General features: G+C 70.8%; 116 protein-coding genes and 2 pseudogenes (2 of these 118 running past the window's edge). 59 read left to right on the top strand and 59 right to left on the bottom strand.

The window, feature by feature from the left end; all coding sequences use genetic code 11:
* Positions 1–559 carry the final stretch of a 1-deoxy-D-xylulose-5-phosphate synthase gene (dxs, locus tag VM685_RS18840; protein WP_325461713.1) on the top strand. The gene continues 1,358 nt to the left of window position 1, outside the view, so only the last 559 of its 1,917 coding nucleotides appear in the window; its start codon lies off the left edge, out of view; the stop codon is at positions 557–559.
* Between the two features lie 4 nt (positions 560–563).
* On the opposite strand, the gene VM685_RS18835 is transcribed toward dxs, so the two are convergent.
* The 6 genes from VM685_RS18835 to flgF form a co-directional block, all read right to left on the bottom strand.
* Entirely contained in the window at positions 564–1,034 is a 471-nt protein-coding gene (locus tag VM685_RS18835) for an endonuclease domain-containing protein (protein ID WP_325462048.1), read from the bottom strand.
* Positions 1,035–1,119: 85 nt separating this feature from the next.
* Positions 1,120–1,581, bottom strand: coding sequence for a hypothetical protein (locus VM685_RS18830; RefSeq protein ID WP_325461712.1), 462 nt, complete (start codon positions 1,579–1,581; stop codon positions 1,120–1,122).
* An 89-nt stretch (positions 1,582–1,670) separates the two neighbouring features.
* On the bottom strand, positions 1,671–2,405 hold the full coding sequence (gene flgH, locus VM685_RS18825; protein WP_325461711.1) for a flagellar basal body L-ring protein FlgH: 735 nt from the start codon (positions 2,403–2,405) through the stop codon (positions 1,671–1,673).
* A 15-nt stretch (positions 2,406–2,420) separates the two neighbouring features.
* Complete coding sequence (gene flgA / locus VM685_RS18820) at positions 2,421–3,164, bottom strand: flagellar basal body P-ring formation chaperone FlgA (RefSeq protein ID WP_325461710.1); 744 nt, start codon at positions 3,162–3,164, stop codon at positions 2,421–2,423.
* 4 nt (positions 3,165–3,168) lie between these two features.
* Entirely contained in the window at positions 3,169–3,957 is a 789-nt protein-coding gene (flgG, locus tag VM685_RS18815) for a flagellar basal-body rod protein FlgG (protein ID WP_325461709.1), read from the bottom strand.
* Between the two features lie 13 nt (positions 3,958–3,970).
* Positions 3,971–4,708 (bottom strand): flagellar basal-body rod protein FlgF, encoded by a 738-nt coding sequence (gene flgF / locus VM685_RS18810; protein WP_325461708.1) that lies wholly within the window; start codon positions 4,706–4,708, stop codon positions 3,971–3,973.
* 216 nt (positions 4,709–4,924) lie between these two features.
* Between flgF and VM685_RS18805 the strand changes: the two genes are divergently transcribed.
* From VM685_RS18805 to VM685_RS18785, 5 genes are read left to right on the top strand one after another with little or no spacing between them, the layout of a single operon-like run.
* On the top strand, positions 4,925–5,521 hold the full coding sequence (locus VM685_RS18805) for a flagellar basal body-associated FliL family protein (protein WP_325461707.1): 597 nt from the start codon (positions 4,925–4,927) through the stop codon (positions 5,519–5,521).
* Positions 5,522–5,555: 34 nt separating this feature from the next.
* A complete protein-coding gene (fliM, locus tag VM685_RS18800) occupies positions 5,556–6,632 on the top strand; it encodes a flagellar motor switch protein FliM (protein ID WP_325461706.1) in 1,077 nt (358 codons plus the stop codon).
* 3 nt (positions 6,633–6,635) lie between these two features.
* Complete coding sequence (locus VM685_RS18795) at positions 6,636–7,136, top strand: DUF6468 domain-containing protein (RefSeq protein ID WP_325461705.1); 501 nt, start codon at positions 6,636–6,638, stop codon at positions 7,134–7,136.
* The gene (locus VM685_RS18790; RefSeq protein ID WP_325461704.1) at positions 7,133–7,987 is read left to right on the top strand and encodes a hypothetical protein; all 855 of its coding nucleotides are present in this window, start codon (positions 7,133–7,135) and stop codon (positions 7,985–7,987) included. The genes VM685_RS18795 and VM685_RS18790 overlap by 4 nt, the downstream gene beginning before the upstream one ends.
* Positions 7,988–7,991: 4 nt before the next feature.
* The gene (locus VM685_RS18785) at positions 7,992–10,937 is read left to right on the top strand and encodes an endoglucanase (protein WP_325461703.1); all 2,946 of its coding nucleotides are present in this window, start codon (positions 7,992–7,994) and stop codon (positions 10,935–10,937) included.
* On the opposite strand, the gene fliP is transcribed toward VM685_RS18785, so the two are convergent.
* On the bottom strand, positions 10,934–11,731 hold the full coding sequence (gene fliP / locus VM685_RS18780) for a flagellar type III secretion system pore protein FliP (protein WP_414693391.1): 798 nt from the start codon (positions 11,729–11,731) through the stop codon (positions 10,934–10,936). The genes VM685_RS18785 and fliP overlap by 4 nt on opposite strands.
* Positions 11,731–12,012 carry a hypothetical protein gene (locus tag VM685_RS18775; protein WP_325461702.1) on the bottom strand — a complete coding sequence of 94 codons (282 nt, stop codon included), beginning with the start codon at positions 12,010–12,012 and terminating at the stop codon, positions 11,731–11,733. Before VM685_RS18775 ends, fliP begins: the two co-directional genes overlap by 1 nt.
* A gap of 89 nt (positions 12,013–12,101) precedes the next feature.
* Here VM685_RS18775 and flgB point away from each other — a divergent pair, with 89 nt between their 5' ends.
* The 3 genes from flgB to fliE are packed head-to-tail and all read left to right on the top strand — an operon-like array spanning position 12,102 to position 13,278.
* A complete protein-coding gene (gene flgB / locus VM685_RS18770) occupies positions 12,102–12,518 on the top strand; it encodes a flagellar basal body rod protein FlgB (RefSeq protein WP_325462046.1) in 417 nt (138 codons plus the stop codon).
* A 14-nt stretch (positions 12,519–12,532) separates the two neighbouring features.
* A complete protein-coding gene (gene flgC, locus VM685_RS18765) occupies positions 12,533–12,952 on the top strand; it encodes a flagellar basal body rod protein FlgC (RefSeq protein WP_325461701.1) in 420 nt (139 codons plus the stop codon).
* Between the two features lie 11 nt (positions 12,953–12,963).
* Positions 12,964–13,278 carry a flagellar hook-basal body complex protein FliE gene (fliE, locus tag VM685_RS18760; RefSeq protein ID WP_325461700.1) on the top strand — a complete coding sequence of 105 codons (315 nt, stop codon included), beginning with the start codon at positions 12,964–12,966 and terminating at the stop codon, positions 13,276–13,278.
* Between the two features lie 88 nt (positions 13,279–13,366).
* On the opposite strand, the gene VM685_RS18755 is transcribed toward fliE, so the two are convergent.
* On the bottom strand, positions 13,367–13,882 hold the full coding sequence (locus VM685_RS18755) for a superoxide dismutase family protein (RefSeq protein WP_325461699.1): 516 nt from the start codon (positions 13,880–13,882) through the stop codon (positions 13,367–13,369).
* Positions 13,883–13,948: 66 nt separating this feature from the next.
* Here VM685_RS18755 and VM685_RS18750 point away from each other — a divergent pair, with 66 nt between their 5' ends.
* Together VM685_RS18750 and VM685_RS18745 are read left to right on the top strand one after the other, a co-directional pair.
* Positions 13,949–14,716: an ATP-binding cassette domain-containing protein gene (locus VM685_RS18750; protein WP_325461698.1), complete on the top strand. Its 768-nt coding sequence runs from the start codon at positions 13,949–13,951 to the stop codon at positions 14,714–14,716.
* The gene (locus VM685_RS18745) at positions 14,713–16,263 is read left to right on the top strand and encodes a glycine betaine ABC transporter substrate-binding protein (protein WP_325461697.1); all 1,551 of its coding nucleotides are present in this window, start codon (positions 14,713–14,715) and stop codon (positions 16,261–16,263) included. Before VM685_RS18750 ends, VM685_RS18745 begins: the two co-directional genes overlap by 4 nt.
* On the opposite strand, the gene VM685_RS18740 is transcribed toward VM685_RS18745, so the two are convergent.
* Both VM685_RS18740 and VM685_RS18735 read right to left on the bottom strand, forming a co-directional pair.
* Positions 16,260–17,246, bottom strand: a complete 987-nt coding sequence (locus VM685_RS18740) for an alpha/beta hydrolase (protein ID WP_325461696.1) — start codon at positions 17,244–17,246, stop codon at positions 16,260–16,262. The two genes, VM685_RS18745 and VM685_RS18740, sit on opposite strands and share 4 nt — an antisense overlap.
* A 3-nt stretch (positions 17,247–17,249) precedes the next feature.
* Positions 17,250–18,005 carry a hypothetical protein gene (locus tag VM685_RS18735; RefSeq protein WP_325461695.1) on the bottom strand — a complete coding sequence of 252 codons (756 nt, stop codon included), beginning with the start codon at positions 18,003–18,005 and terminating at the stop codon, positions 17,250–17,252.
* Between the two features lie 155 nt (positions 18,006–18,160).
* Between VM685_RS18735 and fliQ the strand changes: the two genes are divergently transcribed.
* The 13 genes and pseudogenes from fliQ (at position 18,161) to VM685_RS18670 (ending at position 27,756) form a co-directional block, all read left to right on the top strand.
* Positions 18,161–18,424, top strand: coding sequence for a flagellar biosynthesis protein FliQ (gene fliQ, locus VM685_RS18730; protein WP_325461694.1), 264 nt, complete (start codon positions 18,161–18,163; stop codon positions 18,422–18,424).
* Positions 18,425–18,451: 27 nt separating this feature from the next.
* Complete coding sequence (gene fliR / locus VM685_RS18725; protein WP_325461693.1) at positions 18,452–19,210, top strand: flagellar biosynthetic protein FliR; 759 nt, start codon at positions 18,452–18,454, stop codon at positions 19,208–19,210.
* A 3-nt stretch (positions 19,211–19,213) separates the two neighbouring features.
* Positions 19,214–20,302 carry a flagellar biosynthesis protein FlhB gene (gene flhB / locus VM685_RS18720; protein WP_325461692.1) on the top strand — a complete coding sequence of 363 codons (1,089 nt, stop codon included), beginning with the start codon at positions 19,214–19,216 and terminating at the stop codon, positions 20,300–20,302.
* A gap of 106 nt (positions 20,303–20,408) precedes the next feature.
* Positions 20,409–22,472, top strand: coding sequence for a cell cycle histidine kinase CckA (gene cckA, locus VM685_RS18715; protein ID WP_325462045.1), 2,064 nt, complete (start codon positions 20,409–20,411; stop codon positions 22,470–22,472).
* A 69-nt stretch (positions 22,473–22,541) separates the two neighbouring features.
* Positions 22,542–23,600 carry a glycosyltransferase family 9 protein gene (locus VM685_RS18710; protein ID WP_325461691.1) on the top strand — a complete coding sequence of 353 codons (1,059 nt, stop codon included), beginning with the start codon at positions 22,542–22,544 and terminating at the stop codon, positions 23,598–23,600.
* Positions 23,597–24,517, top strand: a complete 921-nt coding sequence (locus tag VM685_RS18705) for a DUF5996 family protein (protein ID WP_325461690.1) — start codon at positions 23,597–23,599, stop codon at positions 24,515–24,517. Before VM685_RS18710 ends, VM685_RS18705 begins: the two co-directional genes overlap by 4 nt.
* Positions 24,514–24,723, top strand: a complete 210-nt coding sequence (locus VM685_RS18700) for a hypothetical protein (protein WP_325461689.1) — start codon at positions 24,514–24,516, stop codon at positions 24,721–24,723. Before VM685_RS18705 ends, VM685_RS18700 begins: the two co-directional genes overlap by 4 nt.
* Before the next feature lie 99 nt (positions 24,724–24,822).
* The gene (locus VM685_RS18695; RefSeq protein WP_325461688.1) at positions 24,823–25,641 is read left to right on the top strand and encodes an SDR family NAD(P)-dependent oxidoreductase; all 819 of its coding nucleotides are present in this window, start codon (positions 24,823–24,825) and stop codon (positions 25,639–25,641) included.
* Positions 25,642–25,650: 9 nt separating this feature from the next.
* Positions 25,651–26,388, top strand: a complete 738-nt coding sequence (locus VM685_RS18690; protein WP_325461687.1) for a dienelactone hydrolase family protein — start codon at positions 25,651–25,653, stop codon at positions 26,386–26,388.
* 234 nt (positions 26,389–26,622) lie between these two features.
* Entirely contained in the window at positions 26,623–26,823 is a 201-nt protein-coding gene (locus tag VM685_RS18685; RefSeq protein WP_325461686.1) for a hypothetical protein, read from the top strand.
* 8 nt (positions 26,824–26,831) lie between these two features.
* Positions 26,832–27,191: a DUF6481 family protein gene (locus VM685_RS18680; RefSeq protein WP_325461685.1), complete on the top strand. Its 360-nt coding sequence runs from the start codon at positions 26,832–26,834 to the stop codon at positions 27,189–27,191.
* 39 nt (positions 27,192–27,230) lie between these two features.
* Positions 27,231–27,446, top strand: a pseudogene (gene infA / locus VM685_RS18675) (translation initiation factor IF-1); the annotation flags it as partial.
* A gap of 76 nt (positions 27,447–27,522) precedes the next feature.
* Complete coding sequence (locus tag VM685_RS18670; RefSeq protein ID WP_325461683.1) at positions 27,523–27,756, top strand: hypothetical protein; 234 nt, start codon at positions 27,523–27,525, stop codon at positions 27,754–27,756.
* Here VM685_RS18670 and VM685_RS18665 read toward each other — a convergent pair.
* Positions 27,753–28,583 carry a phytanoyl-CoA dioxygenase family protein gene (locus VM685_RS18665; RefSeq protein WP_325461682.1) on the bottom strand — a complete coding sequence of 277 codons (831 nt, stop codon included), beginning with the start codon at positions 28,581–28,583 and terminating at the stop codon, positions 27,753–27,755. The two genes, VM685_RS18670 and VM685_RS18665, sit on opposite strands and share 4 nt — an antisense overlap.
* Before the next feature lie 155 nt (positions 28,584–28,738).
* Between VM685_RS18665 and VM685_RS18660 the strand changes: the two genes are divergently transcribed.
* Positions 28,739–29,620 (top strand): TauD/TfdA dioxygenase family protein, encoded by an 882-nt coding sequence (locus VM685_RS18660; RefSeq protein WP_325461681.1) that lies wholly within the window; start codon positions 28,739–28,741, stop codon positions 29,618–29,620.
* On the opposite strand, the gene VM685_RS18655 is transcribed toward VM685_RS18660, so the two are convergent.
* The 4 genes from VM685_RS18655 to VM685_RS18640 form a co-directional block, all read right to left on the bottom strand.
* Positions 29,617–30,228 (bottom strand): calcium-binding protein, encoded by a 612-nt coding sequence (locus tag VM685_RS18655; protein WP_325461680.1) that lies wholly within the window; start codon positions 30,226–30,228, stop codon positions 29,617–29,619. The genes VM685_RS18660 and VM685_RS18655 overlap by 4 nt on opposite strands.
* A gap of 179 nt (positions 30,229–30,407) precedes the next feature.
* Complete coding sequence (locus VM685_RS18650) at positions 30,408–31,613, bottom strand: TIGR03862 family flavoprotein (protein WP_325461679.1); 1,206 nt, start codon at positions 31,611–31,613, stop codon at positions 30,408–30,410.
* The gene (locus VM685_RS18645) at positions 31,610–33,040 is read right to left on the bottom strand and encodes a S41 family peptidase (RefSeq protein ID WP_325461678.1); all 1,431 of its coding nucleotides are present in this window, start codon (positions 33,038–33,040) and stop codon (positions 31,610–31,612) included. Before VM685_RS18645 ends, VM685_RS18650 begins: the two co-directional genes overlap by 4 nt.
* Positions 33,041–33,045: 5 nt before the next feature.
* Entirely contained in the window at positions 33,046–34,341 is a 1,296-nt protein-coding gene (locus VM685_RS18640) for a M20/M25/M40 family metallo-hydrolase (protein ID WP_325461677.1), read from the bottom strand.
* Between the two features lie 185 nt (positions 34,342–34,526).
* Here VM685_RS18640 and VM685_RS18635 point away from each other — a divergent pair, with 185 nt between their 5' ends.
* The 3 genes from VM685_RS18635 to VM685_RS18625 are packed head-to-tail and all read left to right on the top strand — an operon-like array spanning position 34,527 to position 40,044.
* A complete protein-coding gene (locus VM685_RS18635; RefSeq protein ID WP_325461676.1) occupies positions 34,527–36,383 on the top strand; it encodes a DUF885 domain-containing protein in 1,857 nt (618 codons plus the stop codon).
* A gap of 14 nt (positions 36,384–36,397) precedes the next feature.
* Complete coding sequence (locus tag VM685_RS18630) at positions 36,398–38,206, top strand: DUF885 domain-containing protein (RefSeq protein WP_414693402.1); 1,809 nt, start codon at positions 36,398–36,400, stop codon at positions 38,204–38,206.
* 14 nt (positions 38,207–38,220) lie between these two features.
* A complete protein-coding gene (locus VM685_RS18625) occupies positions 38,221–40,044 on the top strand; it encodes a DUF885 domain-containing protein (protein ID WP_325461674.1) in 1,824 nt (607 codons plus the stop codon).
* 6 nt (positions 40,045–40,050) lie between these two features.
* Here VM685_RS18625 and VM685_RS18620 read toward each other — a convergent pair whose 3' ends face one another.
* Positions 40,051–40,803 carry a LytTR family DNA-binding domain-containing protein gene (locus tag VM685_RS18620; RefSeq protein ID WP_325461673.1) on the bottom strand — a complete coding sequence of 251 codons (753 nt, stop codon included), beginning with the start codon at positions 40,801–40,803 and terminating at the stop codon, positions 40,051–40,053.
* Between the two features lie 155 nt (positions 40,804–40,958).
* Here VM685_RS18620 and VM685_RS18615 point away from each other — a divergent pair, with 155 nt between their 5' ends.
* Together VM685_RS18615 and VM685_RS18610 are read left to right on the top strand one after the other, a co-directional pair.
* Positions 40,959–41,570, top strand: coding sequence for a DUF2306 domain-containing protein (locus VM685_RS18615; protein WP_325461672.1), 612 nt, complete (start codon positions 40,959–40,961; stop codon positions 41,568–41,570).
* A gap of 71 nt (positions 41,571–41,641) precedes the next feature.
* The gene (locus VM685_RS18610) at positions 41,642–42,280 is read left to right on the top strand and encodes a glutathione S-transferase family protein (protein ID WP_325461671.1); all 639 of its coding nucleotides are present in this window, start codon (positions 41,642–41,644) and stop codon (positions 42,278–42,280) included.
* Here VM685_RS18610 and VM685_RS18605 read toward each other — a convergent pair.
* The 4 genes from VM685_RS18605 to VM685_RS18590 form a co-directional block, all read right to left on the bottom strand.
* Positions 42,240–42,647 carry a VOC family protein gene (locus VM685_RS18605; RefSeq protein WP_325461670.1) on the bottom strand — a complete coding sequence of 136 codons (408 nt, stop codon included), beginning with the start codon at positions 42,645–42,647 and terminating at the stop codon, positions 42,240–42,242. The two genes, VM685_RS18610 and VM685_RS18605, sit on opposite strands and share 41 nt — an antisense overlap.
* A gap of 61 nt (positions 42,648–42,708) precedes the next feature.
* Complete coding sequence (locus VM685_RS18600; protein WP_325461669.1) at positions 42,709–44,742, bottom strand: elongation factor G; 2,034 nt, start codon at positions 44,740–44,742, stop codon at positions 42,709–42,711.
* Positions 44,743–44,876: 134 nt separating this feature from the next.
* Positions 44,877–46,505, bottom strand: a complete 1,629-nt coding sequence (locus tag VM685_RS18595; protein ID WP_325461668.1) for an EAL domain-containing protein — start codon at positions 46,503–46,505, stop codon at positions 44,877–44,879.
* Positions 46,506–46,672: 167 nt separating this feature from the next.
* Positions 46,673–46,957, bottom strand: a complete 285-nt coding sequence (locus tag VM685_RS18590; protein WP_325461667.1) for a hypothetical protein — start codon at positions 46,955–46,957, stop codon at positions 46,673–46,675.
* Between the two features lie 158 nt (positions 46,958–47,115).
* Here VM685_RS18590 and VM685_RS18585 point away from each other — a divergent pair, with 158 nt between their 5' ends.
* Entirely contained in the window at positions 47,116–48,210 is a 1,095-nt protein-coding gene (locus tag VM685_RS18585) for a phosphatidylinositol-specific phospholipase C1-like protein (RefSeq protein ID WP_325461666.1), read from the top strand.
* A 4-nt stretch (positions 48,211–48,214) separates the two neighbouring features.
* On the opposite strand, the gene VM685_RS18580 is transcribed toward VM685_RS18585, so the two are convergent.
* The 3 genes and pseudogenes from VM685_RS18580 to VM685_RS18570 form a co-directional block, all read right to left on the bottom strand.
* Positions 48,215–48,796: a hypothetical protein gene (locus VM685_RS18580; RefSeq protein ID WP_325461665.1), complete on the bottom strand. Its 582-nt coding sequence runs from the start codon at positions 48,794–48,796 to the stop codon at positions 48,215–48,217.
* 157 nt (positions 48,797–48,953) lie between these two features.
* Complete coding sequence (locus VM685_RS18575; RefSeq protein WP_325462044.1) at positions 48,954–49,175, bottom strand: cold-shock protein; 222 nt, start codon at positions 49,173–49,175, stop codon at positions 48,954–48,956.
* A gap of 153 nt (positions 49,176–49,328) precedes the next feature.
* Positions 49,329–49,526 (bottom strand): annotated as a pseudogene (locus VM685_RS18570) (cold-shock protein); the annotation flags it as partial.
* Positions 49,527–49,712: 186 nt separating this feature from the next.
* Between VM685_RS18570 and VM685_RS18565 the strand changes: the two are divergent.
* Positions 49,713–50,300 carry a TIGR00730 family Rossman fold protein gene (locus VM685_RS18565; RefSeq protein WP_325461664.1) on the top strand — a complete coding sequence of 196 codons (588 nt, stop codon included), beginning with the start codon at positions 49,713–49,715 and terminating at the stop codon, positions 50,298–50,300.
* Here VM685_RS18565 and VM685_RS18560 read toward each other — a convergent pair.
* The 3 genes from VM685_RS18560 to VM685_RS18550 form a co-directional block, all read right to left on the bottom strand.
* Complete coding sequence (locus tag VM685_RS18560; protein ID WP_325461663.1) at positions 50,297–50,422, bottom strand: hypothetical protein; 126 nt, start codon at positions 50,420–50,422, stop codon at positions 50,297–50,299. The genes VM685_RS18565 and VM685_RS18560 overlap by 4 nt on opposite strands.
* A 2-nt stretch (positions 50,423–50,424) precedes the next feature.
* The gene (locus tag VM685_RS18555) at positions 50,425–50,622 is read right to left on the bottom strand and encodes a hypothetical protein (RefSeq protein ID WP_325461662.1); all 198 of its coding nucleotides are present in this window, start codon (positions 50,620–50,622) and stop codon (positions 50,425–50,427) included.
* A gap of 127 nt (positions 50,623–50,749) precedes the next feature.
* On the bottom strand, positions 50,750–50,995 hold the full coding sequence (locus VM685_RS18550; protein WP_325461661.1) for a hypothetical protein: 246 nt from the start codon (positions 50,993–50,995) through the stop codon (positions 50,750–50,752).
* A gap of 282 nt (positions 50,996–51,277) precedes the next feature.
* Here VM685_RS18550 and VM685_RS18545 point away from each other — a divergent pair, with 282 nt between their 5' ends.
* Positions 51,278–51,502, top strand: coding sequence for a hypothetical protein (locus VM685_RS18545; protein WP_325461660.1), 225 nt, complete (start codon positions 51,278–51,280; stop codon positions 51,500–51,502).
* A 5-nt stretch (positions 51,503–51,507) separates the two neighbouring features.
* On the opposite strand, the gene VM685_RS18540 is transcribed toward VM685_RS18545, so the two are convergent.
* Together VM685_RS18540 and VM685_RS18535 are read right to left on the bottom strand one after the other, a co-directional pair.
* Positions 51,508–52,239: an SDR family oxidoreductase gene (locus VM685_RS18540; RefSeq protein ID WP_325461659.1), complete on the bottom strand. Its 732-nt coding sequence runs from the start codon at positions 52,237–52,239 to the stop codon at positions 51,508–51,510.
* A 24-nt stretch (positions 52,240–52,263) separates the two neighbouring features.
* On the bottom strand, positions 52,264–52,464 hold the full coding sequence (locus VM685_RS18535) for a hypothetical protein (RefSeq protein ID WP_325461658.1): 201 nt from the start codon (positions 52,462–52,464) through the stop codon (positions 52,264–52,266).
* A 208-nt stretch (positions 52,465–52,672) separates the two neighbouring features.
* Between VM685_RS18535 and VM685_RS18530 the strand changes: the two genes are divergently transcribed.
* Together VM685_RS18530 and VM685_RS18525 are read left to right on the top strand one after the other, a co-directional pair.
* Positions 52,673–53,233, top strand: a complete 561-nt coding sequence (locus VM685_RS18530) for a PadR family transcriptional regulator (protein WP_325461657.1) — start codon at positions 52,673–52,675, stop codon at positions 53,231–53,233.
* Positions 53,233–53,520: a DUF2218 domain-containing protein gene (locus VM685_RS18525; RefSeq protein ID WP_325461656.1), complete on the top strand. Its 288-nt coding sequence runs from the start codon at positions 53,233–53,235 to the stop codon at positions 53,518–53,520. The genes VM685_RS18530 and VM685_RS18525 overlap by 1 nt, the downstream gene beginning before the upstream one ends.
* A gap of 140 nt (positions 53,521–53,660) precedes the next feature.
* On the opposite strand, the gene VM685_RS18520 is transcribed toward VM685_RS18525, so the two are convergent.
* The 3 genes from VM685_RS18520 to VM685_RS18510 form a co-directional block, all read right to left on the bottom strand.
* Positions 53,661–53,846 carry a hypothetical protein gene (locus tag VM685_RS18520; RefSeq protein ID WP_325461655.1) on the bottom strand — a complete coding sequence of 62 codons (186 nt, stop codon included), beginning with the start codon at positions 53,844–53,846 and terminating at the stop codon, positions 53,661–53,663.
* 114 nt (positions 53,847–53,960) lie between these two features.
* Positions 53,961–54,368, bottom strand: a complete 408-nt coding sequence (locus tag VM685_RS18515) for a ribonucleotide reductase subunit alpha (RefSeq protein WP_325461654.1) — start codon at positions 54,366–54,368, stop codon at positions 53,961–53,963.
* A gap of 284 nt (positions 54,369–54,652) precedes the next feature.
* Entirely contained in the window at positions 54,653–55,609 is a 957-nt protein-coding gene (locus tag VM685_RS18510; RefSeq protein WP_325461653.1) for a phosphoribosylaminoimidazolesuccinocarboxamide synthase, read from the bottom strand.
* 303 nt (positions 55,610–55,912) lie between these two features.
* Between VM685_RS18510 and recA the strand changes: the two genes are divergently transcribed.
* Together recA and alaS are read left to right on the top strand one after the other, a co-directional pair.
* Entirely contained in the window at positions 55,913–56,980 is a 1,068-nt protein-coding gene (gene recA, locus VM685_RS18505; protein WP_325461652.1) for a recombinase RecA, read from the top strand.
* A gap of 218 nt (positions 56,981–57,198) precedes the next feature.
* The gene (gene alaS, locus VM685_RS18500; protein WP_325461651.1) at positions 57,199–59,862 is read left to right on the top strand and encodes an alanine--tRNA ligase; all 2,664 of its coding nucleotides are present in this window, start codon (positions 57,199–57,201) and stop codon (positions 59,860–59,862) included.
* 19 nt (positions 59,863–59,881) lie between these two features.
* Here the strand turns inward: alaS and VM685_RS18495 are convergent, their stop codons facing one another.
* The 3 genes from VM685_RS18495 to bla form a co-directional block, all read right to left on the bottom strand.
* Positions 59,882–60,268 (bottom strand): VOC family protein, encoded by a 387-nt coding sequence (locus VM685_RS18495; RefSeq protein ID WP_325461650.1) that lies wholly within the window; start codon positions 60,266–60,268, stop codon positions 59,882–59,884.
* 120 nt (positions 60,269–60,388) lie between these two features.
* Complete coding sequence (locus VM685_RS18490; RefSeq protein WP_325461649.1) at positions 60,389–61,606, bottom strand: NADP-dependent isocitrate dehydrogenase; 1,218 nt, start codon at positions 61,604–61,606, stop codon at positions 60,389–60,391.
* 90 nt (positions 61,607–61,696) lie between these two features.
* Positions 61,697–62,743, bottom strand: a complete 1,047-nt coding sequence (gene bla, locus VM685_RS18485) for a class A beta-lactamase (RefSeq protein ID WP_325461648.1) — start codon at positions 62,741–62,743, stop codon at positions 61,697–61,699.
* 8 nt (positions 62,744–62,751) lie between these two features.
* Here bla and VM685_RS18480 point away from each other — a divergent pair, with 8 nt between their 5' ends.
* The 4 genes from VM685_RS18480 to VM685_RS18465 all read left to right on the top strand — a co-directional run bounded on the left by VM685_RS18480 (position 62,752) and on the right by VM685_RS18465 (position 66,003).
* Positions 62,752–63,531, top strand: coding sequence for an RNA methyltransferase (locus VM685_RS18480; RefSeq protein WP_325461647.1), 780 nt, complete (start codon positions 62,752–62,754; stop codon positions 63,529–63,531).
* Positions 63,528–64,601: a nitronate monooxygenase gene (locus tag VM685_RS18475; protein WP_325461646.1), complete on the top strand. Its 1,074-nt coding sequence runs from the start codon at positions 63,528–63,530 to the stop codon at positions 64,599–64,601. The genes VM685_RS18480 and VM685_RS18475 overlap by 4 nt, the downstream gene beginning before the upstream one ends.
* Positions 64,602–64,662: 61 nt before the next feature.
* The gene (locus VM685_RS18470; protein ID WP_325461645.1) at positions 64,663–65,136 is read left to right on the top strand and encodes a nuclear transport factor 2 family protein; all 474 of its coding nucleotides are present in this window, start codon (positions 64,663–64,665) and stop codon (positions 65,134–65,136) included.
* 36 nt (positions 65,137–65,172) lie between these two features.
* Positions 65,173–66,003 carry an AIM24 family protein gene (locus VM685_RS18465; RefSeq protein WP_325461644.1) on the top strand — a complete coding sequence of 277 codons (831 nt, stop codon included), beginning with the start codon at positions 65,173–65,175 and terminating at the stop codon, positions 66,001–66,003.
* A 16-nt stretch (positions 66,004–66,019) separates the two neighbouring features.
* On the opposite strand, the gene VM685_RS18460 is transcribed toward VM685_RS18465, so the two are convergent.
* The gene (locus VM685_RS18460) at positions 66,020–67,510 is read right to left on the bottom strand and encodes a phosphoesterase (RefSeq protein WP_325461643.1); all 1,491 of its coding nucleotides are present in this window, start codon (positions 67,508–67,510) and stop codon (positions 66,020–66,022) included.
* A 236-nt stretch (positions 67,511–67,746) separates the two neighbouring features.
* On the opposite strand from VM685_RS18460, the gene VM685_RS18455 reads away from it, so the two are divergent.
* Positions 67,747–70,425 carry a TonB-dependent receptor gene (locus VM685_RS18455; protein ID WP_325461642.1) on the top strand — a complete coding sequence of 893 codons (2,679 nt, stop codon included), beginning with the start codon at positions 67,747–67,749 and terminating at the stop codon, positions 70,423–70,425.
* 135 nt (positions 70,426–70,560) lie between these two features.
* A complete protein-coding gene (locus tag VM685_RS18450) occupies positions 70,561–72,147 on the top strand; it encodes an amidohydrolase (protein ID WP_325461641.1) in 1,587 nt (528 codons plus the stop codon).
* On the opposite strand, the gene VM685_RS18445 is transcribed toward VM685_RS18450, so the two are convergent.
* Positions 72,144–72,623, bottom strand: a complete 480-nt coding sequence (locus tag VM685_RS18445; RefSeq protein WP_325461640.1) for an Lrp/AsnC family transcriptional regulator — start codon at positions 72,621–72,623, stop codon at positions 72,144–72,146. The genes VM685_RS18450 and VM685_RS18445 overlap by 4 nt on opposite strands.
* Positions 72,624–72,740: 117 nt before the next feature.
* On the opposite strand from VM685_RS18445, the gene megL reads away from it, so the two are divergent.
* The 4 genes from megL (at position 72,741) to VM685_RS18425 (ending at position 75,292) form a co-directional block, all read left to right on the top strand.
* Positions 72,741–73,931 carry a methionine gamma-lyase gene (gene megL, locus VM685_RS18440; protein ID WP_325461639.1) on the top strand — a complete coding sequence of 397 codons (1,191 nt, stop codon included), beginning with the start codon at positions 72,741–72,743 and terminating at the stop codon, positions 73,929–73,931.
* A gap of 54 nt (positions 73,932–73,985) precedes the next feature.
* The gene (locus tag VM685_RS18435; protein ID WP_325461638.1) at positions 73,986–74,312 is read left to right on the top strand and encodes a hypothetical protein; all 327 of its coding nucleotides are present in this window, start codon (positions 73,986–73,988) and stop codon (positions 74,310–74,312) included.
* 67 nt (positions 74,313–74,379) lie between these two features.
* Entirely contained in the window at positions 74,380–74,670 is a 291-nt protein-coding gene (locus VM685_RS18430) for a hypothetical protein (RefSeq protein ID WP_325461637.1), read from the top strand.
* Positions 74,671–74,767: 97 nt separating this feature from the next.
* Positions 74,768–75,292: a glycine cleavage system protein R gene (locus VM685_RS18425; RefSeq protein WP_325461636.1), complete on the top strand. Its 525-nt coding sequence runs from the start codon at positions 74,768–74,770 to the stop codon at positions 75,290–75,292.
* 304 nt (positions 75,293–75,596) lie between these two features.
* Here VM685_RS18425 and VM685_RS18420 read toward each other — a convergent pair whose 3' ends face one another.
* Entirely contained in the window at positions 75,597–76,220 is a 624-nt protein-coding gene (locus tag VM685_RS18420; protein ID WP_325461635.1) for a hypothetical protein, read from the bottom strand.
* A 380-nt stretch (positions 76,221–76,600) separates the two neighbouring features.
* Here VM685_RS18420 and plsY point away from each other — a divergent pair, with 380 nt between their 5' ends.
* Entirely contained in the window at positions 76,601–77,254 is a 654-nt protein-coding gene (gene plsY / locus VM685_RS18415) for a glycerol-3-phosphate 1-O-acyltransferase PlsY (protein ID WP_325461634.1), read from the top strand.
* Positions 77,255–77,337: 83 nt separating this feature from the next.
* Here plsY and VM685_RS18410 read toward each other — a convergent pair whose 3' ends face one another.
* The 4 genes from VM685_RS18410 to VM685_RS18395 are packed head-to-tail and all read right to left on the bottom strand — an operon-like array spanning position 77,338 to position 80,451.
* Positions 77,338–78,462: a PIN domain-containing protein gene (locus tag VM685_RS18410; protein ID WP_325461633.1), complete on the bottom strand. Its 1,125-nt coding sequence runs from the start codon at positions 78,460–78,462 to the stop codon at positions 77,338–77,340.
* A gap of 42 nt (positions 78,463–78,504) precedes the next feature.
* Positions 78,505–79,554 (bottom strand): beta family protein, encoded by a 1,050-nt coding sequence (locus VM685_RS18405; RefSeq protein WP_325461632.1) that lies wholly within the window; start codon positions 79,552–79,554, stop codon positions 78,505–78,507.
* 4 nt (positions 79,555–79,558) lie between these two features.
* A complete protein-coding gene (locus VM685_RS18400; RefSeq protein WP_325461631.1) occupies positions 79,559–80,059 on the bottom strand; it encodes an ImmA/IrrE family metallo-endopeptidase in 501 nt (166 codons plus the stop codon).
* Complete coding sequence (locus tag VM685_RS18395) at positions 80,059–80,451, bottom strand: hypothetical protein (RefSeq protein ID WP_325461630.1); 393 nt, start codon at positions 80,449–80,451, stop codon at positions 80,059–80,061. The genes VM685_RS18400 and VM685_RS18395 overlap by 1 nt, the downstream gene beginning before the upstream one ends.
* 246 nt (positions 80,452–80,697) lie before the next feature.
* On the opposite strand from VM685_RS18395, the gene rpsD reads away from it, so the two are divergent.
* The 3 genes from rpsD to VM685_RS18380 all read left to right on the top strand — a co-directional run bounded on the left by rpsD (position 80,698) and on the right by VM685_RS18380 (position 83,628).
* Positions 80,698–81,315, top strand: a complete 618-nt coding sequence (gene rpsD / locus VM685_RS18390) for a 30S ribosomal protein S4 (protein ID WP_325461629.1) — start codon at positions 80,698–80,700, stop codon at positions 81,313–81,315.
* Positions 81,316–81,710: 395 nt separating this feature from the next.
* Positions 81,711–82,070 (top strand): hypothetical protein, encoded by a 360-nt coding sequence (locus tag VM685_RS18385; RefSeq protein WP_325461628.1) that lies wholly within the window; start codon positions 81,711–81,713, stop codon positions 82,068–82,070.
* 67 nt (positions 82,071–82,137) lie between these two features.
* Positions 82,138–83,628 carry a hypothetical protein gene (locus tag VM685_RS18380; RefSeq protein WP_325461627.1) on the top strand — a complete coding sequence of 497 codons (1,491 nt, stop codon included), beginning with the start codon at positions 82,138–82,140 and terminating at the stop codon, positions 83,626–83,628.
* Here VM685_RS18380 and VM685_RS18375 read toward each other — a convergent pair.
* The 4 genes from VM685_RS18375 to VM685_RS18360 form a co-directional block, all read right to left on the bottom strand.
* Complete coding sequence (locus VM685_RS18375) at positions 83,621–84,040, bottom strand: thioesterase family protein (protein WP_325461626.1); 420 nt, start codon at positions 84,038–84,040, stop codon at positions 83,621–83,623. The genes VM685_RS18380 and VM685_RS18375 overlap by 8 nt on opposite strands.
* Entirely contained in the window at positions 84,037–84,381 is a 345-nt protein-coding gene (gene grxD / locus VM685_RS18370; protein WP_325461625.1) for a Grx4 family monothiol glutaredoxin, read from the bottom strand. The genes VM685_RS18375 and grxD overlap by 4 nt, the downstream gene beginning before the upstream one ends.
* Before the next feature lie 87 nt (positions 84,382–84,468).
* A complete protein-coding gene (locus VM685_RS18365) occupies positions 84,469–84,702 on the bottom strand; it encodes a BolA family transcriptional regulator (RefSeq protein WP_325461624.1) in 234 nt (77 codons plus the stop codon).
* Positions 84,703–84,740: 38 nt separating this feature from the next.
* Positions 84,741–85,973 carry a serine hydrolase domain-containing protein gene (locus VM685_RS18360; protein WP_325461623.1) on the bottom strand — a complete coding sequence of 411 codons (1,233 nt, stop codon included), beginning with the start codon at positions 85,971–85,973 and terminating at the stop codon, positions 84,741–84,743.
* Between the two features lie 83 nt (positions 85,974–86,056).
* Between VM685_RS18360 and VM685_RS18355 the strand changes: the two genes are divergently transcribed.
* A complete protein-coding gene (locus tag VM685_RS18355; RefSeq protein ID WP_325461622.1) occupies positions 86,057–86,539 on the top strand; it encodes a CinA family protein in 483 nt (160 codons plus the stop codon).
* On the opposite strand, the gene VM685_RS18350 is transcribed toward VM685_RS18355, so the two are convergent.
* Positions 86,536–88,119, bottom strand: a complete 1,584-nt coding sequence (locus tag VM685_RS18350) for an ATP-binding protein (protein ID WP_325461621.1) — start codon at positions 88,117–88,119, stop codon at positions 86,536–86,538. The two genes, VM685_RS18355 and VM685_RS18350, sit on opposite strands and share 4 nt — an antisense overlap.
* Positions 88,120–88,510: 391 nt before the next feature.
* Positions 88,511–88,909, bottom strand: a complete 399-nt coding sequence (locus tag VM685_RS18345; protein WP_325461620.1) for a hypothetical protein — start codon at positions 88,907–88,909, stop codon at positions 88,511–88,513.
* 149 nt (positions 88,910–89,058) lie between these two features.
* Here VM685_RS18345 and VM685_RS18340 point away from each other — a divergent pair, with 149 nt between their 5' ends.
* Positions 89,059–89,502: a GFA family protein gene (locus VM685_RS18340; RefSeq protein WP_325461619.1), complete on the top strand. Its 444-nt coding sequence runs from the start codon at positions 89,059–89,061 to the stop codon at positions 89,500–89,502.
* Between the two features lie 885 nt (positions 89,503–90,387).
* A complete protein-coding gene (locus VM685_RS18335; protein WP_325461618.1) occupies positions 90,388–90,798 on the top strand; it encodes an Imm50 family immunity protein in 411 nt (136 codons plus the stop codon).
* A 537-nt stretch (positions 90,799–91,335) separates the two neighbouring features.
* On the opposite strand, the gene VM685_RS18330 is transcribed toward VM685_RS18335, so the two are convergent.
* The 3 genes from VM685_RS18330 to purL are packed head-to-tail and all read right to left on the bottom strand — an operon-like array spanning position 91,336 to position 95,164.
* Positions 91,336–91,779, bottom strand: a complete 444-nt coding sequence (locus tag VM685_RS18330; protein ID WP_325461617.1) for a nuclear transport factor 2 family protein — start codon at positions 91,777–91,779, stop codon at positions 91,336–91,338.
* A 50-nt stretch (positions 91,780–91,829) separates the two neighbouring features.
* Positions 91,830–92,963, bottom strand: coding sequence for a DSD1 family PLP-dependent enzyme (locus VM685_RS18325; protein WP_325461616.1), 1,134 nt, complete (start codon positions 92,961–92,963; stop codon positions 91,830–91,832).
* Positions 92,960–95,164: a phosphoribosylformylglycinamidine synthase subunit PurL gene (purL, locus tag VM685_RS18320; protein WP_325461615.1), complete on the bottom strand. Its 2,205-nt coding sequence runs from the start codon at positions 95,162–95,164 to the stop codon at positions 92,960–92,962. Before purL ends, VM685_RS18325 begins: the two co-directional genes overlap by 4 nt.
* A 132-nt stretch (positions 95,165–95,296) precedes the next feature.
* Between purL and VM685_RS18315 the strand changes: the two genes are divergently transcribed.
* The 4 genes from VM685_RS18315 to VM685_RS18300 all read left to right on the top strand — a co-directional run bounded on the left by VM685_RS18315 (position 95,297) and on the right by VM685_RS18300 (position 100,008).
* On the top strand, positions 95,297–95,467 hold the full coding sequence (locus tag VM685_RS18315; protein WP_325461614.1) for a hypothetical protein: 171 nt from the start codon (positions 95,297–95,299) through the stop codon (positions 95,465–95,467).
* 123 nt (positions 95,468–95,590) lie between these two features.
* The gene (locus tag VM685_RS18310) at positions 95,591–96,073 is read left to right on the top strand and encodes a hypothetical protein (RefSeq protein ID WP_325461613.1); all 483 of its coding nucleotides are present in this window, start codon (positions 95,591–95,593) and stop codon (positions 96,071–96,073) included.
* Between the two features lie 141 nt (positions 96,074–96,214).
* A complete protein-coding gene (locus VM685_RS18305; RefSeq protein ID WP_325461612.1) occupies positions 96,215–98,143 on the top strand; it encodes a methyl-accepting chemotaxis protein in 1,929 nt (642 codons plus the stop codon).
* A gap of 95 nt (positions 98,144–98,238) precedes the next feature.
* On the top strand, positions 98,239–100,008 hold the full coding sequence (locus VM685_RS18300; protein WP_325461611.1) for a DUF885 domain-containing protein: 1,770 nt from the start codon (positions 98,239–98,241) through the stop codon (positions 100,006–100,008).
* A gap of 152 nt (positions 100,009–100,160) precedes the next feature.
* On the opposite strand, the gene VM685_RS18295 is transcribed toward VM685_RS18300, so the two are convergent.
* The 7 genes from VM685_RS18295 to purC all read right to left on the bottom strand — a co-directional run bounded on the left by VM685_RS18295 (position 100,161) and on the right by purC (position 107,838).
* The gene (locus VM685_RS18295) at positions 100,161–101,591 is read right to left on the bottom strand and encodes an MFS transporter (RefSeq protein ID WP_325461610.1); all 1,431 of its coding nucleotides are present in this window, start codon (positions 101,589–101,591) and stop codon (positions 100,161–100,163) included.
* Between the two features lie 197 nt (positions 101,592–101,788).
* Positions 101,789–103,576 (bottom strand): DEAD/DEAH box helicase, encoded by a 1,788-nt coding sequence (locus VM685_RS18290; protein WP_325461609.1) that lies wholly within the window; start codon positions 103,574–103,576, stop codon positions 101,789–101,791.
* Between the two features lie 91 nt (positions 103,577–103,667).
* Positions 103,668–105,581 carry a CocE/NonD family hydrolase gene (locus VM685_RS18285; protein ID WP_325461608.1) on the bottom strand — a complete coding sequence of 638 codons (1,914 nt, stop codon included), beginning with the start codon at positions 105,579–105,581 and terminating at the stop codon, positions 103,668–103,670.
* A 170-nt stretch (positions 105,582–105,751) separates the two neighbouring features.
* Positions 105,752–106,414, bottom strand: coding sequence for a phosphoribosylformylglycinamidine synthase subunit PurQ (gene purQ / locus VM685_RS18280; protein ID WP_325461607.1), 663 nt, complete (start codon positions 106,412–106,414; stop codon positions 105,752–105,754).
* Between the two features lie 61 nt (positions 106,415–106,475).
* Complete coding sequence (locus VM685_RS18275; protein WP_325461606.1) at positions 106,476–106,847, bottom strand: hypothetical protein; 372 nt, start codon at positions 106,845–106,847, stop codon at positions 106,476–106,478.
* Complete coding sequence (gene purS / locus VM685_RS18270) at positions 106,844–107,083, bottom strand: phosphoribosylformylglycinamidine synthase subunit PurS (RefSeq protein ID WP_325461605.1); 240 nt, start codon at positions 107,081–107,083, stop codon at positions 106,844–106,846. Before purS ends, VM685_RS18275 begins: the two co-directional genes overlap by 4 nt.
* Positions 107,083–107,838 carry a phosphoribosylaminoimidazolesuccinocarboxamide synthase gene (purC, locus tag VM685_RS18265; protein WP_325461604.1) on the bottom strand — a complete coding sequence of 252 codons (756 nt, stop codon included), beginning with the start codon at positions 107,836–107,838 and terminating at the stop codon, positions 107,083–107,085. Before purC ends, purS begins: the two co-directional genes overlap by 1 nt.
* A 231-nt stretch (positions 107,839–108,069) precedes the next feature.
* On the opposite strand from purC, the gene VM685_RS18260 reads away from it, so the two are divergent.
* Positions 108,070–108,393 (top strand): DUF1476 domain-containing protein, encoded by a 324-nt coding sequence (locus VM685_RS18260; protein ID WP_325461603.1) that lies wholly within the window; start codon positions 108,070–108,072, stop codon positions 108,391–108,393.
* Between the two features lie 188 nt (positions 108,394–108,581).
* Here VM685_RS18260 and VM685_RS18255 read toward each other — a convergent pair whose 3' ends face one another.
* Positions 108,582–109,062, bottom strand: the end of a protein-coding gene (locus VM685_RS18255) for a coniferyl aldehyde dehydrogenase (protein ID WP_325462043.1). 932 nt of this gene lie beyond the right edge of the window; only the last 481 of its 1,413 coding nucleotides appear in the window; its start codon lies beyond the right edge, outside the window; the stop codon is at positions 108,582–108,584.

Genomic DNA, 109,062 nt, shown 5'->3' with positions numbered 1-109,062 from the left:
GGCCGAGCTCGCCCACGCCATCGCCACCGCCGTGGCCATCGACGACCGGCCCTCGGCCTTCCGCTATCCCCGGGGCGAGGGCACCGGCGCGGTGATCCCCGAACTCGCGGAGCCGCTGGAGATCGGCAAGGGCCGCATCGTCCGTGAAGGGTCGGCCGTGGCCATACTCTCCTTCGGCACGCGCCTGACCGAGAGCCTGAAGGCCGCCGACATGCTCGCCGCGCGCGGGCTTTCGGCCACCGTCGCGGACGCCCGCTTCGCCAAGCCGCTCGATGTCGACCTGCTCCTGCGGCTCGCGCGCGAGCACGAGGCCCTCATCACCGTCGAGGAAGGGGCCATGGGCGGCTTCGGCGCCTTCGTCCTGCAGGCGCTCGCCGAGCACGGCGCGCTGGATCGCGGGCTGAAGGTCCGCACCCTGGTTCTCCCGGACATCTTCCAGGACCAGGACAAGCCCGAGGCCATGTACGCCCAGGCCGGGCTCGACGCCGAGGGCATCGTCCGGGGCGCCCTGGCCGCGCTCGGCGTGGACAACGCCGCCGCCAAGGGCCGGCGGGCCTAGGCATTCACCTCCCCCGCGGAGCGGCGGGAGGGGGACCATCCGCCGAAGAGCGGATGGTGGAGGGGGCAAGCCGCGGCGCAACGCTTTGCCGCGCGATCAAAGCCTCCGCCGTGGAGAGGATCCAGTCCATCGCGCCGTCGATGTCCCGGTAGACCATCGACGCCGGTAGCCGGATGACGGTCAAGCCCTGGCTCTCCAGCCATCTATCCCGCCGCAGGTCCTTGCCCTGTTGCTCGTCGGCCCAGTGCGCCGAGCCATCAACCTCGACAACGAGCCGCGCAGTCGGACAGTAGAAGTCCACGATGCTGGAGCCGATCGGGTGCTGGCGACGAAAGGTCGGCCGGCCCGAGCCGCGTCCGCGCAACCGCGTCCAGAGAATGACCTCCGGCTCGCTCATTTGCTTGCGTAAGGCTCGTGCCCGGGTGGTGATCAAAGGACGATGTCGCAAGGCCGTGCCTCCGCTTGCCCCCTCCACCACGCGCTCTCCGGCGCGTGGTCCCCCTCCCGCCGCTGCGCGGGGGAGATGAAGAACAAAAGCGGAACTTGCAGCTATGTCAAGCCTAGGCCCGGCAGGTTGTCAGGAACTGTTTCGCCTTGGCCTTGTCGCCGGGGACGGGGGTGCGGCGGCCGTTGACGGCGATGGCCAGGTCGCCGCTGTCGGCGAAGCGCTGGAGGACGGGGTCACGGGCGGTGGCGACCGCCTCCACGAGCACGCTCTCGCCCAGACCGGGCGCCACCTCGGCGGGGTAGCGGGCGCTACGGCTGCCGGAGGAGAGCTCCAGCTCCGGCCGCGCGCCGGGCGAGGCGTTGGCCGAAACCCGGACCTCGCCGGACCGCGGCGCGCAGCTCAGCATCAGCACCACGTTGTCGCTCTGCGGCTGGCCGAACGCCAGCTTGGCGCCTTCGCCTTCCACCTCGTGCAGCGACCAGGCCATCCCCGGCAGGGCCGCGGGCGTCTGCTGGTGCGCGCAGGCGCTCAGGGTGCAGGCGACGATGAAGCTCAAGGCGGCGCGACGGCGCATGGGACGACCCCTTCCGAAGGGAAGAACGCCACATGGCCGCCGCCAGTTCTGTGACTTTCGTCACAAGCCGGGAATTATTTGCCGCCGTCTCAGAAGGGCGAGAAGCGCTCCACCAAGGACTGGCCGGCCGGGGTCTTCTGGACGCGGCTGATGTCGCCCCGCCCGCCGTAGCTGATGCGGGCTTCCGCGATCTGGGTGTGGCGGATGGTGTTGGCGCTGGAGATGTCCTCCGGACGGACGATGCCGGCGATGGTCAGCTGGCGGACCTCGTAGTTGGTGCGCACTTCCTGGGTGCCCTGGATCACCAGATTGCCGTTCGGCAGCACCGCGCTCACCACCGCCGCGATGGTGAGCGAGATCTTCTCCGCCCGGTTCACCGCGCCGTTGCCGGTGCTGGAGCTCTTGGAGCCGGTCTCGATCAGGGTCGATGGGTCGATCGCCGGCGTGCCGGGCGGCAGGAGCCGGCCGATGCTGGACTCCAGCCCCAGCAGGTGGGGCGTGCCGAGCGTCGCGCCGGAGGTGCGCGTGCTGGTGGTCGAGTTGATGGTCTTGGCGCTGTCGTCGATGTCGATGTTGACGGTCAGGATGTCGCCGATCTTGTTCGCCCGCTGGTCGATGAAGAAGGCGCGCGCGCCGGACCGCCACAGCGAATTGGCGCTGGCGGGCTGGGCCGGAACCGCGGGCAGCACCACCTGGTGCTGCGGCACGAGCGCGGCAGGATAGCCGACCGGCGCCAGCGCCGGGCCCTTCACCGTCTCCACGACGGTGGAGCAGGCGGCCAGCGGGACGAGGGTGGCGGCGAGGGCGAGGGTGCGGAGACGCATGACGGATAGCTTCCTCTAGCGGAGCGCGTAGCGGGCGGAGCGGGCGGCCTTCAGCTGGTCGGCCGCGGGGCCGACGAGCGCCTGGCCCGGGCCGCTGACCACGGCCTGGACGGTCTTCTTGGAGAGCGTGTTCTGGACGTTGATCAGGTCGCCGGCCACGCCGGCCGAGAGCGCCCGGCCCTGCAGCGACAGCGAGATCCCGGCGTCCTCGTAGGTGACGGTGATCAGCTCGCCCACCTTCACCACCTGAGCGGCGGCCACGTCGCGCCCGGAGACGGCGGCGCCGGCCCTGAGCGGACGCCGCGCGGCCAGCCCGATCACCTGCTCGGCGTCCGATGGGGCGTCGGCGGGGGCGGCGGCGACCTTGGCCCAGACCAGGTCCTGCGGCTGCACCACCTCTCCGGCGGCGAGGCTGCGCGCGTAGGTCAGGACCTCCACGTTGGCCCGGGCGGCGGCGGCGGCGGCTCCGGGCGCGGCGTTCCCGCCGCGCACGAGGATGCGCTTCAGCCCCTCGGCGTTGGCCCAGTCGAGGCCGGCGCGGCGGGCGACCGCCTGCACGATGCGCGCGTCCAGCAGCACGCTGTCGCCAGCCCGACCGGCCACGGGCGTCTTGCCCGCCGCGCCGGCGCCCTCGAACAGGTCGCCCAGGGTGACGATCCCGTCGGAGTCGGAGGTGTCGGCCTTCAGCGTCACCGGCTCGCCGGCGAACGCCGGAGCGGCGAGGAGCAGGGCGGCGAGGGCGGGGAGAATGCGCTTCATGGCCCTACGACTTCACCTGGTTGGCCACGCCCAGCATGTTGTCGGCGGTGGAGATGACCTTGGAGTTCATCTCGTAGGCGCGCTGGGCCACGATCAGTGCGGTGATCTCGGACACCGCGTCCACGTTCGAGGCTTCGGTGTAGCCCTGCATGAGCTGGCCGATCCCCTGCGTGCCGGGGATGCCGGTGATCGGCGGCCCCGAGGCGGCGGTCTCCATCAGGAGGTTCGCGCCCTGCGCCGACAGGCCACCCTCGTTCATGAAGGTGGCGAGCTCGAGGGTGCCCACCACCGCCTGCTCGGCCTGGCCCGGTTGGGTCACCTGCACCTGGCCGGAGAGCGAGATGGAGACGTCGGTGGCGTCGTTCGGGATGGTGATGCCCGGCTGGACCGCATAGCCGTTCTGGGTGACGAGCTGGCCCTGGTCGTTGATGGCCAGGTTGCCGGCCCGGGTGAACGCCGTCTCCCCGGAGGGCAGCAGCACCTGGAAGTAGCCGCGTCCGTCGATCGCCAAGTCGAACTTGTTGTCCGTGCGGGTGAACGAGCCCTGGGTGGCGATCCGGTAGACGGAGCCCGCCTTCACGCCGGCGCCGATCTGCACGCCCGTGGGCACGATGGTGCCCTGGTCGGAGGACTGGGCGCCGGGCTGCTCGAGGGTCTGGTAGAGCAGGTCCTGGAACTCGGCGCGCTGACGCTTGAACGCCACCGTGTTCATGTTGGCGATGTTGTTCGAGATGACCTCGACGTTCAGCTGCTGGGCCGACATGCCCGTGGCTGCGGTGCGAAGCGCTTGCATCGTCGTCTACTCCCTAGCTCACCCGGCCCATGCGCTCGACGGTGCGGCGCGACAGGTCGGCATTGGAATCCATCATCCGGGCCATGGACTCGTAGGCGCGCTGCACCTCGATCATCCGGGTGATCTCCGCGATGGGCTGGACGTTGGAGCCCTCCAGCATCCCCTGGCGGACCTTCGCCTCGGCGGCGGGCTGGGGGAGGGCGTTGGAGGTGTTCTGGTAGAGGTTGTCGCCGCGCTTCTCGAGCACGGCCATGTTCTCGAAGGCGACCACGGCGATCTTGCCGATGCGCTCGCCGCCCTGGCTGATGGTGCCGTCCTGCGCGATGCTCACCGGGCCGAGTTCGGGGTCGATGGCGATCTCGCCGCCGCCCTCGTCCAGCACCGGGGAGCCGCCCTGGGTGGTCAGGCGGCCGATCTCGTCGGTGCGGAACCGGCCGTCGCGGGTGAACCGCTCGCCCTCGGCGCTCTGCACCCGGAAGAAGCCCTGGCCCTCGATGGCCATGTCGAGCGGACCGTCGGTCTTGCGGAGCGCGCCCTGGGCGAAGTCGCGGGCCACGCCGTCGGCGACCACGAACTTGACGGGCTTGGGGCCGCCCAGGGTGAAGGCCGGCGCCTGCGGGTCGGCCCGCGTCATCAGCGACTCGACCTTGAAGCCCGCGGTGTCGGCGTTGGCGATGTTGTTGGCGATGATGTCCATCTCGCGCCGAAGCACGATCTGGCGGGACAATCCGACGTAGAGCGCGTTTTCCATTAAGGTCTGCCAGGCTTGCGCGACACTTTCGCAAGCCTTCGCTGCAAGCTTCGGGCCAGCCGAAAACTTCAGGAAATCCAATAGTTAAAATGGTTAACGGGGGCCGCCCGGCGGTTTCTGCCGGGTAGGAATTGGCGCCGTTAAGGTCCGTTAAAAACCGGTTCTTAACCAAACCCGGGCGATGGGTGTGGGACTAGGATTCTAAGGAACGCGCGCGTGGCCGACGACAAGGTCAAGGAAGCCCCCGAAGGCGAGGGCGGCGAAGGCGAGGAAGGCGGCGGCAAGAAGAAGCCGCCGCTGAAGATGCTGATCATCGCCGGCGCCGCGGCCCTCGTCGTTCTGGGCGGCGGCGGCACGGCCGCGTTCATGTTCCTCAAGCCGAAGCCGGACGCGGAAGCCGCGGCCGATCACGGCAAGAAGGACAAGAAGAAGGAAAAGAAGGGCAAGGAAGAGAAGGGCGGCAAGGAAGGCGAGGGCGGCGGCGCGGTGGTCCGCGAGGGCCCCGACGGCGTGGTCTTCTACACCATGCCCGACGTGGTGGTGAACATGCAGACCGCCGAGGGCCGGCCGACCTTCCTGAAGCTCAAGCTCACCCTGGAACTGCCCGACGAGCACGTGGTCGAGGAACTCGACCCGAACATGCCCAGGCTGCAGGACATGTTCCAGACCTTCCTGCGCGAGCTGCGCCCGGAGGACCTGCAGGGCAGCCAGGGCTCCTATCAGCTGCGCATGGAGATCCTGCGCCGGGTCAACCTGGTGATCGCGCCGTCCAAGGCGAACGCCGTCCTGATCGAGGAGATGCTGATCAACTGACGTCCCTTCCGAGGGGCGGCGGTTCGCAAGCGCCATGGCCGACGACAACGAATCCCAAGCCGAAGGAACGGGCGCCGACTGGGCGGGCGGCCAGGGCGCGGCCGCGCCGGCCGGCGACGGCGGGCTCGCCTCTGAGCGGATCCTGAACCAGGACGAGATCGACAGCCTGCTGGGCTTCGACCTCTCGGACGACGAGGGCAGCGAGCGCACCGGGATCCGGGCGATCATCAACTCGGCGCTCGTCTCCTACGAGCGCCTGCCGATGCTGGAGATCGTCTTCGACCGCCTGGTGCGGTTGATGACCACCAGCCTGCGGAACTTCACCTCCGACAACGTCGAGGTGAGTCTGGACAACATCTCGTCCATCCGGTTCGGCGACTACCTCAACTCGATCCCGCTGCCGGCCATCCTGTCGGTGTTCCGGGCCGAGGAGTTGAACAACTACGGCCTGCTGACGGTCGATTCGAACCTGATCTACTCGATCGTCGACGTGCTGCTCGGCGGGCGCCGCGGCACCGCGGCCATGCGCATCGAGGGGCGGCCCTACACCACCATCGAGCGGGTGCTGGTCCAGCGGATGGTCGAGGTCGTGCTGGCCGACGCCAAGGAAGCGTTCGAGCCGCTGACGCCGGTGACCTTCACCCTCGACCGGCTGGAGACCAACCCGCGCTTCGCCGCCATCGCCCGGCCGGCCAACGCCGCCATCCTGGTGAAGCTGCGCATCGACATGGAGGACCGCGGCGGGCGCATCGAGCTGCTGCTGCCCTACGCCACCCTCGAGCCCATCCGGAAGATGCTGCTGCAGCAGTTCATGGGCGAGAAGTTCGGCCGCGACAACATCTGGGAAAGCCACCTGGCCACCGAGCTCTGGACCACCAGCATGGAGGTCCGCGCCGTGCTCGACGAGCAGGAGGTCCCGCTCAAGCAGGTGCTCGACCTGAAGGTCGGCGACACCATCATGCTCAACGCCACGCCCGACAGCCTGATCGAGCTGCGGGCCGGGGCCATTCCGCTCACCCGCGGCCGCATGGGCCGCCGCAACTCCCACATCGCCGTGCGTGTCGAGGCGCCACTCACGCCCACCGCCCGGCAAGCCGTCCAGAGGGTCTAGACCATGAGCATCATCGGCATCGGCCTGAACCTGCTGCTGGCCTGCCTGCTGGGCGCGGCCCTGGCCATGGGCTGGCGGCTCAACAAGCGCCTGCAGGCGCTGCGCGATTCTCACGACGGCTTCGCCACCGCGGTGCGCGAGCTGAACGCCGCGGCCGAGCGCGCCGAACAGGGGCTCGCCGACCTGCGCGCCGCCACCGACGAGGCCACGGACGCGCTGGGCGACCGCATCCACAAGGGCCGCGAGCTGGTCCAGAAGCTGGAGCGCCTGATCGACCAGGCGCCGAAGGCCGGCGCCCGGCGCATGGCCGATCCGGAGCCCGAGGACGAACGCGCCCAGGAACGCCGCCTGGGCGCCCTGCTCGCCGCGGCGCGCGAGGCCCGCCAGCGGCCGGAGCGCATGCCCGACCGCCAGGCGGTCTCGCGTCCGAAGCCGCTGTTCGAGGACGACCTCTTCGACGACGAACCCCTGGCGCTCACCGCCGTCCGGGGCGGCCGCCGATGAAGAGCATCCCCCGCATCCTGCCGCTGGTGGGCGTCGCCATGGGTGGCGTCCTCGCCGTGAACGCGCTCGCCGGGGCCAAGGGGCTGCCCGAGCTGATGTCCGGCGCCAGGGCCTTCGCCGAGGAAACCGCCAAGAGCGGCAAGGCCGAGAAGGCCGGCGACAAGGCCAAGACTGGCGAGGGCAAGGACGCCGCCGCCGCGCTGCCGGGCCTGCCCGCCTCGACCATCAAGCCGCAGGCGATCTGCGCGCCCACCGCCGCCGAACTCGCCAAGCAGGCGGGCCTTTCCCCCGCCGAGCTGCAGGTGCTGCAGAGCCTCGGCCAGCGCCGGGGACAGCTCGACCAGCGCGAGAACGACCTGGAGACCCAGATCGCCCTGCTCGCCGCCGCCGAGGCCAAGCTCGACGCGAAGGTGCGGGCGCTGAACGGCCTCAAGGGCGAGATCAGCGGCCTGCTCAGCGAGGCCGACGCCAAGGAGGCCGCCGAGATCGACCGCCTGGTGAAGGTGTTCGAGGGCATGAAGGCCAAGGACGCGGCCCCGCGGCTGGTCAACCTCGACGACGCGGTGCGCCTGCCGATCGCGGCCAAGATGAAGGAGCGCTCGCTCTCGGCGATCATCGCCCAGATGCCGCCGGCCGAGGCCAAGAAGCTCACCGAGTCCATGGCCAAGCGCTTCACCGAGGCCCGGGCCATGGCCGCGAACGCCGCGGCCGCCGCCAACACGCCGGCCGGCCAGGCCGCGGCTCCCGCCGCCCGTCCCGGTGCGGCCCCGCCGCGCAAGGCCGCGCCGGGGGCCAACCAGGCGGCCGCCCCGCCCGCGGCGCCGGCCGCGCCGGCGGCGAAGGCCGGCTGACCGCATGAGCCTGCGCCAGACCCTCCGCTCCGGGGTCGCGGCGGTCTGCATCGCAGGCGTCGTCGCGCCCGCCAGCGTGGCGGCCCCGGAGCAGGGGCAGAAGTCCGCGGCGAGCGGACCGCTCGACGTGCGGGTGGCGCAGGCGGCCGACTTCTCGCGCATCGAATTCCACTGGCGGGGCGGCGCGCGGGCGACCACCCGGCGCGAGGGCCAGAAGCTGGTCTTCGCCTTCAGCCGCGACGCCGACCCCGACATCGCGCGCCTGCGCACCTCGCCGCCCCGCTGGCTGGCCGGGGCCGAGAAGCGCCACATCGGCGGCCGGCTCGAACTCACCCTGATCCTGGCCGACGACGCCGACGCGAAGGTCGGTTCCGCCGACGGCGCCACCTACGTCAACGTCTTCGAGAAACCCGTCCCGCCGGCGCAGCCGGAGAAGCCCGTCGACTGGGCCGTGGAGCCCGAGCCGCCGCGCGCCAACCCCGTCCCGGCCAGCGGCGTCGTGGCCATGGACGCCAAGGTGGTGAACAGTCAGACGCTGCTCACCTTCACCTGGGCCAACCCGGCCGGCGCCGCGGTGTTCCGGCGCGGCGACACCGTGTGGGTGGTGTTCGACGCCTCGGCGAAGCTTGACGTCTCCAAGGCGCCGAAGGGCGTGCGGCACTTCTCCGGCCTGGAGACCTTCCGCGGCGCCGACTATTCGGCGGTGCGCATCGAGGCCGCCAAGGGCGTGCCGCTGTTCGCCACCGCCCAGGGAAATTCCTGGATCATCGCCTTCGGTCCCGGCGACCAGGGCCAGCCCTCGATCGTACGCGTCAGCCGCGACGCCACCGACGGCCCGCCGATCCTGAAGGCGCCCGTGGCCGGCGCCACGCGGGTCATCCGGATGGCCGATCCCGGCGCCGGCGACGAGGTCACCGTGGTCACGGCGCTGGGGCCCGCCAAGGGCCTGCCGTCGCGGCGCGACTATGTGCAGATGGCGATCCTGCCCTCGGTGCAGGGCCTCGCGATCGAGAGCTTCGTGGACGACCTCGAGGTCTCCCGCGACAATGACATCGTCCGCATCGCCCGCGACCGCGGCCTCACCCTGTCGCCCGCCTGGGCCGGCCAGGAGCGCGAGTCGGAGGCCCTCGGCGTGCCGCGCCGCGCGGCCATGCCGGGCCTGATCGATCCCGAGTGGGGCAAGGTCGGCGAGGGCGGCTTCCTCGCCCGCTACAATGCCCTCTTCACCGCCGCCACCGAGGAGGCCGCCAGCCGCGAGAAGGGCTCGCCGGTGGCCGCCCAGATGGCGCTGGCCCGCTTCCTGGTGGGCTCGGAGCTGTCCTTCGAGGCGATCGGCGTGCTGAACGCCGCCGCGCGGCGCCATCCCGAGCTGCTCGACGATCCGGAGTTCCGCGGCCTGCGCGGCATGGCCCGGGTCATGGCCCGCCGCTACAAGGAGGCCGAGGCCGACTTCTCCGCCCCGGTGCTGTCGGAGGATCCCTCCGCCGCGCTGTGGCGCAGCTATATCGCCGCCCAGCAGGCCCACTGGCCCGAGACGCGCACCCAGTTCTCGCGCGGCGTCGAGGCCTTCGCCCAGTTCTCCCCGCTCTGGAAGGCGCGCTTCGCCCGCGGCGACGCCCAGGCGGCCTTGGCGCTCGGCGACCTCGTCGGCGCCGAGGCCCGCATCAAGCTGGCGCTGGCCGACCGCACCGATCCGCTGGAGGAGCTGGAGACCCGCCTCGTCCAGGCCCGGGTCGTGGAGATGCAGGGCGGCAAGGACCGCGCGCTGCGCATCTACCAGGCGATCACCCGCGCGCCGCTGGAGAAGCTCTCCTCGCCGGCCCTGCTGCGCGCGACCCAGATCCAGCTGGAGACCGGCCGGATCACGCCGGTGCAGGCGGCCCAGACCTTCGACGGCCTGCGCTACCGCTGGCGCGGCGACGCCACGGAGCTGGAGACCATCCGCGCGCTCGGCCAGCTCTACCTCAGCCAGGGCCGCTACCGCGAGGCGCTCGAGGCGCTGCGCTCGGCGGGCCAGCGCCTGCCGGACCTGCCCGAGGCGCTGCAGCTGCAGGCCGACCTCTCCACCGCCTTCCGCGGCCTGTTCCTCGACGGCCTGGCCGACGGGCTGGAGCCGATCCAGGCGCTCGCCCTGTTCTACGACTTCAAGGAACTGACCCCGATCGGCGCCGACGGCGACCTGATGGTGCGCAAGCTGGTGCGCCGCCTGGTCGACGTGGACCTGCTCACCCAGGCCGCCGACCTCCTGAAGTACCAGGCCGACAACCGCCTCGACGGCGTGCCGCGCGCCCAGGTCGCCACCGACCTGGCGGTGATCTACCTGATGGACCGCAAGCCCGAGCAGGCGCTGCAGGCGATCAACTCGTCACGCACCACGCTCCTGCCGTCGGCCATGATGCTGGAGCGGCGGCTGATCGAGGCCCGCGCCTGGACCGGCGTCGGCCGCTTCGACGCGGCGCTGGAGATCATCGAGCGCGACAAGTCCCGCGAGGCCGACGAGCTGCGCGCCGAGATCACCTGGAAGCAGAAGAACTGGGCCGCCGCCGGCCCGCTGTTCGAGAAGGCGCTCGGCGAGCGCTGGAAACGGCCCGAGCCCCTTTCGAGCGAGGAAGAGGGCAAGCTGCTCCGCGCCGGGGTCGCCTACAGCCTGGCCGGGGACGAGGCCTCGCTCGCGCGGCTGGAGAGCCAGTACAGCGGCTTCTACGAGCAGGCGCACAATCCCGAGGCGCTCCGCGTGGCGCTCACCGGCCTGCCGAGCGGGCGGGTCAGCGCCGCCGACTTCGGCCGCGTCACGGCCGACAACGAGGCCTTCGCGGGCTGGGTCTCGAAGATGAAGGTGCGGTTCCGCACGAAGCCCGGCCCGACCGGCGGCAAGCCTGCCGCGGCCCCGGCGGCGCCGGCCAAACAGGCCGCCGCCGCCCCGCCGAAGACGGCGCCGGCCAAGGGCTAGCCCGCCCCGGCGCCTTTCTGGAAGCTCTCGACCAGGCTGCCGCAGACCAGCCGCCAGCCGTCCACCAGGACGAAGAAGATCAGCTTGAACGGCAGGCTGACCACCACGGGCGGCAGCATCATCATGCCCATGCTCATCAGCACGCTGGCCACCACGAGGTCGATCACCAGGAAGGGCACGAACAGCAGGAAGCCGATCTCGAAGGCGCGCTTCAGCTCGCTGATCATGAAGGCCGGCGTGACGACGCGGATCGGCGTGTCCTGGATGGTCGCCGGGCGCGGGATGTTGGACAGCCTCACGAACAGGGCGAGGTCGTCGCGATCCACCTGGCTGAGCATGAAGGTCTTCACCGGGCCGCCGGCCGCGTCGAAGGCCTGCGGCAGCTCGATCTGCTGGTCCAGCAGCGGCTTGATTCCCTCCTCGTAGGACCGCTCCAGCGTCGGGCCCATGACGATCGCCGTCAGGAACAGGGCGAGCGAGATGATCACCGCGTTCGGCGGGCTCTGCTGCAGGCCGAGGGCCGTCCGAAGCAGGGAGAGCACCACCACGATCCGCACGAAGGAGGTGGTCATGATCACGATGGACGGCGCCAGCGACAGAACGGTCAGCAGGCCGATGAGCTGGACCACCCGCTCGGTGAGGCCCGCGCCGGTGCCGAGGTCGATGTTCAGCGCCTGGGCCGCCGCCGCCGCGGGGAAGATCATGAAGCCCAGGGTGGTCAGCACCGCGAGGATCGCGGCGCGCCGCCAGTCCTCCGCGGGCAGGGCCCGGATCGCCTTGAGGAGTTCGCGCATCAGGCGGCGTCCTTCGGGGCGGGGACGCCCTCGGCCAGGACCCGGCCTTCGCCCAGCAGGAGCAGCATCTCCTGGCCGTCGCAGGAGACCAGGACGAGCCGGCGTGTGGGGTCGAGCACCAGGCTCTCGGTGACCGCCAGGCGCCGTTCCCGCTTGGCGGGCCGGGTGAGCCTGGCCAGCGCGTCGGGGCCGAAACGGCGCAGCGCCACCGCGCCCAGACCGATGAGTCCGAGCGTGAGCGCCAGGGCGAAGACGGCCCGGAGGAGGGCGGGAAAATCCATGCAGCTTCTGCCACTTAGAGGGTTCTGAGCGGCATTCGGGGCTGAATCCCTTAATCGGTGATTAACCCTGTTTATTCACCATGTTCGGCATGGATCTGGCCGATATCCCGCTGTTCTCGCTGCTGCGCAGCCGCATGGGTTACCTGTCGGAACGGCAGAAGCTGATCGCCCAGAACGTGGCCAATTCCGACACCCCGGGATTCGCGCCCAAGGACCTCAAGCCCTTCGCCTTCCACGCCGAGATGCAGGCGACCCGGACCGCCGGCGTGCAGGCGGTGACGCACGCCGGCCACATGGTCTCGCCGAGCGCGAAGCGCGGGGCGGCGGCCGGCGTCAAGACGACAAAGGCCGAGGTCACCGAGACCACCCTCGACGGCAACGCCGTGTCGCTCGAGGAGGAAATGCTGAAGATGAGCGAGTCGCGGATGAGCTACGACGCCGCCATCGGCTTCTACCAGAAGTCCATGAACCTGCTCCGGATGGCCGCAAGGGCCCCGGGCCGCTGAGTCGGGAGTAGACGATGGCCGATCCCAGATCCCTCGCCGGCGTGGCCCAGGCGGTCGCCGCCTCGGCCATGCGCGCCCAGCAGGCGCGCATGCGGGTCATCGCCGAGAACCTGGCCAACGCCAACTCCACCTCGCGGGTGGCCGGCGGCGATCCGTACCGGCGCCAGGCGCCGGTGTTCGAGCCCACCAAGGTGGCCGGCGCCCAGGGCGTGCGGATGACCGGCGTGCAGCCCGACCAGAAGCCGTTCAAGACGGAGTACGACCCGGGCGCGCCCGGCGCCGACGCCGCCGGTTACATCAAGCTGCCCAACGTGGACACCATGGTCGAGGCTCTCGACATGAAGGAGGCGCAGCGGGCCTACGAGGCCAACCTCAACGTCATCGAGACGGCGCGCGCCATGGAGATGCGCACCCTCGACCTCCTGAAGAAGTAGGAGCCTAGGCCGTGATCAACGCCCTTGCCGCCGCCAAGGCCTATGCGGCCACCCAGAAGACCGCCGGCATCGACCCGGGCATGGGCGGCGGCGACGTGGCCGGCGTCGGGGGCGGCTTCGCCGACCTGCTGAAGTCGGCCATGACCGACGCCATCTCGGCCTCCAAGTACGCCGAGACGCAGATGGCGGCCCAGGTCGCCGGCCGCGCCGAACTCGTGGACGTGGTCACCGCCATCTCCGCCGCCGAGGCGAGCCTGGAGACGGTGATGGCCGTCCGCGACCAGGTGATCAGCGCCTACCAGGAAATCATGCGGATGCCGATTTGAGCGCTTAGCGACTCATCCCCGCGCAAGCGGGGATCCAAGCTGAGGCTCAGAATGGATCCCGCCTTCGCCGGGATGACCCGCTGCGCGGTCACTTCACCGCCGCGCACGCCACCCGCGCGCCCGCGCCGCCGATCGGCTGGGTCGTGTGGTCGTCGGGGCCGGCGTGGATCAGCACGGCCGAGCCGTCGGCGTCCTTCAGCTTGTCCAAGGTGGTCAGGCTGGAGAACACCTCCGCCATCCCGATGCCGTGGGCGTCCGCATAGAGGTTCGGCAGGTCTCCGGTCTCATTGGCCTTCGGATTCAGCAGGCCGTGCACCCGGTCGCCACCGCCGTGCGTGTGGCCCCCTGCCGAGGTGAAGTCGCTCTTCGAGCAGTCGGCCTTCTCGTGGAAGTGCAGGCCGTGCCAGCCGGGCGTCAGCCCCTTGGCCTCCACGCGCATCAGCACGCCCTTGGGGGCGGCGGTCAGCGTCACCTTGCCGATGGTCTCGCCGGCGCCGTTCTTCAGCACCGCGGTGGTGGGCTGGGGCTTGTCCTGCGCCTGGACGGCGGTCCCCAGGAGAAGGGCCGCGGCGGCGGCGGCGGCGAGGGGGAGCTTGGCGGTCATGATGGTCTTCTCCTTGCGCGTCACAGGGGGAGGGCGGTTCCTACCAGCACATGCTAGGCCTTAGCCATGGCGGCGCCGGTGATCGAGCTTCTGGACGTGGGCAAGCGCTATGGCGCCGCCGAGGCGCTCAGCAGCGTCACCCTTTCCGTGCAGCAGGGGGAATTCGCGGCCCTGGTCGGCGGTTCCGGCTCGGGCAAGACGACCCTGCTCAAGACCATCAACCGCCTGGTCGCGCCGGACGCCGGCCGTGTGCGGGTGGAGGGGGAGGACGCCGCGGCGATCGCGCCGCACCTGCTGCGCCGCCGGATCGGTTACGTCTTCCAGGAGGTGGGCCTATTCCCGCACCTGACCGTCGCCGAGAACATCGCCGTTACGCCGCGCCTGCTGGGCTGGGACCGCGCCCGCATCGAGAGCCGCGTGGCCGAGCTCCTCGACCTCGTCGCCCTGCCCGGGGACATGGCCCGCCGCACGCCGGATGCGCTGTCCGGCGGCCAGCGCCAGCGGGTGGGCGTCGCCCGGGCGCTGGCCGCCGAGCCCGCGATCCTCCTGATGGACGAGCCGTTCGGGGCGCTGGACCCGCTGACCCGCGACGCGCTGGGCGCCGACGTCCGCGCCCTCCACGACCGGCTGGGGCTGGCCACCGTGATGGTCACCCACGACATGGCCGAGGCGGTGCTGCTCGCCGATCGCATCGTGGTGCTGAAGGACGGCCGCATCGCCGCCGACGGGGCCCCCGCCGACCTCCTGGCGCACGCGACCGACCCGGACGTCCGCGCCCTACTGGAGGCGCCGAAACGCCAGGCCGAACGGCTGGCCGCGAGGCTCGCGCCATGAGCGGCCAGGTAGCTCAGGCCTTCGCCCTCCTGCCGGAATACCTCGCCTGGCACGTGCTGCTGTCGGCGAGCGCACTGGTCCTGGGCCTGGCGATCAGCCTGCCACTGGCCATCGGGGCGGCGCGCAGCCCACGCCTGCGCTGGCCGGTCCTGGCGCTGGCCAGCCTCGTCCAGACCATCCCGAGCCTGGCGCTGCTGGCGCTCTTCTACCCGCTGCTGCTGGCGCTCTCCTCGCTGAGCGCCGCGGTGTTCGGCCGGGGCTTCTCGGCGCTGGGCTTCTTACCCTCTCTGCTGGCGCTGACCCTCTATTCCATGCTGCCGATCCTCAGGAACGGCGCGGCCGGCATCCTCGGCGTCGATCCCGCTGTCCGCCAGGCCGCCGACGGCGTCGGCATGACCTCGCGCCAGAAGCTCCTGCAGGTGGAGCTGCCGCTCGCCGCCCCGGTCATCATGGCCGGGGTGCGCACCGCCGCGGTCTGGACGATCGGCGCGGCCACGCTCTCGACGCCGGTGGGGCAGACCAGCCTCGGCAATTACATCTTCGCAGGGCTCCAGACCGAGAACTGGGTGTTCGTCCTGTTCGGCTGCGCCGCCTCCGCGGGCCTGGCGCTGGCGGCCGACCAGCTCCTCGGCCTGCTGGAAGCCGCCGCCCGCAGGCGCAGCCGCCTCCTGGTGCTGTTCGGTCTCGCGGGGCTGGTGGCCGGGATCGCCCTGGCGCTCGCCCCGCTGATGAGCTTCGGCCGGCCCGCGGCCTATGTGGTGGGGGCCAAGAACTTCTCCGAGCAGTACATCCTGGCCGAGCTGATGGCGGACCGGCTGGAGCGCGCGGGGGCGGAGGTGAGCCGGCGGGACAACCTCGGCTCCTCGATCGCCTATTCGGCCCTCGCGGCGGGCGAGCTCGATGTCTACGTGGACTACTCCGGCACGCTCTGGACGAACGTGCTGGGCCGCACCGACAACCCCGGCCGCCAGGCCGTGCTGGACCAGCTCACCACGGAGCTTGCGCGCCGCGACGGCGTCCTCGTGCTGGGTTCTCTGGGCTTCGAGAACGCCTACGCCTTCGCCATGCGCCGGGACCGGGCGGAGGCTCTCGGCATCGCCTCCCTGGCCGACCTCGCCCGGCAGGCGCCCAGCCTGACGCTTGGGTCGGACCTCGAGTTCCTGTCCCGCCCGGAATGGAAGGCGGTGGACGACGCCTACGGCTTCAGCTTCCGGGCCGAACGCTCCTACCAGCCCACCTTCATGTACCGCGCGCTGGCGGGGGGCGAGGCCGACGTGATCAGCGCCTTCTCTTCCGACGGCCGGATCGCCGCCGACCGCCTCGTGGTGCTCGCCGACCCGAAGGGGGCCATCCCGCCCTACGACGCCGTGATCCTGGTCTCCCCGAAGCGTGCGGGCGACGCCCGACTGCTGGCCGCCCTGCGTCCGCTGGTCGGCGCGATCTCGGTGGAGGCCATGCGCGCCGCCAACTACAGCGTCGACCGCGACGACCGCAAGGCGAGCCCCGCGGAGGCCGCCCGGGCCCTTGAGGCCACGCTCGCGCGCTAGCGCGGCAGGTCCCGCTCCGGCGGCCAGGCGGGCCTGAAGCCCGGCCCGAGCGCCTGGTGCAGGAACCGGCCGAACGCCTTCCGCTGGCGGTTCCAGGCCCTGGTCGCCCCGGCCCACGGGGCGGGGAAGTAGTCGCCGTGCAGGCAGGGGTCCTTCGGCCCCTCGGCGATCTGGAACCAGCGGAGCTTCTCGCGGGCCGCGGAGTCGGGCTTCAGCGCCCTGGGGCCGTGGCGGCCGAGCGCGCGGGCCCGCGCCCTCTCGCCACGCCAGAGCGCCGCCTCGATGATGTTGCCGGCCGGATAGGCGAAGCCCAGCACCTCGTCGTCCGGGGAGCTGACCACCATGATCCGCTCCAGGACCTCGACCCCGGCGTGGTAGCGCGGGTTGTCCAGCTCGTCCTGGTCGGCGGCGGGCGCCGAGAGGATGGCCAGCTCGAAGGTGGCCTGCGGCGGCGGCCCGGACAGCACCGCCTGGGTGATGGTCTCCAGCACCACCCGCGCGCCCAGGCTGTGGCTGACGAAGGCGAAGCTCTCGGCCTGCGCGGCCGGCCCGCGCAGGAAGGCGCCGAACCGCCGCCCGGTCTCGCGCACGTCGCCCATCTCGAAGGGGTAGTTGATCGCCGGCAGGTACCAGTCGCCGGGCCACAGGATCGGGATCACCAGGTCGGCGCCGGTCACCGGCGGGAGGTTCAGCGCCGGCCCCAGGCCCAGCAGCTCCTGCGCCATGGCCCCGTAGCCGGCGTAGCCGTGGTCGCGGTCGACGTTGAAGCCGTGGACGATGAAGCAGACCCGCTTGTCGGCGAAGACGCCGGGCACGGCGCCCCAGTCCACCCGGCGCGCCTCGCCCGCCAGGAACCGGTCGCGCAGCGATTCCGGCCGCCGCCAGTCGGTGGTCTTGCCGACCGTTGGGAATTCCAGGAGCTCGCCCGCGGTGATGCCCTGGGCGTGGCGGCCGGACAGGTCGCGGAAGGACAGGACGTACACGCCTCAGCCCCGCGTCGCCGCGCCGACCTGCTTCCAGGCGCGCAGGGCCTCGGTGAGCGCGCTGGAGAGGTCCTTGGCGACCGGCGCCAGGGGCACCGCCGTAGCCCCGATCAGCAGGGCGGTGATCCACGAGTAGCCGCCGGTCTCGCCCACCCTGCAGGCCAGCCCCTCGCAGGCGACGCCGCGCATGCCGAGGTTGAAGAGGATCGACAGGATGAGCGCCGCCGCGCCGGCCAGCCACCGCGCGGTCGCCTGGTAGCGCTCCTCGGCCAGGGTGAAGGCGGCCCCGATCCGGCTGTCGAGCGCCACGCCGAACCGGCCGGCCATCACGGCCGCGTCGGCTGCCTGAGCGGGCGTGATCCTGGCGCCCGTGTGCTCGGCCTGCAGGGCCTTCACGAGGTCCATGGCCGCCTGGCGCCCGAGCCCCCAGGCCTGTTCCACGATGGCGACGGCGGAGTCGAAGTCCATCATCGGCAGCGCCAGGCGCACACCGTTGCGGATGGTCTCCGGGGCGCGGCCCGCGGCGCGCCCGTCGCGGTACTGCTGGGCCACGATCTGCTCGTAGCTGTCGCCGTAGGTAAACCGCAGGGCGGGCCCGTAGGCCTTGAGCAGCACGCTCACGCAGCCGAAGCCCACGAAGGGCAGGCCCCAGCGGCGGATCACCAGCGCCTTGCCGAAGGCCTCCACGACGCCGAACGCCGCCGTGCCCAGCGCCCCCACGGCGATGATGGCGGTGGCCAGCTTTTCCCAGTCTTCCATGCGATCCCCCGATCATCCGGAGGCTGCAGGCTACACGGCGGCACGCTGGGCGCGAGTCCTTTCGTTAACCATTTAGCCTTCCGTTAACCATGCCGGACGAAGGTGTCGGAGACCCGGCCAGCGGCCGATTCCGTAAGCTTTTCCGTGAGGACACCATGAACGGCGCCGAGGTTCTGGACGTCGGGCGCGACGCCATCTGGCTCACCATCCAGCTGTGCGCGCCGGTCCTCATCGTGGGCCTGGTGGTGGGCGTGGGCGTGGGCCTCTTCCAGGCGCTCACCCAGATCCAGGAAGCCACCCTCGTCTATGCGCCGAAGATCGTGGCCATCTTCGTGTCCCTGCTCGTCTTCCTGCCGCTGATGGGCGCGCTGATGAGCGGCTTCATGCGCCAGATCGCCGCCCGCATCTCGGCGATGTAGCGGAAAGGGGCAGGGCAGGGCCCGCCCATGGAAGCCTACGCCACAGCCCAGCAGGTCTACGCCGCCGGCCTCGTCTTCTCGCGCCTGGCGGCCATCGTCATGCTGATCCCCGGCATCGGGGAAGGGTTCATCCCGCCGCGGGTGCGCATGGCGCTGGCCTTCGTCATGGCGCTCCTGCTGTTCCCGGTGCTCGGCGGCAGCGTGCCGCCGGTGCCGGACGCCGTGAGCGGCGTGGCCGGGGCGGTGATCAAGGAGATCATGATCGGCCTCCTGATCGGCGGCATCCTGCGGCTCTTCATGCTATCGCTGGCCGCGGCCGGCGAGATCATCTCGATCCAGACGACCCTCGCCTTCTCGCAGACCGCCAACCCCGCCCAGGCCCAGCCGTCCACCACGCTCGGCACCTTCCTGGGGCTGATCGGCATCGTGCTGATCATGACCACCGGCCTGCACCACCTGTTCATCAGCGCGATCGTGAAGTCCTACCAGCTGTTCCCCTTCACCAAGCCGGTGATGGTCGCCGACGCCGGCCAGCTGGCGATCCAAACCGTCGGCGCCTCGTTCGCGCTCGGCCTGCAGCTCGCCGCGCCCGTGGTGGTCTTCTCGCTGATCTTCAACATCGCCACGGGCCTCGTCGGCCGGGTGATGCCGCAGTTCCAGATCTTCTTCGTCGCCTCGCCCCTGATGGTGCTGATGGGGCTGTCGATCTTCGCCCTCAGCCTGGGCGTGATCGGCGTCGTCTGGACCGATCGTTACCGCGATCTCCTCTCGCGCTTCGGAGCCTAGCCCGTGGCCGAGGAGAACGACGGCGCATCGAAGACAGAAGAACCTACCCCGCGAAAGCTAGAGCAGGCGCGGGCCAAGGGCGACGTCGCCAAGACCCCGGACCTGCCGCAGTTCCTCTCGTTCCTGGCCGCCGCCGCGGTGCTGGCGATCTCGGGCGGCTGGATGTGCCGCAACCTGGCCGCCGCCATGCTGCCCTACATCGCCGACCCCGACGGCATCGACATCACCGGCCAGGCCGCCGCCCAGGTGGCCCGCCAGGCGCTGACCGCCTCCGCCCCCCTGATCATCTCGGTGATCGTCGCGGCCGCCTTCGCCGGGTCCGCCGGGCACCTGGTCCAGACCGGGCTGATGTTCACGCCCGACAAGCTGAAGATGGACTTCCAGAAGGTCTCGCCCATGGCGGGCTTCAAGCGGATCTTCGGCATCGACGGCCTGATGCAGTTCGCCAAGTCGGTGGTGAAGATCATCGCCGTGGCCCTGTTGGCCTGGTGGATCCTCAAGCCGCACCTGTCGGCCATCACCCGCCTGGCCACCCTCGACCCCGTGCTGATGCTGCCGCTGATGGCCGACATCCTGAAGCGGCTGGTGTTCGCGGTGGCGGGGCTGCTGCTGGTGGTCTCCGGGGCCGACTGGTTCTGGCAGAAGCAGCGCTTCATGGCCCGCATGCGGATGACCAAGGAGGAGCTGAAGGAGGACTACAAGCAGTCCGAAGGCGACCCCCACGTGAAGGCGAAGCAGAAGCAGATGCGCATGACGCGCGCTCGCCAGCGGATGATGCAGGCCGTGCCGAACGCCACCGTGGTGGTCATGAACCCGACCCACTACGCGGTGGCGCTGAAGTACGAGCAGGGCGAGGACGAGGCCCCGCTCTGCGTGGCCAAGGGCCTGGACACGCTCGCCCTGAAGATCCGCGCCATCGCCGAGGAGGCCGGCGTGCCGGTGATCGAGGACCCGCCCCTGGCCCGCGCCCTCTACGCCGCGGTCGAGGTCGAGGAGATGATCCCGCCTGCCCACTACGAGGCGGTGGCCAAGATCATCGGCTTCATCCTGAACGCCGGCCGCAAGCCGGAGCGAAGGGCGAGGCCCCTGTGAACCGGAAGTTGAGCCGGCCCTGTGACAATCCGGGTGCTGTGAGAGAATGCGTATGAGTGATTCGATAGGGCTCGCCGCCCACCACCCGGAGACCACGTCGCGCGCCATGGCCGAGCCGAAAGCCAAGCGCCGCGGGTTCGACCCGCTCACCGCCGCAGCCGTGGTGTTCTTCCTGCTGGCCGTGGGCTTCGCGGCCGCGCCCGCGCTGAACGCCGGACCGGCGACGCTCGCCGGCCTCCTGCTGCTCATCGGCCTGGCCGGTGTCGCCACGCTCGGCCTCTTCGTCCTGCGCGGCCAGCCCGAGCCGGTCAGCGAGAGCGAGCCCGGGGCCGACAAACTCATCGAGGCCCTGACCGAGCCCGCCGCCATCGCCGCGCCCGACGGCCGGGTGCAGGCCGCCAACGCCGCCTGGAAGAAGGTGCTGGGCGGCGCAAACCGTCTGCCGAAGACCGGCTCCTCGGCGGCCAGCCTGTTCGCCGCCCTGGGCGCCGCGCGCCGGGGCGAGACCGGGCGCGCATCGATCCGCACCAATGGGACCGAGCACGAGGCCCTGGTCTCCCCGCTCGGCGCCCGCCGCTTCCTGGTCCGCCTCGCCGGCCATGGCCAGACCCTGGCGCTGCCCGCGGCCGCGCTGGAGGTGATCAACGCCGTCTCCACCGCCCGGAGCCCGCCGCCCAAGGTGCTGGACGCCTTCGCCGCCGCCTCGCCGTTCGGCGCGGCCCTGCTGGAGGGCAAGGATCCGTTCGAGGCGAAGATCCTGGAGGGCAACCCGGCCCTGAAGGCCGTCGCCGGCGGCGGCGAGGTCGGCCAGGCGTTCGGCGAGCTGATCGAGCCCGCCTCCCGCGCCGACGCCGCCCAGCGGCTGGCGGCCGGCGGCCATGTGGGCGCCCTGGAGGTGCGGCTGGCGCACGACGCGGCCCGCATCGCCCACCTGTACCTGTCGAAGTCGGATGGCCGATGGGTGGCCTACCTCGTCGATGTCTCCGAGCAGAAGCAGATCGAGCTGCAGCTCGCCCAGAGCCAGAAGATGCAGGCCATCGGCCAGCTGGCGGGCGGCGTGGCCCACGACTTCAACAACCTGCTCACCGCCATCTTCATGCAGCTCGACGTGCTGGCCTCGCGCCACCCGGTGGGCGATCCCTCCTACGAGGGCCTGAACGAGATCCGCCAGACCTCGACCCGCGCCGCCGACCTCGTGCGCAAGCTGCTGGCCTTCTCCCGCAAGCAGACGGTCCAGCGCGAAGTCCTCGACCTCGGCGAACTGATCAGCGAGTTCGAGGTCCTGCTGCGCCGGGTGCTCTACGAGGACGTCAAGCTCGTCACCGACTACGGCCGAAACCTGCCGCAGGTGAAGGCCGACCGGGGCCAGCTCGAGACCGCGGTGATGAACCTGGCGGTCAACGCCCGGGACGCCGTGCGCGCCCATGGCGGCGGCCAGGTGACGATCCGCACCGCGCGCCTGAGCCAGGAACAGGCCCAGCAGATGGGTTATCCCGGCGCGCAGGGCGACCAGGCGCTGATCGAGGTCTCCGACGACGGTCCCGGCATCGCGCCCGAGATCATGGAGAAGATCTTCGAGCCCTTCTTCACGACCAAGCCGGTGGGCGAGGGGACGGGCCTCGGCCTTGCCACCGTCTACGGCATCGTCAAGCAGTCGGACGGCTGGATCAGCATCGACTCCCGCCCGGGGGAAGGCGCGGCCTTCCGCATCTTCCTGCCGGTCCACGTGCCCTCGGCGGTCTCGCCGCCGGTCCAGCCCGTGCAGCCCAAGCGGCCGGTGGCCCGCGACCTCTCCGGCGCCGGCCGGATCCTGTTCGTCGAGGACGAGGACGCGGTGCGGGGCGTCGCCGCCAAGCTGCTCCGGGCCCGCGGCTACGAGGTCATCGAGGCGGCTTCCGGCGAGGAGGCCCTCGAGCTCTGCGAGGAGCATGCGGGCCAGATCGACCTGATGATCTCCGACGTGGTCATGCCCGGCATGCAGGGTCCGGACCTGCTCAAGCAGGCGCGCGGCTACCTGGGCGCGGCGCCCGTGATGTTCATCTCGGGCTATGCAGAGAGCGAGTTCTCGGACCTGCTGGAGGGCGAGACCAACGTCTCCTTCCTGCCCAAGCCGATCGACATCAAGACCCTGGCCGAGCGCGTGAAGCAGGAGCTGCAGAAAGCGGCCTGACGCCGCACTTGCCTTGGCGCGGGCGCGGCTCCAAGACTCGGGCAAGCACCCGCGACAAGACCTCCGCCCGTGTCAGACCTGTCCGTCCGCGCCCGTCCGCTCTCCGTCTCCGCCGCCTTCAGCCGCGCGGTGGAGGCGACGCAGGCCGGCGAACCGGCGGAGGCCGAGAGGCTCTACCGCGCGATCCTCGCCGTCTTTCCCGCGCCCGAGGCGTTCCGCAACCTCGCCCTCCTGCTCGAGCAGCAGGGCCGGGTCGCCGACGCCGAGGCCGTCTACCGGGCCGCCCTGCGTTCCGCGCCGGACGATCCGGTGGCCCAGCTGAACTTCGGCTGCATGCTGCTCCGGGAGGGCCGCTACGCCGAGGGCTGGCCGCTGTTCGAGGCCCGCTTCGCCCGGCCGGGCGCCCATCCCAAGCCGCGCCTGTCCTTCCCGGAGTGGCGGGGCGAGCCGGTGGACTCGCTGCTGATCTGGCGCGAGCAGGGCCTGGGCGACCAGATCCAGTTCGCCCGATACGCGCGGCTGCTGAAGGACTGCGGAGTCCGCGTCACCCTGGCCTGCGATCCGGCGCTCACCCGCCTCTTCGCCCCGCTCGGCGTGGAGCTGCTGCCCGTCGAGGGCAAGATCGCCGTGCCGCGCCACGACGCCTGGGTGATGTCCGGCTCCCTGCCGCTGCGCCTCGGCGCGACTCTCGAGACCATACCGCCCGCCCCCTACCTGCCGGGGGCCGCGGGCGGCCGGGGGATCGGTGTCGCGACCCGCGGCAACCCGGCCCAGCCCAAGGACCTGATGCGCTCGCTCGACGCCTCGGCCGCCCGCGAGCTGCTCTCGTGGCCGGGGGTCCGCAACCTGCACCCGGACGACACCGGCTCGCGCGACATGGAGGAGACCGCCCGGATCATCGACGGGCTGGAGCTGGTGATCAGCGTCTGCACCTCCGTGGCGCACCTGGCCGGCGCCATGGGCAAGCCGTGCTGGGTGCTGCTGGCCCACGACGCCGACTGGCGCTGGCTGCGGGGACGCTCGGACAGCCCCTGGTATCCGACCGTCCGCCTGTTCCGCCAACCGGCTCCGGGCGACTGGGCGAGCGTCCTGGCCGACGTCCGCCGCGCCCTGGACTCCCGCGGATGAGCCTCTCGGCGCAGCTCCGCAAGGACTGGCCGCCCCTGCCTTACGACGCCTGGGCCGAGACCGCCGCGACCCTGCACCTGTGGACCCAGGTGGTGGGAAAGGTGCGCATGGCGCTCACCCCGCCGGTGAACCACTGGTGGCACGTGCCGCTCTATGTGAGCCCCCGCGGCCTCACCACCTCGGCGATCCCGGACCGCGGCCGCAGCTTCGAGATCGAATTCAACTTCCTCGACCACCGGCTCGACATCACCTGCAGCGACGGCGCACGCGAGCGCCTGGACCTGCGGCCCATGACGGTCGCCGAGTTCCACGCGGCGCTGATGGCGGCGCTGGAGCGCCTGGGCGTCCGCGTCCGCATCTGGACCACGCCGTGCGAGCTGCCCGACCCGGTTCCGTTCGAGCGGGACCGCGCGCATCGCGCCTATGACGCCGAGGCCGTGCAGCGCTTCTGGCGCGTGCTCGTGCAGGCCGACCGGGTGATGAAGGTCTTCCGCGGCCGTTTCATCGGCAAGTCGAGCCCGGTGCACTTCTTCTGGGGCAGCTTCGACCTGGCGGTGACCCGCTTCTCCGGCCGTCGGGCCCCGCCGCATCCCGGCTCGGCGATCCTCCCGGCCTCGGTAAGCCTCGAAGCCTACTCCCACGAGGTGTCGAGCTGCGGCTTCTGGCCCGGCGGCCCGGGGCAGGAGCCGGTGTTCTACGCCTATGCCTATCCGGAGCCGCGGGGCTTCCGCGACGCCCACCTGACCCGCCTGTCGACCTACGACGCGGCGCTCGGCGAGTTCGTCCTGCCCTACGAGGCCGCGCGTCTGTCGCGCGCGCCGGACTTCGCCATCCTCAACTTCTTCCAGTGCGCCTACGAAGCCGCCGCCGACCTCGGCGGCTGGCCGCGCGCCGAGCTGGACCGGAGGTCCCCATGAGCGAACCCGTCCCCGTCCGCCGCCGTCCGCCCGCCGCAGCCTTCGGCGCCGGGGCCCTGGGCGCCGCGGCCCTGGGCGCGTTGGCCCTGGGCGCGCTGGCCATCGGACGCCTGGCGGTCGGCCGCATGACGATCGGCCGCCTCCGCGTCCGCCGCCTGGAGGTGGACGAACTGGTGGTCCGCAAGGTCGGCGCGCCGAAGCGCTAGCCGTTTCGGCCGCTCCCCTTTCCTCCAGGCGCCTTGCATCGCGGCCCGCAAGGCGCGAGCGTCTGCGGATTAGAACCAAAGACATTTCGGAGGAACGTGATGGGTGAGGCTCGCATCAATCCCAATGGCTCGCTCAAGGGCCGCAACGCCATCGTCACCGGCGCCAGCCGCGGCATCGGCGAGGCCATCGCCGCCCGGCTCGCCATGGAGGGCGCCCGCGTCGTCTGCTCGGCCCGCACGGCCGAGACCGGCGAGAGCAAGCTGCCCGGCACCCTGCACGCCACCGTCGACCGGATCCGCGCCGCCGGCGGCGAGGCGACCTTCATCCGCGCCGACCTCTCCTCGGAAGAGGACCGCGAACGCCTGGTGCGCGAGGCCGTGGAGGCCTACGGCCCGGTGGACATCCTGGTGAACAACGCCGCCGTCACCTTTTTCATCCCCGTGGAGACCTTCCCGGAGAAGCGCTTCAAGCTGATGATGGAGGTCCAGGTCTGGGCGCCGTTCCACCTCTCACAGCTCGTGCTGCCATCGATGCGGGAGCGGAGGCAGGGCTGGATCGTCAACATCTCCTCGCCGGCCGGCCTGCATCCGAAGCTGCCCTTCGCGCGCGGCCGCGGCGGCACGGTCTACGGCATGTGCAAGGCGGCCCTGGAGCGGTTTACCACGGGGCTGGCCTCCGAGGTCTATGACGACAACATCGCCGTCAACGTGGTCTCCCCCGGCCTGGTGGACACGCCCGGCGTGGCCGTCCACGGCCTGATCAACGAGGCCACCCGGGACCGCGTCCAGCCGATCGAGTACATCGCCGAGGCGGTCTACCGCCTGGCCTCGGGCGACCCGAAGACCATGACCGGCCGCATCGACTACGCGGAGCCCTTCCTGAAGGAGCTCAGCATCCAGCCCGCCGAGCTGGTCTGAGAGACGCCCATGATCGAGCAGACGATCGAGATCCCCACCAAGGATGGGGCGACGACCACCTTCATCGTCCATCCGGAGCGGGAGGGGCCGCATCCGGTCGTCCTGTTCTTCATGGACGCCCCGGCGATCCGCGAAGAGCTGCGCGACATGGCCCGCCGCATCGCCACGGTGGGCTACTACGTCATGCTGCCCAACCTCTACTACCGGCGCGGCGTCATGGAGCTGGCCGACCTCCCGCCGCTGCCGGAGGAGGCGGCGCGGGCGCGGATGTTCGACCTGATGGGCTCGCTGACGATCCCGGGGGTCATGGATGACGCCGACGCCCTGCTGGACTTCGCCGACCGCGACCTCGCTGCGGGCAAGGGGCCGATCGCCACCCTGGGCTACTGCATGAGCGGCCAGTACGCGATCAACTACGCGGCGCGGAATCGGGAGCGGGTGGGGGCGGCGGCCTCGATCTACGGGGTCCAGCTGGTCACCGACCAGGACGACAGCCCGCACCTCGTCGCCCAGAAGGCGCGGGCCGAGCTCTATTTCGCCTGCGCCGAAACCGATCGCTGGGCGCCGCTGGAGATGGTCGAGGCCCTCGACGCCTCGGTGAAGCAGGGCCGCGCCCGGGCGGAGGTGGAGCTCTATCCCGGCGTCGAGCACGGCTTCGCCTTCCCGCAGCGGGCGGCCTACGACAAGCCGTCCGCCGAACGCCACTGGGAACGGCTGTTCGCCCTGTGGCGTCGCAACCTCGGCTGATTTCCCCATGATTTCATGTGGCTGGCGCTAGAAGAGCGCTGGCTTTACCGTCGTTAATCCAGATATCACCTTGATTTTCGAGGCGATCATCTCCATATCACCGAGATCAAATCGTGATCTGGATCTCTCGGCAATCTGGACCTGGTCGTAGACTTCGGTTCCGGGCGCCCCGTCCGACCCTGTCCGAAAATTGATCTCCTGGCCTGATCGGGCTCAAGAGAACTCGGAGGGCGAATGACGACGCAGAAGTCAGAAATCCGCGCGGTCGAATACCGGGCCCGCGCCGAGGCGTCCGCCCAGGCGGCCCAGGGCTGCGGCCTCGACCGCATCCGAGAACAGCACGAGCGCGCCGCCGCCGTCTGGGCCGATCTGGCCGAGGCGGAAGAGCGTCGCGCCCGCAACGGCCGCGTCTTCCTGGGCGCGGCGACCTCCTAAAGGATCGAATGAGAAACGCCCTCCGAGACGGTTTCAACGACCGCCTGCAAGCCCAGGCCGACGCCCGCAAGGCGCTCCTGGCCAAGTTCCAGCCCAAGCCCACCGTCACCGATCCGCAGATCGCCGAACGGGCCGCGCAGCGCGCCGCCGAGCTGACCCGTGTGCGCCTCGACCGCGCCGACGCCCGCGCCGCGCGCAAGCAGGCCGCCGAGGACGCCGTCGTCGCCGCGCGTGAGGCCGACGAGGCCGTCGCCGCCGCCGCCCTCGACGCCAAGCGCGGCGAGCGCAAGGAGCGCAAGGCGCTGACCAAGGCCGAGGCCAAGGCCAAGCGGGACGCCCGCTACGCCGCCCGCAAGGCCCGCAAGTAACGGCCGCACAGGCCATCCTCAAGCACGAAAGGATTCCGCTTGGCGAAGGAAGAGCTCGTCGAATTCGACGGCCAGATCACCGAACTCCTGCCCGAGGGCCGCTTCCGCGTGCGCCTCGAGAACGATCACGAGATCCTGGCCTACACGGCCGGCAAGATGAAGAAGAACCGCATCCGCTCCATGGTCGGCGACCGGGTGACGGTCGAGATGACCCCCTACGACATGGATCGCGGGCGGATCACCTACCGCCACAAGCCCGAGGGCGCGCGGGTGGGCTCGGGCGCGCCGCGTCCGCAGTACCGCCGGCGCTGACGGCCGGAAGGCGCGGGGCATGGCGGACCTGACCGAGGCGGAGGTGCGCTGCCTGCGCAACCTCGCCCAGAAGCAGGCGGGCTCCGTGACCGCCTTCCTCAACATCGGCGACGCCCAGCGGCTGACGGAGCTCGGCTTCGCCAGCCGCAGCCGCCAGGGCTGGGACATCACCCCGGAAGGCTCGGCCTACCTGGCGCGCCTCGACCCGGGGCCGACCTCAGGCGGCGGCGGCGGGGACGTCGTCCCCTTCTAGGCCTCGCGGCGCCGCTGCTGGACCACCGGCGGGACCCAGCCGGGCTCCAGGGCCTTGGCCGGGTGCGAGCCGGTGACCTGGCCCATGAATGGCGCCCAGATGTCGTAGCCCAGGAGCTGCTTCAGCCGGGGCGACATCGCCGCCAGCTGCTCGCGCGGGATTCCCAGATAGAAGTTCTCCTGCGTCCGCGCCCACGGCTCGCAGTACTGGTTGGTGAAGGCCAGCCTCGGCCGCGCGCTGCGGTTCGCCCCGCCCCGGTGCAGCAGGGTCCCGGCGAACACCACAGCCGCCCCCGAGGGGATCACCATCGGCGTCACCAGCCCTTCCAGCTCGTCGCGCCGCGCCTCGATGTCGGCCTGGGTCCACAGATGGCTGCCGGGGACGATCTCGGTGCCGCCGTTCTCCGCGGTGAAGTCGTCCACCGCGACTATGACGGTGTAGCTGATCGCCGGCCGCGGCCGCGGAACACGGTAGAAGCCATCGTCCACATGGATGTCCTGCGCCGTCTCGCCCGGATGGATGCAGATCGCCTGGCTGGCGGTGAGCAGGAAGCCCGGCTGCAGGAACCGGCCGAGCAGCGCCATCAGCCGCGGCTCCTCGGTCAGGTCCTCGAACACCCTGCCGCGCGCCACGAGCGTGTAGACCCGCTCGGTGCGGAAGCCCTCGAAGTCGTTGCGGCCGTGGTGGCTGCCGAGGTAGGGCGCGAGGGCCTCGCGCACGGCCGCCACGGTGGCGGCGTCAAGGAACTCCTCGATGACGGTGTAGCCCTGCGCGGCGATCCGCTCTGCATGCGCGCCCGCGTCGAAACTCTGGGTGGCGACATCCATGGCCGAATTCCTCCCGGTTCCTTCTACCCTGGTCGCCGCCGCGGAAGCCAACGGTTGCACGGCGCCGCCAGCGGCGCTGAAAGGCCTGCCAGAAGCGCTCGGCTTGCCTCGGGCCGGGACGAGGGGGATGGTTCGCCGAGAACGGAGGACGCCCCATGGCCCAGCCCCTGAAGATCCGCCGCCTGGCCGGCGCCCTCGGCGCGGAAATCTCCGGCGTCGATCTCTCCCAGGACCTGCCCGACGAGACCATCGCCGCCATCCGCCGGGCCTTGGTCGAGCACCAAGTGATCTTCTTCCGCGACCAGGATCTGACGCCCGCCCGCCAGACAGCCTTCGGCGCCCGCTTCGGCCCGCTGAACATCCACCCCTATGTGGCCGGCATGGCCGATCACCCGGAGGTCATGGAGATCGTCAAGGAGCCGGAGGACCGGATCAACTTCGGCGGCGGCTGGCACTCCGACATGAGCTTCCTGCAGACGCCGGCGATCGGCTCGATTCTCTACGCCGTCCAGGTGCCGGAGTTCGGCGGCGACACCCTGTTCGCCAGCCAGGCGGCCGCCTACGACGCCTTGTCGCCGGGCCTGAAGGCGACGCTCGAGACCCTGAGCGCCGTCCATTCGGCCAGCCGCGAATACTCGGCCCAGGGCCACTCCGCCCAGAAGCGCAAGGGCATGAGCGTGGCCGAGGCCGATGGCTACGTGGGCGAGTACGTCCACCCGGTGGTGCTCACCCATCCCGAGACGGGCCGCAAGGCGCTCTATGTGAACCCCGCCTTCACGCTCAGGATCGATGGCTGGAAGACCTCGGAGTCCAAGGCCCTCCTCGACTACCTGTTCAACCACTGCCGCTACGAGGGCTTCACCTGCCGCTTCACCTGGGCGGCGGGCTCGGTGGCCTTCTGGGACAACCGCTCGGTCTGGCACTTCGCCCTGAACGACTATCCCGGCCAGCGCCGCCACATGCGCCGTGTCACCGTCGATCCCTGGCCGGCCATGGCCGAGCAGGCGCGCGAGGTGGAGCTGGCCCGGGCGGGCTAGAGGATGAAGTCGCTGCCGATCATGGTGTAGCTGCCCACCAGCGAGACCGTCATGTCGCTTTGCCGGTCGCCATCCACGTCGAACTCGAGCACCGTGAACACGCCGCCGGGCTCGGCCCCGTTGGCATCAAAGCGGTAGTAGCTGATCTCGCCGGCGCGGCCGGTGAAGGAGCCGTCGCCGAGGAAGCGGAAGGCCTGGTCGCCCGCGACGTTGTGGTTCGCGTCGATGGCCGAGACGTCGATCTTGTCGCTGTAGTGGGTGAAGTCGTAGATGTTGTCGACGGCCTCGCCGCCGGCGACGTCGTCGATGGTGACCGAGTTGAACTGGAACCGGTCGTCGCCCGCGCCGCCATAGAGCTGATCGGGACCCGCGCCGCCGACCAGGGTGTCGCGGCCTGCGCCGCCCCGCAGCAGGTCCTGACCCCCGTCGCCGAACAGCTTGTCGTTGCCGTCCCCGCCGTTCAGCGTGTCGTGCCCGGCGCCGCCGTTCATGACGTCGGCGCCGGCCCAGCCGTCGGCCTTGTCGTTGCCGTCCCTCATATAAAACGTGTCGTTGTTGCTGGTGCCGTGGACGTCGTCCGCGCCGTTGGTGCCGTCGATCCGAGCCATGTCCGCCCTCTGCTCTGCAGGTTCTGGAGGGCTCAACTTCTACCGGTGACGCTTCGTTCCACAGTCGATTGTGGCGTAAATTAGGTATTCGCGCCGCGATCCTGACACGAAGACCTACGCGTTGTTCAAAACGATCTGCGGGCGCTTGTTCGGCGAGGCTGTCGTGTCCGGGCGGGTGTTCAGACCTCGGGCGCGGCGAGCCAGGCCAGCGCCCCCTTCGCCGCCGCGACGCCGCTCGCGAAGCTCGCCTGCAGCAGGTAGCCGCCGGTCGGCGCCTCCCAGTCCAGCATCTCCCCGGCCGCGAACACGCCCGGGTGGGATTTCAGCATCAGCTGGTCGTCGACCGCCTCCAGCTTCAGCCCGCCGGCCGTGGAGATCGCCCGGGCGATCGGCTGCACGCCGGTCAGCCGCAGCGGCGCGGCCTTGATCAGCCGGGCGAGCGCCGCGGGCTCCGCCGGCAGGTCCTTGCCGGCCGTCTCGCGCAGCAGGTTCACCTCCAGCGGCGACAGATTCAGCGCCTTGCGCAGCTGGTTGGCCAGGCTCTCGCCCTTGCGCGGCCGCAGCAGATTCTGGGTGAGCCTGCCGACCGTCTGATCGGGCCGCAGGTCCACCGTCACCACCGCGGCGCCGTGGGCCTCGATGGCGTCGCGGATCGGGGCGGAGAGCGCGTAGACCGCGCCCCCCTCCAGCCCGTAGCGGGTGACCACCCCGTCGCCCCGCGCGACCTGGCCCTCGAAGTCGAGGCCCACGTTCTTCAGCGGCTGGCCCTCGAAGCGGTCGCGGAAGATCGGGCTCCAGGCCACGTCGAAGCCGACGTTCGACGGCCGGAACGGCGTCACCGCCCCCTCGAACCGCCCGGCCCAGGCGCCGTCGGAGCCCAGCCTTGGCCAGCTTGCCCCGCCCAGCGCCAGGACGGTGGCGTCCGCCCTGACCGTCGTCTCCCCGTCGGGCGTGCGGAACCGCAGGGCGCCGCCGGCGTCCCAGCCCAGCCATTCCCACCGGGTGCGAAGACCCACGCCCAACGCGGCCAGCCGGCCGAGCCAGGCGCGCAGCAGCGGCGAGGCCTTCAGCGCCCGGGGGAACACCCGCCCCGACGAGCCCACGAAGGTCGGCTGGTCCAGCCCCTCGGCCCAGGCGGTCAGGGCCGAAGGCGGGAAGGCTTCGATCATCGGGCGCAGCCGGGCCGCGGCCGCGCCATAGCGCCGGACGAAGGCTTCGAAGTCCTCCGAATGGGTCAGGTTCAACCCGCCGCGGCCGGCCATCAGCAGCTTGCGGCTCGCCGACGGCATCTTCTCGTAGACCGTGACACGGCAGCCTGCCTGCGCGAGCACCTCGGCCGCCATCAGCCCCGCGGGCCCCGCGCCGATGACCGCGACGCTGTTCATCGCCGCCCCGCCGCCGCCGCGACCGCATGGGGCAGGGCGGCGGCCAGCAACTCCACGCGGCGCCGCTGGGTGTCGCCCGCAAGGAAACCGACTGGCGCGTCCGGGTCCACGCCGGCCACCTCGTTCGTTCCGTCGGCCCTCAGCCTGAGGCAGTCAGGCATGGTGACCTGTGCGCCGCTGTTCCTGAGCCTGACCGGCCCCGCCGAGGTCATGTGCCCGCAGCCGGCTCCGCCGGTGTGAGCGCCGACGATCACCGCGGCGCCGGCGTCCTGCAACATGGCGGCGAACAGCTCGCTGGACGAGCCGGACCCCTCGTCCACCAGCACCAGCAGCGGCCCGCGCCAGACCGGCTCCACAGCCGGGAACCGTGCCTGGGGCGCGGCCACGCTGACCCAGTCCGGCCGCGGGGCGCCGGGACCGGGCAGGGGACCCTCGTAGACCGGCTCCATGACGATCGCCGTGCAGGCGATCGGCTCGCCGCGCCAGAGCGGGCCGCGGTCGCAGGGGACGCGCGCCTCCGCCTGGGCGGCCTGCAGCGCGGCGGCGAAGCGCGCCAGCGCCGACCGCTCGGCCCCGCGGCTGCGGCGCAGACCCGTCTCCGCCTCCGCCAGCCGGTCGGCGAGCTCCTTCGCGGTGGCCTCGGCGCGGATCAGCCCCGCCGGCGGCCGGCGCACCGGCCTGTCGGTCACCAGCTTCGCCAGCACCACCGAGCTGTCGTCTCCGCCGCCGTTGCCGGCCACGTCCACCAGCAGCACGTCCGGCCGCTCGGCGGCGACGGCCTCCAGCTGCTCGCGGAGGCCCTGCACGAAGGCTCCCTCGGCGAGCGTCTGCAACCGCGCGCGGCAGGCGTCGTCGCACGGGCTCTGCGGCGTCAGCCGCGCCTGCGCGATCAGCCGGTCGCAGAGCGCCGGCAGGCCCTGGTAGCTGAACAGCGGAACCTGCAGCACGCCCACCCGGCGACCCGCGCTCTCCACGACACCTGCCGTGAACAGGGCGTCGGCGGCGCCCACCCTGCGGAAGCCCGGAAGCTGAGGCGCGATCCCCGGCGTGTCCGGATCGAAGTAGTCGAGCCGTTCACAGAGCGCGGGTTCGGCCGGAGCCTGCCCCTGGGACGCCGCAGGGCGGGGCCAGCGCAGCTCCAGGTGACCGTCGCGGAAGCCTTCCACGAACCGGTCCAGCGCCCGGCGCGCCTCATAGTCGTTGCGCGCCCGGCCGAGCCGCGCCCTGGCCCGGCTGTAGGCGGCAGGTAGGTCCATCCCCCGCGCCGCCGCCCATTCCAGGTTCGGGTAGCGCGCTGTCATGGCGTCGCGGAGCTGGTCCAGATCCGCCACCCACGGCGCCGGATCGAAGGTCGCCGGCTGGGCCGCGGCCGCCGTCCCGCCACTCAGGAGCAGGGCCGCGGCGATCAGGGCCCCCCGCAGGCGCACCTGGCCTAGACCCCCGCCATGGCCAGTACGGCCGCGAGGCCCACCGCCTGGCCGCGCACCGACTGGGTCTTCTCCACGTCGATCCATTCGTCCACGGCGTGCGCCCGGCCGCCCGTGCCGCCGGAGCCGATGGTCACTGCCGGGATGCCCAGGCTGATGGGCATGTTGGAATCCGTGGAGCTGGCGCCCAGGATCGGCGTGTAGCCGGCCGCCTTCACCGCCGCGGTGGTCGCCCGCACGATCTCTGCGTCCTCGCGGGTGGCGCCCGTCGGCCGGTCGCCGATCAGCTTCACGTCCGCGCTGACCTCGCCGAAGCGGGTGTTGCGGGCCTTGTTCTCGGCCGCGACGGCGCCCTTCACAATCTCCAGGAAGCGGGCGTCGAGCTTGGCCAGCTCCTCCTTGCTCTCCGAGCGCATGTCCACCTCCAGCCAGATGGCGTCGGGGATGGAGTTCACGCTCGTGCCGCCGCCCACCACGCTGGTCGCATAGGTGGTCTTCGGCTTGGCGGGCGTGGTGATCTTGTTCATCTCGACCACGGTGGTCCCCATGGCGGCCATAGGGTTCACGACCCCATAGGCCCCGTAGCTGTGGCCGCCCGGCCCCTTGAAGGTCACGCGGTAGCGCCGAGAGCCGACGGCGCCGTAGGTCACCCGCTCGGCCGAGGTCCCGTCCATGGAGAAGAAGGCCCTGATGCGGTCCTTGTACTTGCCCTTGGTGAAGAGGTGGCGGACCCCGCGCAAGTCGCCCGGGCCCTCCTCGCCGACGTTGCCGACGAACAGGATGTCGCTCTTTGTCCTGATCTTCGCCGCGTCCAGCGCGCGGACATAGGCCAGCAGCACGGCCAGCGAGTGGGTGTCGTCGCCGACGCCCGGGGCGTGCAGCTTGGTCCCGTCGCGCCGCACCTTGATCGGCGTGCCTTCGGGGAAGACGGTGTCCAGGTGCGCGGCCAGCACGACCACCTTGCCGCCGGCCGGGCCCGTGCCGCGGCGCAGGCCCATGACATTGCCCTCCGCGTCCATCTCCACGTCCGTCAGGCCGTGCGCCTTCAGCATCTCCATGTAGGCCTTGGCGCGCGCCTCCTCCTTGAAGGGCGGGGCGGGAATCTCCGTCAGCGCGATAGTGTCGGCCACCGTCTGGTCGTGGGTCCGGTCGAGCGTCGCCACGGCCGCCTTGAAGGGCGCGCTGGCGACCAGCCGCTGGACGGTCTGCTCGGGCCCGCCACGCCCCTGCGCCACCGCGCCGCTGGAGAAGGTCAGGGCGAGGACGGCGGCGGCGAGCACGGGACGCGGCGCGGAGAACATCGGTCGGGAATCCTTGGCTGGAAGCGGACGTATTTGAGCCGATCTGCGCGCGCGGGACCAGCGGGCAGGGGGAAGTCCTTGCGCATTACCGGAATTTAACGGCGAGAGCCTTGCGCGCGGCTTGCGGCCTTGCGCCCCGGACCCTTAAGCCTTCCGGTCACAAACGTAACATTGGGGGGACGCTCATGCTGAGCCGTCGAAATCTCCTGCTCTCCGCCGGCGCCACCGTCGCGCTCGCGGGCTGCGCCACCGCCTCGCCGGGCGTCGTCACCGCGCCGCCGCCACCGACCCCGGCCGCCCCGCCGCCGCCCACGCCGCAGGCGCAGCTCTCCGCCTACATGGACCAGGTGTTCCGCGAGGCGCTGGACGACAGCCCGCAGTTCGTCACCAGCCTCGGCCTCGACAAGGACGACCGCGCCGCCGCCAAGGCCCGCCTGGACGACGCCTCGCTTGCCGACCTCGCCCGCGACAAGGCGCTCACCGCCGACCAGCTCCGCCGCCTGAAGGCCATCCCGCGTGAGCCGCTCACCGGCATGGCGGCGGTCAACTACGACACCCTGCTGGCCACCCTCGAGGTCACCGACGAGGGCAACCGCAAGTTCCAGTACGGCTACCAGGGCGCGGGCCAGCCCTACGTGCTCTCCCAGCTCACCGGCGCCTACCAGAGCGTCCCCGACTTCCTGGGCACCCAGCACACCATCGAGACCAAGGCTGACGCCGACGCCTACCTGTCGCGCCTCGACGCCTTCGCCACCCAGATGGACCAGGAGCTGGAGCGCGCCCGCCACGACGTAGGCCTGGGCGTGATCCCGCCGGACTTCGTGGTCGAGCGCTCGCTCACCCAGATGGCCGGCCTGGTGGGCCCGGCCGATCGCTCGCCGCTGGTCACCTCGGTCGCCACCCGGGCGAAGGAGAAGGGGATCGCTGGCGACTACGCCGGCCAGGCCAGCCTGATCTACCGCGACAAGGTCGTCCCGGCCCTGCAGCGCCAGATCGCCTTCATGAAGGAGATCCAGCCGCGCGCCGTGCACGACGCCGGCGCCTGGCGCCTGCCCGACGGCGAGGCCTATTACGACGTGGCGCTGCGCGGCTCGACGACGACCACCCTGTCGCCGGACGAAATCCACCAGATCGGCCTCGACCAGGCCCGCGAGCTCTCGGCCCGCGCCGACGTCCTGCTGAAGAAGGCCGGCTACAGCCGCGGCACGGTCGGCCAGCGGATCCAGGCGCTCTACAGGGACAAGAAGTACCACTACCCCAACACCGACGCCGGCAAGGAGAAGCTGCTCGCCGACCTGAACGCCCAGGTGAAGGTGATGAGCGCCCGGCTGCCGCAGATGTTTGCGACGCTCCCCAAGGCGCCGGTGGAGGTCCGCCGGGTGCCGAAGTTCATCGAGGCCGGCGCGCCGGGCGGCTACTACAACCAGCCCACCCTCGATGGCTCGCGGCCGGGGATCTACTGGATCAACCTGCGCGACACGGCCGAGAACCCCACCTGGACCCTGCCCACCCTGACCTACCACGAGGCGGTGCCGGGCCATCACATGCAGCTCGCCCTGCAGCAGGAGGCGGACCTGCCGATGATCCGCCGGGCGATGTTCTTCTCCTCCTACGGCGAGGGTTGGGCGCTCTATGCCGAGCAGCTCGCCCAGGAGATGGGCGTCTATGCGGACGACCCGCTGGCGGAGGTGGGCTACCTGCAGTCGTCGCTGTTCCGCTCGGCCCGCCTGGTGGTCGACACCGGCCTGCACTTCAAGCGCTGGAGCCGCGAGAAGGCCATCGACACCATGACCTCGATCGACGGCTCGCCCCGCAGCGCCGCCACCACCGAGATCGAGCGCTACTGCGTGTGGCCCGGCCAGGCCTGCAGCTACATGGTGGGCAAGCTCACCTGGGTCCGGCTGCGGGACAAGGCGAAGGCCGCCCTCGGCCCGCGCTTCGACCTGCGCCAGTTCCATGACGCCGGCCTGCTCGCCGGCGCCATGCCGCTGACGGTGCTGGAGGCCCGCATCGACCAGTACATCGCCTCCGCACGGGCTTGATCGAGGGAATGAAGATGAACGCCATCGACCGCCGCGCCTTCCTGCTCACCACCGGCGCGGCGGCGCTGGCGGGACCCGCGCTCGCGCAGGGCTCGGCCGAGGACGCCAAGCTCCGCGCCCTCCTCGACGCCATGTACGAGGAGAACCTGGCGGCCTCGCCCGAGGCGGTCACGCGCCTGGGTCTCGACAAGGGCGCCCGCGCCGCCGCCAAGTCGCAGCTCGACGGGGAATCGCTGAAGGACCTCGCCGAGGACCGCGCCCGCAACGCCGGCCAGCTCCGCCGCCTGGAGCAGATCGAAGGCGGCAAGCTCTCGCCGCGCAGCCGCTCGGACTGGGAGACCGTCCTCTTCACCGCCCGCACCAACGCCGAGGGCGCGAAGTTCGACTACGGCGACGCCTTCGGCCAGCAGCCCTACGTCCTCTCCCAGCTCACCGGGGCCTACCAGGACAAGCCGGACTTCCTGGGCACCCAGCATTCCATCGAGACCAAGGCCGACGCCGACGCCTACCTGTCGCGCCTGGAGGCCTTCGCCACCGTGATGGACGAGGAGGTGGAGCGCGTCCGCCGCGACGTGGCCGAAGGCGTCGTCCCGCCCGACTTCATCCTCGACAAGACGCTCACCCAGATGCGCGGGCTGAAGACCGCGCCGGGCGAGGCGCCGCTCGTCCGCTCCGTGGCCGACCGGGCAAAGGCCAACGGCGTGGCGGGCGACTACGAGGCCCAGGCCTCGGCCATCTACAGCCAGAAGGTCATCCCGGCCCTCGACCGCCAGATCGCGCTGATGGAGAGCCTGCGGCCGCGGGCCGTGCACGACGCCGGCTGCTGGCGGCTGCCGAACGGCGAGGCCTATTACCGCCACGCGCTGAAGAACATGACCACCACGACGCTCAGCGCGGACGAGGTCCATGCGCTCGGCCTGGAGACCGCCAAGTCGCTGTCGGCCCGCGCCGACGTCCTGCTCAAGGGCCAGGGCTATACGAAGGGCACGGTGGGCGAGCGGATCGCCGCCCTCTTCAAGGACGACAAGTACCACTACCCCAACACCGACGAGGCCAAGGAGCGGCTGATCGCCGACCTCAACAAGTACGTGGAGGGCATCCGGCCGAAGCTGCCGCAGTACTTCGGCCAGCTCCCGCAGGCCGCCGTCGAGGTCCGCCGGGTGCCGAAGTTCATCGAGGCCGGCGCGCCCGGCGGCTACTACAACCGCCCCGCGCTCGACGGCTCCCGGCCCGGCATCTACTGGATCAACCTCAGGGATTCCGCCGAGAACCCCACCTGGACCCTGAAGACGCTCACCTATCACGAGAGCATCCCGGGCCATCACCTGCAGCGCACCCTGCAGCAGGAGGGCGACGCGCCCATGCTCCGTCGCACCGCCGGCTTCTCCGCCTTCGCCGAGGGCTGGGCCCTCTACACCGAGGAGCTGGCGAAGGAGATGGGCATGTACGAGGGCGATCCGCTGGGCGAGATCGGCATGCTGCAGGCGGCCCTGTTCCGCGCCGCGCGCCTGGTGGTCGACACCGGCCTGCACGCCAAGCGCTGGAGCCGCGAGAAGGCCATCGAGACCATGGTCTCCATCGACGGCAGCCCGGTCTCCTCCGCCACCACCGAGATCGAGCGCTACTGCGTGCGGCCGGGCCAGGCCTGCAGCTACATGGTCGGCAAGCTCACCTGGCTGCGCCTGCGCCAGAAGGCCAAGGACGCGCTCGGCCCGCGCTTCGACATCCGCAAGTTCCATGACGCCGTCCTGCTCGGCGGCGCCATGCCGCTCACCGTGCTGGAGGGCGTCGTCGACCGTCACATCGCGGCCCAGCGGGCCTAGGGGGAAACCAGAGAATGAACGCCATCGACCGCCGCAGCTTCCTGGCCACCTCGGCCGGGGCCGTCCTCGTCGCCGCCACACCGGCGCTGGCTCAGGGCTCCGAGGACGCCAGGCTCCGCGCCCAGCTCGACCGCATGTTCGAGACCCTCGTCGACGACAGTCCCGAGTTCGCCACCATGCTGGGCATGGACAAGGGGCCTCGCGCGGGGCTCAAGGCCAGGCTCGACGACAATTCCACCGCCGCCAAGCAGCGCCGCCTGGAGCGCTCGCGCGGCTGGGTGCGGGACCTGCGCGCCATCGACCGCACGAAGCTCTCGCCGGCCTCCAAGGTCGACCTCGACGTGGTCCTCTACCAGCAGGAGCGGACCGTCGCGGCCGGCGACAAGTACAAGTTCGGCTCCGTCGGCGGGAACTTCAGCCCCTATGTCGTGAGCCAGCGCACCGGGTCCTACCAGGACATCCCGGACTTCATGGACAGCCAGCACCGGGTGGAGACCGCGGCCGACGCCGAGGCCTGGCTCTCGCGCCTCTCCGCCTTCGCCGTGCAGATGGACCAGGACCTCGCCCGCCAGCGCGAGGACATGGCCATGGGCGTGGTGCCGCCCGACTTCGCCTGCGACCTCGCCGTCGGCCAGATGAAGGCCCTGCGCGACCAGCCGGCGGCGCGGACCATCATGGTCACCTCGCTCGCCAAGAAGGCGACCGAGGCCAAGCTCGGCGGCGACTGGGCGGCCCGCGCCGAGAAGATCGTCACGGCCGAGGTGTTCCCGGCGCTCGACCGCCAGATCGCCGGTATGCAGGCGGCCCGGGCCAAGGCGAAGCCCGACGCCGGCGTCTGGGCCCTGCCGGACGGCGCGGCCTACTACGCGGATGCGGTGAAGGCCTCGACCACCACCAACTACACGCCCGACCAGGTCCACCAGATGGGCCTCGACCAGGTGGCCGAGATCAGCGCCCGGATCGACACCATCCTGAAGGGGCAGGGGATGACGAAGGGCACGGTCGCCCAGCGCCTCATCGCCCTGAACGACGACCCCAAGCAGCGCTACCCGAACACCGACGAGGGCCGCGCCCAGGTGATCGCCGACCTCAACAAGCAGGTGGCCGACATCTACCGCCAGCTGCCCAGCGCCTTCGCGACGCTTCCCAAGGCGCCGGTGGAGGTCCGTCGGGTGCCGGCGTTCATCCAGGACGGCGCGGCCAACGGCTACTACCAGCCCGCCGCTCTGGACGGCTCGCGGCCGGCGGCCTTCTACATCAACCTCAAGGATACGGGGGACTGGCCCCGGTACAACCTGCCGACGCTGACCTACCACGAGACCTCGCCGGGCCATCACCTGCAGATCGCACTGTCCCAGGAGTCCACCGGCATGCCGATGCTGCGCCGGGCGGGCTTCGGCTTCTCGGCCTTCTCGGAGGGCTGGGGCCTCTACGCCGAGCAGCTCGCCGACGAGATGGGCGCCTACCGCAGCGATCCGCTGGGCCAGGCGGGCTACCTGCAGTCCCTGCTGTTCCGCGCCGCCCGCCTCGTGGTCGACACCGGCATCCACCACAAGCGGTGGACCCGCGAACAGGCCACCCAGTACATGGTCGACACCATCGGCAACACGCGCTCGCGCTCCCAGCGCGAGGTGGAGCGCTACTTCACCTCGCCGGGCCAGGCCTGCAGCTACAAGGTCGGCCACACCATGTGGGTGAAGGTCCGCGAGGACGCCCGCGCCAAGCTCGGCCGGAAGTTCGACCTGAAGGCCTTCCACGATGCCACCCTGCTGTCCGGCTCCATGCCGCTGACCGTGCTGGAGCGCCACGTGCAGGAGTGGGTCGCCAGCCGGGCGTAAGGGGCCTCAGAACCAGCCCGCGGCCTTGAGGGCCGCGGCGTTGGACCGGCTGACCGGGACCACCAGCCCGGACTTCAGCCGCGCCTCGCCGCGGCCGCGCAGCCACTTCACCTCGTCGATGGCGTCGGCCGCCACCCACCAGGAGCGGTGGGTGCGGAAGCCGGGCGCCTGGGCGAGTTCGGAGAGCGCGTCGCCGAACCGGGCGGTGATCAGCTCCTCGCCGGCGTCGGTGTGGACGCGCAGGTAGTGGTCCTCGGCCTCCACGGCGATCAGGGCCGCCTCGCGCCGCTTGGCCGACAGCCGTCGGCGGAAAGCGGCGAGGGGATCCCCGGGCGCCTCCGGCGACGCCTCGGCGCTCACTGTCTGGGCCCAGGCGAGCTGGCGGAAGGTCATGGTGGCGAAGCTCAGGATGAACACCTGGAACCAGGGCTCGGCGATGTTCTCCGGTCCGAGGCGCATCTGGCTCAGGACGTGGTTGGTGAAGCCCACCAGGACGGTGACGAACGGGGTCATCAGCACGCTGGCCAGCCCGACCCGCAGCCAGAAGTGGCCCACCCTGCGCCGCAGGGGCTCGTCGATGGCGGTGCCGATCAGGCCGCCGCCGACCATGCAGATGAACCAGTAGACGAACCGCTCCGCGAGCGGCTGCTGCGAAGAGCCGAACGGGCCGAGGAAGGCCATCACCACGCCGATCGCCACATAGAGCGCGACGTCGGCGGCGAGCCGGCGGGTCCAGGGCGGCAGGGCGGGGTTCGGCATCCGTCTTCCCGGCGGCGAGTCGTTCGCGCCGATCCTGCCACGACTTGCGAAATGCCCGCATCCGTTGGCGCAGCCCAGGCGCCGTTCGCGGGTTCGCCCCTCGACGCCCCGCGGCGACCCCGGCGATGCAGGCGGCGTCCACATCGGAGCCGTCCATGACCCGTCCACTGTCGATCGCCGCCTGGAGCCTCGCCGCCTTCCTGAGCGTCGGTGTCGCCGTCTTCTCCTACCGGTATGTGCCGCAGGTCGGCCTCCTGTCCGAGAACGTGATGGCCAATCTGTTCGCCCGGCCTTGGCTCGCCGTGCATGCGGCGGGCGCGGCCACCGCCCTGCTGGTCGGACCCTTCCAGTTCCTGCCGGCCGTCCGCCGCCGCCTGCCGCGCCTCCACCGCTGGCTGGGCCGGGTCTACGCCACGAGCTGCATCGTGGGCGGCGCGGCGGGCTTCGGCCTGGCCTTCGGCACGACCGCCGGCCCCGTGGCGGGCCTCGGCTTCGCGCTCCTGGGGCCGCTGTGGATCTACGTCACCGCCCAGGGCTGGATGACCGCGCGGGCCCGCCGCTTCGACGAGCACCGGCGCTGGATGATCCGCTCCTTCGCGCTGACCTTCGCGGCCGTCACCCTGCGCCTCTACCTTCCGATCGGCATGATGGCCGGCCTCGACTTCGAGCAGGTCTATGTGGCGACCGCCTGGATCTCCTGGATCCCGAACCTGCTGGTCGCCGAGCTCTATCTGCGCCGCGGCGCGCTGCGCCTGCAGCCCGCCTGATCGCGGACTGCTGACATGCCCTGGCAGCAGGATGGGTGTTGAATGCCCGAATTCCGCCGAAGGAGGCTCCCATGTCCGATCTCGTCTTCTACACCCACCCCATGTCCCGCGGTCGCATCATCCGCTGGATGCTGGAGGAGGTGGGCCAGCCCTACGAGACCGTGCTGGTCGAATGGGGCAGGAACGATCCCGCCTTCCTGGCCGTGAACCCGATGGGCAAGGTGCCGGCCGTGAAGCACGGCGACGCCGTGGTCACCGAATGCGGCGCGGTCTGCGCCTATCTCGCCGACGCCTTCCCGCAGGCCGGCCTCGCGCCGGCGCACGGCAGCAAGGAGCGCGCGCCCTACTACCGCTGGCTGTTCTTCGCCGCCGGCCCCATCGAGCAGGCCGCCGGCCTGGCCGCGATGGCCGTCCAGCCCTCTGCCGAACAGGAGGCGATGCTCGGCTTCGGCAGCATGGCCCGCGTGCTGAACGCCATGGAGGGCTATCTGAAGGACCGCGAGTTCGTGGCCGGGGACCGGTTCAGCGCCGCGGACCTCTACCTCGCCTCGCACCTGGCCTGGGGCATGCAGTTCGGCACGATCGAGAAGCGGCCGGCTTTCGAGGCCTATGCGGCGCGCCACACCGCCCGACCGGCGGCGATCCGCGCGGCCGAGATCGACGACGGGATCATCGCCCAGCAGCAGAAGCAGCCCGAGCCGGCTGAATGAGGTCCCACCGGGTCCCGTAGAGGTCCTCGAACACCGCGACGGTCCCGTAGGGCTCCCGTCGCGGTTCCTCGAGGAACCGCACGCCGGCCGCGGCCATGCGCGCATGGTCGCGGTCGAAGTCGTCGGTCTCCAGGAACAGGAACACCCGCCCGCCGGCCTGGTCGCCGATGCGGGCGGCCTGCTCGCCCAGGGCGCGGGCCAGCAGGAGGCCGCCGTCCGACCCCGGCGGCCGCACCACCACCCAGCGCTTGCCTGCGCCCATGTCGGTGTCCTCGACCAGCTCGAAGCCGGCCTTCCCGACATAGAACCCGAGCGCCTCGTCGTAGTCCGCGACGAGCAGGGCGGTGAGGGCGAGGCGCTGGGTCATCCGGCGCCTGTAGCAGCCGCGCCTCCCCCGCGCGAGCGGGAGAGGACGGCGTGCTCCGCCCCTAGGCCGGCGCCGTATGCCGGGCCTGCTGGCTCGCCTCCTCGGCCAGGCGGCCGGTCAGCTCGCTCATGTGGTCGAAGTCGGCCTCGAAGGCGCCGAGCCCCTGGGTCAGGCCCCGCAGCTCGGCGATCAGGTGCTGGCGCTCGCTCTGCGGCAGGTAGGCGTCGATCCGCTCCCAGCCGCGCCAGTCCTCCCGTGGCGCGAGCCCCAGGATCTGGCCGCGTCGGGCGGTGAGCGCCGAGGTCACGTTCGACGCGCTCGGCGAGGGCGAATAGACCGTCAGTTTCTCGATGGGCTCCAGCAGGATCGAGCCGCAGGCCTTCAGCCCCTCCTCGATGGCCATGCGCCCGGCGATCCGAAACGCCATTTCCGAGGAGTCCACGCTGTGGGTCTGGCCGTCGGTGAGGGTCACCTCCAGGTCGGTCACCGGGAAGCCCAGCGGCCCCTTCTCCAGCCCGTCGCGGACCCCCTGCTCGACGGCCGGGACCCACTGCCTGGGCACCGCGCCGCCGACCACCTTGGACTGGAAAACGAAGCCGGAGCCGCGGGGCAGGGGCCGGATCTCGATGGTCACGTCGGCGAACTGGCCGTGGCCGCCCGACTGCTTCTTGTGCCTCGCCCGGTGCGTCGCGCCGCGCTGGATGGTCTCGCGGTAGGGGGTCTTGGGGTCCTGGGTGTCGATCTCGACGCCGAAGCGCCGCTTGAGCCGTTCCAGGGCCAGCCGCACATGGCCCTCGCCCTGGCCCGCCAGCAGCACCTGCCGGGCCTCCGGATCGTGGGTGAGCGTGAGGCCCGGGTCCTCCTCGATGAGCTTGGAGAGCGCCCCGGACAGCCGGACGTCGTCCTTGCGGTTGCGGGCCGAGAGGGCCACGGCGAACAGCGGCCGGCGCGGCCGGACCGCGTTCTGCAGCTGCTGCGGCTGGCCGGTGAGCGACAGGATCTGGCCGGCGGCGGCCTGCTCCACCTTGCCGATCGCCGCCACCTCGCCGGGCGGGGCCGAGGCGATCTTCTTGAGCTGCCCGCCCTGCACGGCGAACAGGCCGCCGGCCCGGCAGCGCTCGCCCGTAGGCAGCACCAGCTCGGCCCCGTCGTCCAGCTTGGCGCCGAACGCCCGGGCGTAGGCCAGCTTGCCGGACTGGCCGGCGTAGGCCGCCTTCAGCACATAGGCCCCCTTGGTGACGCCCAGCCGCTCGGCCGCCCGGTCGGGCAGGGGCGCCTCGTGGCGGAGGGCCTTCAGAAGCCGGCGGACGCCGAACCCGTTGGCCGCCGAGCCGAAGAACACCGGCACGATCAGGCCGTCGTTCATCTCCCGCACCAGGTCGGAGAACACCGCGTCGCGGCTCGGGGTCACGTCGGAGAGGAGCTGTTCGAGGAGCTCGTCGTCGAAGTCGGCGATCTGCTCCAGCATGTGGAAGCGGGCGTCGGCCTCGGCGTCTCGTAGGTCGCCGGGGATGTCCACCTGCTCCGACGGCTGGCCGGGCCGGTAGACGAAGGCGCGCTCGAGGGCCAGGTCGATGTAGCCCGTGACGTGCTCGCCTTCCCAGGTGGGGATCTGGCGCGCCACCAGGGGCGCGGAGCTCACCGGCGCCAGGGCGTCCAGCAGCTCCTGCAGCGAGCCCCTGGCCTGGTCCATCTTGTTGATGAAGACGGCGTGCGGCACGCCCAGCCGCTCCAACTCGCGCAGGGTGGGCTGCAGGAGCTGGGCCTTGTTGGGGTCGGGCTCGGCGACCACGATCGCCAGGTCCACCGCCGGCAGGGCCGCGTCCACGTCGGCGCAGAACTCCAGCGAACCCGGGCAGTCGACCACGGCGTAGCGGTCGCCCATGAACTCGAAGCCGGCGAGGTTCAGCTCCACCGAATGGCCGCGGGCGCGGGCCTCGGGGCTGGAGTCGCCCACCATCTCGCCGCCGCCGCCGGCCCGCGCGTGCACCGCGCCGGTCGCCAGGAGCAGGGCCTCGAGCAGGGTGGTCTTGCCGGCGCTTGTGGGGCCCACGAGCGCGAGCGCCCGAACGGACCCCTGTGTCTGGATTGGCATTTGGTCGCTCCCATCACCTCAGGCGCCGAGGGACGGGGACGCCTCCAGGGCGCGGTGGCGGACGGTTCGTACGACCAGTGGGAGCTGGCCTACGCCGCCCTTGGGAGAACCCTAGGCCGGGAAATCTCGCGCGGCTAGCGGCGCATCGAGGGGCGGAGCGCCACTTGACCGTCTTGTGATGCCGGCTCCTCTCGCCGGGGCGGCGACCAGACCGGCTCGTCGGTGGCCCGGCCGTAGAGCCAGCCCTGGGCGAAATCGACGCCCGCGTCGCGCACCGCCGCCTCGGCCTCGTCGGTCTCCACCATCTCCGCCAGGGTGCGGATGCCCAGCTCCTTGCACATGGAGACCAGGTGCTTGACGAAGGTGGCCTCGCGGCCGCCCTGCTGCAGGTCGCGGATGTAGCGGCCGTCGATCTTCAGCACGTCCAGCTTGAGCTGCTGCAGGTAGGCGAGCGAGGCCGCGCCGGCCCCGAAGTCGTCCAGGCAGATTTCGCAGCCCTCGTTGCGCAGCGCCGTCAGATGGCGGTCGGCGAGCTTCAGGTCGTCCAGGGCCGAGCTCTCGGTGAGTTCGAACATCAGCCGGCCGCGGGCCTTGGGGTGGCCATGGATCAGCTCGCAGGCCCGCTCGATGAAGTCGCTGCTGGCGATCGTGCGGCCCGAGACATTGACGGCCAGCTTCAGGCCCGGCCGCTTCGACAGCACTTCCAGCGACCGCTCGAGGATGGCGACGTCCAGGGCCTCGATGAGGTCCATCTCCTCGGCCATGCGGATCATCGGGAAGGGGCTGCCCTGGTCGCCGAAGCGCACCAGGGTCTCGTAGTGATGCAGACCGCCGGTGCCGAGCGAGATCACCGGCTGGAAGACCAGCTTGAACTCCTTGTTGCGGATCGCCTGGCCGAGCGCGCCCACCTCGTCGAGGGTGCGCTCCAGGGAGAGGCTCAGCGCCTCCGAGAGGTTGGTCGGCGTGGCCGCCCCGGGCCCCTCGCGCAGGAAGCTGTCCAGGCAGTAGCGCAGGGCGCGCACCGCCTGCCGGTCGCCGTCGCCCTGCAGGGGGATGGCCTCGGCGGTGGGCTTGATCGGCTGCGGCGTGGCGGCCTGGACGAGCTTGGTGACCCGCTGGACCAGGGCGCCCATGGCCTCGCCGCGGGCGCGAACCAGGGCGAACCGCTCGTCGCCCAGGGCCGTGGCGGCCGCGCCGCCGTAGGCCTCGGCGCGTAGGGCGCCGGTCAGGCGGCGGTCGAGGGCTGCCCGGTCGGCGGGCGAGGCCTTCTGGCGGGCGGCCTCCAGGCCCGCCATGTCCAGCATGGCCAGCTCCAGCTCCGTCCCGCCGGACTTGGCGGTCTTGAGGAGCTGCAGGGCCATCTCCTCGAAGGCTTCGCGGTCGTGCAGCTCGCCGGCCTTGGGCGCGCTCTCGGCGGCGGCGGCGGACAGCACGCAGGAGACCGCCCCGCCGTTGCCGGGCAGCCGCAGGGCGGCCAGAGACACGGCGCGTTCCTTGCCGTCCTTCGGCTTGGCCAGCCGGGCGATCACGGGACCCGCGCGGGTCCCGTCCTCCAGCCCGTCGAACAGGGCGTCCAGCATCGGCAGGTCGTCGGGGCTGACGAAGTCGGACCAGGCCTTGCCCTTCAGCTCGCCCTCGGCCGCGCCGGAGACGATCTCGCTGGCCCCAATCGCGAGCGCGATACGTCCGTCGGTCCCGACCTCGACGAGGAGGTCGGCGTTCGCGAAGGCGAAGCCGAGCAGCCGGGACGCGCCGAGGGACAAACAGGCTCTCCAGGGACCCAATTGGACCGTGACCCTAGCGCCCGCCGATTAACCCTCGGTTTCCGCGCATGAAATGGAGGGGCGCCGCCGTGGGCGGGGAGCTGGGGCGGCGCCCCTCCGTCTCCGCGCCGGAGTGAGGCGGCGGGAGAATGGGATCTCGTGGACCGTCAGGCGCTCAGCGCCGCCTCGTCCTCCTGCACGCCGCGGCGGCGGTGCCGGAGCTTGCGCCGGCGCTCGGCCAGCACGGTGAACAGGCGCTCGCGCTGGTGCTCGGCGGCCGCGAGGATGCGGGTGTTCTGGATCTCCAGGTCCTGGCCGGCCTCGTTCGCGAGCCGCTCCATGCCCTGCGGATCCACCTTCCAGAGCAGGTCGATCAGGTCGGAAACCAGCAGCTCCAGCGTGGCCACCCGCGCGACCAGGTCGCGCCGGCTGCTGGCTATGTCCTCGCTCATGAGCCCCTCGGCCAAGCTTGCTGATGATTAGCAGGCTAGGTCTCACGTCTTAAAGTTTAGATATCGCAACCAGGGGTCTATGCTTAACCGGCTGTGAAAATTCCGTCGCGGGACGGCCCCAGGTTGGCGACACTGCCGACTCTCCGGGGAACCTGCCCATGCTCACCGTCCTTTTCGCCGCCGCCGCGATCGCCGCCGCCTGTGACCTGGAGCGTCCGTCGGGAGAGGCCGGATGCACGCGCGAGGCGGTCGACGCCCTGCCGATGAACGCCATCCAGGCGGTGGGCACCCACAATTCCTACAAGCTCCCCATCGCGGACAAGGAGATGGCGCTGCTGCGGTCCGCCAACCCGAAGCAGGCCGATGCGCTCGACTACGCCCACCGCCCGCTGGCCGAGCAGCTCGACGACGGCGCCCGCCAGCTCGAGATCGACCTGGCCTACGACCCCAAGGGGGGCCTCTACGCCGACCCGGTGTTCCGCCGGCTGGTGAAGGACACCACGCCCTATGACCTCGCCCCGCTCCGCGGCCCTGGCCTCAAGGTGCTGCACGCCCAGGACGTGGACTACCGCTCGGTCTGCCCGCTGTTCGCCGACTGCCTGCGGCAGGTCCGCGCCTGGTCGCAGGCCCACCCCGACCACGCGCCGCTGCTGATCCTGCTGAACCTCAAGGAAGGGGCGGTCGGCATCCCCGGCGGCGTCACCGCGCCGGCGTTCGACGCGGCCGGCATGGACGCCATCGACGCGGAGATCCGGGCGGTCTTTCCCGACACGGCCCTGATCACGCCGGACCGGGTGCAGGGCCGACACCCGAGCCTGAAGGCCGCCGCGGCCGCCGGCGCCTGGCCGAAGCTGGGCGAGGCCCGCGGCAAGGTGATGTTCGCCTGCGACTGCCCGCCCGCGCAGGTCGCCCTCTACCGCGGCGGCCGCAAGGTGCTGGAGGGCCGCGTGGCCTTCGTGAACATCGAGGAAACCTCGCCCGCCGCCGGCTACATCACCCTCAACGAGCCGGCCGAGCAGCAGGCCCGCATCGCCGCGGCGGTGAAGGCCGGGCTGATCGTGCGCACCCGCGCCGACGCCGACACCGCCGAGGCCCGCACGGGCGACCGCACCCGCCAGGCCGCGGCCTTCGCCTCGGGCGCCCAGTACGTCTCCACCGACTACATGCGGCCCGACCCCCGCTTCCCCGCCTATGAGGCGAGGCTGCCGGGCGCCGTGACGGTGCGGCTCTCGCCGGTCCAGCCAGGCCGCTAGGCGCCTAGCGGAACGGCGCCTCCAGAGGCGCGGGCTCGGCGACCGCCGCCGGAGGCGTCGGCTCGGGGGCGGCGACCTCAGGCTCGGCCGTGGCCGGCGCCGGCTCCGCTGCGGCCGTATCCACCGCCGCCTGGGCGGCGGGCGCCGCCGCCTGCTCGACCTTGTCCTTCTTCTTCTTGCCGCCGCCGAACACCTTCTTCAGCACGCCGGCCGTGCCGCGGCCGATCTTGCCGCCGACGAAGCCGGCCGCCGCGCTGCCCAGCGGTCCGCCGGCGGCGCCTGCGGCGCTGCCCAGCACGCCGCCCACGGACCCGCCGGCCGTCTTGGCGGGGTCGAGCTTCTTCTTGTCCTTCGAGGTCTCCGCCGGCTGGGGCGGAGGCGGCGGGGCCGGGTCGCCCGGCTGCGGCCCGGCGGGCGGTGCAGCCTCGGGCGCCGCCGCCTGGGCCGACGCCTCGTCGGCCAGGGTGTCTTCGGGGAGCGGGGCCGCCGCGTCAGGCGGCGGAACGGGCTGGTCGACCGTCTGGGCCCAGCCCGTCGCCGGCAGGGACAGGGCCCCGGCCAGGGTCACGATCAGCGTTCGGCGCATCGGGTCCTCCAAGGCGTTTCCGCCCCTCGTGTGGGGGTCCGAACGCCTCGCCGACGCGCTGGTTCAGCATAGGTCGGGCGCGCGCGGCCTTGTGGAGGCCGTCGCCTTCGCCCGGAGAAGGGGGCCCGCGCGCTGCGCGGGCCCGCCCTGCGTCAGGTCAGCCCGTGACGCGCAGGTTGGTCGCCGACGTCTTGCCGGACCGGCGGTCCTGCTCGAGGTCGTAGGAGACCGTCTGGCCTTCGTTCAGGCCGCGGAGACCCGCCTGCTCGACCGCCGAGATGTGGACGAACACGTCCTGGCCGCCGTCGTTGGGCTGGATGAAGCCGAAGCCCTTGGTCGGGTTGAACCACTTCACCGTGCCGTCGCCGGAGCCGGCGATCTGGCCGGGCGAGCGCCCGCCGCCGCCACCGGCGCCGCCGCCGAAGCCGCCGCCACGGGGCGCACGGTCGAAGCCGCCGCCGCCGCCGCGCGGGCCGCCGCCGAAGCCGCCGCCGCCGCTGCGGGCCACCGGGGCGCCTTGGCCCGTGACCACCAGCTGACCGGCGGACAGCTTGCCCGACCGGCGGTCCTGTTCCAGTTCGAACTGGACCTGGTCGCCTTCATTGAGGCCGCGCAGGCCCGCCTGTTCGACCGCCGAGATGTGGACGAAGACGTCGCTGCCGCCGTCGTCCGGTTGAATAAAACCAAAGCCCTTAGCGGTGTTGAACCACTTGACCGTGCCCGTCGCCATTCGCGTGACCTAACCGAGATAGAAGTCTTCCGCCGCCCAACCGGCGACGCCCGGCCACCGATTGTGGCGAGCCGTGGAAGCTATGTAACGGCGGAATAGCCCTCACGCCAGCCGCACGGTGACAGAAGAGCGCAATCAGCCTATCAGCCCAGGCCCCTCATTTGCGCCAACCTCCGAAGACCATTCGTGAAAAGCATCTGCATCTATTGCGGCTCGGCCGCCGGTTCCGATCCCGCTTTCCTCCAGGAGGCGGTCCGCGCGGGCACGCTGATCGCCCAGCAGGGTTTGACGCTGGTCTACGGCGGGGGCCGCGTGGGGCTGATGGGGGCGGTGGCCGACGCGGCGCTGGCCGCCGGCGGGGCCGTGGTGGGCGTGATGCCCGCCGACCTGGTCAGCCAGGAGATCGCCCACACCGGCCTCTCCGAGCTGCACGTCGTCAACTCGATGCACGAGCGCAAGTGGAAGATGGCCGAGCTCTCCGACGGCTTCCTCTGCCTGCCGGGCGGGCCGGGGACCTTCGAGGAGATCTTCGAGCAGTGGACCTGGGCGCTGCTCGGCTTCCACGCCAAGCCCTGCGGCTTCGTCAACGTGAACGGCTACTACGACCTGCTGCGCCAGACGATCCAGCAGATGGCCGACAAGGGCTTCTCCACCCAGCCCTACGTGGACATGCTGGTCTACGCCGACGACACGGCCGAGGCCCTGGAGAAGTTCCGGGCCTACGTCCCCCCGCCGCCGAAGTGGAACCGCGCGCCGGTGGAGCCGCGGTACTAGCCGTCGGTCCCGGGCTCGGCGGGGGTCCGGTCCCGCCCGCGGCGCAGGCGCGCGAACACCAGATAGCCGACCAGGGCGGCCATCGGTCCCATCAGCATCAGGATCGAGACGGGCTCGGCCATGCCTACTGACCGCCGGAGAGCGGATTGGCGGCCCGGGCCGCCTGCCGGCCGTGGAGCCGCTCGCGCTCCTGCCGCAGCCGGTCGGTCTCCGCGGAGAGGTCGGCGACGTCGGAGGTGAGCTGGGCGACCCGCAGCTTCAGGTAGGCGTTCTCCCGCTCGAGGTCCTCGCGGGTGCGCGCGCCGTGCGGGACGTCGTCCATCACAGCCACAGCACGATGGCGACGACCGCCACGATCAGCGCCAAGCCGGCCCAGAGCGGCACATTGCGCGGCGAAAGGAACGGGGTCTTCGGGAGTTCGGTCATGGGGCCCTCCGGCCGGATCGGTTTCAGGAGCCCGGCCGTGCGGCCCGGTGGGCGATGGGCGTGTCTCCGGGCGAGGCGAGCACGCTCGCCGTCCCGCCCGCCGCCTCGAACGAGCGGGCGGCGGAGCAGGCGCTGCGCAGGGCCTCGCCCCGGGTCAGGTAGTCACCGTGGAATACGTCGTCGCGGGTGACCTCCCAGACGCCCGTGCGACGGCGCAGGCGGAAGGTGCAGGACCGGCCTGCGTCGCGCAGGATATGGCTCGACGTCACGGCCGCTGGCCGGGACGGGCGAGGGAGAAGATCGCGGGAAGCACGAGCGCGGCCGCGACGCAGAGGGCGGAGCCGACGAAGAGGAGGGACATTGCTGTCCTTGAAGGGGCGCCGCGCCGGAATTGCTCGACCGCTTGAGTGGCGGCGCACGCCCGGCGGCGCACGGATCACATATGGGGTCTCGGCCCTCCAATAGCCAGCGCTACTGGCCGCCCCTCCCGGAAGCGATGCGCCCACAGGCCATCTGGCGTGTTATTCTGGCAGGCAACGAGGAGCCCCCGCATGAAAGTGAAGCTCAGCGACGACGACCGCGACAAGCTCGCCCTGCACACCGCCTTCGCCGTCCACCAGATCGCCCGCTGGATGGCCGGCCGCAGCGACGTGCCGCCCGAGATCCGCGACCGCCTGCGCGGCCACATCTCGGCCATCGAGGGCGTGCTGGTCACCACCGGCCACGACTGGATCAAGGACGAGATCGAGGCCACGGAAGCCGCCCTCAACGGCTGAGGCGCCTACCGCACATAGCTCGCGCCGTTGATGTCGATGACGGCGCCGGTCATCGACGCCGGCGCCTCGAGCGCCAGCCAGGCCGCCGCGCCGCCCACCTCCTCGGCCGTGGCCACCCGGCCTAGCGGGATGTCGGCCAGCAGCTTGTCGCCGCCGCGGCTCGCCAGGTAGTCCTCGGCCATGCCAGTCATGGTGAAGCCCGGGCAGACCGCGAACGCCAGGATGCGCTCGGCCGCATAGCCGCGGGCGATCGACTTGGTCATGCCCACCATGCCGGCCTTCGACGCCGCATAGTGCCAATGCGCCGGGCTGTCCCCGCGGTAGGCCGCGCGGCTGGCGATATTGACGATCCGGCCGCCGCCGCCCCGCTCGCGGAAGTGCAGGACCGCGCGCCGGCAGAGGTCGGCGGAGGCCTGCAGGTTGATCTGCATGGTGCGCCCCCAGCCGGCCTGCCATTCCGCCAGCGGCGCATCGACCGGCACGGGCTCGAAGACCCCGGCGTTGTTCACCAGCACGTCGATGCGGCCGTCCAGCGCTCCCAGGGCCCGGTCCCAGAGGCCGTCGGCCGCGGCGGGGTCGGAGAGGTCGGCGCCCAGCGCCCCGTCGCGGTCGCGGCTGCCGTGCCCGACCACCCGCGCGCCCCTGGCCGAGAGCGCCTCGACGATGGCCGACCCGATGCCGCGGGTGGAGCCGGTGACGAGGACGTGGGCGGGAGACGGTGCGGGGGCCTGGCTCATACGCGCGTCCTAGCGCGACGGCGGCTAGTGGGACAGCACCCACTCGGCCACATAGGCCTGGGCCTTGCGGGCCAGGTCGGGCGGGCCGGAGAAGTAGAACTCGCTGCCGAACAGGCTCTTGCGCTCCCGCCAGGTGAGCGGGCTCGTGTCCTCGGTCTGCAGGATGCGCCGCAGGGCGTCGCGGCTCTTGGTCGGCACGAAGGCGACATAGGTAGCGTCTGGCATGGCGGCTCCTCGTCCTTCACACCCCCCGGCCCCGAAGATCGCTGAGTCGCCCGCCAGGGGAAACGCTTCCGCCGGTCGAGGCCGGAATTTTCGGGAATTCAGAGCCTTGCGGCGACCGGGCCGCCATGCCTCCCCCGGATTCTCCACCAATCAGACACATATCGAGATATATCTTGACGTAAGATATATCGAGACCTATATCGGCAACATGAGACACATGCATTGCGGCGGCCGCGCCCGCCATTTCACCGCCACCGACGAGGCCCAGGGCCACCACCACCGGGGCCGCCACGGCGGCCGCCGCCGCGGCGGGCGGCTGTTCGACTACGGGGAGTTCCGGCTGCTGATCCTGGCGATGCTGGCCGAGCGGCCGCGCCACGGCTACGAGCTGATCAAGGGTATCGAGGAGCAGTTCGGCGGCGCCTACACGCCCAGCCCCGGCGTCATCTATCCGACACTCGCCTGGCTCGACGACAGCGGCTACGCCGCCGTCGAGACCGAGGACGGCGGACGCAAGCGCTACACCGCCACGGCCGACGGGCTCGAGTTCCTGGAGGCCAACCGCGCCGCCGTGGACGCGCTCCTGACCCGGGTGGGCGAGGGGGGCCGCGGCCGGCCCGAGGGCGTGCCCGCGCCGGTGATCCGCGGGATGGAGAACCTCAAGCTGGCGCTCCGCCTGCGGATGCGGCGCGGGCCCATCGAGCCCGCGGCCGCCGAGGCCATCGCCGCGGCCCTCGACGCAGCCGCCCAGGCCGTGGAGCGCAGCTGATGTCGGAAAGCCGCGCCGAAATCGTCACCCCGCAGGCGGGCAAGTACCTCGTCCAGCTCTGCAAACACTTCGCCCACAGGCTGCCGGTCAGCCACGGCGAGCGCGCCGGCCGCATCGGCTTTCCGGCCGGCGACGTGGACCTTCGGGCGGAGGCGGAGACCCTGAGCATCGCGCTCACCGCGCCCGGTCCGGCGGAGCTGGAGGCGCTGAAGGACGTGGTCGTCCGCCACCTGGTCCGCTTCGCCTTCCGCGAGGAGCTGGCGGTGGCCTGGCGCGACCCCGCCTAGGCACATGTGAAAATCCCCCGGCCCGGGGATGCGGCGGACCGGGGGATCTCCTGCGGGCGACCGGTTGGGCTCGTCTCCCCGCAGACTTCGGACGCTAGCGCAGCGGCCTGACAGCGCCGCTGCAGGAAATCAACGAAGCGCTACCGTTTGGGTTCCGCCCGCTCAAATTTCTTTACGAGGCGCTCGCCGGCCCAGAGCTCGACGCCCCGGCCATCCAGCTGTTTTTCCGCTAGGCCTATGGCCTTGGCGTCGTCGGTCGCCTCGAGGTCCGTGCGGCCCTCGATCCGTCCCGACCGGCTGATGAAATAGAGCCTGTAGCCCGACACGGCGAACCCCTGCTGTTGTCCCGCTCCGGTCGAGCGTCCCAACCCGCACGACCGTCACATCCGAAAACAACAACGACCGGCGGGGCCATAAACGTCCCGCCACGGACGCTCGTGTCAGCGGAGATCCAGCGGCTCGCCCTGCGGGTTGTAGGCGGCGAACGGCGCGACGGCGCCCAGAAGCACCGCGTGGACCATCTTCTCCAGCGCCTGGTCGATCTGCGCCGGCGTCGGCGGCCGTCCGTCGCTTCCGGAAAGCCCCGCTGCGAAGACCACCTGCCAGGGCGGGCCCGCCCGCCGCGACTCCGCCGCCAGGGCCTCGAAGTCGGCGATGTCCCCTGGCGCCTTGTCGACGCACATGAGGGGCGAGAGCGCGCCGCCCTGGCCGGCCAGGAACCGCTCGCGCTGTTCGGCCGTGGCCTTGTCCGGCAATTCGGCCCGCGCGAACACGAAGAGGAGGCGCTGCGGCTGCGGCTGCTCGGCGGCGGCCCGCAGGAACTGCTGGAAATGCGAAATCTCTGTCACGGCCGGTGTCCTGGCGCTCCGCGTGGTCCCGCCCGAGCCTTATCGCGGCCGCCGGCCCACAGCCAGCGCCGCCGAGCCTCGCGACGACCGGGCGGGGCGCAAGACGCTGCACGCGCGGCCGTCCATGGTGCGTCATCGGCCATGACCAAGCACCTCATCTCGTTCCCGAGCGAAGCCATGGTGCTCACGGCCGGGGCGTTCCCGATGGTCGCGGTGGCCTGCCGCTGCGAGCAGGAACTGCGCGAGTTCATGTTCGATCCCGCCAAGCTAGGGGCGGGCGGACGTCACCGGTATGGCGCCAGGTTGCGGCGGATGCGGTCCAGCACAGGCTCATCGGCGGCGGGGGGCTGGAACGGCTGGCCGGTGATGGCCTCGAAGGCGCGGATGTAGACCTTCGAGGTCTCCTCGATCATGTCGGTCGGGATCTCCGGGATCGCGTCGACATACGGATCACATCGCGCGGCCACCCAGCTGCGCATGAAGTCCTTGTCGAAGGAGTCGGGGCGCTCGCCCGCTGCGAACTTCGCGGGATAGGTCTCCCCGATCCAGTAGCGGCTCGAGTCCGGCGTATGGATTTCGTCGGCCAGCAGGATACGGCCCTCGGCGTCGATCCCGAATTCGTACTTGGTGTCGACCAGGATGAGGCCCCGCGCGGCGGCGAGGCTTTGTCCGCGGGCGAACAGCGCCAGGGCGTAGGCGGAGACCGCGTCCCACTGCTCCGGCGTAAGCAGCCCTCGTTCAAGGATCTCCTCCGGCGTCAGCGGCTCGTCATGGCCGGCGTCGAAGGCCTTGGTGGAAGGGGTGATGATCGGGTGCGGCAGGCGCTGATTGTCGCGCAGCCCATCGGGCAAGGTGTGCCCGTACATGCTTCGCTCACCCTGCCTGTAGAGGGTCAGGATCGAGGTGCCGGTCGTCCCCGCAAGGTAGTCCCGCACGACGATTTCCACGGGCAGGATACTCAGTCGCTGGCCGATCACCACGTTGGGGTCCGGATACTCCAGGACGTGGTTCGGACAGATGTCGGCCGTCCTCTCGAACCAGTAGCGCGCGGTCTGGGTCAACACCTGACCCTTGTGGGGAACGACCGCCAGGATGCGGTCGAAGGCGCTCAGCCGATCTGAAGCGACGATGATGATGCGCCCGTCGGCCAGATCGTAGGTGTCCCGCACCTTCCCGCGGTAGTGGTTGGGAAAGCCGGGAAGCGTGGCGTCGGCAAGCGCAGGCGGGGCGGGTGGCTGCATGGCCCCGGTATTGGAGCCCCCTCGGGCCCCGTCAAGGACTGGGCGTTCCGTGCAGGAGCGCCGCCCGCCCGGCGACTGATCGGCCGCTGGAACCTGCGTCCGTTTCTGACGGACCCCGGCCGCAGTGTGCCTCTGCCGGCGGGAGCGCGTCGCCCCGGCCGGCCCGGGGCTTCAGCCCGCCGCAGTCTGCCGCAAGAGAACATCTTGCGAACAGAGAACGAAAGCGGTACAGCTGAGTCCTCGGTTCGGCGACGCTTCTTCCGGCCGGGTTGGCGGGAATCTGAGATAGAAGGGGCTTGGCATATGTCGCAATCGGCTTTGAGGCTCGTGGGAAAAGAAGACGGAGACAAGCAGCGCGCTCTGGAAGCGGCGCTGTCGCAGATCGACCGGGCCTTCGGCAAAGGCTCCGTCATGAAGCTCGGCGAGAAGGGCAAGATCGTCGAGATCGAGTCCTACTCCACCGGCTCGCTGGGCCTCGACCTGGCGCTGGGCATCGGCGGCCTGCCGAAGGGCCGCATCGTGGAGATCTACGGGCCGGAATCGTCGGGCAAGACGACGCTCGCCCTGCACGTGGTCGCCGAGGTGCAGAAGAGCGGCGGCACCGCCGCTTTCGTGGACGCCGAGCACGCGCTCGACCCGTCCTACGCCCACAAGCTCGGCGTGAACCTCGATGACCTCTTGGTCGCCCAGCCCGACACCGGCGAGCAGGCGCTGGAGATCACCGACACCCTGGTGCGCTCGAACGCCGTCGACGTGATCGTCATCGACTCGGTGGCGGCGCTGACGCCGCGGGCCGAGATCGAGGGCGAGATGGGCGACAGCCTGCCCGGCCTGCAGGCCCGTCTGATGAGCCAGGCGCTGCGCAAGCTCACCGCCTCGATCTCCAAGGCCAAGACCCTGGTCATCTTCATCAACCAGATCCGCATGAAGATCGGCGTGATGTACGGCTCGCCGGAGACCACCACGGGCGGCAACGCGCTGAAGTTCTACGCCTCGGTGCGCCTCGACATCCGCCGTACCGGCTCGGTGAAGCAGCGCGACGAGATCGTCGGCAACAACGTCCGCGTGAAGGTGGTGAAGAACAAGGTCGCCCCGCCGTTCCGCGAGGTCGAGTTCGACATCATGTACGGGGAGGGGATCTCCAAGCTGGGCGAGATCATCGATCTGGGCGTGAAGGCCGGGGTGATCGAGAAGTCCGGCTCCTGGTTCTCCTACAACTCCACGCGCATCGGCCAGGGCCGCGACAATGTCCGCGAGTTCCTCAAGCAGAACCCGGACATGGCCGGCGAGATCGAGAAGGCCGTCCGCGGCGCCAAGGCGACCATCGAGGAGGAGCTCCTCGTCGGCGGTCCGGAGGACGGCGAGGAATAGGTTCGCCGAGGACGCGCGTCGCGGCCCGGGGCGGGTCACCCGCCAACCCGGCCCGTCCCAGCCGACCCCACGCGAGCGTGCGTCCCCGAGGCGAGGACGCCTGAGGCATGGTCCTCAGGCGTCCTTTTCCTTTTCCGGGAACCGCAAGTCTCGTAAAGGGGCGCCGGGTCCCCAGATAGGGGGCGGACCCCTTCAGTTCCGATACGAAAAGCAAGGCCATGGCGACGCTCAACGAGATCCGCACGCACTTCCTGGACTACTTCGGGAGGAAGGATCACGCCGTGGTCGCCTCGGCGCCGCTGGTGCCGCAGAACGACCCGACGCTCCTGTTCGTCAACGCCGGCATGGTGCCGTTCAAGAACTACTTCACCGGCGCCGAGACCCCGCCGTGGCCGCGCGCGGCGTCGTCCCAGAAGTGCGTCCGCGCCGGCGGCAAGCACAACGACCTGGACAACGTCGGCTACACGGCGCGCCACCACACCTTCTTCGAGATGCTGGGGAATTTCTCCTTCGGCGACTACTTCAAGGAAGGCGCGATCGAGGCGGCCTGGACCCTGATCACCAAGGAGCTTGGCCTGCCGAAGGACAAGCTGCTGGTCACCGTCTACCACACCGACGACGAGGCCGCGGCGCTGTGGCGCAAGATCGCCGGCTTCTCCGACGACCGCATCATCCGCATCCCCACGTCCGACAACTTCTGGTCCATGGGCGACACCGGCCCGTGCGGCCCGTGCTCGGAAATCTTCATCGACCAGGGGCCGGAGCTGCAGGGCGGCCCCCCGGGCTCCCCGGATGAGGACGGCGACCGGTTCCTCGAGTTCTGGAACCTGGTCTTCATGCAGTACGAGCAGTTCGCCGACGGCCGGCGCGAGGACCTGCCCAAGCCCTCCATCGACACCGGCATGGGGCTGGAGCGGGTCACCGCCATCCTGCAGGGCGTGCACTCCAACTACGACACCGACCTGTTCCGCACCCTGATCGCGGCGAGCGTCGAGGCCACCGGCGTGAAGGCCGAGGGCGGCGCCCAGCCCTCGCACCGGGTGATCGCCGACCACCTGCGCGCCATGAGCTTCCTGATCGCGGACGGGGTCACGCCCTCCAACGAGGGCCGCGGCTACGTCCTGCGCCGGATCATGCGTCGGGCCATGCGCCACGCCCACCTGCTGGGCGCCGAGGAGCCGCTGATGCACCGGCTGGCGCCGACCCTGGTCAGCGAGATGGGCGACGCCTATCCCGAGCTCCGCCGCGCCGAGCCGGCGATCGTCGACACCCTGCGCCAGGAGGAGGAGCGGTTCCGCGTCACGCTGGGCCGTGGCCTCGCGCTGCTGGACGAGGCCACCGCTGGCCTGAACGAGGGCGACGTGCTCTCCGGCGAGACCGCCTTTAAGCTCTACGACACCTACGGCTTCCCGATCGACCTGACCCAGGATGCGGTGCGCGCCAAGGGCCTGACCGTCGACCTCGCGGAGTATGACGCGGCGATGGAGCGCCAGCGGGAGATGGCGCGCGGCGCCTGGAAGGGCTCCGGCCAGGTGGCCGCCGCGGCCGAGTGGTTCGCGATCCGCGACCGCCTGGGTCCCACCGACTTCGTGGGCTATGAGACGACCGAGGCGATCGCCGAGCTCCTCGTGCTGACCGCCGACGGCCGTGAGGTCGAGGCGGCCCAGGGCGGCCAGACGGTCCAGGCGCTGTTCGACCGCACGCCCTTCTACGCCGAGAGCGGCGGCCAGGCCGGCGACCAGGGCGAGGCCGAATGGACCGGTTCTGACGGGAAGAGCGGCCGCGGCCGGGTGCTCGACACCCAGAAGCAGGCCGGCGACCTGCACGTCCACACCCTCGAGGTGCTGGAAGGGACGCTCGCGCCCGGCGCCCGGGTGCGCCTGGCCGTCGACGCCGAGCGCCGCGCGTCGACCCGCGCCAACCACTCCGCCACCCACCTGCTGCACGCGGCCCTGCGCAACGTGCTCGGCCACCACGTCACCCAGAAGGGCCAGATGGTGGACGGCGAGCGGATCCGCTTCGACTTCAGCCATGGCCAGCCGGTCACGCCCGAGGAGATCGAGCGGATCGAGGCCGAGGTGAACGCGGTGATCCGCCAGAACCTGCCGGCGCAGACCAAGAGCATGAAGCCGCAGGAGGCGATCGAGGCCGGCGCCATGGCCCTGTTCGGCGAGAAGTATGGGGACAGCGTCCGCGTGCTCACCCTCGGCAAGGCGCTGGACGGCGAGGGCGACTACTCGATCGAGCTGTGCGGCGGCACCCACGTGGCCCGCACCGGCGACATCGCCCTCTTCAAGATCGTCCAGGAGCAGGGCGTCGCCGCCGGCGTGCGCCGCATCGAGGCCCTCACCGGCGAGGCGGCCCGCCGCTACCTGCTGGAGCAGGCCGGAGTGTCGAAGACCCTGGCCGAGCAGTTCAAGGTGCCGGTCGCCGAGGTCACCGCCCGGGTCGAGGCCCTGCAGGCCCAGGCCCGCAAGCTCGAGAAGGAACTGGCGGACGCCAAGCGCCAGCTCGCCATGGGCGGGGGCGGCGGGGCGGCCGCGGCCGGTCCGGAGGAGATCGCCGGGGTGAAGGTCATGGCCCGCGTCATGGATGGCGTCGGCGGCAAGGACCTGCGGCCCATCGCCGAGGAGTTCAAGAAGCAGCTGCCCGACGGCGTCATCGCGCTCGTCGGCTCGGCCGACGGCAAGGCGGCGGTCACTGTCGCCGTCACGGGCGAGGCCCAGGGCCGCTTCAACGCCGTGGAGCTCGCCAAGGCCGCGGTCGTGGCCATGGGCGGCCAGGGCGCCGGCGGCCGGCCCGACTTCGCCCAGGGCGGCGCGCCCGACGGCTCCAAGGCCGCCGAAGGCCTCGCGGCGGTCAAGGCCGCGCTGGGGGGCTAAGGGGCCGGCCGCCTGGCGGCTAGTCCGTCAGGTAGACGCAGAACTTGTTGCCCACGGGGTCGCGGAAGTAGGCGGCGTAGAACCCGCTCGCCACCTCGTCCGCCGAGCGGTAGCCGGGCGGGCCCTCGTCCGAGCCGCCGTTCGCCAGGGCCGCGGCGTGGGCCGCCTCAAGCTGGTCCTTGGTGTCGGCCTTGAACGCCACCATGATCCCGTTGCCCGCCCGCGCCGGCGCGCCGTCGTAGGGCCGGCAGACGCCGATCACCGCGTCCTGGCCCTCGGGGCCATAGAAGGCCCAGCCCTCCATGGGATTGCTGCGCTTCCAGCCCAGGGCGCCGAGCGTGGCGTCGAAGAACGGCTGCGCGCCTTCCACGTCCTGGGCGCCGATGGTCACATAGCCGATGCTCATGTGGAGCCTCCTCTCTCGTCCGTCGCCAGGGTAGCGTCGGGAGTGAAACAAAACAAGAACATCGTTCGTCCGAAAAAGACGGCCAGGCTCGCCGGGCCGCCTCGTCCGGTCCGTGAAGGCTCAGGCCTCGGCCAGCGCCTTCTCGAGGTTCACGGCCACCTTGTCGATGAAGCCCTCGGTGGTCAGCCAGCCCTGGGTGTCGCCGACCAGCAGGGCCAGGTCCTTGGTCATCGAGCCGCTCTCCACCGTCGAGACGCAGACCTGCTCCAGGGTCCTGGCGAAGCGGGCCAGTTCCTCGTTGCCGTCCAGCTTGGCCCGGTGCTCCAGGCCGCGGGTCCAGGCGAAGATCGAGGCGATGGAGTTGGTGGACGTGCTCTCGCCGCGCTGGTGCTGGCGGTAGTGGCGGGTGACGGTGCCGTGGGCGGCCTCAGCCTCCATGGTCTTACCGTCCGGGGTGATCAGCACCGAGGTCATCAGGCCGAGCGAGCCGAAGCCCTGGGCCACCTGGTCGGACTGCACGTCGCCGTCGTAGTTCTTGCAGGCCCAGATGAAGGCGCCCGACCACTTCAGCGCCGAGGCGACCATGTCGTCGATCAGGCGGTGCTCGTAGGTCAGGCCGGCTTCCTTGTACTTCGCCGCGTAGTCGGTCTCGTAGACCTCCTGGAAGATGTCCTTGAAGCGCCCGTCGTAGGCCTTGAGGATGGTGTTCTTCGTGGAGAGGTAGACCGGGTAGTTGCGGTTCAGGCCGTAGGACAGGCAGGCGTGGGCGAACTCGCGGATCGACTCGTCGAGGTTGTACATGCCCATGGCCACGCCGCCGGCCGGGAAGTCGAACACCTCGTGCTCGATGGTTTCGCCGTTGTCGCCCTGCCACTTGATGGTCAGCTTGCCCTTGCCGGGCACCCGGAAGTCCGTGGCCTTGTACTGGTCGCCGAAGGCGTGGCGGCCGACGATGATCGGCTGGGTCCAGCCCGGGATCAGCCGCGGCACGTTCTTGCAGATGATCGGCTCACGGAAGACGACGCCGCCCAGGATGTTGCGGATCGTGCCGTTCGGCGACTTCCACATCTTCTTGAGGTTGAATTCCTTCACCCGCGCCTCGTCCGGGGTGATGGTCGCGCACTTGATGCCCACGCCGTGCCGCTTGATGGCCTCGGCCGCCTCGATCGTCACCTTGTCGTCGGTGGCGTCGCGGTTCTCCATGCCAAGGTCGTAGTAGTCGATCTGGAGATCGAGGAACGGGAAGATCAGCTTTTCCTTGATCAGCTTCCAGATGATGCGGGTCATCTCGTCCCCGTCCAGGTCGACGACGGGGTTGGCGACTTTGATCTTGGCCATGAGGGCGCGGCGCTCCGGGCGGACTTTTGAGGGTTGCCGGGCCGTATAGCCGCCTGCGACCGCCACGCAAAGGCCAAGGGGTGCGACCGGTCAGCCGATGCTGCGGGTGACCAGCCGGCCGAGCTCGGCGAACAGCGCCGCCTGGGCGTCCATGGTGGCGGTCGCGCCCGACAGATAGGCCGCCACGGCGTAGCTGCGTCGATCGGCGAGCGTCAGGATGCCCACGTCGTTGAAGGCGAGGCTGACGCCCAGGTCGAGGCCCGAGGTTCCCGGCTTGTGCGCGAACACCGCGTCGGCCGGGAAGCCCGCCTTCAGCCGGTCGCCCGCCCGCGGCGTCTCGCGCATCATCTGGATCAGCAGGCGGGTGGAGCCGGGCGACAGCAGCTCTCCCTGATCCAGGCGGGCGAGGAAGTCCAGCGTCCCGCGCGGCGTGGCGGTGTCCCTCGGATCGGCCAGGAAGGCGCGCATGGCGGCCCGCTTCTGCGCGTCCGGCACGGTGTCATAGGCGGCGCGGAAACCGGCCCCCTTCCACGCCGGGCGGAACGAGGCCATGCCGTAGGCTTCGGGCGCCAGCTCCCGTTCGTAGCGGTCCACCCGGATCTCCGGCAGGCGCTTCAGGCTGAGCCAGGCGGTCACCGCGCCGGGGCCTCCGATCCGCTTCATCACCACGTCGGCCGCGGTGTTGTCGCTGTCCACGACGGCGGCGTGCAGCAGCTGGCGCAGGGTGTAGTCGCGCCGGGCGGGAAAGGCCTCGGCGACGGCCGAGAGCGGAGGAGACAGGTCCTGCTCGTCCAGCACCACCCCCTCGTCGAGGGTGAGGCGCCGCGCGTCGACCTCCGCGAGCGTCGCCGCCCCCAGGGGCGCCTTGAAGACGCTGAACATCGGGAAGCGCCGGTCGCCGTTGAAGGTGAAGTGCTCGCCGCTCTCCAGGTTCATCAACCCCACGCCCAGCACGCCGGGCGGGGCCCGCGCGGCCAGGGCTTCGACGCCGGCGTTCAGGCGCTCCATGTCCAGCCGGGGCGTGGTGGACGCGGTCAGCGGCTCGCTGTCGCCGCACGCTGCCAGCGGCAGGGCGAGCCCGGCCAGGAGCAGACGGCGACGGGGAAGGGTTGCCAGGGGAGCCTCCTGAAACGACAACGCGCGCAATGAGCGAAACGTCGACGTCCAAACCTGTCGTGATCCTGAACGCGCCGCAGCTGGCGGAGAATATCGGCGCGGTGGCCCGTGTCATGGCCAACTTCGGGCTGGCCGACCTGCGGCTGGTGAACCCCCGCGACGGCTGGCCCCAGGAGCGGGCCTGGGCCTCGGCCTCCGGCGCCGACTGGCCGCTGAACGCCGCGCGCGTCTACCCCGACGTCGCCTCGGCCATCGCCGACCTGCAGCTGGTCTACGCCACCACCGCCCGCCCGCGGGAGCTGCAGCTTCCGGTGATCACCCCGCGCGTCGCCGCCGCCCAGCTCGCCGAGGCCGTGGCGGAGGGGCAGCGCGTGGGCATGCTGTTCGGCGGCGAGCGCGCCGGGCTGGAGACCCAGGACATCGCGCTCTGCCAGGCGGTGGTGACCATCCCCATCGATCCGCGCTTCCACTCGCTCAACCTCGCCCAGGCCGTCGCCATCAACGCCTACGAGTGGCGCACCACCGAGGCCGACGCGCCGCCGCCGAGGTTCCGGGAGGGCGCGCCGCCCGCCGACGGCGCGGCCCTGATGGGCCTCTACGAGCACCTGGAGCGGGAGCTGGAGACCGCCGGCTTCTTCCACCCGCCGGAGAAGACCCCCTCCATGGTGCAGAACCTGCGCTCCGCCCTGGGCCGCGCCCGCTTCACCGACCAGGAGGTTCGCACCCTGCGCGGTGTCGTCACCGCCCTGTCCCGTGGCCGCGGCAAGGTGCTGGAGAAGCTGGCGCGCAAGAAGGAGGTCGGCGAATGAGCCTGAAAGCCCTGCTCGACAGCCTGGCGATCCCCATCGTCCAGGCCCCGATGGCCGGCGCCACCCTGGAGGCCCTGCCGCTGGCGGTGAACCGCGCCGGCGCCCTCGGCTCGCTGGCCGCTGCGGCGCTGGCGCCGAACGAGATCGTGGCCGCCGTGGACGCCATGCGGACGGTCACCGACCGCCCGTTCGCGGTGAACCTGCTGATGGCCCCCAGGGTCCAGCCCGACGCGGCGGAGCTGGACGCGGCGCTGGCCCGCCTGGCGCCCTGGTACGCGGCCGCCGGCGTCCCGCTGCCGGAGGCGCCCAACCGCTTCAGCCACGACTTCGAGGCCCAACTCGACGCGGTGGTGCAGGCCGCGCCGGCCATCGCCTCCTTCACCTTCGGCGTGCTCGAGACCGCCCAGGTCGACGCCCTGCACCGCGCCGGCAGCTATGTGGTCGGCACCGCCAACACCGTCGCCGAGGCGCGCGCCTGGGCCGAGGCCGGCGCGGACGGGATCTGCGCCCAGGGCGCGGAGGCCGGCGGCCACCGTGGCAACTTTCTCGCCGAGACCGAGGCCAGCCTGGTGGGCACGCTGCCGCTGGTCGCGACGGTGCGGGCGGCGGTGGACCTGCCGGTGATCGCCGCCGGCGGGATCATGGACGGCCGCGGCGTGGCCGCGGTCCTGGCGCTCGGCGCCGACGCGGCACAGATGGGCTCGGCCTTCCTGCTGTCGGACGAGGCGCTGACCAGCGCCCCCTGGCGCGCGGCGATCGAGGCCGCGCCCGACGACCCCACCCGGCTCACGCGCGCCTTCTCCGGCCGCCATGCGCGGGGCCTGGAGAACCGCTTCACCCGCGAGATGCGGCCCGTGGAGCACGAGGTCCCGGCCTATCCCGTCCAGAACCGCCTGACCCAGCCGCTCCGCCAGGCCGCCGAGAAGGCCGGCGACACCGAGATGATGTCGCTCTGGGCCGGCCAGGCGGTGAAGCTCGCCAGGCCCGGGGCCGCCGAGGCCATGGTCCGGGCCTGGTGGGCCGAGGCGCGCGACGCCGCCCGCGCCCTTTCGGCCCGCACGGGCGGCTAGGCTTGCCCGCAGCGCGTTAAGGGGGGAAGTATCGCCCCCCGCTAAGGACAGGAGTTTGGTCATGGCCGCCGTCACCCGCCTGCTCGCCGCCGGCGCGGCCCTGCTGCTGGTGCTGGGGTACGGTCCCCGCGCCGCCGCGCCCCCGAGGAGCGGCGCCGAGCGCGGCGTGCGCCAGGCCCTCGTGCGGCTCAACGCCCTGCTGGCCAAGCGCGACCTGGGCGTGCTCGACGAGTTCATGCCCGACGAGGACACCCTGCTGGTCGGCTCCGAGGTGGGCGAGGTGGCCCGCGGCCGGGCGGCGCTCGCCGAGCATTTCCGCAAGCTCTACGCCATGCCGCAGACCCTCAGCTTCGACTGGCGTGAGGTGGAGGTCTCCGTCCATGGCCCGATCGCTTGGCTGCACGCCGAGGGTCACGCCGTCCTGCACGGGGACGCCGCCGACGAGCGCCGCGTCTACCGCCTGACCGGGGTGTTCGAGCTCTGCCACGGCGTCTGGAAGTGGCGCCTGTTCCACGGCTCCGAGCCGCACGGCTAGAGCCCTTCCGTTCCTCCCCAACTGCTGGAGCCTCCCATGAGCCAGGGCCCCTGGAGCCATCACCGCAGCGCCGGCCTCGCCGACGACATCGATTTCGAGATCAAGGGCCAGGAACTGCAGTTCGTCGAGATCGAGCTCGACCCCGGCGAGAGCGCCATCGCCGAGGCGGGGTCGCTGGTCTGGAAGGACGCCGCGGTCGGCATGACCACCGTCTTCGGTGACGGGTCGGGCGGCGAGGGCGCGGGCTTCATGGGCAAGCTGCTGGGCGCCGGCAAGCGGCTGATCACCGGCGAGAGCCTGTTCACCACGGTCTTCACCCACGGCGGGACCGGCAAGGCCAAGGTCGCCTTCGCCTCGCCGACGCCCGGCGCCATCCTGCCGCTGCACCTGTCGGAACTCGGCGGCACGCTGATCTGCCAGAAGGACGCCTTCCTGGCCGCCGCCCGCGGCGTCTCCATCGGCCTGCAGTTCCAGCGGCGGGTGATGACCGGCCTGTTCGGCGGCGAGGGCTTCATCATGCAGCGGCTCGACGGCGACGGCTGGGTGTTCGTCCAGATGGGCGGCACGGTGGTGGAGCGGACCTTGGCCCCCGGCGAGCAGATCCACGTCGATACCGGTTGCCTCGCGGCCTACACCCCCAGCGTCGACTTCGATCTCGTCATGGCCGGCGGCGTCAGGAGCGTGATCTTCGGCGGCGAGGGCCTGTTCTTCGCCCGCCTGACCGGGCCCGGGCGCGTCTGGATCCAGTCGCTGCCGTTCTCCCGTCTGGCCGGGCGGATGCTCGCCGCGGCGGGCGGGACGGGCCAGAACCGCGGCGAGGGCTCGGTGCTCGGCGGGCTGGGCGACATCATCGGCGGCAACCGCTGAGGCGCTCGCGGGAGCCTCAGGAGCCGAGGGTGAGGAAGACGGGATTGGCGTAGAACCAGAGGTCGGCCCAGGGGTCTTCGCCCGGCCGGTCGGCCGACGGCTCGAGCTCCGCCGTGCTGGTCCCCCGCACCCGCAGGTAGGCCGGCCCCTGCAGGCCGGCGATGCGGTAGGTCATGGTCAGGACCTCGCCCTCCCGCCGCCAGTCCGCCGGGCCGAACCGCTTCACGACCCGCGTGGTCGGGTTCACGTCGCGCGTCCGGTCGGCGACCGGCCCGCTCACCTCCCCCAGGATCAGGTCGACCCGCGCCACCTCGGGCGACCGGCCGCCGAAATTGCGGCCGGCGGGATCGCGGACCCGGATGGTCACCTCCACCGCCTCGCCCGGCCGCAGGTCCAGGGCTCCGCCGATCTCGGCGCAGCGCCCGACACGGGGCGCGCAGGCGGTGACGTCCAGCTCGGAGATCAGGTCGCCGGTGGTGACGAACACCCGGCCGGCGCGCAGACCGTCGAGGATGTCGTCGTAGGACCGGGCGGCGCGGACGTAGGTCTTCGAATACTCGCCTGGCCAGAAGTCGTCGCCGCCCTCGCGATAGTGGCGGTGGGAGTCGGAGGTGCTGGTCACCCACCAGCGCCGCCCCTCGCCCAGCATGGAATCCCAGAAGCCGCCGAGCCGGGCGGTCATCTGGTCGAACCCGCCGAGCGTCGGCGAGGCCTTGTAGGCGCCTCGGATCCCCTCGGGGTTCAGCGTTCCGTTGGGCCGCAGCGCGCCGGCCTGGTGGCCCGGCGCGCCCTCCATGCCGATGGCCACCTCCGGCGCGGTGTCGTGCCATGTCCGCAGTTCGGCCGGCGAATAGCGGCCCCAGACACCGGGCCCGGTGGCCGAGCGGGAGGGGTGGTTGGCGATCACCACCGGCGGATCGGCCAGGCCGCGCATGTGCGCGAGCGCTTCCACCATCCTGCCCTCGGTCTCGCGCGCCGGGTCGCGCGGCCAGGGCTCGTGCGCCGAGAAGCGGCCTTCCAGCTCCAGCAGCCGCTCACGCTCGCCGTCGGTGCGGGGCAGGATCAGGCTGCTGTGGTCTCCGCCGGGGGTGTCCAGCTCCATGCCGTAGAACTGCAGGACCTCCGGGACCCGGTCGCGGGCCTGCATCAGCTCCGGGTAGGCCTGCTCGTAGTTCAGCTTCGAATGGCTCGGTCCGCCATGGTCGGTGGAGACCATCCAGGAGAGGCCATGGGCGCGGGCCATCTCGGCGTTCTTGGGGATGCCGTAGAGCCCGTCCTCGCCCAGCACGGGCTTGGGCGCCTGGCCCGGCGGCGGCTCCGGATAGTCGGCGCTGAACCGGCTGTGGATGTGGTGGTCTCCCGCCAGCCAGCGGCGCGCCCCGGCTGGCGCGGCCTTGCCCGGCGGGGCGACCGCGACGGGCTGGTGGAGCCCGTGGCCCTGGACATCCGAGGCCGCGAACAACGCCGCCGCGCCCACCGCCGAGGCGCACGCCATCCATCTGCGCATCTTCCGAGACTCCCCCACAGGACGTGGCGGTGCATAGGGGCTGCGGGCGCCGGGCGATTGCGGGGTTCGGTGTCGGTTTGATGAAGAAGGTGTGACGTCCGCCCGGGGCGCCCCCACGGGTCACAAAGCCGTAGCTGAACCGTGAAGCCACGGTCACCGAGCGCCCCTAACGCCCCCCCGGGCCCGCCGGACCCGAAGTTGGGGCTCCTTCCCCGGCGAGGCTGGAGCGAACGACCATGTCTCGATTCAAGGGGACGCTCGTCACGAGCGTGGCCTCCAGCGTCATCGTGTGCCTGTGCGCGGCGGGCGCCGCCCGGGCGCAGGACGTCGCCCAACCGACCGCCGGCGGAGAGGTGGAGGAACTGGTGGTCACCGGATTCCGCGCCTCGTTGGGCGCGGCGCGCGAGCTGAAGCGCGACGCCGACATCAACGTCGACGTCATCGTGGCCGAGGACATGGCCAAGTTCCCGGACCTGAACCTGGCGGAGTCCCTCCAGCGCCTGCCGGGCGTCGCCATCAACCGCGAGGGCGGCGAGGGCCGGCGCCTCAGCCTGCGGGGCCTCGGCCCGGACTTCACCCGCGTCCAGCTGAACGGCATGGAAGTGCTGGGCAACGTCGACTCGCCGATGGACAGCCGCGGCCAGACCTCCCGCGACCGCGCCTTCGACTTCAACATCTTCGCCTCGGAGCTGTTCTCCAAAGTGGACGTCCGCAAGTCCTTCGCGGCCGAGCAGGACGAGGGCGGCATGGCCGGCACGGTCGGCCTCTACACGGCCAAGCCGTTCGACTTCCAGGGGACGCGGGCCGCGCTCGCCGCGCAGGCGGGCACCAACTCGGCGACGGAGGACTTCCAGCCCCGGCTGGTCGGCATGCTGGGCCACAACTTCGACGACCGGTTCGGCGTCCTGGTCTCCGCCGCCTGGTCGCGGCGCGAGACCGAGGAGCAGGGCTACAACACCTATGCGGCGAGCCCCGTCGGGCCCGGCGCCACCGACCTGTCGCGGCTCAGCGCCGCCGACCAGGCCATGGTCCGGTCCGGGACCCTGGTGTTCCAGCGCGGCAACCGCCTGTCGGTCTGGGGCTCCGACCAGGAGCGTCTGGGCCTCACCGCCGCCCTGCAATGGCGGCCGGTGGAGACCCTGACCCTGACCCTCGACGGGCTCTACGGCGAGTTCACCAACGCGCGCGACGAGCGGCACCTGGCGACCCGCGCCTCGCAGAACTCCACCGTGCTGGGCAACGCGGTGCCCCACTCGGGAACCAGCAGCCCGCCGCCGCGGCTGAACGCCGTGCGCTGGGACCGGTACAACTCCGTCGTGTTCGCGGACGTGGACAACACCGTCTTTGCCACCGAGACCCGCCGCCAGCAGACCGAGAACACCTTCCAGCAGGTCGTGCTGACCGGGGACTGGGAGCTCTCCGACCGGCTGCGGATAAGCGGCCACGTGGGTCACGAGCAGTCGGACTATGACATCCCCGTCTCGGACAAGTTCTACACCGAGGCCTTCGGCGGCCTGATCACCGACTACAGCGCCGACGGCCGCGACGCGGTCAACACCTACAAGTGGGACACGACCGACCCGAACAACTTCCGGGCCCACGAGATCGACTTCTCGGCCACCTACCAGAAGACCCGGCTGGACAACGCCGAGCTGAACGCCGCCTACGCCTTCGGCGACCTCGCGACCCTGAAGGTCGGGGCCTCCTTCCGCGGCTTTCGCAACTCCGGCTACTCGCAGGCCACCGACGACCTGAACCGCACCGCTTGGGAGCGGGGGACCCTCGATGACCGGGTCGGCGCCTACTACACGGTCTTCGACAAGCACGACGACCAGTCCTGGGTGACCGTCGACTGGGACAAGGCGCTGGCGCACTACCGCGTGACGCGCGCCCTGGGCGCGCCGCGGTCGATCTATTCGGTGGAGGAGGACACGAGCGCCGCCTACGCCCAGCTTGACTGGCAGGCGACGCTGTTCGGCCGTCCGGTGCGCGGTAACCTCGGCGCCCGCGCCTATGAGACCGAGCTCACCTCCTCGGGCGTGGCCAACGTCGGCCCGATCACCGTCAGCTCGACCTACTCCGGCGTCCTGTTCGCTTTCAACGCGGTGATGGAGGTCACCGACAGCCTCCAGCTGCGCGTCGCCGCGGCCCAGAACATCAACCGTCCATCCCTCAGCGCCTACGCCATGAACGGCAGTGTCGGCGTGGAGGGCGACTTCGTGACGGTCAGCGTCGGCAACCCGAACCTCGACCCCTACACCTCCGACGAGTTCGACCTGGCGGCGGAGTGGTATTTCAACGAGATCGGGATGGTCTCGGCCGGCGTGTTCCACAAGCGCATCGACGGCTTCGTGGTCAGCCGGAAGGCGACGAACGTGCCCTATTCCAGCACCGGCCTGCCGGACAACCTGGTCGCGGGCGTCGGCGGCTCGCGGAACGTCAACGAGTTCACCCGGCCCATCAACCTGAACGACGCCAAGGTGACCGGCCTGGAGCTCAGCGCCCAGACCGACTTCTTCTTCCTGCCCGGCTTTCTGAAGGACATGGGCGTGGTGGCCAACGTCACGGTGATCGATTCCAAAACCACCTATCCGAACGGCCAGACCGGCGCGATCTGGGGGATGAGCGATCTCACCCACAACGTGACGCTCTACTACGAGACCGCCGTCTGGGGTCTCCGCGTCTCGTCGAACTACCGCTCGGACTATCCCATCGACCAGGGCGGCTTCCGGTCCACCCAGTACGTGGACGCCGCGGCCTTCTACCAGCTCACGCCGCGCCTGCGCCTGACGCTGGACGGGGTCAACCTGACCGACGAGCGGGAGGAGCAGTACAACGGCGCCGAGGCCCGCCGGCTCTGGAACACCACCCAGAGCGGCCGGACCGTCTTCGTCGGCGCCAACCTGCAGTTCTGATCCGGCCGTCCGCCAGGGAGCGGCTGCGCTCCCTGGCGGCGCCGAGGCCGCGGGACCCGATCCCGGTCCCGCCGCACTGGACAAGCCCCGGGCTCCTCGTCCAGCGTCCTCCCTCGGTTTCGGGGGAGTCTCGTCATGTCCAGGTCCATTCCGCTGGCGCTCGCCGCGGCGCTGTTCGCCACCGCGGCCCACGCGGCGCCGCTGCCGGCGCTGAAGAAGCAGGCGATCGCCGGCGTCGAGGCGCGCGCCAAGCTGGCGCAGGAGATGAACGACAGCATCTTCTCGTTCGGCGAGCTCGGCTTCCAGGAGGTCGAGACCTCCCGCTATGTGACCGAGATCCTCGAGAAGAACGGTTTCACCGTCACCCGCGGCGTCTCCGGGCTTCCCACCGGCTGGGTGGCCACCTGGACGAACGGCAAGGGCGGACCGGTGGTCGCCCTCGGCTCCGACATCGACGGCATCCCCAAGGCCTCACAGACCCCCGGCATCCCCTGGCGCCAGCCGCAGGTGGAGGGCGCGCCCGGCCACGGCGAGGGCCACAACTCCGGCCAGGCCCTGAACGTCGTCGCGGCCCTGGCGGTGAAGGACATCATGCAGAAGGAGAACATCGCCGGGACGCTGATGCTGTGGCCAGGCGTCGCCGAGGAGCTGGTCGCCGGCAAGGCCTACATGGTCCGCGACGGCGTCTTCAAGGACGTGGACGCGGTGATCTTCACCCACGTGGGCGACAACCTCGGCACCTCCTGGGGCAAGCCCATGGGCACGGGGCTGGTCTCGGTGGAGTACACCTTCAAGGGCGGCACGGCGCATTCGGCCGGCAAGCCGTGGATGGGCCGCTCGGCGCTGGACGCGGTCAGCCTGATGAACGCCGGCTGGGAGTTCCGTCGCGAGCACATCCGTCCCGAGCAGCGCTCGCACTACGTGATCCGCGACGGCGGCGACCAGCCCAACGTCGTGCCCGAGCGGGCCAGCGTCTGGTACTATTTCCGCGAGCAGGACTTCAAACGCATCAGCGACCTCTACGCGGTCGGCAACCGTATCGCCGACGGCGCGGCCATGATGACCGACACCACGGTGGAGCGCCGGGTGCTGGGGACGGCCGCGCCGCGCCACTTCAACCGGCCCATGGCCGAGGCGGCCTACGCCAACATCCGGATGGTCGGCCTGCCGAAGTGGACGCCCGAGGAGCAGGCCTTCGCCAAGGCCGTCCAAAAGGAGGTCAAGGCCGAGAAGGTCGAGGGGCTGGCCGTCGAGCTCGACAAGCTGGAGCCGCCCAAGGAGAAGCCGGAGAGCGGCGGCTCCGACGACATCGGCGACGTGTCCTGGGTCGTGCCGACCATCACCGTCCGCTATCCGTCGAACATCCCCGAGCTGCCGGGCCACAACTGGGCCAACGCCATCGCCATGGCCACGCCCATCGCCCACAAGGGCGTGGTGGCGGGCTCCAAGGTGGTGGCCATGACCACGCTGGACCTGCTGACCCAGCCGAAGCTGCGGGCCGCGGCCAAGGCCTACTTCACCGACGTCCAGACCAAGACCGAGACGTACGTCCCGGTGATCGGCCCCAACGACAGGCCGGCGGCCGACATGAACGCCGAGGTCATGGCCCAATTCCGCCCGGCCATGCGGCCGCTCTACTACGACCCGGCCAAGTATCCGACCTACCTCGACCAGCTCGGCGTGAAGTGGCCGACGCTGGAGCGGCCGAAGGCGGCGGACTAGGGCAGGGGCCCCGCCGCCAGGCCGAAGGGCGCCTTGACGCTGCGCACGGCGATCATCGAGCGGATGTCGGCGATCGCCGGGTTGCGCAGCAGGTGGCCGGTGAGGAAGGCCTCGTAGGCGGCGAGGTCCTGCACGGCGACGTGCAGCAGGTAGTCGAACTCGCCGGAGATCAGGAAACAGGCCGCCACCTCCGGCCGGCCGCGGGTCCAGTCCTCGAACGGCAGCACCTCCTCGCTGGCGTGGCGGCGCACCTTGACGCCCACGAAGACCGTCAGGCCGCGGCCGTTGAGCCGGGGCTCGAGGTGGGCGTGGTAGCCGGTGATGTAGCCGGCCTGCTCCAGCCGCCGGACGCGCCGCAGGCACGGCGACTCTGACAGCCCCACCCGCTGGGCCAGCTCGCTGTTGGGCAGGCGGCCGTCCTTCTCCAGCTCGGCGAGGATCCGGCGGTCCAGGGCGTCCAGGTCAGAATCCGCCAACAGAAGGCTCCCACACAGCAGAAGACGCCGCGAACCTGGGCCGCCGCGGCTGAATACGCAAGGACGTGCGGCGGCGGCCGGGCCTATCCTCCAGGCTGGTTGGTGTGGAGTAGGCATATGGGTTCGGGTCGGGACTGGGCGTTCGAGACGCGGGCGATCCACGAGGGCTACGACCCGGCCGACCACCACGGCGCGCTGGCCCCGCCGGTCTACATGACCTCCACCTTCTGCTTCGAGAGCGCCGAGTCCGGCGCCCGCCGGTTCGCCGGCGAGGAGGCGGGCTACATCTACACCCGCCTCGGCAACCCGACGATCGCCCTGCTCGAGCGCCGGCTGGCGTCGCTGGAGGGCGGCGAGGCCGCCGCGGCCACGGCGTCGGGCATGGGAGCCATCGCCGCCACCCTGTGGACGCTGCTGCGGCCGGGCGACCGGCTGGTCACCGACATGACGCTCTACGGCTGCACCTTCGCCTTCTTCCGCCACCAGCTGGCCGACTTCGGCATCGTCGTCGAGCACGTGGACATGACCGACCACGCGGCCGTCGAGGCGGCGCTCGCCCGGCCGGCCAAGGCGGTGTTCTTCGAGACCCCGGCCAACCCCAACATGCGGCTGGTGGACATCGCCGCGGTCTCCGCCGCCGCCCGGGCGGCCGGGGCGGTGGTGATCGTCGACAACACCTACGCCACGCCGCTGCTGCAGCGGCCGCTGGCGCTGGGGGCCCACCTCGTCGTCCACTCGGCCACCAAGTACCTCGGCGGCCACGGCGACCTCGTGGCGGGCGTCGTGGTCGGCGACGGCGAGCTGATCGCCCGGATCCGCGGCACGGGCATCAAGGACGCCACCGGCGCGGTGATCTCGCCCATGGACGCCATGCTGGTGCTGCGCGGCCTGAAGACCCTGCAGCTGCGCGTGGAGCGCCACAGCGCCAGCGCCCTGGAGATCGCCGGCCGGCTGGACGCCCATCCGGCGGTGACCCAGGTGCTCTATCCGGGCCTGGCCGCCCATCCGCAGCACGCGCTGGCGAAGCGGCAGTTCACCGGCGGCTTCGGCGGCATGATCGCGCTGGAGCTGAAGGGCGGCCGGGAGGCGGCGGTGCGGTTCCTGAACGGCCTCACGCTCGCCCGCTGCGCCGTCAGCCTCGGCGACGCCGAGACCCTGGTGCAGCACCCGGCGTCGATGACCCACTCCACCTACACGCCGCAGGAGCGGGCCGCCCACGGCATCAGCGACGGCCTGGTCCGGATCTCCGTGGGGCTGGAATCCGTCGCCGACCTGTGGCGCGACTTCGAGGCGGCGCTGGCCGCCTGAGAACATTGCCGGGCCGGCCGCGTTTAGGGGGCGATCAACCAGAGGACCCGGCCCATGACCAAGCAGAAATCCCGCAAGGGCGAGGCCCTGAAGGCGAGCGCCGTGCGCGCCGCGCGCGTGTCCAAGCAGCGGTCCGCCGAGGGCGCGCAGATGGTGGCGACCCAGGCGCGGCGCCACCCGATCTCCACCGGCCTCTTGGTGGTGGGCGCGGCGGCCGGCGGGGCGCTGCTGCTCAATCCGGCGCTGCGGCGGCTGGCGCTGGCCAACGCGCCGCTGATCTGGCGCACGGTCAAGGGCCGGCTGGCCTCGCGGACCCAGGGCTCCGGCCAGGCGGCGCCGTTCCCGCCGGCCGACCTGGTCAGCCGCCGGGCCGGGGGGTGACGCGCGGGCTTGGCAGGACCTCCGCGATGGTGAAGGCTGCGGGCCTTCATCAGGGAGGACTTCAACCATGCGTTCCATCATGATCGTCGCCGCCGCGGCGGCCGCGCTCTCGCTCGCCGCCTGCTCGCAGAAGACCGAGGAGGCCGCCGAGGCCACCGGCGACAACGCCGCGGCCACCGCCAGCTCCGCGGCCGGCGACACCGCCGCCAACACGGCCGCCGCCACCGACGCCGCGGCCAACGCCGCCGACGCCACCGGCGACGCCGCGGCCGGCGCGGCCAACGCCACGGGCGAGGCGGCCACCAACGCCGGCGCCGCCGCCGACGCGGCGGTCACCACCCCGGCCGAGAAGCACTAGCTTCGCGACCCCGCGGCCGCGGGCGCTCCGCCCGCGGCCGCCCTCGCGGCACAGTCCGGCCCGGCGGCCCGCGCCCGCCCGGCCGCAGGAGTTGGTCATGGCGTCGGTTATCCTGAGCGTGGTGGGCTCCGACCGGCCCGGCCTCACCGGCATCCTCGCCGAGGCGGTCCATTCGGCCGGCGGCAACTGGCTGGAGAGCCACCTCAGCCGGCTGGGCGGCCTCTATGTGGGCTCGGCCCTGGTGGAGATCGGCGACGAGCGGGTGGACGCCCTGCGCGCGGCGGTGGCCGCGGTCGACGCCCGCGGGCTCGAGGTGCGGGTCATCCCGGCGGTGGAGGGCGCCCCGGCGGCCGGCGAGACCCTCGAGCTCAGCCTGGTGGGCCAGGACCGGCCGGGCATCGTGCGCCAGGTGACCGCGGTGGTCAGCGGCCTGGACGTCAACATCGAGGCGCTCTCGACCCACGTGGCGCCGGAGCCGCATTCCGGCGCGCCGATCTTCCACCTGGACGCCCGCCTGCGCCTGCCGCCGGGGCTGGCGGCCGAGCGCGTGCAGGCGGCGCTGGAGCAGATCTCGGCGGAGGTGATGGTGGACATCTCGGTGGCGCCGGGGGCGGCGGCCTAGCCGGGATTTGAAGCGAACCACGGACCACACGGAATACACGGAAGGGCGCGGCGCCGTTCTTATTGAACCACGGATCACACGGATGACACGGACGGGGTCGGCGCTGAGAGCGCGCGATCCGGCGACGGCGTGGGGGCGGGAATCGCGCGCCGAAGGCGCGCAGGATCTTTCAGGCGCCTGACCCGGGGGAGGGCCCGCCTTCCGTGTAATCCGTGTTTTCCGTGGTTTCGCGCGAAGCGCGCCTGCTGAGCCGGCTTGGGTCCCGGCGTTCGCCGGGATGAGCGCCGAGGGATGAGCGGCGAGGTCAGCCGGTGTCCACCACCGCCGGTTCGCGGTCCGGTTCGTGGTCCGGTTCGGGCGCGGGAGCCCGGGCGGGGGCGTAGATGAAGGCGGGGTCGGCGCCGATGGCGGCGCAGGCCTCGCGCACCAGGTCGTCGACCGGGGCGCTCAGGAAGTCCGCGCGGCGGACGGCGCGGTCCAGCCAGCGCTGCAGGTCGCAGGCGAGGCGGGTGGTGTCCTGCGGCGGCGCGGGGAGGTCGAGGTCGTCCGCCTCCGCCCGCCAGTCGGGCGGGTCGTGCTCGGTCCAGATGGCGCGGGAGGTGAGCTTCCGGACCTGCTCGCGGCGGTCGGCGATGGCCTGGGGGCGCAGCGCGGCGGCGGCGGCCTCGGCGGCGGCGTCGGTGGCGACCTGGGCCTCGCGCGCCTGGTCGTCGCGGTGGCGGACGACCTTCAGCTCGAGCGCCAGCGTCTGGCGCAGGCCGCGGGAGACCCGGTGGAAGGCGGTGGCCAGCCTGACGGCCTCGTCCGGGGTCTCGGCCTGCAGCGCCCGCTGCTGCAGCTCGCGGGCCAGCGTCAGGCTCATCGCCGCCAGCTCGCGCAGCATCGCCGTGTGGCGGTCTTCGGCAGGCGGGGCGGCGTGGTCGGCCATGAGAACAAAACGGGAACATAGGAGAATGGGGAAGTCAAGTTTTTGGCTTCCCTCCCTTGATGGGGAGGGACAGGCCGCGCGAGCGGCAGGGTGGGGGAGTGTGGGCCTGGCGGGGAGGTGGGGGTCTGAACGCGGCTTCCCCACCCCGCTCGCCTCCGGCGAGTCGTCCCTCCCCATCAAGGGAGGGAGGGGTGCTTGTCTTTCCCGCCCTTGATGGGGAGGGTGGACCCCCGGGTCCGGCCATTCGGCCGGCCCGAGGGTAAACTCAGGCCGGACGGGTGGGGGAGTGTGGGCATGGCGGGGAGGTGGGGGTCTGAACGCGGCTTCCCCACCCCGCTCGCCCTTGGCGAGTCGTCCCTCCCCATCAAGGGAGGGAGATCATGGTCTGGATCGTCGCCGTCGCCGCGCTGGTCGCGGCCTATCTGCTGGGCTCGGTCCCGACCGCCTGGCTGGCGGCGCGGTGGCTGAAGGGGATCGACATCCGCGCCCACGGCTCGGGCTCGGTGGGGGCGACCAATGCGATCCGCACGCTGGGCGTCGGGCCGGGGCTGGCCGTGCTGGCGGTCGACCTCGCCAAGGGCTGGGCGGCGGTGGCCCTGGCCCGCGCGCTCATGGCCTGGGCTGGGGCCTGGGCCTGGGCCGGGGCGGGGGCGGGCGGCGCGCCCGACCCCTGGGCGCCGTGGGTGGTGGCGGCGGCCGGCCTCGCGGTCGTCGTGGGCCACGCCCGCTCGGTCTGGCTGGGCTTCACCGGCGGCAAGTCCGCCGCCACGGGCCTGGGCGTCCTCCTGGCGCTGGCCTGGCCCGTGGGCCTCGGCGCAGGCGTGGTGGTCGTGGGCGTGCTGGCCGCCTGGCGGTTCATGTCGCTCGCCTCGATGACCGGCGCCCTCACGTCCGTGGCCCTCGTCTGGGCGCTTCCCCAGCCGCTCCCCACGCGCCTCCTGGTCACTGTGGGTGCGCTCTATGTGGTGGTGCGGCACCGCGCGAACATCGGCCGCCTGCGGGCGGGGACGGAGCCGCGGGTGGGGGCGGGGTGAGGGGGGCTGCCGTGGCCCACGGACAGTCGATCCGTTCCTGCCTTATGAGCGTCGGCGACGTATTCCTGTCTGTCAGGAAGATGTCACTCGTAGTAGTAGTCGCCGCGATCCGGTTCTATCTCTCCGAAGTCCACGCTGTCGATTGCATCAACCAAATCCACGTGGTCAATCGCCAGCTGCGCCTCAGGATCCTGTGGGTCACCCGAGAACGTGATCAGCGCGCCGGCTTCGAACTCGACAGCGGTGCTCGCTGACGTAGAACCCAGGCGGATGTATTCGCGATCAACGCTGTCCCACTGACGCAAATTGAACGAAGCCTCGACTGTCGCCGTAATGATCACTTGGGCCTGGCAGACCAGCTCGCCTTCCTCGACGCGTACAATAACGAGCTCGAACTTGCCAGTTTCTTCCTCGACGAGTTCGTAGTGCTGAAACTGGATGCCAGATAGTTCCGCCTCAAAGTAATAGTAAGAATCTCCTGCAGGCTCGACATCGAGGTTTTGAACAGCCCATTCAAGGGAAGAGCGAAACTTCTCTTCAAGTTCCGGTGCCTGTCCGGTCTTGAGGAGGCCAAGAGTTTTCTGTGCAGCCTTCTCCGGAGCTTCGGCCTGCGCCTGTAGAACGGACAGCGCTTGCGCCAAATCGTCTACGACACATAGGCTCTCGACGGATGTGGCGAATGCTTTCCAGCCCTCGTCTTGTGAGACCGCGAGCACTTTCGCGCCGCGCTGGCCTGCCCAGCTCTGCAATGAGAGTAACGCGATGGCGTCAGGAAATTCGGCCTTTTTGTTGCCGCTCGCTTCAAAAGGTGGCTGCGACGCAAAATAGAGATCAACGACGTCTGAGACGTCAATTTCGTCTGCTTCCACCACCTGTGCGCCCGTCTCCTCCATAAACGCCTTGATCCGGGCTTCTGCGGCTTGTCGCGGGGCTACAAGCTCCTGCGCAGTCTTGGCCACGTCGTCCGTCTTTTCGGCGGGTATGAGGCCTTGCTCCAGGCCGTCCTTGATTGCATTCCGAAGCTTGTCCCTTGCAGAGACTGCTTTAGCCGCCATCCCCTTCCGGATCTCTCGCAGCACGACTTCGGAGAGAACGAATTTGACCTCGCCATGCGCGAACTGTCGAAGCTCCGCAAGCAGGCCGTGTTCGAAGTCGAAACCATTGCGGTAGGCCACATTGGCGTCGATCGTGATGGCGTCGAAGGGCATACGATTGGGATACCGTTGGGTTCAGTCGGCCGAAGCGTTCGCTTAAACTACGTCGACGTATGGTTCTTCTGGATCACCCGGAACTGCCTCTGCGCCAACAAATGCTTGGCGGTGCAAGTGGATGTTTATCCGAGCCGCAGCTGCCGTACCTGGACTGCGGATCGATCCCGGAAGTCCATCCGCAGTACATGTAATCATGTACGTGCCCCAAATGGCTAACTCAGCGGGCCACGAAGGGTCATCCATCATCTGCCGAGCAAGCTCGGGATACCCCTCTTCGTTCGATTGGCGATAGCAGAGCCATTCCGCCTGAAAAGGCAGGTCAATGCGTGGAACATTACGCATTGGAGCTGCATCGACTGCGGGGGGGCGGGTGCTTCCCCAATCGCCGTACAGGAGGTTGGCGGCGTTGTGCCTGCGCGTTAGTTGAGTGTGCAGGCGCCGCTCCTTCACAGGAATGCGCCCCCTCCCCTTTATGTTGGCGAATGTATTTGGAAAGCTGCTACCGGAGACTATCAGTTCGATTTCTGGACGTACGTCGGTCATCGACTGTACTACTTCAGATGCCCAGAGTTCGCGCCCTAATAGATCCGACGACCACCCGGCGTCTACGAGAATGACGACATCTGGCGTCTCGCGAATGAGTGTTCGTGCGGCCTCGATATTATTCGCGGCTGATCCGTATTCTAGTCTTACCACAACTCCACGATCTAGGGTCTCAATGTGGGCAATCTGATCTTGGAAGTTGTCCGATGATGATCGCAATACGGGGACGGCGCTCGGTAGATCGCCTACTAACCTATAATAGCTGGCATAGCCGTTATCTGGGTCAAAGAGGGTATCGAATGCCTTGCCTGCTGCAGTTTCTGTGCTCTTGAACTTCGTCCGATCAAGGTCAATCGCGAAGCGTCTTCCTCCCATCGCCTCTGTGACCTTCTCGGCAGTCCGGTCCAGGGACTTTGCGTTAGGCCACGGTCTCCAGACGATAACAGGGAAAATCCGGTCCTTGGCTGCGCCAGATAGTTGGGAGAGCGCTTTCACCTCGGCGACGCGCGCGTGGAGAATGGGGCAGTAGAAGACGGTCTCCAGCATGGTCTCAGGTCAACCCAAGCCGGACCTTCATCGCTGGGCCAGAAACCCTGAACAACCTTGCTAGCTCCTCCGCGACGCCGGGCCGACTTGCGCCGCCCAGGCGGTTCGCCTCTCTGGCGACCAATGATGCAGGCATTACAATTGTCGCTGCAAGCCTGTTGGCCTCCGTTTCCTTGCGAGAGGTCAGGTTAGATCGGTAGAGAACGCTATCTACAACACCGCTCCCAATCGAATCGCGGTGCAGTAGATAATGCGCAATCTCGTGAGCAATGGTAAAACGCTGCCGTTCAGGTGTCTCGTATTTGTTGACCTTAATCTCAAAGCCTGCCTTTGCCTCGCGAGATGGCTGAATCAGGCCAGAGATGCGGGGTTCCAATGGAGCTGTCACGACCCTTAGGCCAAGGGTTTGAGCAAGCTCACCCACCTTAACTGGATATTCTTGCGTGAACTGCGCAACAATATTTGCCTCGTCGGCAGTTAGGCGGTGCAATAGGGGATCGCTCACTACGCCTTTTCCCCGTTTTCCGAAGTGTCGTCAGCTTCATCAATGGCCGCGATGCCCTTGTAGACAATCGCGGCAACCCGCGCCTCCACGAGTGAATAGAGCGAATTGCCTTCCTTGAATCCCTCGTTGAGGAAGAATTCTGTCCGGCTTCGTACACCATTCGAGATCGCTGCCCATCCGAGCACACCGAGGACGGCGAGGAATATGGTGAGCGCGGCCAACAGGACCGAGACGGCCGTCAGCATGATGGAGATGAAATCGGCGTATGAAATAGTGTGGCTACTGCTACCAAAGCGGTGACTCAGCGCGCCGCCAGCGATAGCCGAAATGAGGCAGAGCGCGAGAACGAGGAGCGCTCCAAGCCCAATCCATCCGAGCTTCTTCTTCAGCAAGTGCGTCGCCCACGCGAAGTTAGAACGAAAGCGGAACTATAGTCTAGTTCGCACTCTGCCACAATCTAGTGGTGCATCGGCCCCCCAACCTTGACTCCTACCTCTCCCCCCATCATAACCGCGCCCTTCCAGCCGCCGGGCTTGCCCGGGCGGTGCTGGTACCTATGACGGGACGACGCGAAGCCGCCGTTGCAATCGCGCCCTCATCTTCGGGGGCGCCGGCTCGGGTCAGATGAAGAGTGGATCATGTCCAAGCGCCATAGCGCCAAGTACAAGCTCGACCGCCGGATGGGCGAGAACATCTGGGGTCGCCCGAAGTCTCCGATCAACACCCGCGCCTACGGCCCCGGCCAGCACGGCCAGCGCCGCAAGAGCAAGGTGTCGGACTTCGGCCTGCAGCTGCGCGCCAAGCAGAAGCTGAAGGGCTACTACGGCAACCTGACCGAGAAGCAGTTCTCGCGCATCTACCAGGAAGCCGCCCGCCGCAAGGGCAACACCTCCGAGAACCTGATCGCGCTGCTGGAAAGCCGCCTGGACGCCATCGTCTACCGCGCCAAGTTCGTGCCGACCCCGTTCGCCGCCCGCCAGTTCGTCAACCACGGCCACGTGCTGGTGAACGGCAAGCGCGTGAACATCCCGTCCTACCGGGTGAAGCCGGGCGACGTGGTCTCGGTGCGCGAGCGGTCGCGCAACATGGCCCTGGTGCTGGAGGCCCTGCAGTCGGGCGAGCGCGACACGCCGGACTACATCACGGTCGACGGCAAGGCGATGGCGGCGACCTTCGTCCGCGCGCCGGAGCTGGCCGAGGTGCCGTATCCGGTGAAGATGGAGCCGAACCTCGTGGTCGAATTCTACGCGTCGTAAGACGCCGACCTACCGAGACGAGTTCAGAGTTTGCGAGGGCCCCGGAGAGATCCGGGGCCTTCTGCGTTTGGGCGCGCCTCCGGGAGAGGGGAACCACGGAAGACACGGATTACACGGAAGACGGCGCCCCTGCGGGGCGGGGAACCACGAAAGGCACGAAGGCCACGAAAGGCGTCGCGCTGGACGTGCGGGACCCGGCCGGGGTGTGGGTTTGAATCGCGCGCCGGCGGCGCGCAGGGGTCTCGTGGTGCGGCGTCGGGGGGGCGCCGCCCTTTTCGTGTCCTTCGTGGCTTTCGGGGTTCAATCCGGCCGCGCAGCGGCCTTCCGTGTAGTCCGTGTGGTCCGTGGTTCCTTCCTTTCTTCCCCGCGCGGCGCGGGTGTGGCGGAGTGGGGGCATGAATCGCAGGGTGTTCGTCCTGGCCGCTCTGGCGCTTGGCGGGTGCGCGACGGCGCCGCGGACGGTCGTGGGGGCGGGCGGCGCGGCGCTGGCGGAGCTGGAGACGCTCCAGGGGGCGCGGGCCGGGCGCGAGGCGCTGACGATCCGGGTGGCCAGCCGCGGCTGCACGGGCAAGGCGGACTTCGCCTTCCACGTGGAGCGCAAGGGCGGGGCGGTGACCCTGGCGTTCGGGCGCCGGCGGCTCGACCCCTGCCGGTCGCTCGCCGGCGGGACCACGGAGCTGAGCTTCACCTGGGCCGAACTGGGCGTGCCGCCGGGCGCGCGGGTCGTGCTGCTCAACCCGCTGGCGGGGGGCTGAGGCGGCCGGGGCTCGACGCCCGGTCCGGGAGTTCCTAGGCTCGGGCCAGGGGATCGGGGGAGCTCTCATGAAGCGCCTGAGCGTGTTGGCCGCGGCCGTCGGGCTGCTGATCGCCGGGCCGGCCCAGGCGGCCTGGCTGAAGGCCGAGGCGGACCGCTTCATCATCTACAGCAGCGGTCCGGAACATGTGCTGCGCGAGTATGCGGCCAAGCTCGCCGCCTTCGACGGCCTGCTGCAGCGGCTGGCGCCGGCCGCGTCGCAGGAGAGCTCGCCGGTCAAGCTGGAGATCTACCTGGTCCGCGACTTCGAGGAGATGCGCCAGGTCCGGCCGGGCGTGCGGAACATGCTGGGCTGGTACCGGGCCGGGCCCGAGGGGGTCTACGCCCTGGCCGTGGCGAGCCGGGCCAACGCCCGCTACGACGACACCCTGTTCCACGAGTACGCCCACCACTTCATGCTGGACCGCTTCCCGGTCGCCTATCCGGCCTGGTTCGTCGAGGGCTGGGCGGAGTACGTGGCGTCGGCCCAGGTGGTGGGGGCGGACATCACGCTCGGGGCGCCCGACGCGTCGTCCGCCTATGCCCTGCTGAAGGAGGACTGGCTTGCCCTGGACGTCGTCCTCTCCAAGCGCGTTTGGGAGCTGCCGCGCGACCGGCGCGGCCAGTTCTATGCCCAGGCCTGGCTGCTCACCCACTACATGCAGAGCACGGCGGCGCGGGCGGACCAGCTCAACCGGGCGCTTCGGGCGATCTCCGCGGGCGAGGCGCCGGTGAAGGCGTTCGAGACCGCCACGGGGGCGCCGCTGGAGACGCTGACCCGCGAGCTGCGGGCCTACCGCCAGCTGCGGTCGGTGATGCTGAGGGGCGTGGCCACGCCGCCCCGGCTGGTGGTGAGCCGCCTGCCGGACTCGGCCGACGATCTGCTGCTCGACCGCCTGAGGCTGATGGACGGGGCGGCCGCCGACCCGCAGCCGCATTACCTGGGGGCGATCCGCCGCCGCGCCGGGGGCCATGCGGGCGACCGTCTCGCGGAGCTGACGCTGGCCCAGGCGGAGTTCCTCTACGGCGACGTGGCGCGCGGCGAGGCGATCCTGCGGCGGCGGCTGGAGGCCTCGCCGGACGACATCGAGGCGCTGCGGATCGCCGGGCAGGGCCAGCTGCTGGCCGGCGAGCGCAGGCCCGCCGAGCGCGTCGCCCGCTTCAGGGCCGGCCGCGCCTACCTGGCCAAGGCCTATGCGCTCGACCAGACGGACTACCGCACCCTGGTCGCCTATTCGCAGAGCCGGACGGTGGAGCCGAACTATCCGACGGACAACGACGTCAATGCGCTGCTGGAGGCGCGCGGCCTCGCGCCGGCGGTCCAGGCCACCTCGGTGATGGCCGCCCGGGCGCTGATCGCCAGGGGCCGGGGCGCGGAGGCGGAGGCGATCCTCAAGCCCGTGGCCAACAATCCGCACGGCGGGCGTCTCGCGGCCGAGGCGCGGGCCTTGCTGGCCGGCAAGGCGAAGGCCGAGCCGGAAGCCGACGAGGCCGAGGACGGGGCGCCGCCCGCTAGCTGAACATCTCCAGCATCCAGGGCAGGACGCGGCGGGGGCGGCCGGTGGCCTGGTCGATCAGCACCCAGGTGGTGGCCACCTGGGCGCACATGGCGCCGTCGGGGCCGTCGATGCGCACGAAGCGGTCGAAGCGGGGGCCCTCGGCGGTGTCGGAGACCCAGGTGCGGCCGGTCGCGGTCTCGCCGGGCAGCAGGGCGCGGCGGTAGTCGATCTCGTGGCGCAGCGCCACCCAGGCCCATTGCGCCTGGGCCTCAGCCGGGGCGCGGCTCTCCCAGTGGGCGATGGCCAGCTCCTGCGCCCAGCGCAGGTAGACCACGTTGTTCACGTGGCCGTTGGCGTCGATGTCGGCATCGGTGGGCTCGAAGCCGCGCGTGAAGACCTGCCGGCCCTCCGGCGGCTCGAGCAGGCGGGTCACGCCGTAAGCACGCCCTGTTCGGCCAGGAAGCCCTTCAGCTCGCCGGTCTGGAACATCTCCTTGACGATGTCCGCGCCGCCGACGAACTCGCCCTTCACATAGAGCTGCGGGATGGTCGGCCAGTCGGAATAGGACTTGATGCCTTCGCGCAGGGCTTCGCTCTGCAGCACGTCGACGCCGACGAAGTCCACGCCCAGGTGGTCGAGGATCTGCACCACCACGGCGGAGAAGCCGCAGCGGGGCTGTTCCGGCTCGCCCTTCATGAAGACGATCACGGGGTTCTCGGCCACGGACTTGGAGATCCAGTCGTGGACGGGGTTGGCGGTGGCGGCGTCGGTCATGCGGATCGCCCTTTCGGCGAATGGGAACTTCGGGGCAAGAGCTAGGGACGGGGGTCCCCAGGGTCAAGCGCGGCCGTGCGCGGCGCGTCAGGAGGGCGCGGAGGTCTCCAGCGCCAGCGCGTGCAGCTCGCCGCCCATCTTGCCCTTCAGCGCGGCGTAGACGAGCTGGTGCTGGCGCACGCGGGGCAGGCCCTGGAAGGCGGGCGAGACGATCCGGGCGCGGTAGTGGTCGCCGTCGCCGGCCAGGTCGAAGACCTCGATCTCGGCGTCGGGGAAGCCTTCGCGCAGGGCGGCTTCCAGGTCGGGTTGGGACATCGGCATGGGCGGACGGATAGGCCCGTCCGCCCATGACGTCCAGTTCAGTCGATGATCGACGAGTAGATGATGCTCTTCAGCTGGCCGCGGAAGTTGAAGGTGCCCGACGGCATCAGCTGGGTCATGAAGACGACGGAGAGGTCCTCCTTCGGGTCGACCCAGAAGATGGTCGAGGCCGCCCCGCCCCAGTAGTAGTCGCCGGCGCCGAGCGCGCCGGTCTCCACCTGGCCGAGGGTGGAGGCGAAGCCCAGGCCGAAGCCGACGCCCTCGTTGGCGGTCTCGGAGAAGGAGCCGAGGGCCACCTGGGTGAGGTCCTTGCCGCCGGGCAGGTGGTTCATGTGCATCAGCTCGATGGTGCGGGGCCCGAGGATCCGCTGGCCGTCCAGCTCGCCGCCGCGGCGCAGCATCTCGCAGAACCGCAGGTAGTCGGCGCTGGTGCCGGTCAGGCCGCCGCCGCCGGACTTGAAGCCGGGCTCGCGGAGGAAGGCGCTCTTCTCCGGGTCGTCGATCAGCTTCAGCTGCTTGTCGGCCCCGCGCTGGTAGTTGGCGGCGAAGCGGTGGGCCTTGTCCGGCGCGACCTGGAAGGCGGTGTCGGTCATGCCGAGCGGCTGGAAGATCACCTCGTCGAGGTACTGGGCCAGCGGCTTGCCGGAGATCACCTCGACCAGCGCCCCGCAGACGTCGGTGGCCAGCGAGTACATCCAGGCCGTGCCCGGCTGGTAGCGCAGCGGCACCTGGCCCAGCTTGTCGAGGAACACCTGCATGCTGTCGGGCGCGTCGAAGGAGCGGATCTTCAGCGAGCGGTAGATGTGGTCGATCGGGTGCTGGACGCCGACGCCCGGCAGGCCGCCGCCGTAGGTCAGGCCGGCGGTGTGGGAGAGCACGTCGCGGAAGCTGATCGGCCGGTGCGCCGGCTCGGTCTGCATGACGTCGCCCTCGCCGCTCGTCCAGACGCGGTGGTCCTTCCAGGAGGGGACGAAGCGGCTGACCGGGTCGTTGAGCTGGAAATGGCCCTGCTCGTACAGGGTCATCAGGGCGACCGAGGTGATCGGCTTGGTCATGGAATAGATGCGGTAGATGGTGTCGTCGGCGGTGGGCTTGCCCCGCTCGCGGTCCATCAGGCCGAAGTTCTTCGCATAGGCGATGTGGCCGTGGCGGGCGACGGTGACCTGGCAGCCGGCGATCTTGCCGTTCCCGATGTAGTTGCGCTCCAGGTGGTCGGTGATCCGCTCCAGCCGGCCGGCGTCCAGGCCCGTCCACTGCGATTGGGCGTCCATCAAATTCCTCCCGTGAAATGGTCTTCTTGGAAATAGGCGGCCATCATGGGCCCCGAACGGGGCGCGAGCCAAGGGGGACGAGCGTGGACGAGCTGGAACGGATCGCGGGCGGGGTGGGCGAGCGGCTGAAGGCGGCCGGGCAGACGGTGGCCGTGGCGGAGAGCTCGTCGGGCGGCCTCATCTCGGCGGCCCTGCTCGCCGTGCCGGGGGCGTCGAAATACTACCTGGGCGGCGCGGTGGTCTACACGCCCAAGGCCCGGGTGATGCTGATGGAGATCCCCAAGGAGGCGCTGGCCGGCATGCGCTCGGCCAGCGAGCCCTACGCGCTGCTGCTCGCCCGCACGGCGCGGGAGCGGTTCGGGGCGACCTGGGGCGTCTCGGAGACCGGGGCGGCGGGGCCGACCGGCAATCCCTACGGCGACGCGCCCGGCCACACCTGCGTGGCGATCTCCGGCCCCGTGGAGCAGGTGATCACCATCGAGACCGGCTCGGACGACCGCTCGGCCAACATGCGGGCCTTCGCGGCGGCGGCGCTGGAGCTGCTGGGCCGCGCGGTCGGGGACTAGGCCGCCGGCTCCAGCGCGCGGGCCATGGCCTCGACGAGCGCCCGGGCGGTGATCGGCTTGGCCAGGTGCAGGTCGGCGCCGGCGGCGCGGGCGTCCTCGCGGTGCTGGCGCATGGCGTTGGCGCTGAGCACGATCAGCGGGGTGCGCGGCGCGCCGGCGGCCGTCTCGTGGCCGCGGATCGCCCGGGTGGCGGCCAGGCCGTCCATCACCGGCATCTGCATGTCCATCAGCACCAGGTCGAAGGTCCCGGCGCGATAGGCTTCGAGGGCCAGGGCGCCGTCCTCCACGGCGACGAGCTCCACGCCCAGCGGCTGCAGGATGAGCTCCACGACGCGGCGGTTGGTCGGATGGTCCTCGGCCAGCAGGATGCGCAGCGGGCCGGCGCGCTCCGGCAGGGCGAGCGCCGACGGCGGCTCCGGCGCGGCGGAGCCGGCGTCGTACTCGGCGAGCGGGCGGTGGCGCGGCAGGGGCAGGACGAGACGGAAGACGCTGCCGCGGCCCGGGACCGAGGCGGCCTGCAGCTCGCCGCCCATCATCTCGGCGAGCGCCTGGCTGATGGAGAGACCCAGGCCGCTGCCGCCGAACCGGCGGGTGATGGAGGTGTCGGCCTGGCTGAAGCGCTGGAACAGCCGCGCGGCGAAGGCCTCGTCGAAGCCGACGCCGGTGTCGCGGACCTCCAGGGTCAGGCGGGCCGGGGCGCCGGCACAGCCGTCCTCGACATCCAGCCGCACCGCCACCTCGCCGTGCGCGGTGAACTTCACCGCGTTGGAGAGCAGGTTGCCGGCCACCTGCTTCAGCCGCACGGCGTCGCCGAGGAACTCGCCGCGGGCCGCCGCGCCGTGCTCCGCGCGGAAGGCGAGCCCCTTGTCCTCGGCGCGCAGGCGGAAGACCTCCACCACCCCGTCCAGCTCGGCCCGGAGGTCGAACGGGCGCACCTCGATCTCCAGCCGGCCGGCCTCGATCTTGGAGAGGTCGAGGATGTCGGAGACCAGCCGCTCGAGCGTGCCGCCCGAGCGGGCGATCAGCTCGACCATCTCGCGCTGGTGGTCGGCGAGCTCGGTCTGGGCCAGCGCCGCGGCGACGCCGATCACCCCGTTCAGCGGCGTGCGGATCTCGTGGCTCATATTGGCCAGGAAGTCGCTCTTGGCGCGGTTGGCCGCCTCGGCCGCGGCGCGCGCGGCGGCCATCTCGGCCTCGATGGCCAGCCGCTCGGTGACGTCGCGGGCGACGCCATAGACCAGGTCGCCGACCCGGCGGGCGCGCCATTCCAGGTGACGGTACGAGCCGTCGCGGCACCGGTAGCGGTTGATGAAGCCGTCGACCTCGGTCTCGCGCTCCAGCCGCTGCATGTGGCCGTGGCTGGCCGGCCGGTCGTCGGGGTGGATGAAGTCCAGCATCGGCCGGCCCTCCAGCTCCTCGACGCGGTAGCCGAGCGCCGTCTCCCAGGCGGGGTTCACCTTCACGAACCGGAAGTCGGCGTCGCGGATGCACAGCATGTCGAGCGACACGGCGAAGAAGCCGGCGATGTCCGGCTCCGGGCCCGGCAAGGCGTCAGGGGTGCGTCTCGGAAGGGGCGCCATGGCGGGTGTGTTCGTCCTAGGCGCCCAAGCTGCCAGCGCGCGGCCGCATGATCCAGCCGTAAGGTTACCGGGTCGTGCCTGGCCGTGGCTGCGACCGGGTGAAGGGGAACCACGGACTACACGGACCACACGGACGGGGGCGGAGCCGTTTGAACCACCAAGGACACGAAGACCACGAAGGGGCCGGGGTTCGTGGGGTTCGTGTGGTTCGTAGGCCGATGGCGCGGCTGTCGCGACTTTGCGCCTTGGTGTGCTTGGCGGTCGCCCTCTCACCGCCGCCTTCCCCGAGATCCGTTTATCCCGGCGAAAGCCGGGACCCAAGCGGAGCCGATGACGGTCTGGATGGGTGAAGGGAGAAGGGAGGAGGGCTGCTTTCGCCCCTGAGCGACATTCAAGTTGGATTGCGGACCCGTACCGAGGCAGCGATCTGATCCGCACGATCTTGGTCGTTCGGGACCGAGAGGCTCCACGCTTGGACCTCGCGTGGCCAGCTGAACGGAGTTGGCAGCAGGCGACTTCGCGGAATCGATGCGTCCGCAGCGTTACCCACGTAAACGGCTGCGTAGGGCACCTCACCGCATAGGACGCGGAACACCTGAAAATCCATTTGGGTTTCAGTGGAAGTCATCCTGCAGCCCGTCGGCAGCGCGATGTCAAAGGCATCGCGGCCCTTCTGCAGAGCAGCTCGCGGCAATTCTAGCTGCTGCGCTGCTTCGTCCCTTTGCGGCGAGCAGCCTGCAAGCAGCGAGATTCCAAGCAGCCCCAACAACCGGACGCCATGGTTCTTCATGCCCGGAGGCTAGCGCGGCTTTGAGCAGAGCGGGAGAGGTCCGCTTTCCACCCATAGCTGACGTCCGCGTTCGACCCATCTGAGACCTTTGGAACGTCCGCTTGTTGGCCGCAGGATCAGGGCATATTCGGGACGTTGCAGTCGAAGGGATGGCGATGACGAGGGGAACGGTTGTTCAAGCGGCTTGCCACTGCCGAAGCGTCCGATTTGAGATAGAGCTGACCGACGGCTTGAACACGGCGCTTCGTTGCGACTGCTCGTTTTGCCGGATGCGCGGGGCCGTGGCCGTTTCAGCGGAGCTTGACGGTCTGAAGATAGTCTCGGGCCAGGACACACTGACCGAGTATCAATTCAATACCAAAGTCGCCCGGCACTATTTCTGCTCCGTCTGTGGAATCTACACCCATCATCAGCGGCGCTCCAATCCCAGACAGTTCGGCGTGAACGCGGCCTGCATCGAAGGGGTGAGTCCCTTCGATTTTGCGGAGGTGCCCGTCGTCGACGGCATCAATCACGCCAGCGACAGGAGCGGGGGCGCGAGCGGCGGATCCAGAATAGCCGGCGTCCTGCGTTACCACGCAGCCGGTGACTAGGCGTCGAGGTCGGCCGTCCATCTAGAGCTGAGGTTCGGAACGTCCGCTCGTCGCATGGCGGGCGACCTCGCCCGTCCCGCCCTTAAGTCCATGGTGGATCGCGAGCCTGCCGGGAGAGGCGTGTCAAGGACGCGCCCCTGGCGCGCCGCTCCGCGGCGAGCGCTGCGCGCTCGTCCTTGAGACGCCTGGCCCGGCAGGCAGAATGCTGGCCATGGGCTTCAGGGGCAGGTCTGGCTGATGCGGCTCAACGCAGGAGGTCTGCAGTGGGTCGGTTGCGGACCCTGGGAGAGCAAGCCTAGCTATCGGGATGATCCGTCTGTTTGTCACGATCGTCCTCTGCGCTCCGCTTCTGGCGAGCTGTCGCGAAGCGCCGGCCGAAGCTTCGATACCCTCCGCGGACACTGGTGCTGCCTACACATTGGCTGCTGTCGAAAGGGAGCGACTGATCCGGCGAGCCACCAATGGAGACGCCGAGGCGTCGTTCCGCCTGGCGCAGTATTACGGCATGGCCGGGGGAGAGGACCGCAGCCCTCGGAACTTCGCACATGATCAGCGGGAAAAGCGACGCTGGCTTTCCCTCGCGGCGTCGCAGGGGCATGAAACCGCACGCTTGAACTGGGCGGTGGAGCTCTCATCATCGGACTGTGCGGGCGCTCGCCGGATCATGCAGGAAGAGGCCAGAGCCGGATCAACAGAGGGCCACCGAGCGGCTGCGCGGGGCTGGCTCGACGATCCCTCCTTCAACTGCCGCAGATAGCGACGACGGTCGCTCGCTACCCATAGCGGCCGTTGGGAGCCTGTTCCGCGGCCGCGGGGCGAACGTCGGCTCGACCCATAGCCGAGGGCAGACGCAGCGCTTAACCTCGCTGTCAGAAGGGATCCCAAGTGGACATCGACCTGCTCACCCGACTGCCTGGAGGGCCAGAACTCGTCGAATGGTTTGGCTATGCACCACGCTTCCATGATGGCGAGGTGCTTGAAGTGGCGCTGGACCGAGAGGGAGCTACCTGCTCCGTGCGTGTTCACGGCTTCGAGATCACGAATGAGGTCGATGCAGATGGATATTTTGTTTGCACCAAGCACGTGGTCGTCACGTTCGTCTTCCGCGATCTCACCCAACTTCGGCTTGATGGCTTCAATCATCAAAACGCGGTCATGGCGATAACGATAGGCCGCGGTCTGGACGCGCAGTTTCGCATGGAGATCGAACCCGCCTACGGGCTGGGGGGCGTGATCGAAGGGAGAGAGCTGGAAATCACCCTCGATCCGGGAATCCCGTCCCCAGCCAATATCTGAGGCTCAACGGGTCGCCGTCCGGCCAATCCCATCTATCGTCTGGTCCGCCAGGGTGAAGGTGGTCGGGGTGGTCCGCTCACCACCCATTGCGGAGCCTTCCTGCGTCGGCTGTCCGGATGCGCGGCCCCTGCTAGGGTGGCTGCGCCGATAAGGATCGTCACGAGTGCCAACACAACCTGCAGACAACCTAACAGAAGAGGAGCGGGCGCTTTTTGGCGCCTTCAACGTGGCCGCGGACTTGGCGGCCCGCTGTCGTCACCTCCGAGAAATGGGGGCGTCGGTAAGCGCGGGGGCCTTAGATGTTGTGGTCAACACGCTCATGACCGAGCTCTGGGACCAGCGTTTCTCTCAAACAGAGATCCGTGAGGCCTTTGTCGCGGCGGTGGCTGACATGAACCGGTATGCGGCTGGGGAGGAGCGGCTGAGCAAAGACGACTGCGCACCCGCTGCGGACCTTCGGCGCGTCCGCATTCGGGTGTCCGGCCGCGGCGGATTCAGCTTGGGTCCCGGCTTTCGCCGGGATGAGCGGAGAGGCGGTCAGGTGAGGCCGAGGGCGCGGGTGACGGCGGCCGGGTCGAAGTAGGGGCGCTCGCAGAGGATGCGGTCGCTGCCGGGCGTGAACTCGAAGCTCGCGGCCATGCGGACGCGGAAGGTCCGGCCGGTGGGCTCGACGGTGCGGCCCTTGAGCTTCAGGGGGCCGAGGTGGGTCCCGGTCAGCCAGAACTCCACGAGCACGGTGTCGCCGGCGTGCGCGATGGCGATGATCTCGTTGCCCTGGTCGGGGAAGGGCGTGCGGGAGGCCGCGAAATAGCCGCGCACGGCGGCCTCGCCGTCGAACACCGCGCCGGAGCCGTACATCTCGTAGCGGGGGTGGTCGAAGGTTGCGATGACCCCGTCCCAGTCGTGGACGGTCTCCAGATGCATGTGGTCGCGCACGACCTGGATGCGGCGCTCGGCGAGGTCGGCGGGAGCGGGGGTCATGCGGCGGAGCTTAGCGGATCGGGGGAACCACGGAAGACACGGACGGCGCGCTACTGGCTCGCCCCCCTCGCATCGACCGGGATGATCGCTTCCAGCACGTCGCCGCGGACGGCCCAGAGGCGGTCGTGGCGGTCGATGGTGGGGTCGATGTGGCCGGGGACCAGGTCGAGGCGGTCGCCGCGGCGGAGGTGGCGGCCGGCGGGGCGGACGAGGCGGCCGTGCTCGTCGCCGAAGAAGCCGTAGGCGGCGTCCTCGAACCCGGGGGTGGCGACGGCGGGCAGGGGGCCGTCGGTGGACAGCGCCTTCAGGCCCGCGTCGAGGGTCACCCACTTGGGATGGTTGGCGCTGATCACCGTGGTGGCCACGAACAGGGCCTGGCGGAAGTCGCCGGCCGGCTCGCCGTCCAGCGCCTCGCGGTACTCGCGGTCCATGAACAGGTAGGAGCCGGGCTGCAGCTCGTTCAGCACGCCGAGCTCGACGTCGGCCTGGAAGGTGCCGGTGCCGCCGCCGGTGACCACCTCGACCTCGCCGCCGACCCCGCGGACCGCCTCGATGGCGTCGCGCAGCCGGGCCATGCCCTGGGCCACGGCCTCGCGCCGGGCGGCGGCGTCGGCCATGTGCTGCCAGTGGCCGCCGTAGCCCTGCACCCCCAGGAGCCGCAGGCGCGGGTGGCGCAGGATGGCGCGGGCGAGGTCGGCGGCGTGGTGGGCGTCGGCGACGCCGGTGCGGCCGAGGCCCACGTCCACGTCGATCAGCACCTGCATCGGGGTCTCGGCGGCAGCCAGCTCGGCGACGCCGTCGGGGTGGTCCACGACCAGCCGGAAGTCGGGCATCTCGCGGGCGAGCCAGGCGGCGCGCTCGGCGTTCATCGTCCCGGTGATCGGCGAGGTGAGCAGGATCGAGCCGATGCCGGCGGCCTCCAGCGCCTCGGCCTCGGCCAGCTTGGCGCAGCAGACGCCGGCGGCGTCCGCCTCGAACTGGCGGTAGGCGATCCAGGCCGACTTGTGGGACTTGGCGTGCGGCCGAAGCGCCACGCCGGCCGCCTTGGCGCGCCCGGCCATCAGGGCGAGGTTGGCCTCGAAGGCGTCGAGGTCGAGGATCGCCGCCGGCGTCGGGATCTCGTGGCGGGAGCCCGGCTCGCCGACCAGGGCGCGGGCGAGCGCCACGTGGCGCGGTTCGCTCATCGGCCTTCCATGTAGGCCGGCATCCAGGCCTCGTGGGCGGTGCGGAGCTCGGACAGGGCGAGGCTGAAGAGGCCGGGGACGGCGAGCACGTCGCCGCCCGCCTCGCCGACCACGTGGGCCGGGACGCCGGCCGCCTCGGCGGCGGCCAGGAGGGCGTCGGCGGCGCGGGTGGCGACGAGGTAGCGGCCCTGGTCCTCGCCGAACAGGAAGGCGTGGGCGGGGAGCTCGTCGGGCGCCTTCAGCTGGGCGCCGACGTCGGAGGCCAGCGCCATCTCGGCCGCGGCGGCGATCAGGCCGCCGTCGGAGAGGTCGTGGACCACGTGCGCCTGGCCGCTCTGGATCAGGCTGCGGACGAAGTCGCCGTGGCGGCGCTCGGCGGCGAGGTCGACGGGCGGCGGAGCGCCCTCCTCGCGGCCGAGGCATTCGCGCAGGTACATGGACGCGCCGAGCTCGCCGCGGGTCTCGCCGACCAGCACCAGCCGGTCGCCGGGCTTCATGCTCCCGAAGTCGGCGCGGCGGGCGTAGTCGGCCAGGAGGCCCACGCCGCCGACGGTCGGCGTCGGCGGAATGGCCTGGCCATTGGTCTCGTTGTAGAGGCTGACGTTGCCGCTCACGACCGGGAAGTCGAGGGCCGCGCAGGCCTCGGCCATGCCCTCGATGGCGCGGACGATCTGGCCCATGATCTCGGGCCGCTCGGGATTGCCGAAGTTCAGGTTGTCGGTGATGGCGATGGGCGTGGCGCCCACGGCGGTGAGGTTGCGCCAGGCCTCGGCGACGGCCTGCTTGCCGCCCTCGTAGGGGTCGGCCTGGACGTAGCGCGGGGTGACGTCGGAGGTCATGGCCAGCGCCTTGCGGCCGCCGTGCACGCGCACGACGCCGGCGTCGGCGCCGGTGGCCGAGTCCTCGAGGGTGTCGGCCATGACGTGGCGGTCGTACTGCTCCCAGATCCAGCGCTTGGAGGCCATGTCAGGGGCCGACATCAGGGTCAGGACGGCGGCCTTCCAGTCGGCGGGCGCGGCCACGTCGGCGGCGGTGAGGCGCGGCTGCGGCGCGGGCGCGACCCAGGGGCGGTCGTAGAGCGGGGCGTCGTCGAATAGCGGGGCCAGCGGCACGTCGCAGACCACCTCGCCCTTGTGCTTCAGGACCATGTGGCCGGTGTCGGTGGTCCTGCCGATGATGGCGGCGTCGAGGCCCCACTTCTCGAAGATGGCGTGGCCGTCGCGCTCGCGGCCGGGCTTGAGGATGGCCAGCATCCGCTCCTGGCTCTCCGAGAGCATCATCTCGTAGGCGGTCATGCCCTCCTCGCGCTGGGGCACGGCGTCGAGGTCGAGCTCGATGCCGACGTCGCCCTTGCCGGCCATCTCCACGGACGAGGAGGTGAGGCCGGCGGCGCCCATGTCCTGGATGGCGGCGACCGCGCCGGAGGCCATCAGCTCCAGCGTGGCCTCGATGAGGAGCTTCTCGGCGAACGGGTCGCCGACCTGGACGGTGGGGCGCTTCTCGTCGGAGGCCTCGTCAAACTCGGCCGAGGCCATGGTCGCGCCGTGGATGCCGTCGCGGCCGGTCTTGGAGCCGAAGTAGACCACCGAGAGACCGGGGGCCGGAGCCGCCGAGTAGAAGATCTTGTCGGCGTCGGCCAGGCCCACGCACATGGCGTTGACCAGGATGTTGCCGTCGTAGCCGCGGTGGAAGTTGGTCTCGCCGGCCACCGTGGGGACGCCCACGCAGTTGCCGTAGCCGCCGATGCCGGAGACGACGCCGGAGACGAGCCGCCTGGTCTTCGGATGGCTGGGATCACCGAACCGCAGGGCGTTGAGCAGGGCCACCGGCCGCGCGCCCATGGTGAAGACGTCGCGCATGATGCCGCCGACGCCCGTGGCCGCGCCCTGGTAGGGCTCGATGTAGGAGGGGTGGTTGTGGCTCTCCATCTTGAAGATGCAGGCCTGGCCGTCGCCGATGTCGATGACGCCGGCGTTCTCGCCCGGGCCCTGGATGACGCGGGGGCCCTTGGTGGGGAACTTGCCGAGGTGCTTGCGGCTCGACTTGTAGGAGCAGTGCTCGGACCACATGACCGAGAAGACGCCCAGCTCCACGAGGTTCGGCTCGCGGTTCAGGCGCTGGACGATCAGGTCGTATTCCTCGGGCTTCAGCCCGAACTCGGCGGCGGTTTCGGCGAGGGTCTTCGAGGGCGCGGCGCTCATGGGGCGCCTTCTAGCGGGACTCTCGCGCCCGCGCGATAGGGGCCGCGCGATCGGGGGAACAAGCCGCAAGGCCCGCCGGTTGGTCGGGCGCTCCTGGCGTCCACAGGACGCCGCAGTAAGAGAGGCGTACCGATGGCCAACAACAACCAGATGAACAACGACCAGATGAACCAGGGCCGGCAGCAGCAGGCCGGCGGTCGTCAGCAGATGGACCCGAAAGGCCAGCAGGGCTCCCGTCAGGACGACGGCCAGCGCATGCAGCAGAATGGCCAGGACCTGAAGAAGAACAAGGGCGGCCACTAGCGACCGCCCCACCCGATCGGAATTGAGGAGAACGGCCGGGCCACCCCCGGCCGTTCTGCTGTCCGGTCCAGGAAAATTACAGATGTAGTTGTGCCGGCCGCGGATCTGGGGTCAAGTCGGGGGATGAGGGATGCGGCGCGACCAGGCGGCTCACGAACCCCGGCGGAAGGGCGGCTCACCGTCCTGCAGTCGCTGGGCATGGTGGCCGTGGTGCTGGGGGCGGCGAGCATCCCGGCCTATGTGATCCTGACCACCTGGCTGGACCGGCGGGCGGTGGAGGCGGACTGGACGATCTCCGGGCCGGCGTGCCCGCAGGTGGCGGCGCTGGATCCGGCGGTGGTCGGCCGCAAGCCGGCGAAGGTGTTCAGCTACCAGAAGGTCCGCTTCGCGCGGCAGTCGGGGCATGTGAGCTGCGTGACCCTGGACGCGGGCGGACCGTTCCAGCGGCGCACCTACCCCGTCTGCCAGTTCAGCGGGCCCGCGGGCGTCGGCGTCACCACGGCCGAGGGGACGGTGTTCTACCAGCCGGGCGCGGCGCAGCGGGTGACGGTCAGCGTCCGCGACGGCCGGCCGGCGTGCGTGATGGCGGGATGGTTCCGCCATTAGGCGCGCCGCGAATGTCGGAAGACCGACCGATCATCGGAACAAATGTCTGAGTTAATCCGCGTAGAGGGTAACCGCTTATTCGGACTCGCCTGAGTAGTGTCTGAGGAATGCTCCGGCAAACCGAAGAAAAGTTATCAAGCTATGCTTTTCGATAACCTGCGTATCTCCCGCAAGCTGACCGTCGGTTTCGCGGCGGTGGTGCTCACCCTCGTGGGCATGGGCGGGTGGACCTTCTACACGCTGAACACCCTGGGCGCGGCGCGCGCGCAGACGGCGAAGGCCAACGAGGTCATCGCCACGCTGGAGCAGGCCAAGTTCTACCTGGCCCGCCAGGAGAACAGCTACCGCGGCTATCTGCTGTCGCGGGACGTGTACTACATGGAGCGGGTCGCCAAGCACCGGGGCAACTTCAAGAAGCGCCTGGAGGCGGGGGCGGCCCTGCTGGCCGACCGTCCCGAAGACCAGAAGGTGCTGCAGGGCGTGGGCGTCGCCGCCGACAAGTGGCACGACCAGATCGTCGTCGCCGGCAAGGTGCTGGCCGACGATCCGCTGACCCTCCAGCAGGCCGTGGACATGGTGGGGCCGGACGGCGCCGCCGACGGCCTGATCGCGCCGGCCGAGGACGGCATCGAGGCGCTCTACGAGAGCACCAACAAGCGGATGGAGACGCTGGTCGCCCGCCAGGCGAGCGTGACGCGCACCGCCTACATCACGCTCGCCGCCTGCATCGGGCTCGCGGTGCTAATCGCCACGGCGCTCGGCATCCTGCTGACCCGCGCCATCGCCCGGCCGGTGACCGCGCTGACCGAGGCCATGCGCAAGCTGGCGTCGGGCGACTACACCGTCGAGGTGCCGGCCCAGGGCCGCCGCGACGAGCTCGGCCTGATGTCGGACGCGGTGTCGGTGTTCAAGGACGCTGGGGTCGAGAAGCTCAGGCTCGAAGGCCTGACCGCCGAGCAGCGCAAGGCCGCGGACGAGGAGCGGGCGCGCAACGAGGCGGCCAAGGCCAAGGCGGCGGCCGAGCTGTCGGGCGTCGTGGCCGCGCTGGGCGAGGGGCTGGAGCGGCTGAGCGAGGGCGACCTGCGCCACCGCATCGATATCGCCTTCCCGGCCGAGTACGAGAAGCTGAAGGCCGACTTCAACGGCGCCATCGGCCAGCTCGAAAGCGCCATGGCCGTGGTGCTGGGCAATGTGCGCGCCATCCGCGCCGGCTCCAGCGAGATGGCCACGGCCGCCGACCACCTGTCGCGCCGGACCGAGCAGCAGGCCGCGAACCTGGAAGAGACCGCCGCGGCGCTCGAGGAGATCACCGCCACGGTGAAGGCCTCGGCCTCCAGCGCCACCCAGTGCGCCGGCGTGGTGCAGTCGGCGCGCGAGGACGCCCAGTCGAGCGGCTCGGTCGTCTCCGAGGCCGTGGCCGCCATGAGCGAGATCGAGGGCTCGGCCAAGGAGATCAGCAACATCATCGGGGTGATCGACGAGATCGCCTTCCAGACCAACCTCCTGGCGCTCAACGCCGGGGTCGAGGCGGCCCGCGCGGGCGAGGCCGGCCGCGGGTTCGCCGTGGTCGCCTCGGAAGTGCGGGCGCTGGCCCAGCGCTCGGCCGACGCGGCCAAGGAGATCAAGACTCTGATCAGCACCTCCAGCGCCCAGGTGGGCCGCGGCGTGGCGCTGGTCGACCAGACCGGCGAGTTCCTGCAGCGGATCGTCGAGCGCGTGGCGCAGATCGACAGCCTGGTGAGCGAGATCGCCACGGGCGCCCAGGAGCAGTCGCGCGGCATCGGCGAGGTGAACACCGCCGTCAACCAGATGGACCAGCTGACCCAGCAGAACGCCGCGATGGTGGAGGAATCCACCGCCGCCAGCCACGCGCTGAGCCACGAGGCCGACGTGCTGGACAGCTCCGTCGCCCGCTTCCAGGTGAGCGCCATCGTGGAGTCCGGGAAGGCGGCGCCGGTCCGCAAGGCCCAGCAGACCGTCACCGCCATGAAGACCACGGGCCCGGGCGGCGCGGCGCGCAAGCCCGCGCCCGCGCCGGCCCCGGCTTCCGACAGCTGGGAAGAGTTCTAAGGACGTCGCCTCCCCGACGCGGGCGGGCGTCCCCGGCTTGACCGCCGGGGGCGCCCGTCGTCTCCTCCCCGGCCTGTAGAGCGGGGGAGGGTGGGATGATCCGGGCGTTGATGCTGGCGGCGGCCGTGACGGGCGCGCCCCTGGCGAGCGCGCAGGCCGCCCCGGCCGGCGAGGCGTTCCAGCAGGTGCTGGCCGACCACTGGGCGTGGCACCTGCGGACCAACCCGCGCCAGGCGCGGCTGCTCGGCCACAAGCAGTACGCCCGCGAGCTGGGCGACCCGTCGCTGGCCGGCATGGACGCCGAGGCCCGCGAGGCGGCCGCCTTCATCGCGCGGCTGGACGCCATCCCGGCCGCGGAGCTGTCGCCCGCCGACCGGATCGACCTGCAGATCCTCCGGCGCGACCTGGCCGACCAGGTGGAGCGCAACCGGCACGTCCAGCGGGCGCAGCTGTTCTCCAACCGCCGCGGCTGGCACCTGCAGTTCGCCCGCGAGGCCGAGGAGTTCCCGCTGTTCAACAAGGCCGACCACGAGGACTACCTCGCCCGGCTGGCGGCCTATCCGGCGTACAACCGCAAGGCCATCGAGACGACCCGCAGCCTGGTGAAGGCCGGCGCCACCCACCCCTGCGCGGCGATGGCCGGGTTCGAGCGCTCGATCGCGACCCACATCGTCGCCGACCCGACGGCCTCGGACTTCTACGCCCCGTTCCGCAAGGCCAGGCCCACGAACATCCCGGAGGCCGACTGGCAGGCGATGTCGGCGCGGGCCCGCGAGCTGATCGCCACCGCGGTGGTCCCAGCCTACCGGGACTTCCAGAGCTTCTACGTGGGCGAGTACCAGCCGCGCTGCCGCAAGGACCACGGCGACGCCGGCATGCCGGGCGGGCGCGAGTGGTACGCCTACAAGGTCCGGCTGATGACCACGACGGAGCGGACGCCGGACGAGATCCACCGGCTGGGCCTGTCGGAGGTCGCGCGCATCCGCGCCGAGATGGACCAGGTGGTGAAGCGCTCGGGCTTCAAGGGCGACCGGCGGGCCTATGCCGAGCACCTGCGCACCGACCCGCAGTACTATCCGAAGTCCGCCGACGAACTGATGCGCGAGGCCTCGTTCCTGGCCAAGAAAATCGACGGCGAGATGCCCAAGCTGTTCGGCCGGCTGCCGCGCATGCCCTACACGGTGAAGGAGGTGCCGGCCTCGATCGCGGCGGGCACCACCACGGCCTACTACAACCGCGGCTCGCTCGAGGCGGGGCTGCCGGGCGTCTACTACGTCAACACCACCAAGCTGGACCAGCGGCCGCTGTTCGAGATGCCGGCGCTGACGGTGCACGAGGCGGTGCCGGGCCACCACCAGCAGCTCGCCCTGCAGCAGGAGCTGGACCTGCCGGAGTTCCGCCGCCACGCGGTGTCGTTCACGGTCTTCTCGGAGGGCTGGGGCCTCTATTCCGAGCGGCTGGGGATCGACATGGGCCTCTACGACACGCCGGCCAAGGACTTCGGCCGGCTGTCCTACGAGATGTGGCGGGCCTGCCGGCTGGTGGTCGACACCGGCCTGCACTCCAAGGGCTGGACCCGCGAGCAGGCCATCGAATTCATGCTCGAGAACACGGCGCTCTCCCGGGCCAACATCGAGGCCGAGGTGCACCGCTACATGGTCGATAGCGGCCAGGCCCTGGCCTACAAGCTGGGCGAGCTGAAGTTCCGCGAACTGCGGGGCAAGGCCGAGCAGACCCTGGGCCCGAAGTTCGACCTGCGCGCCTTCCATGACGCGGTGCTGGAGAACGGGGCCGTGCCGCTCGACGTGGTCGACGCCCACGTGAACGCCTGGATCGCGGCGCAGGCGGGCAAACCCGCCTCCTGAAGCCGTCATCCCCGGGCTTGTCCCGGGGATCCATGAGCGCGGCGCCGGGGCACGCGGGCTCGACGGCGACGCCTGCGGGCCTGCTCCCATGCGTCGTGGCGATGGATGGCCGGGACAAGCCCGGCCATGACGAGCGGTTTTGCTGGGCGCGGCTATTTCGCCACCATGTCGCGGCGGAGCCAGCGGCAGGTGAGGAAGAAGAACATCCCGCCCACGGCGTAGAGGGCCGCGGTGATCAGCATGGAGCGCTGCAGGCTCTGCGGGTGGGCGATGGCGCAGACGTCCTGCTGGGCGGCGGCGAGCGCGGCGCGGGCGGCGCCCTCGCAGGCCTTGCGGGTGAGGTCGGCGGCGCCGAGGTCGGCCACCTGCAGGGTGAAGATCAGGTCGCTGAGCGCGCCGATGAACAGCGGCCCCAGGCCGTAGCCCAGGAGGTTCACCACGAACAGCAGGATGGCCGTGGAGACGGCGCGCACCTGGGCGGAGACCACGCCCTGGCCGATCGTGTACTGGGCCGCCAGGTAGCCGTACTTGATGGCCCCGCCGATGCAGAGGCCGATGGCGGCGAACAGCAGGTTGTGGGTCGTGAAGGCCCAGAAATAGAAGGGTACGCTGGCCGTCAGGCCGATGCCGGCCAGCCAGGCGATGGCGTTGGGGTGGCGCTTGGCCAGCTTCTCGGCCAGCCAGCCGGTGGCGAAGGTGCCCACCGCCGAGGAGAGCGCCACGGGCGCGTTGATCATCACCGCCGCCTCGCCGGCCGAGAGGCCGAAGCTGCGGTTCAGGAACAGCGACTGGAAGGAGGCGATGCCGTAGCCGCAGAAGGCGGCGATGGTCGCCGCCACGGTCATGGTCCAGAACGAGGGCTTCGAGGCCAGCTCCTTCAGGCCGTCGGAGAACTTCGGCCGGTCCCGGCGCACCGTGCCGGGCGGGTCGGTGTAGCCGCGCGGCGGCTCCTTCACGGTGAGCTTCAGGACGATGGCCACGAGCACGCCGGGCACGCCCAGGACGAAGAAGGCGGCCCGCCAGCCGAAGGCGTCGGTGACCGGTCCGCCGATCAGGTTGGCCAGGAGGCCGCCGAGCGTCACGCCCATGGCGTAGTAGCCGAGAGCGGTCGATCGCGATTTCGGCGGATAGTAGTCGGCGATCAGGGAGTTGGCGGGCGGGGTGCAGCCGGCCTCGCCGATGCCGACGCCCACGCGGCAGGCCAGGAGCACCCAGAAAGCGCCGATGGTGATCGAGCCGATGGTGATCTCGGCGGCCAGGCCGCAGAGCGCGGTCATCGCCGACCAGAGCGCCACGCAGACGGTCATGATCCAGACCCGGTGGCGGGTCTCGGCGAACTGGGCCAGCGGGATGCCGACGAAGGTGTAGAGCAGGGCGAAGCCGAAGCCGGTGAGCAGGCCGAACGCGGTGTCGGAGATGCCCAGCTCCGGCTTCATCTGCGGGGCGACGACCGAGAGCAGGCCGCGGTCGACGAAGTTCAGGATGTAGATGACCAGCAGCGCGGTCAGGACGTAGCTGCGGTAGGGCTTGGACCCGAAGCCGGTAAGGTGGCCGTCCCCGCCGGCCGCCGTCGTCGCACTCATCCTGGTCCCCTGCTCCGTCACGCCCGCGGTGTTCCGCTTGAGGCGCGGGAACGTACCGACTGTTCGAGAGCGGGGCAATGCGGGCTCGTGTGGCTCCGAGCCGAGAGCGCCGCTACTCCGCCGCCCTGCACCCACCACCATCCCTACCCTTCCTCCATCGAGGAGGAAGGGGCGCGCATTCCTGAGGGGCCGCTGGCCTACCGCGCCGGCTTGCGGGGCGGCCTGGGGCCGCGGGGCGCGCCGTCGGGCTTGCCGGCGTAGGGCTTGCGGGGCGGGCGGTCGTCGGCGCCGCGCGGACGGTCATCGTTGCCGCGGCGCGGCGGCGGGCCGCGGCGGGGGCCGGCGGGCCTGGGGCCGCGCTCGCGCGGGCCGGGATCGCCCGCGGGCTCGATCTGCAGCTCGCGGTCGTCGGTGGCGTTCTTCACCGCCTCGCGGAAGCGGCCCTCGGCCTGGCGGGTGATCTCGAACTTGGTCTCGCGGTCGAAGATGCGGATCTGGCCGATGTCCTGCTTGGTCACGTGGCCCAGGCGGCAGATCAGCGGGATGAGCCACTTGGGGTCGGCGTTGTTCTTGCGGCCGAGGCTGATGCGGAACCAGCTGGCGTCCATCACCTCGTAGGTCTCGCGCTCGCCGCGCGCCGGGCGCTCGGCGCGGTCGCGCGGGGAGGGGGCGTGCGGGATGTCCTCGAGGATCTCCTCCGGCTCGGGCAGGCGGGCGCGGTGCAGGCGGATCAGGGCGGCGGCGACGGCCTCGGCGCCGCGCTCCTCCAGCAGGCGCTTGGCGAGCGCCAGGTCCTGCTCGGTGGCGCCTTCGGTCAGCAGCGGGTCTTCCAGCAGGCGCGCCTGGTCCCTGGCGCGGACCTCGTCGGCGGTCGGCGGGCCGGACCATTCGGCCTCGATGTTGGCCGAGGCCAGGAGCTGCTCGGCCTTGCGGCGGCGGTTGTGCGGCACCAGCAGGACGGAGACGCCCTTCTTGCCGGCCCGGCCGGTGCGGCCGGAGCGGTGCAGCAGGGCGGCCTTGTTGATCGGGATCTCGGCGTGGATGACGAGGCCGAGGTCGGGCAGGTCGAGGCCGCGGGCGGCGACGTCCGTGGCCACGCAGGCCCGGGCATGGCCGTCGCGCAGCGACTGCAGGGCGTCGGCGCGCTCCTTCTGGGAGAGTTCGCCGGAGAGCTGGACGGCGGCGAAGCCGCGTTCGCGCAGCGCGCTGTGCAGGTGGCGGACGGACTCGCGCGTCGAGCAGAAGATCAGGGCGCCGGGCGCCTCGAACCAGCGCAGCAGGTTGACGACCGCGTTCTCCATCTCGGTCGGCGCGCAGCGGACGGCGCGGTACTCGATGTCGCCGTGCTGCTCGTCGCGGCGCACGGTGTCGATGCGGTGGGCGTCGCGCTGGTAGCGGCGGGCGAGCGCCACGATGTCCTTGGGAAGGGTGGCCGAGAACAGCAGGGTGCGGCGCTCGACGGGCGTGGAGTCGAGGATCTCCTCGAGGTCCTCGCGGAAGCCCATGTCGAGCATCTCGTCGGCCTCGTCGAGGACGGCGACGCGCAGGTCCTTGAGGATCAGGTTGCCGCGCTCGAGGTGGTCGCGCAGGCGGCCGGGGGTGCCGACCACGATGTGGCAGCCGGCGGCCAGCGCCCGCTGCTCGCGCCGGGCGTCCATGCCGCCGACGCAGGTGACGATCTTCGCGCCGGCCGGGGCGTAGAGCCATTCCAGCTCGCGGGCGACCTGCAGGGCGAGCTCGCGGGTGGGCGCGATGGCGAGCGCGAAGGGCTCCTCGGGCGGGCCGAAGCGCTCGGCCTCGCCCAAGAGCTGGTGGGCGGCGGCCAGGCCGAAGGCGACGGTCTTGCCCGAGCCGGTCTGGGCCGAGACCAGCAGGTCGCGGTCGACCGGGGCCGCCAGGACGGCGGCCTGCACAGGCGTCGGCTCGGCGTAGCCCTGAGCTTCAAGGGCCCGCGCGAGCGCGGGATGGGTGGCGGGAAAGGGCATCGGGCGGTCCTTCAGAGCGCCTCGACAGAACGTGGCGGAAACGAAAGTGAGCGGGCCCGTAGCAGAAACGGGCCCGCTGCGCGAGCTTCGCCTATCTCGCCTCGACCACCGGCAGCTCGATGGCGCTGGCCTGGGCGCCGGTGTGGAACACCCGCTGGGTCGCCTTCCGGTAGTCCGAGGGCTTCGCGAAGAAGATGTTCGGCGTGAAGGTCTGCGGGTTGCGGTCGTAGAGCGGGAAGAGGCTCGACTGCACCTGCACCATGATCCGGTGGCCCGGCAGGAAGACGTGGTTCGTGGTCGGCAACTCGAACCGGTACTTCTGGACCTTGCCCGCCGGGATGGCGGTGGGCGTCTCCAGGCTGTCGCGGTAGCGGCCGCGGAAGATCTCCAGCGCCACGGGCATCTGGTAGCCGCTCATGTCCAGGTCGGACGCCACGAAGTCGGGGTGCACGTCGATCAGCTTCACGACCCAGTCGGAGTCGGTCCCGCTGGTCGAGGCGAACAGGTTGACGACGGGCTCGCCGGAGACCTGCAGCGGGGCGGTGAGCGGCTCGGAGACATAGGTCAGCACGTCGGGCCGGGTGGCGGCGTGCCGCTGGTCGGAGACCAGCCAGAAGCGCCACTGGTCCGACTGGTCGGCGCGGACCGGGCGCGGCACGTAGGGGACGGGCTTGGCCGGGTCGGAGACGTACTCGTCGTAGGCGGCGCCGCCGGCCGGCCGCTCGAAGCCGAGCTTCAGGCCGGGCTGCAGGTAGAGCGGCCGCATCGTGGATTCGCAGCCGCGCGCGCAGGCCAGCGGCCACTTCGGATAGCTGCGCCACTCCATCGTGCCGGTCTCGAAGATGGTCACCGGGGCGAGGCCGGCCTTGGGGCCGTTGGTCTTCAGGTGCTGGTCGAGGAAGGGCTTGAGCACCCGGCGGCGGAAGTCGGTGGCGGTGTCGCCGGGCAGCTTCACGGCGCCGAGCTGGCGCTGCTCGTAGTTGACGCCGGAGTGCCGCCAGGGACCCAGCGCCAGGAAGTTCATGTGGTTGCCGGCGTCCTTGGCCTCCGTCGCCTGGTAGGCGTGCAGGGCGCCGTAGATGTCCTCCTGGTCGAACAGGGCGCCGACCCACAGGGTGGGGACCTTCAGCGGCCGCTGGGCGAGGATCCGGTCCAGCGCCTGCTCCTGCCAGAAGGCGTCGTAGGCCGGGTGCTCGGTCATCTTGCGGAAGGCCGGGATCTGGTCGAGGCCGTGCCGCCGGGCGAACTCGCCGGCCGAGCCGGCGCGCAGGAAGTTGTCGTAGTCGTCCAGCGCCTCCTTGGCGATCCCGTCGCCGAGGCCCCTGACGGTCATCTGGCTGGCGAACCAGCCCAGCATGGTCTGGCGGAAGGCACCGTTCTGGAACCAGTCGTCGCCCATCCAGCCGTCGATCATCGGGCTCTGGGGGACCGCCGCCTTCAGGGCCGGATGCGGGTCGACCAGGGCCATGGCGGTGGTGAAGCCCGGATAGGACGAGCCGATCATGCCGACCCGGCCGTTGGACTCCGCCACGTTCTTCACCAGCCAGTCGATGGTGTCGTAGGCGTCGGTGACGTGGTCGACGGCGGTGGCGTTCAGCGGCCCGCGCACCGGGCGGGTGAGCACATAGTCGCCCTCCGAGCCGTACTTGCCGCGGACGTCCTGGTAGACGCGGATGTAGCCGTCGGCGAGGAAGGCCTCGTCCATCTGGCTGCCGGTGGCCGTGGCGGCGGGGGAGACGTTCCGCTCGGCGGACTTCTTGGCGTTGTAGGGCGTGCGGGTGAGCAGGATCGGCGCGTCCTTCGCGCCCTTGGGCACGATCATCACCGTGTGGAGGCGCACGCCGTCGCGCATCGGGATCATCACCACGCGCTTCTCGTAGTCGAAGCGGTCGGCGGGCGTGCGGAAGGTCGCCGGGATGTCCGGCGTCATCGGCGGGGTCTGGGCCTGGGCGGGCGCGGCGAGGGCGAGGAGCGCCGCGGCGGCGGCGGAGAGGGCGTGCTTCATGGGGAAAGCGTAGCGGGCGCGCCAGCTTCGTGGAACTACCTCCACCATCGCGGCGGCGATGGGGCGAGCCCCATCCCGTGCCGGCGGCTTTCCCCCTCCACCCTCGGCTCTTCGGCGCGAACGCGCCTCGGCCTCCGGTCCCCCTCCCGCCGCTTCGCGGGGGAGGTAGGTCAGGCGCTGGCCAGGGCGCTCTGGAAGAGGATGGCGCCGTCGGCGGAGCCGAGCTCCGGCTCGAAGGCGCGGTCGGGATGGGGCATCATGCCCAGGACGTTGCCCTGCGGATTGACGATGCCGGCGATGTCGCGGGCCGAGCCGTTGGGGTTCTGCAGGTAGCGGAAGACCACCAGGCCCTCGCCCTCCAGGCGCTCCAGCGTCTCGTCGTCGGCGAAGAAATTGCCCTCGCCGTTGCCGACGGTCATGGCGACCTGGCGGCGGCCCTGGTAGCCGGCGGTGAACCGGGTCTGGGCGTTGGTGACCTCCAGCTCGACCGGCTTGCAGACGTACTTCAGCCCCTCGTTGCGCAGCAGGGCGCCCGGCAGCAGGCCGACCTCGCAGAGGATCTGGAAGCCGTTGCAGATGCCGACGGTGGCCACGCCGCGCTCGGCGGCGGCCTTGACCTCGCCCATGATCGGCGAGAGCGCCGCCATGGCGCCGCAGCGCAGGTAGTCGCCGTAGGAGAAGCCGCCCGGCAGGACGATCAGGTCCAGGCCCTTCGGCAGCTCGGTGTCGCCGTGCCAGACCATGGCCACCTCGGCGCCCGTGGAGCGCTCGATGGCGACCTTGCAGTCGCGGTCGCAGTTGGACCCCGGGAAGACGATGACGGCGGCTTTCATGGGCCGCTCACATAGTCTGTGTCGGCGGATTTCGCCAGCCGGGCGGCTGTGGCGCAGCCGCTCATTTCCGCGTCCAGGCCTTCAAGCTGTCGAGATAGGCGTGCAGCTGGTCGTAGCCGGCGCGGTCGCCGTAGGGACAGCCGGTGGTGACCACGTCGGCGCCCTTCACCTGCTGCATCATCACCGCCGGGTGGCCGGGGGCGCCGGGGCGGGTGATCAGGTAGGAGGCCCGCCCGTCGGGCGTGGAATAGTAGTCGTAGGGCTCGGCGGGGTCGCCGGGGGCCTTGTTCAGCGGCTGGGCGGTGACGGCGGCGGAGAGCTCGCTGAACGTCCGGGCGCAGTCGAGCGCCAGCGGCGGCGCGGCCGGCGCGTCGGCTTCGGAGCAGGCAAAGAGGGTGAGGATCGGGAGGAGCGTAAGGGCGGCCGCCCTCACGCCACCTCCACGCGGTAGCTTTCGATGACGGTGTTGGCGAGCAGCTTCTCGCACATGGCCTTGACCTCGGCCTCGGCGGCGGCGGGGTCGGAGCCCTCGAGGTCGAACTCGATGGTCTTGCCGACCCGGACGTGCTCGACCGAGGGCCAGCCCAGGCCGTGCAGGGCCTGCTCGACCGCCTTGCCCTGCACGTCGAGGACGCCGGGCTTCAGGAAGACATGGACTTTGGCGCGCACTAGTGGAGACCCCCCTGAATCACGGTGGGCATCTCCTTCATGATGCCGAGCCGTCGCGCAACCTCGGTGTAGCTCTCGATGACGTTGCCGAGGTCGCGGCGGAACCGGTCCTTGTCGAGCTTCTCGTTGGTCTGGCTGTCCCACAGCCGGCAGCTGTCCGGGCTGATCTCGTCGGCCAGGATGATCCGGGCGAAGTCGTTCTCCCAGATCCGGCCGAACTCGATCTTGAAGTCCACCAGGGTGATGCCGACGGCGCCGAACATGCCGGTCAGGAAGTCGTTCACCCGCAGGGTGAGCGCCATCATGTCGTCGATCTCCTGGGTCGAGGCCCAGTTGAAGGCGGTGATGTGCTCCTCGGCGACCATGGGGTCGTGGAGCTTGTCGTCCTTGAGGTAGAACTCGATGATCGAGCGGGGCAGGGCCTGGCCCTCGGGCAGGCCGAAGCGCTTGGACAGCGAGCCGGCGGCCACGTTGCGGCAGACCACCTCCAGCGGGATGATCTCCACCTCGCGGATCAGCTGCTCGCGCAGGTTCAGCCGCTTGATGAAGTGGTTCTGGACGCCGATCGAGTTCAGCCGCGTCATGATGTACTCACTGATGCGGTTGTTGATCACGCCCTTGCCCTCGAGCACGGCCTTCTTGGTCGCGTCGAAAGCGGTGGTGTCGTCCTTGAAGTACTGAATCAGAGTGCCGGGCTCGGGACCTTCGTAGAGGATCTTGGCCTTGCCCTCGTAGATCTTCTTACGGCGGGTCATCTCTAAGCCTTCTCCGCGCGAGGACTTGCCGGTCGGTGAAACGAAAAACGCGCGCGGCAGATAGTTGCGCGCGCGGGTCCGACTCGGCCTCTCGCTCAATATGAGGCGGCTGGAAATTAGCGGATGCGGAAGCCTCGCGCAAACGTGGGGACGCGACCCCGCTTTCGATTGCGGCCCGGCGCCTGCCGGGATATGTGGTCGCCCGCTTCTGCGTCGCTATCCGGGGACCACATGACCACCTTCGACGATCGTGAACGGGGTTTCGAAAAGAAGTTCGCGCTCGATCAGGAGCAGGAATTCAAGGCCACTGCGCGCCGCAACCGCATGCTCGGCCAGTGGGCGGCGGGCCTGATGGGCCTGCAGGCCGACCGGGTCGACGAGTACGCCAAGGCGGTCGTGAAGTCGGACTTCGAACAACCGGGCGACGACGACGTGCTGCGCAAGGTGTTCGAGGACCTGAAGGGCGCCGGCGTCCAGACGACCGAAGGCGAAGTCCGCATGAAGATGGCCGAGCTGCTCGCCCAGGCCCGCGAGAGCGTCCGCAGCGAGAGCTGAGGCGGTTCTCCTCTCCCCCGAAACGCAGTGCGGGGGGAGAGGGCAGGGAGAGGGGCGGCTCGCCCTCTCCGATTTCCCGATCTCCGGCCAAGGGCCCTCGTCCCCGCTCGGCGGGTCACGCGCGCATGCGCCGCCCCTCTCCCTGCCCTCTCCCCTCTCGCTTCGCGGGGGGAGAGGCGGGCTCCCCCCTAGGCCTTGATCGCCCCTTCCAGGTATTTGCGGATGCCGGGGCCGTAGGGCGGGCGGAGCGCCTGCAGGGGGCCGATGTCCTTGCGGATCTGGCTGAACACCGCCTTGCGGTGGCTGAATTCCCGGAACCCGTCCACGCCGTGGTAGCTGCCCATGCCCGAGGGGCCGACGCCGCCGAACGGCAGCTCTTCCTGGGCGACGTGCATGATGACGTCGTTGACCGTGACCCCGCCCGGCGTGGTGGAGGACAGGACCTTCTCCTGCTCGGCGGCGTCGTCCCCGAAGTAATAGAGGCCGAGCGGGCGGTCGCGGCCGTTCACGTAGCCGATCGCCTCGTCCACCGTGCGGTAGGTCTTCACCGGCAGGACCGGGCCGAAGATCTCCTCCTGCATGACCTTCATGTCGTCGGTCGGGTCGAGGATCAGGGTGGGGGCGATCTTGCGGTGCTCCTGCTGGGTCAGGTCCTCGCCGGCCGGCTTC

The organism is Phenylobacterium sp. (assembly GCF_035539035.1).
GTDB lineage: Bacteria > Pseudomonadota > Alphaproteobacteria > Caulobacterales > Caulobacteraceae > Phenylobacterium.
This window is presented reverse-complemented; position numbering and strand designations above follow the sequence as displayed.

Coding starts and splice junctions, on each gene's coding strand:
- recA (WP_325461652.1), top strand. CDS start 55,913: ATGTCGCAATCGGCTTTGAGGCTCGTGGGAAAAGAAGACGGAGACAAG.
- VM685_RS18490 (WP_325461649.1), bottom strand. CDS start 61,606: ATGGCCAAGATCAAAGTCGCCAACCCCGTCGTCGACCTGGACGGGGAC.
- VM685_RS18775 (WP_325461702.1), bottom strand. CDS start 12,012: ATGGATTTTCCCGCCCTCCTCCGGGCCGTCTTCGCCCTGGCGCTCACG.
- purL (WP_325461615.1), bottom strand. CDS start 95,164: ATGAGCGCCGCGCCCTCGAAGACCCTCGCCGAAACCGCCGCCGAGTTC.
- VM685_RS18650 (WP_325461679.1), bottom strand. CDS start 31,613: ATGAACAGCGTCGCGGTCATCGGCGCGGGGCCCGCGGGGCTGATGGCG.
- VM685_RS18735 (WP_325461695.1), bottom strand. CDS start 18,005: ATGGAAGACTGGGAAAAGCTGGCCACCGCCATCATCGCCGTGGGGGCG.
- VM685_RS18580 (WP_325461665.1), bottom strand. CDS start 48,796: ATGCGCCGAACGCTGATCGTGACCCTGGCCGGGGCCCTGTCCCTGCCG.
- VM685_RS18435 (WP_325461638.1), top strand. CDS start 73,986: ATGACCAAGCAGAAATCCCGCAAGGGCGAGGCCCTGAAGGCGAGCGCC.
- flgA (WP_325461710.1), bottom strand. CDS start 3,164: ATGAAGCGCATTCTCCCCGCCCTCGCCGCCCTGCTCCTCGCCGCTCCG.
- VM685_RS18365 (WP_325461624.1), bottom strand. CDS start 84,702: ATGCCGATGTCCCAACCCGACCTGGAAGCCGCCCTGCGCGAAGGCTTC.
- cckA (WP_325462045.1), top strand. CDS start 20,409: ATGGCCGAGCCGAAAGCCAAGCGCCGCGGGTTCGACCCGCTCACCGCC.
- VM685_RS18625 (WP_325461674.1), top strand. CDS start 38,221: ATGAACGCCATCGACCGCCGCAGCTTCCTGGCCACCTCGGCCGGGGCC.
- VM685_RS18790 (WP_325461704.1), top strand. CDS start 7,133: ATGAAGAGCATCCCCCGCATCCTGCCGCTGGTGGGCGTCGCCATGGGT.
- VM685_RS18545 (WP_325461660.1), top strand. CDS start 51,278: ATGAAAGTGAAGCTCAGCGACGACGACCGCGACAAGCTCGCCCTGCAC.
- grxD (WP_325461625.1), bottom strand. CDS start 84,381: ATGACCGACGCCGCCACCGCCAACCCCGTCCACGACTGGATCTCCAAG.
- VM685_RS18680 (WP_325461685.1), top strand. CDS start 26,832: ATGAGAAACGCCCTCCGAGACGGTTTCAACGACCGCCTGCAAGCCCAG.
- VM685_RS18425 (WP_325461636.1), top strand. CDS start 74,768: ATGGCGTCGGTTATCCTGAGCGTGGTGGGCTCCGACCGGCCCGGCCTC.
- VM685_RS18530 (WP_325461657.1), top strand. CDS start 52,673: ATGAGACACATGCATTGCGGCGGCCGCGCCCGCCATTTCACCGCCACC.
- VM685_RS18460 (WP_325461643.1), bottom strand. CDS start 67,510: ATGCGCAGATGGATGGCGTGCGCCTCGGCGGTGGGCGCGGCGGCGTTG.
- VM685_RS18305 (WP_325461612.1), top strand. CDS start 96,215: ATGCTTTTCGATAACCTGCGTATCTCCCGCAAGCTGACCGTCGGTTTC.
- VM685_RS18695 (WP_325461688.1), top strand. CDS start 24,823: ATGGGTGAGGCTCGCATCAATCCCAATGGCTCGCTCAAGGGCCGCAAC.
- flgB (WP_325462046.1), top strand. CDS start 12,102: ATGGATCTGGCCGATATCCCGCTGTTCTCGCTGCTGCGCAGCCGCATG.
- VM685_RS18560 (WP_325461663.1), bottom strand. CDS start 50,422: ATGGCCGAGCCCGTCTCGATCCTGATGCTGATGGGACCGATGGCCGCC.
- VM685_RS18325 (WP_325461616.1), bottom strand. CDS start 92,963: ATGAGCGAACCGCGCCACGTGGCGCTCGCCCGCGCCCTGGTCGGCGAG.
- alaS (WP_325461651.1), top strand. CDS start 57,199: ATGGCGACGCTCAACGAGATCCGCACGCACTTCCTGGACTACTTCGGG.
- plsY (WP_325461634.1), top strand. CDS start 76,601: ATGGTCTGGATCGTCGCCGTCGCCGCGCTGGTCGCGGCCTATCTGCTG.
- VM685_RS18540 (WP_325461659.1), bottom strand. CDS start 52,239: ATGAGCCAGGCCCCCGCACCGTCTCCCGCCCACGTCCTCGTCACCGGC.
- VM685_RS18590 (WP_325461667.1), bottom strand. CDS start 46,957: ATGAGCGAGGACATAGCCAGCAGCCGGCGCGACCTGGTCGCGCGGGTG.
- VM685_RS18360 (WP_325461623.1), bottom strand. CDS start 85,973: ATGGACGCCCAATCGCAGTGGACGGGCCTGGACGCCGGCCGGCTGGAG.
- VM685_RS18385 (WP_325461628.1), top strand. CDS start 81,711: ATGAATCGCAGGGTGTTCGTCCTGGCCGCTCTGGCGCTTGGCGGGTGC.
- VM685_RS18690 (WP_325461687.1), top strand. CDS start 25,651: ATGATCGAGCAGACGATCGAGATCCCCACCAAGGATGGGGCGACGACC.
- VM685_RS18405 (WP_325461632.1), bottom strand. CDS start 79,554: ATGCTGGAGACCGTCTTCTACTGCCCCATTCTCCACGCGCGCGTCGCC.
- VM685_RS18430 (WP_325461637.1), top strand. CDS start 74,380: ATGCGTTCCATCATGATCGTCGCCGCCGCGGCGGCCGCGCTCTCGCTC.
- VM685_RS18605 (WP_325461670.1), bottom strand. CDS start 42,647: ATGACCCAGCGCCTCGCCCTCACCGCCCTGCTCGTCGCGGACTACGAC.
- VM685_RS18510 (WP_325461653.1), bottom strand. CDS start 55,609: ATGCAGCCACCCGCCCCGCCTGCGCTTGCCGACGCCACGCTTCCCGGC.
- VM685_RS18470 (WP_325461645.1), top strand. CDS start 64,663: ATGGCCGCCGTCACCCGCCTGCTCGCCGCCGGCGCGGCCCTGCTGCTG.
- flgF (WP_325461708.1), bottom strand. CDS start 4,708: ATGGAAAACGCGCTCTACGTCGGATTGTCCCGCCAGATCGTGCTTCGG.
- fliP (WP_414693391.1), bottom strand. CDS start 11,731: ATGCGCGAACTCCTCAAGGCGATCCGGGCCCTGCCCGCGGAGGACTGG.
- rpsD (WP_325461629.1), top strand. CDS start 80,698: ATGTCCAAGCGCCATAGCGCCAAGTACAAGCTCGACCGCCGGATGGGC.
- VM685_RS18830 (WP_325461712.1), bottom strand. CDS start 1,581: ATGCGCCGTCGCGCCGCCTTGAGCTTCATCGTCGCCTGCACCCTGAGC.
- flgC (WP_325461701.1), top strand. CDS start 12,533: ATGGCCGATCCCAGATCCCTCGCCGGCGTGGCCCAGGCGGTCGCCGCC.
- VM685_RS18755 (WP_325461699.1), bottom strand. CDS start 13,882: ATGACCGCCAAGCTCCCCCTCGCCGCCGCCGCCGCCGCGGCCCTTCTC.
- VM685_RS18745 (WP_325461697.1), top strand. CDS start 14,713: ATGAGCGGCCAGGTAGCTCAGGCCTTCGCCCTCCTGCCGGAATACCTC.
- VM685_RS18665 (WP_325461682.1), bottom strand. CDS start 28,583: ATGGATGTCGCCACCCAGAGTTTCGACGCGGGCGCGCATGCAGAGCGG.
- VM685_RS18480 (WP_325461647.1), top strand. CDS start 62,752: ATGAGCGAAACGTCGACGTCCAAACCTGTCGTGATCCTGAACGCGCCG.
- VM685_RS18640 (WP_325461677.1), bottom strand. CDS start 34,341: ATGTTCTCCGCGCCGCGTCCCGTGCTCGCCGCCGCCGTCCTCGCCCTG.
- VM685_RS18635 (WP_325461676.1), top strand. CDS start 34,527: ATGCTGAGCCGTCGAAATCTCCTGCTCTCCGCCGGCGCCACCGTCGCG.
- VM685_RS18600 (WP_325461669.1), bottom strand. CDS start 44,742: ATGCCAATCCAGACACAGGGGTCCGTTCGGGCGCTCGCGCTCGTGGGC.
- VM685_RS18420 (WP_325461635.1), bottom strand. CDS start 76,220: ATGGCCGACCACGCCGCCCCGCCTGCCGAAGACCGCCACACGGCGATG.
- VM685_RS18260 (WP_325461603.1), top strand. CDS start 108,070: ATGACCACCTTCGACGATCGTGAACGGGGTTTCGAAAAGAAGTTCGCG.
- VM685_RS18350 (WP_325461621.1), bottom strand. CDS start 88,119: ATGGCGCCCCTTCCGAGACGCACCCCTGACGCCTTGCCGGGCCCGGAG.
- VM685_RS18660 (WP_325461681.1), top strand. CDS start 28,739: ATGGCCCAGCCCCTGAAGATCCGCCGCCTGGCCGGCGCCCTCGGCGCG.
- VM685_RS18670 (WP_325461683.1), top strand. CDS start 27,523: ATGGCGGACCTGACCGAGGCGGAGGTGCGCTGCCTGCGCAACCTCGCC.
- flgH (WP_325461711.1), bottom strand. CDS start 2,405: ATGCGTCTCCGCACCCTCGCCCTCGCCGCCACCCTCGTCCCGCTGGCC.
- purQ (WP_325461607.1), bottom strand. CDS start 106,414: ATGAAAGCCGCCGTCATCGTCTTCCCGGGGTCCAACTGCGACCGCGAC.
- VM685_RS18525 (WP_325461656.1), top strand. CDS start 53,233: ATGTCGGAAAGCCGCGCCGAAATCGTCACCCCGCAGGCGGGCAAGTAC.
- VM685_RS18315 (WP_325461614.1), top strand. CDS start 95,297: ATGGCCAACAACAACCAGATGAACAACGACCAGATGAACCAGGGCCGG.
- VM685_RS18610 (WP_325461671.1), top strand. CDS start 41,642: ATGTCCGATCTCGTCTTCTACACCCACCCCATGTCCCGCGGTCGCATC.
- VM685_RS18285 (WP_325461608.1), bottom strand. CDS start 105,581: ATGAAGCACGCCCTCTCCGCCGCCGCCGCGGCGCTCCTCGCCCTCGCC.
- VM685_RS18450 (WP_325461641.1), top strand. CDS start 70,561: ATGTCCAGGTCCATTCCGCTGGCGCTCGCCGCGGCGCTGTTCGCCACC.
- purC (WP_325461604.1), bottom strand. CDS start 107,838: ATGACCCGCCGTAAGAAGATCTACGAGGGCAAGGCCAAGATCCTCTAC.
- VM685_RS18380 (WP_325461627.1), top strand. CDS start 82,138: ATGAAGCGCCTGAGCGTGTTGGCCGCGGCCGTCGGGCTGCTGATCGCC.
- VM685_RS18295 (WP_325461610.1), bottom strand. CDS start 101,591: ATGAGTGCGACGACGGCGGCCGGCGGGGACGGCCACCTTACCGGCTTC.
- VM685_RS18410 (WP_325461633.1), bottom strand. CDS start 78,462: ATGCCCTTCGACGCCATCACGATCGACGCCAATGTGGCCTACCGCAAT.
- VM685_RS18290 (WP_325461609.1), bottom strand. CDS start 103,576: ATGCCCTTTCCCGCCACCCATCCCGCGCTCGCGCGGGCCCTTGAAGCT.
- VM685_RS18495 (WP_325461650.1), bottom strand. CDS start 60,268: ATGAGCATCGGCTATGTGACCATCGGCGCCCAGGACGTGGAAGGCGCG.
- VM685_RS18585 (WP_325461666.1), top strand. CDS start 47,116: ATGCTCACCGTCCTTTTCGCCGCCGCCGCGATCGCCGCCGCCTGTGAC.
- VM685_RS18455 (WP_325461642.1), top strand. CDS start 67,747: ATGTCTCGATTCAAGGGGACGCTCGTCACGAGCGTGGCCTCCAGCGTC.
- VM685_RS18705 (WP_325461690.1), top strand. CDS start 23,597: ATGAGCCTCTCGGCGCAGCTCCGCAAGGACTGGCCGCCCCTGCCTTAC.
- VM685_RS18475 (WP_325461646.1), top strand. CDS start 63,528: ATGAGCCTGAAAGCCCTGCTCGACAGCCTGGCGATCCCCATCGTCCAG.
- fliR (WP_325461693.1), top strand. CDS start 18,452: ATGGAAGCCTACGCCACAGCCCAGCAGGTCTACGCCGCCGGCCTCGTC.
- VM685_RS18555 (WP_325461662.1), bottom strand. CDS start 50,622: ATGGACGACGTCCCGCACGGCGCGCGCACCCGCGAGGACCTCGAGCGG.
- VM685_RS18630 (WP_414693402.1), top strand. CDS start 36,398: ATGAACGCCATCGACCGCCGCGCCTTCCTGCTCACCACCGGCGCGGCG.
- VM685_RS18300 (WP_325461611.1), top strand. CDS start 98,239: ATGATCCGGGCGTTGATGCTGGCGGCGGCCGTGACGGGCGCGCCCCTG.
- VM685_RS18615 (WP_325461672.1), top strand. CDS start 40,959: ATGACCCGTCCACTGTCGATCGCCGCCTGGAGCCTCGCCGCCTTCCTG.
- megL (WP_325461639.1), top strand. CDS start 72,741: ATGGGTTCGGGTCGGGACTGGGCGTTCGAGACGCGGGCGATCCACGAG.
- VM685_RS18620 (WP_325461673.1), bottom strand. CDS start 40,803: ATGCCGAACCCCGCCCTGCCGCCCTGGACCCGCCGGCTCGCCGCCGAC.
- VM685_RS18465 (WP_325461644.1), top strand. CDS start 65,173: ATGAGCCAGGGCCCCTGGAGCCATCACCGCAGCGCCGGCCTCGCCGAC.
- VM685_RS18750 (WP_325461698.1), top strand. CDS start 13,949: ATGGCGGCGCCGGTGATCGAGCTTCTGGACGTGGGCAAGCGCTATGGC.
- VM685_RS18655 (WP_325461680.1), bottom strand. CDS start 30,228: ATGGCTCGGATCGACGGCACCAACGGCGCGGACGACGTCCACGGCACC.
- fliQ (WP_325461694.1), top strand. CDS start 18,161: ATGAACGGCGCCGAGGTTCTGGACGTCGGGCGCGACGCCATCTGGCTC.
- VM685_RS18330 (WP_325461617.1), bottom strand. CDS start 91,779: ATGACCCCCGCTCCCGCCGACCTCGCCGAGCGCCGCATCCAGGTCGTG.
- VM685_RS18700 (WP_325461689.1), top strand. CDS start 24,514: ATGAGCGAACCCGTCCCCGTCCGCCGCCGTCCGCCCGCCGCAGCCTTC.
- VM685_RS18535 (WP_325461658.1), bottom strand. CDS start 52,464: ATGCCAGACGCTACCTATGTCGCCTTCGTGCCGACCAAGAGCCGCGAC.
- VM685_RS18340 (WP_325461619.1), top strand. CDS start 89,059: ATGGCGATGACGAGGGGAACGGTTGTTCAAGCGGCTTGCCACTGCCGA.
- VM685_RS18785 (WP_325461703.1), top strand. CDS start 7,992: ATGAGCCTGCGCCAGACCCTCCGCTCCGGGGTCGCGGCGGTCTGCATC.
- flgG (WP_325461709.1), bottom strand. CDS start 3,957: ATGCAAGCGCTTCGCACCGCAGCCACGGGCATGTCGGCCCAGCAGCTG.
- VM685_RS18685 (WP_325461686.1), top strand. CDS start 26,623: ATGACGACGCAGAAGTCAGAAATCCGCGCGGTCGAATACCGGGCCCGC.
- VM685_RS18345 (WP_325461620.1), bottom strand. CDS start 88,909: ATGAAGAACCATGGCGTCCGGTTGTTGGGGCTGCTTGGAATCTCGCTG.
- VM685_RS18310 (WP_325461613.1), top strand. CDS start 95,591: ATGAGGGATGCGGCGCGACCAGGCGGCTCACGAACCCCGGCGGAAGGG.
- VM685_RS18795 (WP_325461705.1), top strand. CDS start 6,636: ATGAGCATCATCGGCATCGGCCTGAACCTGCTGCTGGCCTGCCTGCTG.
- fliM (WP_325461706.1), top strand. CDS start 5,556: ATGGCCGACGACAACGAATCCCAAGCCGAAGGAACGGGCGCCGACTGG.